Origin of the sequence: Bradyrhizobium erythrophlei (assembly GCF_900142985.1) — a bacterium.
GTDB classification, from domain to species: domain Bacteria; phylum Pseudomonadota; class Alphaproteobacteria; order Rhizobiales; family Xanthobacteraceae; genus Bradyrhizobium; species Bradyrhizobium erythrophlei_B.
The window spans coordinates 5,325,139-5,440,481 of the sequence record NZ_LT670849.1; the positions used below are offsets into that span (position 1 = coordinate 5,325,139).

96 protein-coding genes and 1 pseudogene (1 of these 97 running past the window's edge) are annotated in these 115,343 nt (G+C 62.6%); 70 read left to right on the plus strand and 27 right to left on the minus strand.

Going from position 1 to position 115,343, the window contains the following annotated elements:
• Positions 1–59 precede the first annotated feature (59 nt).
• The 6 genes from BUA38_RS25360 (at position 60) to BUA38_RS25385 (ending at position 6,745) form a co-directional block, all read left to right on the plus strand.
• Positions 60–980 (plus strand): LysR family transcriptional regulator, encoded by a 921-nt coding sequence (locus BUA38_RS25360; RefSeq protein WP_072826421.1) that lies wholly within the window; start codon positions 60–62, stop codon positions 978–980.
• 170 nt (positions 981–1,150) lie between these two features.
• Complete coding sequence (locus BUA38_RS25365) at positions 1,151–2,545, plus strand: MFS transporter (RefSeq protein ID WP_072826422.1); 1,395 nt, start codon at positions 1,151–1,153, stop codon at positions 2,543–2,545.
• 75 nt (positions 2,546–2,620) lie between these two features.
• Complete coding sequence (pcaH, locus tag BUA38_RS25370) at positions 2,621–3,346, plus strand: protocatechuate 3,4-dioxygenase subunit beta (RefSeq protein WP_072826423.1); 726 nt, start codon at positions 2,621–2,623, stop codon at positions 3,344–3,346.
• Between the two features lie 2 nt (positions 3,347–3,348).
• On the plus strand, positions 3,349–3,975 hold the full coding sequence (pcaG, locus tag BUA38_RS25375; protein WP_072822219.1) for a protocatechuate 3,4-dioxygenase subunit alpha: 627 nt from the start codon (positions 3,349–3,351) through the stop codon (positions 3,973–3,975).
• A 29-nt stretch (positions 3,976–4,004) separates the two neighbouring features.
• Positions 4,005–4,838, plus strand: a complete 834-nt coding sequence (locus BUA38_RS25380; protein WP_072822221.1) for a shikimate dehydrogenase family protein — start codon at positions 4,005–4,007, stop codon at positions 4,836–4,838.
• Between the two features lie 50 nt (positions 4,839–4,888).
• Positions 4,889–6,745 carry a bifunctional sugar phosphate isomerase/epimerase/4-hydroxyphenylpyruvate dioxygenase family protein gene (locus tag BUA38_RS25385; RefSeq protein ID WP_072822222.1) on the plus strand — a complete coding sequence of 619 codons (1,857 nt, stop codon included), beginning with the start codon at positions 4,889–4,891 and terminating at the stop codon, positions 6,743–6,745.
• Positions 6,746–6,839: 94 nt separating this feature from the next.
• Here the strand turns inward: BUA38_RS25385 and BUA38_RS25390 are convergent, their stop codons facing one another.
• Positions 6,840–7,118, minus strand: a complete 279-nt coding sequence (locus BUA38_RS25390) for a hypothetical protein (protein ID WP_156898720.1) — start codon at positions 7,116–7,118, stop codon at positions 6,840–6,842.
• A 728-nt stretch (positions 7,119–7,846) separates the two neighbouring features.
• Here BUA38_RS25390 and BUA38_RS25395 point away from each other — a divergent pair.
• On the plus strand, positions 7,847–8,302 hold the full coding sequence (locus BUA38_RS25395; protein WP_156898721.1) for a hypothetical protein: 456 nt from the start codon (positions 7,847–7,849) through the stop codon (positions 8,300–8,302).
• On the plus strand, positions 8,299–8,532 hold the full coding sequence (locus BUA38_RS25400; RefSeq protein WP_072822225.1) for a hypothetical protein: 234 nt from the start codon (positions 8,299–8,301) through the stop codon (positions 8,530–8,532). The genes BUA38_RS25395 and BUA38_RS25400 overlap by 4 nt, the downstream gene beginning before the upstream one ends.
• 657 nt (positions 8,533–9,189) lie before the next feature.
• Here BUA38_RS25400 and BUA38_RS25405 read toward each other — a convergent pair.
• Entirely contained in the window at positions 9,190–9,924 is a 735-nt protein-coding gene (locus tag BUA38_RS25405) for a response regulator transcription factor (RefSeq protein WP_083587766.1), read from the minus strand.
• Between the two features lie 413 nt (positions 9,925–10,337).
• Between BUA38_RS25405 and BUA38_RS25410 the strand changes: the two genes are divergently transcribed.
• The 6 genes from BUA38_RS25410 to BUA38_RS37665 all read left to right on the plus strand — a co-directional run bounded on the left by BUA38_RS25410 (position 10,338) and on the right by BUA38_RS37665 (position 18,181).
• Positions 10,338–11,696 (plus strand): hypothetical protein, encoded by a 1,359-nt coding sequence (locus BUA38_RS25410; RefSeq protein ID WP_072822227.1) that lies wholly within the window; start codon positions 10,338–10,340, stop codon positions 11,694–11,696.
• Positions 11,697–11,754: 58 nt separating this feature from the next.
• Entirely contained in the window at positions 11,755–12,951 is a 1,197-nt protein-coding gene (gene metK, locus BUA38_RS25415; RefSeq protein ID WP_072822229.1) for a methionine adenosyltransferase, read from the plus strand.
• Between the two features lie 178 nt (positions 12,952–13,129).
• Positions 13,130–14,560 carry an adenosylhomocysteinase gene (gene ahcY, locus BUA38_RS25420; RefSeq protein WP_072826425.1) on the plus strand — a complete coding sequence of 477 codons (1,431 nt, stop codon included), beginning with the start codon at positions 13,130–13,132 and terminating at the stop codon, positions 14,558–14,560.
• Positions 14,561–15,080: 520 nt separating this feature from the next.
• Positions 15,081–16,313: a glycosyltransferase family 87 protein gene (locus BUA38_RS25425; protein WP_083587767.1), complete on the plus strand. Its 1,233-nt coding sequence runs from the start codon at positions 15,081–15,083 to the stop codon at positions 16,311–16,313.
• A 98-nt stretch (positions 16,314–16,411) separates the two neighbouring features.
• Entirely contained in the window at positions 16,412–17,875 is a 1,464-nt protein-coding gene (locus tag BUA38_RS25430; protein ID WP_072822230.1) for a flavin-containing monooxygenase, read from the plus strand.
• Between the two features lie 138 nt (positions 17,876–18,013).
• Positions 18,014–18,181: a hypothetical protein gene (locus BUA38_RS37665; RefSeq protein WP_172805950.1), complete on the plus strand. Its 168-nt coding sequence runs from the start codon at positions 18,014–18,016 to the stop codon at positions 18,179–18,181.
• Positions 18,182–18,317: 136 nt separating this feature from the next.
• Here the strand turns inward: BUA38_RS37665 and BUA38_RS25435 are convergent, their stop codons facing one another.
• Positions 18,318–19,022 carry a fumarylacetoacetate hydrolase family protein gene (locus tag BUA38_RS25435; protein WP_072822231.1) on the minus strand — a complete coding sequence of 235 codons (705 nt, stop codon included), beginning with the start codon at positions 19,020–19,022 and terminating at the stop codon, positions 18,318–18,320.
• A 183-nt stretch (positions 19,023–19,205) separates the two neighbouring features.
• Here BUA38_RS25435 and BUA38_RS25440 point away from each other — a divergent pair, with 183 nt between their 5' ends.
• Positions 19,206–20,135, plus strand: coding sequence for an aspartyl/asparaginyl beta-hydroxylase domain-containing protein (locus BUA38_RS25440; protein WP_072822233.1), 930 nt, complete (start codon positions 19,206–19,208; stop codon positions 20,133–20,135).
• Positions 20,136–20,214: 79 nt separating this feature from the next.
• Here BUA38_RS25440 and BUA38_RS25445 read toward each other — a convergent pair whose 3' ends face one another.
• From BUA38_RS25445 to waaF, 4 genes are all read right to left on the minus strand, one after another.
• On the minus strand, positions 20,215–22,017 hold the full coding sequence (locus tag BUA38_RS25445) for an ABC transporter ATP-binding protein (RefSeq protein ID WP_072822235.1): 1,803 nt from the start codon (positions 22,015–22,017) through the stop codon (positions 20,215–20,217).
• A gap of 130 nt (positions 22,018–22,147) precedes the next feature.
• Complete coding sequence (locus BUA38_RS25450; RefSeq protein ID WP_072822237.1) at positions 22,148–22,684, minus strand: D-glycero-alpha-D-manno-heptose-1,7-bisphosphate 7-phosphatase; 537 nt, start codon at positions 22,682–22,684, stop codon at positions 22,148–22,150.
• A gap of 1 nt (position 22,685) precedes the next feature.
• Entirely contained in the window at positions 22,686–23,276 is a 591-nt protein-coding gene (locus tag BUA38_RS25455) for a D-sedoheptulose 7-phosphate isomerase (protein ID WP_072826427.1), read from the minus strand.
• Positions 23,277–23,354: 78 nt separating this feature from the next.
• The gene (gene waaF / locus BUA38_RS25460; RefSeq protein WP_072826428.1) at positions 23,355–24,413 is read right to left on the minus strand and encodes a lipopolysaccharide heptosyltransferase II; all 1,059 of its coding nucleotides are present in this window, start codon (positions 24,411–24,413) and stop codon (positions 23,355–23,357) included.
• A 150-nt stretch (positions 24,414–24,563) separates the two neighbouring features.
• Between waaF and rfaD the strand changes: the two genes are divergently transcribed.
• Genes rfaD through BUA38_RS25480 form a run of 4 tightly spaced genes read left to right on the plus strand, consistent with a single transcriptional unit; the run spans position 24,564 to position 30,263 of the window.
• Positions 24,564–25,544: an ADP-glyceromanno-heptose 6-epimerase gene (gene rfaD / locus BUA38_RS25465; RefSeq protein WP_072822240.1), complete on the plus strand. Its 981-nt coding sequence runs from the start codon at positions 24,564–24,566 to the stop codon at positions 25,542–25,544.
• 14 nt (positions 25,545–25,558) lie between these two features.
• Positions 25,559–27,031 carry a D-glycero-beta-D-manno-heptose-7-phosphate kinase gene (rfaE1, locus tag BUA38_RS25470; RefSeq protein ID WP_072822242.1) on the plus strand — a complete coding sequence of 491 codons (1,473 nt, stop codon included), beginning with the start codon at positions 25,559–25,561 and terminating at the stop codon, positions 27,029–27,031.
• The gene (locus BUA38_RS25475) at positions 27,028–28,305 is read left to right on the plus strand and encodes an O-antigen ligase family protein (protein ID WP_072822244.1); all 1,278 of its coding nucleotides are present in this window, start codon (positions 27,028–27,030) and stop codon (positions 28,303–28,305) included. Before rfaE1 ends, BUA38_RS25475 begins: the two co-directional genes overlap by 4 nt.
• A gap of 53 nt (positions 28,306–28,358) precedes the next feature.
• Positions 28,359–30,263: a nucleoside-diphosphate sugar epimerase/dehydratase gene (locus BUA38_RS25480; protein ID WP_072822246.1), complete on the plus strand. Its 1,905-nt coding sequence runs from the start codon at positions 28,359–28,361 to the stop codon at positions 30,261–30,263.
• A 9-nt stretch (positions 30,264–30,272) separates the two neighbouring features.
• Here BUA38_RS25480 and BUA38_RS25485 read toward each other — a convergent pair whose 3' ends face one another.
• Both BUA38_RS25485 and BUA38_RS25490 read right to left on the minus strand, forming a co-directional pair.
• On the minus strand, positions 30,273–31,304 hold the full coding sequence (locus tag BUA38_RS25485; protein WP_072822248.1) for an MraY family glycosyltransferase: 1,032 nt from the start codon (positions 31,302–31,304) through the stop codon (positions 30,273–30,275).
• A complete protein-coding gene (locus BUA38_RS25490; RefSeq protein ID WP_072826429.1) occupies positions 31,301–32,260 on the minus strand; it encodes a lysylphosphatidylglycerol synthase transmembrane domain-containing protein in 960 nt (319 codons plus the stop codon). Before BUA38_RS25490 ends, BUA38_RS25485 begins: the two co-directional genes overlap by 4 nt.
• 350 nt (positions 32,261–32,610) lie before the next feature.
• On the opposite strand from BUA38_RS25490, the gene BUA38_RS25495 reads away from it, so the two are divergent.
• The 6 genes from BUA38_RS25495 (at position 32,611) to BUA38_RS25520 (ending at position 41,253) form a co-directional block, all read left to right on the plus strand.
• The gene (locus BUA38_RS25495) at positions 32,611–34,023 is read left to right on the plus strand and encodes a mannose-1-phosphate guanylyltransferase/mannose-6-phosphate isomerase (RefSeq protein ID WP_072822250.1); all 1,413 of its coding nucleotides are present in this window, start codon (positions 32,611–32,613) and stop codon (positions 34,021–34,023) included.
• 289 nt (positions 34,024–34,312) lie between these two features.
• On the plus strand, positions 34,313–35,329 hold the full coding sequence (locus BUA38_RS25500) for a Gfo/Idh/MocA family protein (protein WP_072822252.1): 1,017 nt from the start codon (positions 34,313–34,315) through the stop codon (positions 35,327–35,329).
• A 38-nt stretch (positions 35,330–35,367) separates the two neighbouring features.
• Positions 35,368–36,519, plus strand: a complete 1,152-nt coding sequence (locus tag BUA38_RS25505) for a DegT/DnrJ/EryC1/StrS family aminotransferase (protein ID WP_072822253.1) — start codon at positions 35,368–35,370, stop codon at positions 36,517–36,519.
• A gap of 85 nt (positions 36,520–36,604) precedes the next feature.
• Complete coding sequence (murJ, locus tag BUA38_RS25510; protein WP_072822255.1) at positions 36,605–38,134, plus strand: murein biosynthesis integral membrane protein MurJ; 1,530 nt, start codon at positions 36,605–36,607, stop codon at positions 38,132–38,134.
• Between the two features lie 73 nt (positions 38,135–38,207).
• A complete protein-coding gene (locus BUA38_RS25515; RefSeq protein WP_072822257.1) occupies positions 38,208–40,514 on the plus strand; it encodes a xanthine dehydrogenase family protein molybdopterin-binding subunit in 2,307 nt (768 codons plus the stop codon).
• 295 nt (positions 40,515–40,809) lie between these two features.
• Complete coding sequence (locus BUA38_RS25520; protein WP_425304986.1) at positions 40,810–41,253, plus strand: c-type cytochrome; 444 nt, start codon at positions 40,810–40,812, stop codon at positions 41,251–41,253.
• Between the two features lie 188 nt (positions 41,254–41,441).
• Here the strand turns inward: BUA38_RS25520 and BUA38_RS25525 are convergent, their stop codons facing one another.
• A complete protein-coding gene (locus BUA38_RS25525) occupies positions 41,442–41,861 on the minus strand; it encodes a CHRD domain-containing protein (RefSeq protein WP_072822261.1) in 420 nt (139 codons plus the stop codon).
• Positions 41,862–42,033: 172 nt separating this feature from the next.
• Between BUA38_RS25525 and BUA38_RS25530 the strand changes: the two genes are divergently transcribed.
• A complete protein-coding gene (locus tag BUA38_RS25530; RefSeq protein ID WP_072826430.1) occupies positions 42,034–42,966 on the plus strand; it encodes a c-type cytochrome in 933 nt (310 codons plus the stop codon).
• Positions 42,967–43,009: 43 nt separating this feature from the next.
• On the opposite strand, the gene BUA38_RS25535 is transcribed toward BUA38_RS25530, so the two are convergent.
• Positions 43,010–43,456 (minus strand): hypothetical protein, encoded by a 447-nt coding sequence (locus tag BUA38_RS25535; RefSeq protein WP_156898722.1) that lies wholly within the window; start codon positions 43,454–43,456, stop codon positions 43,010–43,012.
• 497 nt (positions 43,457–43,953) lie between these two features.
• On the opposite strand from BUA38_RS25535, the gene BUA38_RS25540 reads away from it, so the two are divergent.
• Positions 43,954–44,184, plus strand: a complete 231-nt coding sequence (locus tag BUA38_RS25540; protein ID WP_072822265.1) for a hypothetical protein — start codon at positions 43,954–43,956, stop codon at positions 44,182–44,184.
• 63 nt (positions 44,185–44,247) lie between these two features.
• Positions 44,248–44,454, plus strand: coding sequence for a hypothetical protein (locus BUA38_RS25545; RefSeq protein ID WP_072822266.1), 207 nt, complete (start codon positions 44,248–44,250; stop codon positions 44,452–44,454).
• A gap of 42 nt (positions 44,455–44,496) precedes the next feature.
• On the opposite strand, the gene BUA38_RS25550 is transcribed toward BUA38_RS25545, so the two are convergent.
• Positions 44,497–44,742, minus strand: coding sequence for an Lrp/AsnC ligand binding domain-containing protein (locus BUA38_RS25550; RefSeq protein ID WP_072822268.1), 246 nt, complete (start codon positions 44,740–44,742; stop codon positions 44,497–44,499).
• A 114-nt stretch (positions 44,743–44,856) separates the two neighbouring features.
• On the opposite strand from BUA38_RS25550, the gene thiD reads away from it, so the two are divergent.
• From thiD to BUA38_RS25565, 3 genes are all read left to right on the plus strand, one after another.
• Positions 44,857–45,657 carry a bifunctional hydroxymethylpyrimidine kinase/phosphomethylpyrimidine kinase gene (thiD, locus tag BUA38_RS25555; RefSeq protein WP_072822270.1) on the plus strand — a complete coding sequence of 267 codons (801 nt, stop codon included), beginning with the start codon at positions 44,857–44,859 and terminating at the stop codon, positions 45,655–45,657.
• Between the two features lie 118 nt (positions 45,658–45,775).
• The gene (locus BUA38_RS25560; protein ID WP_072822272.1) at positions 45,776–46,600 is read left to right on the plus strand and encodes an alpha/beta fold hydrolase; all 825 of its coding nucleotides are present in this window, start codon (positions 45,776–45,778) and stop codon (positions 46,598–46,600) included.
• A 140-nt stretch (positions 46,601–46,740) separates the two neighbouring features.
• A complete protein-coding gene (locus tag BUA38_RS25565) occupies positions 46,741–47,433 on the plus strand; it encodes a YoaK family protein (protein WP_072822274.1) in 693 nt (230 codons plus the stop codon).
• Positions 47,434–47,488: 55 nt separating this feature from the next.
• Here BUA38_RS25565 and BUA38_RS25570 read toward each other — a convergent pair whose 3' ends face one another.
• Positions 47,489–47,935, minus strand: a complete 447-nt coding sequence (locus BUA38_RS25570) for a DoxX family protein (protein ID WP_072822276.1) — start codon at positions 47,933–47,935, stop codon at positions 47,489–47,491.
• A gap of 177 nt (positions 47,936–48,112) precedes the next feature.
• Between BUA38_RS25570 and BUA38_RS25575 the strand changes: the two genes are divergently transcribed.
• The 8 genes from BUA38_RS25575 (at position 48,113) to BUA38_RS25615 (ending at position 61,684) form a co-directional block, all read left to right on the plus strand.
• A complete protein-coding gene (locus BUA38_RS25575) occupies positions 48,113–48,964 on the plus strand; it encodes a metal-dependent phosphohydrolase (protein ID WP_072822278.1) in 852 nt (283 codons plus the stop codon).
• Positions 48,965–49,087: 123 nt separating this feature from the next.
• On the plus strand, positions 49,088–49,465 hold the full coding sequence (locus tag BUA38_RS25580) for a hypothetical protein (protein ID WP_072822280.1): 378 nt from the start codon (positions 49,088–49,090) through the stop codon (positions 49,463–49,465).
• 108 nt (positions 49,466–49,573) lie between these two features.
• Positions 49,574–49,981: a FixH family protein gene (locus BUA38_RS25585; RefSeq protein ID WP_072822282.1), complete on the plus strand. Its 408-nt coding sequence runs from the start codon at positions 49,574–49,576 to the stop codon at positions 49,979–49,981.
• Entirely contained in the window at positions 49,978–51,411 is a 1,434-nt protein-coding gene (locus BUA38_RS25590; protein WP_072822284.1) for an efflux RND transporter periplasmic adaptor subunit, read from the plus strand. Before BUA38_RS25585 ends, BUA38_RS25590 begins: the two co-directional genes overlap by 4 nt.
• Positions 51,408–54,581 (plus strand): efflux RND transporter permease subunit, encoded by a 3,174-nt coding sequence (locus BUA38_RS25595; RefSeq protein ID WP_072822286.1) that lies wholly within the window; start codon positions 51,408–51,410, stop codon positions 54,579–54,581. The genes BUA38_RS25590 and BUA38_RS25595 overlap by 4 nt, the downstream gene beginning before the upstream one ends.
• Positions 54,582–54,678: 97 nt before the next feature.
• Positions 54,679–56,865 carry a GAF domain-containing protein gene (locus BUA38_RS25600; RefSeq protein ID WP_072822287.1) on the plus strand — a complete coding sequence of 729 codons (2,187 nt, stop codon included), beginning with the start codon at positions 54,679–54,681 and terminating at the stop codon, positions 56,863–56,865.
• Between the two features lie 366 nt (positions 56,866–57,231).
• Positions 57,232–58,512 carry an efflux RND transporter periplasmic adaptor subunit gene (locus BUA38_RS25610; RefSeq protein ID WP_244553048.1) on the plus strand — a complete coding sequence of 427 codons (1,281 nt, stop codon included), beginning with the start codon at positions 57,232–57,234 and terminating at the stop codon, positions 58,510–58,512.
• 4 nt (positions 58,513–58,516) lie between these two features.
• Entirely contained in the window at positions 58,517–61,684 is a 3,168-nt protein-coding gene (locus BUA38_RS25615) for an efflux RND transporter permease subunit (RefSeq protein WP_072822291.1), read from the plus strand.
• 129 nt (positions 61,685–61,813) lie between these two features.
• Here the strand turns inward: BUA38_RS25615 and BUA38_RS37085 are convergent, their stop codons facing one another.
• Positions 61,814–62,101, minus strand: a complete 288-nt coding sequence (locus BUA38_RS37085; protein WP_156898723.1) for a hypothetical protein — start codon at positions 62,099–62,101, stop codon at positions 61,814–61,816.
• A gap of 295 nt (positions 62,102–62,396) precedes the next feature.
• Between BUA38_RS37085 and BUA38_RS25620 the strand changes: the two genes are divergently transcribed.
• From BUA38_RS25620 to BUA38_RS25635, 4 genes are all read left to right on the plus strand, one after another.
• A complete protein-coding gene (locus BUA38_RS25620; protein WP_072822293.1) occupies positions 62,397–63,197 on the plus strand; it encodes a UDP-2,3-diacylglucosamine diphosphatase in 801 nt (266 codons plus the stop codon).
• Positions 63,198–63,313: 116 nt separating this feature from the next.
• A complete protein-coding gene (locus BUA38_RS25625) occupies positions 63,314–64,342 on the plus strand; it encodes a threonine/serine dehydratase (protein WP_072822295.1) in 1,029 nt (342 codons plus the stop codon).
• An 85-nt stretch (positions 64,343–64,427) separates the two neighbouring features.
• Positions 64,428–64,730, plus strand: coding sequence for an EthD family reductase (locus tag BUA38_RS25630; protein WP_072822297.1), 303 nt, complete (start codon positions 64,428–64,430; stop codon positions 64,728–64,730).
• Between the two features lie 104 nt (positions 64,731–64,834).
• Positions 64,835–65,119, plus strand: a complete 285-nt coding sequence (locus BUA38_RS25635) for a hypothetical protein (protein ID WP_072822299.1) — start codon at positions 64,835–64,837, stop codon at positions 65,117–65,119.
• 15 nt (positions 65,120–65,134) lie between these two features.
• Here the strand turns inward: BUA38_RS25635 and BUA38_RS25640 are convergent, their stop codons facing one another.
• Positions 65,135–66,289, minus strand: a complete 1,155-nt coding sequence (locus BUA38_RS25640) for a hypothetical protein (RefSeq protein WP_072822301.1) — start codon at positions 66,287–66,289, stop codon at positions 65,135–65,137.
• Between the two features lie 79 nt (positions 66,290–66,368).
• Here BUA38_RS25640 and BUA38_RS25645 point away from each other — a divergent pair, with 79 nt between their 5' ends.
• Positions 66,369–67,568: an MFS transporter gene (locus BUA38_RS25645; protein ID WP_072822303.1), complete on the plus strand. Its 1,200-nt coding sequence runs from the start codon at positions 66,369–66,371 to the stop codon at positions 67,566–67,568.
• Here the strand turns inward: BUA38_RS25645 and dgcA are convergent.
• The gene (gene dgcA / locus BUA38_RS25650; RefSeq protein WP_072822305.1) at positions 67,538–68,548 is read right to left on the minus strand and encodes an N-acetyl-D-Glu racemase DgcA; all 1,011 of its coding nucleotides are present in this window, start codon (positions 68,546–68,548) and stop codon (positions 67,538–67,540) included. The two genes, BUA38_RS25645 and dgcA, sit on opposite strands and share 31 nt — an antisense overlap.
• Before the next feature lie 118 nt (positions 68,549–68,666).
• On the opposite strand from dgcA, the gene BUA38_RS25655 reads away from it, so the two are divergent.
• The 3 genes from BUA38_RS25655 (at position 68,667) to BUA38_RS25665 (ending at position 71,561) form a co-directional block, all read left to right on the plus strand.
• Positions 68,667–69,800 (plus strand): MlaE family ABC transporter permease, encoded by a 1,134-nt coding sequence (locus BUA38_RS25655; RefSeq protein ID WP_072822324.1) that lies wholly within the window; start codon positions 68,667–68,669, stop codon positions 69,798–69,800.
• A 2-nt stretch (positions 69,801–69,802) separates the two neighbouring features.
• Positions 69,803–70,621, plus strand: coding sequence for an ABC transporter ATP-binding protein (locus BUA38_RS25660; RefSeq protein WP_072822326.1), 819 nt, complete (start codon positions 69,803–69,805; stop codon positions 70,619–70,621).
• Between the two features lie 67 nt (positions 70,622–70,688).
• Complete coding sequence (locus tag BUA38_RS25665; RefSeq protein WP_072822328.1) at positions 70,689–71,561, plus strand: MlaD family protein; 873 nt, start codon at positions 70,689–70,691, stop codon at positions 71,559–71,561.
• A gap of 81 nt (positions 71,562–71,642) precedes the next feature.
• On the opposite strand, the gene BUA38_RS25670 is transcribed toward BUA38_RS25665, so the two are convergent.
• Complete coding sequence (locus BUA38_RS25670; RefSeq protein WP_072822330.1) at positions 71,643–76,604, minus strand: methyl-accepting chemotaxis protein; 4,962 nt, start codon at positions 76,602–76,604, stop codon at positions 71,643–71,645.
• Positions 76,605–77,034: 430 nt separating this feature from the next.
• Here BUA38_RS25670 and BUA38_RS25675 point away from each other — a divergent pair, with 430 nt between their 5' ends.
• Together BUA38_RS25675 and BUA38_RS25680 are read left to right on the plus strand one after the other, a co-directional pair.
• Entirely contained in the window at positions 77,035–77,412 is a 378-nt protein-coding gene (locus BUA38_RS25675; protein WP_072826432.1) for an Hpt domain-containing protein, read from the plus strand.
• A gap of 98 nt (positions 77,413–77,510) precedes the next feature.
• Positions 77,511–77,831, plus strand: a complete 321-nt coding sequence (locus BUA38_RS25680) for a 2Fe-2S iron-sulfur cluster-binding protein (RefSeq protein WP_072822333.1) — start codon at positions 77,511–77,513, stop codon at positions 77,829–77,831.
• Here BUA38_RS25680 and BUA38_RS25685 read toward each other — a convergent pair whose 3' ends face one another.
• Positions 77,832–78,290, minus strand: coding sequence for an acyl-CoA thioesterase (locus BUA38_RS25685; RefSeq protein WP_072822335.1), 459 nt, complete (start codon positions 78,288–78,290; stop codon positions 77,832–77,834).
• A 135-nt stretch (positions 78,291–78,425) separates the two neighbouring features.
• On the opposite strand from BUA38_RS25685, the gene BUA38_RS25690 reads away from it, so the two are divergent.
• Positions 78,426–79,454 (plus strand): NAD(P)/FAD-dependent oxidoreductase, encoded by a 1,029-nt coding sequence (locus tag BUA38_RS25690; RefSeq protein ID WP_072822338.1) that lies wholly within the window; start codon positions 78,426–78,428, stop codon positions 79,452–79,454.
• A 318-nt stretch (positions 79,455–79,772) separates the two neighbouring features.
• Positions 79,773–80,351 (plus strand): DUF2147 domain-containing protein, encoded by a 579-nt coding sequence (locus BUA38_RS25695; RefSeq protein WP_072826433.1) that lies wholly within the window; start codon positions 79,773–79,775, stop codon positions 80,349–80,351.
• A 15-nt stretch (positions 80,352–80,366) separates the two neighbouring features.
• Here the strand turns inward: BUA38_RS25695 and BUA38_RS25700 are convergent, their stop codons facing one another.
• Positions 80,367–81,464: a lysylphosphatidylglycerol synthase transmembrane domain-containing protein gene (locus BUA38_RS25700; protein WP_083588079.1), complete on the minus strand. Its 1,098-nt coding sequence runs from the start codon at positions 81,462–81,464 to the stop codon at positions 80,367–80,369.
• Positions 81,465–82,169: 705 nt separating this feature from the next.
• Between BUA38_RS25700 and BUA38_RS25705 the strand changes: the two genes are divergently transcribed.
• Together BUA38_RS25705 and BUA38_RS25710 are read left to right on the plus strand one after the other, a co-directional pair.
• Positions 82,170–83,123 (plus strand): acyl-CoA desaturase, encoded by a 954-nt coding sequence (locus BUA38_RS25705; RefSeq protein WP_156898724.1) that lies wholly within the window; start codon positions 82,170–82,172, stop codon positions 83,121–83,123.
• Between the two features lie 132 nt (positions 83,124–83,255).
• Entirely contained in the window at positions 83,256–84,719 is a 1,464-nt protein-coding gene (locus tag BUA38_RS25710; RefSeq protein WP_083587770.1) for an MFS transporter, read from the plus strand.
• Between the two features lies 1 nt (position 84,720).
• Here BUA38_RS25710 and BUA38_RS25715 read toward each other — a convergent pair whose 3' ends face one another.
• Positions 84,721–85,155, minus strand: a complete 435-nt coding sequence (locus BUA38_RS25715) for a hypothetical protein (protein ID WP_072822340.1) — start codon at positions 85,153–85,155, stop codon at positions 84,721–84,723.
• Between the two features lie 74 nt (positions 85,156–85,229).
• On the opposite strand from BUA38_RS25715, the gene BUA38_RS25720 reads away from it, so the two are divergent.
• The 3 genes from BUA38_RS25720 to BUA38_RS25730 all read left to right on the plus strand — a co-directional run bounded on the left by BUA38_RS25720 (position 85,230) and on the right by BUA38_RS25730 (position 86,696).
• Complete coding sequence (locus BUA38_RS25720; protein WP_072822341.1) at positions 85,230–85,664, plus strand: DUF1772 domain-containing protein; 435 nt, start codon at positions 85,230–85,232, stop codon at positions 85,662–85,664.
• Between the two features lie 39 nt (positions 85,665–85,703).
• Complete coding sequence (locus BUA38_RS25725; protein WP_072822342.1) at positions 85,704–86,282, plus strand: hypothetical protein; 579 nt, start codon at positions 85,704–85,706, stop codon at positions 86,280–86,282.
• Between the two features lie 189 nt (positions 86,283–86,471).
• Positions 86,472–86,696 (plus strand): DUF1127 domain-containing protein, encoded by a 225-nt coding sequence (locus tag BUA38_RS25730; protein WP_172806091.1) that lies wholly within the window; start codon positions 86,472–86,474, stop codon positions 86,694–86,696.
• A 202-nt stretch (positions 86,697–86,898) separates the two neighbouring features.
• On the opposite strand, the gene BUA38_RS25735 is transcribed toward BUA38_RS25730, so the two are convergent.
• Both BUA38_RS25735 and BUA38_RS25740 read right to left on the minus strand, forming a co-directional pair.
• Positions 86,899–87,324, minus strand: coding sequence for a universal stress protein (locus BUA38_RS25735; protein ID WP_072822343.1), 426 nt, complete (start codon positions 87,322–87,324; stop codon positions 86,899–86,901).
• Between the two features lie 105 nt (positions 87,325–87,429).
• Positions 87,430–87,963 carry a SixA phosphatase family protein gene (locus BUA38_RS25740; protein ID WP_072822344.1) on the minus strand — a complete coding sequence of 178 codons (534 nt, stop codon included), beginning with the start codon at positions 87,961–87,963 and terminating at the stop codon, positions 87,430–87,432.
• Between the two features lie 90 nt (positions 87,964–88,053).
• On the opposite strand from BUA38_RS25740, the gene BUA38_RS25745 reads away from it, so the two are divergent.
• The 7 genes from BUA38_RS25745 (at position 88,054) to BUA38_RS25775 (ending at position 99,051) form a co-directional block, all read left to right on the plus strand.
• Complete coding sequence (locus BUA38_RS25745; protein ID WP_072822345.1) at positions 88,054–89,517, plus strand: NAD(P)/FAD-dependent oxidoreductase; 1,464 nt, start codon at positions 88,054–88,056, stop codon at positions 89,515–89,517.
• 123 nt (positions 89,518–89,640) lie between these two features.
• Positions 89,641–90,147 (plus strand): peptide-methionine (R)-S-oxide reductase MsrB, encoded by a 507-nt coding sequence (msrB, locus tag BUA38_RS25750; protein ID WP_072822346.1) that lies wholly within the window; start codon positions 89,641–89,643, stop codon positions 90,145–90,147.
• A 209-nt stretch (positions 90,148–90,356) separates the two neighbouring features.
• Positions 90,357–92,192, plus strand: a complete 1,836-nt coding sequence (locus tag BUA38_RS25755) for a flagellar hook protein FlgE (RefSeq protein ID WP_072822347.1) — start codon at positions 90,357–90,359, stop codon at positions 92,190–92,192.
• 46 nt (positions 92,193–92,238) lie between these two features.
• Positions 92,239–94,107, plus strand: coding sequence for a flagellar hook-associated protein FlgK (flgK, locus tag BUA38_RS25760; protein WP_072822349.1), 1,869 nt, complete (start codon positions 92,239–92,241; stop codon positions 94,105–94,107).
• A gap of 25 nt (positions 94,108–94,132) precedes the next feature.
• Positions 94,133–96,049, plus strand: a complete 1,917-nt coding sequence (locus BUA38_RS25765; RefSeq protein WP_072822350.1) for a flagellar protein — start codon at positions 94,133–94,135, stop codon at positions 96,047–96,049.
• A gap of 235 nt (positions 96,050–96,284) precedes the next feature.
• On the plus strand, positions 96,285–97,823 hold the full coding sequence (locus tag BUA38_RS25770) for a hypothetical protein (RefSeq protein WP_244553049.1): 1,539 nt from the start codon (positions 96,285–96,287) through the stop codon (positions 97,821–97,823).
• Positions 97,813–99,051 carry an ATP-grasp domain-containing protein gene (locus BUA38_RS25775; RefSeq protein ID WP_072822352.1) on the plus strand — a complete coding sequence of 413 codons (1,239 nt, stop codon included), beginning with the start codon at positions 97,813–97,815 and terminating at the stop codon, positions 99,049–99,051. Before BUA38_RS25770 ends, BUA38_RS25775 begins: the two co-directional genes overlap by 11 nt.
• A gap of 10 nt (positions 99,052–99,061) precedes the next feature.
• Here the strand turns inward: BUA38_RS25775 and BUA38_RS25780 are convergent, their stop codons facing one another.
• The 3 genes and pseudogenes from BUA38_RS25780 to BUA38_RS25790 form a co-directional block, all read right to left on the minus strand.
• Positions 99,062–99,550: a GlcG/HbpS family heme-binding protein gene (locus tag BUA38_RS25780; protein ID WP_083587771.1), complete on the minus strand. Its 489-nt coding sequence runs from the start codon at positions 99,548–99,550 to the stop codon at positions 99,062–99,064.
• A gap of 115 nt (positions 99,551–99,665) precedes the next feature.
• Positions 99,666–101,351 (minus strand): annotated as a pseudogene (locus tag BUA38_RS25785) (putative bifunctional diguanylate cyclase/phosphodiesterase); the annotation flags it as partial.
• A gap of 218 nt (positions 101,352–101,569) precedes the next feature.
• Positions 101,570–102,721 (minus strand): FIST signal transduction protein, encoded by a 1,152-nt coding sequence (locus BUA38_RS25790; protein ID WP_072822355.1) that lies wholly within the window; start codon positions 102,719–102,721, stop codon positions 101,570–101,572.
• Between the two features lie 265 nt (positions 102,722–102,986).
• Here BUA38_RS25790 and BUA38_RS25795 point away from each other — a divergent pair, with 265 nt between their 5' ends.
• Positions 102,987–104,723, plus strand: coding sequence for a CocE/NonD family hydrolase (locus BUA38_RS25795; protein WP_072822357.1), 1,737 nt, complete (start codon positions 102,987–102,989; stop codon positions 104,721–104,723).
• Positions 104,724–104,900: 177 nt separating this feature from the next.
• Here the strand turns inward: BUA38_RS25795 and BUA38_RS25800 are convergent, their stop codons facing one another.
• Positions 104,901–106,502, minus strand: coding sequence for an ABC transporter substrate-binding protein (locus BUA38_RS25800; protein ID WP_072822359.1), 1,602 nt, complete (start codon positions 106,500–106,502; stop codon positions 104,901–104,903).
• Positions 106,503–106,850: 348 nt separating this feature from the next.
• Here BUA38_RS25800 and BUA38_RS25805 point away from each other — a divergent pair, with 348 nt between their 5' ends.
• The 4 genes from BUA38_RS25805 (at position 106,851) to BUA38_RS25820 (ending at position 112,062) form a co-directional block, all read left to right on the plus strand.
• On the plus strand, positions 106,851–108,467 hold the full coding sequence (locus BUA38_RS25805; RefSeq protein ID WP_172806092.1) for a tetratricopeptide repeat protein: 1,617 nt from the start codon (positions 106,851–106,853) through the stop codon (positions 108,465–108,467).
• Between the two features lie 82 nt (positions 108,468–108,549).
• Positions 108,550–109,329 (plus strand): hypothetical protein, encoded by a 780-nt coding sequence (locus tag BUA38_RS25810; RefSeq protein ID WP_072826439.1) that lies wholly within the window; start codon positions 108,550–108,552, stop codon positions 109,327–109,329.
• Complete coding sequence (locus BUA38_RS25815) at positions 109,319–110,584, plus strand: ATP-grasp domain-containing protein (RefSeq protein WP_072822361.1); 1,266 nt, start codon at positions 109,319–109,321, stop codon at positions 110,582–110,584. The genes BUA38_RS25810 and BUA38_RS25815 overlap by 11 nt, the downstream gene beginning before the upstream one ends.
• On the plus strand, positions 110,581–112,062 hold the full coding sequence (locus tag BUA38_RS25820; RefSeq protein WP_244553050.1) for a pyridoxal phosphate-dependent decarboxylase family protein: 1,482 nt from the start codon (positions 110,581–110,583) through the stop codon (positions 112,060–112,062). Before BUA38_RS25815 ends, BUA38_RS25820 begins: the two co-directional genes overlap by 4 nt.
• Positions 112,063–112,114: 52 nt before the next feature.
• Here BUA38_RS25820 and flbT read toward each other — a convergent pair whose 3' ends face one another.
• Entirely contained in the window at positions 112,115–112,534 is a 420-nt protein-coding gene (gene flbT, locus BUA38_RS25825) for a flagellar biosynthesis repressor FlbT (RefSeq protein WP_072822363.1), read from the minus strand.
• Positions 112,535–112,884: 350 nt separating this feature from the next.
• Between flbT and BUA38_RS25830 the strand changes: the two genes are divergently transcribed.
• Both BUA38_RS25830 and BUA38_RS25835 read left to right on the plus strand, forming a co-directional pair.
• Entirely contained in the window at positions 112,885–114,051 is a 1,167-nt protein-coding gene (locus BUA38_RS25830) for a flagellin (protein WP_072822364.1), read from the plus strand.
• Between the two features lie 189 nt (positions 114,052–114,240).
• Positions 114,241–115,343, plus strand: partial view of a flagellin gene (locus BUA38_RS25835; RefSeq protein ID WP_072822366.1) — the 5' portion only. 142 nt of this gene lie beyond the right edge of the window; 1,103 of the gene's 1,245 nt are visible here — the first part of the coding sequence; its start codon is at positions 114,241–114,243; its stop codon lies off the right edge, out of view.

Genomic DNA, 115,343 nt, shown 5'->3' on the forward strand with positions numbered 1-115,343 from the left:
GGTGCCCGGAGACGGGCCCGCAGGTGTCCGACCGACCAGCGATGGGCTATCCTGCGTCGATGATGACGTTGAGGCAGATCGAAGTCATTCGCGCCGTGATGATCTCGGGGACGATCACCGGCGCGGCAAAGCTCCTCAATGTCTCGGCGCCGGGGATCAGCCGCCTCATCAAGTATACCGAGCGGTCGCTTGGGGTCCGCTTCTTCATGCGGCAAAACGGTCGCTATTTTCCGACGCCCGACGCGCAACTCATCTTCGAGCAGATCAACACGATCTACAAGAAAGTGGACGATCTCGCCGAGGTTGTCGGCAAGATCGGCCGCGGCCAACTGTCGGAACTCAGGATCGGGTCGGTGCCGAGCATCGCCCAGGTCATGGTGCCGCGGGCCGTGGAGAAAATCCGCAAGCGCTATCCCGACCTGAAGCTGGACATCAACATCCTCAAGATCGAGGAGGTGATCGACTATCTGTTGCTCGGCAAGGGCGATTGCGCCGCAATCAGCTACAAGCTCGATCATCCGGCGCTGGAGTTTCTGCCGCTCGCTTCCGGCCGCCTGTTCTGCATCGTTCCGGAAGGCCACGCCCTTGCCGAACGCAAGAAGATATCGGCCGCCGAGATGACGCGATTTCCACTGATCGGAATCGATCCGACCGATCCCTACGGCCGCATCATGTCGGAGCTGTTTGCGCGGAACAAGCTGCCCTACGACATCACGATTCGCGCCCGCTTCGGCAACACCGTCTGCTCGCTGGTTCAGGCTCGCCTCGGGATCGCGGTCATCGACGAGTTCTCAGTGGCGCACGGCAACATCCCCGGCCTGCGGCTGCTCGAAATCCAGGAGCCGACCCGGTTCGACACCTTCATCGCGATCAAGCGCGGTGCGCCGCTGTCGCCCTATGCCACGCACTTCATTGCTTCGCTGCGCGAGGAGATGGAAGCCGTCGGAAAGCCGCGGCGGACGCGACCGTCCACAAGATAACATGATGTTAAGTTTGTCGCATATCTGAGTAATTGTGTTATCTGGCTCCGCCGCTATGGTCGCGCCCATCCGGAGCACAATCGCGATTGCGTCGGCGAAAGACCGAGTCTCCGCAACAAGAAAAGCCGGCCGTCAAACGGCTGCCAATCAATATTGTGGAGGAATTCAACATGACGGAATCAGCGAACCGCCCCGCAGCCCTGCGGCAATCGAAGATCGCCGCGGCAAGCGGCTGGATCGGGTCGGCTCTCGAATACTACGACTTCTTCATCTACGCGACCGCCGCGTCCCTGGTCTTTCCGCAAATCTTTTTCCCTTCGCAGAACCCGACGGTCGCGATCGTCGCCTCGCTTGCGACCTACGGCGTCGGCTATGTCGCGCGACCGATTGGCGCCTTTTTTCTCGGCCATTGGGGCGACACGCATGGGCGAAAGAACGTTCTTGTGCTTTGCCTGTTCCTGATGGGCTTTTCGACCATGCTGGTCGGCGTGCTTCCGACCTATCAGCAGGTCGGAATCTGGGCGCCCGTCTTTCTGGTTATCCTGCGGCTGGTGCAGGGCTTTGCGGTGGCGGGAGAAATTTCGGGCGCGAGTTCAATGGTGCTCGAGCATGCGCCGTTCGGCAGGCGCGGGTTCTTCGCGAGCTTTACGCTGCAGGGCGTTCAGGCCGGGCAAATTCTCGCGGCCGCCGTGTTCCTGCCGATCGCTCATTACATGCCCAAGGAAGACTTCAACAACTGGGGCTGGCGTATCCCGTTTTTGCTGAGCTTCTTCGTGATCATCGTCGGCTATCTCATCCGGCGCGAGGTCGATGAGACACCGGCGTTCGCCAGCGAAAGCAAGGAGGGCAGGGTACCGAAGGCGCCGATCGTTCAGGCCTTCACGACCAGCTGGGCCGATATGCTGCGGGTGGTCTGTATGGCGCTGATGAACGTGATTCCCGTCGTGGCGACCATCTTCGGCGCAGCTTACGCCGTGCAGCCCGCTTACGGGGTCGGCTTCAAACCCGATGTCTATCTCTGGATTCCGGTGCTCGGCAATATTGCGGCGGTGCTGGTGATCCCGATGGTCGGCAATCTGTCGGACAGGATCGGACGGAGACCGCCGATTATCACCGGCGCTCTGTGTTCCGGCTTGCTTGCCTTTGGTTATCTTTACGCCATCAGCATCCAGAGTGTTCCGATGGCGATCGCCTTCTCGATCGTCATGTGGGGAGTTGTCTATCAGGGCTACAACGCGGTGTTTCCGAGCTTCTATCCCGAACTGTTCCAGACGCGATACCGCGTGTCCGCGATGGCCATTTCGCAGAACATCGGTACGACGATCACGGCGCTGCTGCCGGCGCTTTTCGCCACCGCCGCACCTCCCGGATCGACCGACGTCCCGCTCACGGTCGGGCTCATCACCTTTGCGATTACGGCGGTCGCCGCGGCTGCGGCCTTCTCCGCAAGGGAAACCTATCGGCTGCCGGTGAGCGATCTCGGCAACCCGACCGCGGCCCCGATGGCAAAGCCGGACTACGATCGATTGAGAGCGGCTTCGTTCGGCGGCGCCGCGCCGGCATAGCTCTCTGTCCGGAGATGACGCGCAGCTTTCCCTGGAAGGCTGTGCGTGCTCTGGCTGCAGTGCGAGGAGAATTTCATGACGCCCGAATATGAGTTTCACCAGCGCGATCGCGATATCCATCCTCCCGCGTTGACGCCCGTCTACAAGACCAGCGTCTTGCGATCGCCGCGCATTCCGCTTTTCTCGCTGCAAAACTCGCTGTCGGAAGTGACCGGTCCGGCTTTTTCTCACGACGAACTCGGCCCGCTGGATAACGATCTGGTCCTGAACTATGCGAGGGACGGCAAGCCGATCGGCGAACAGACGATCGTTCATGGCCATGTGCTCGACGGCAATGGCCGTCCCGTTCGCAATACCCTCGTCGAGGTCTGGCAGGCCAACGCCGGCGGCCGCTATCGCCACCGCAACGACACTTATATTGCGCCGATCGATCCAAACTTCGGCGGCTGCGGACGCATGCTCACCGACGACAATGGCTATTATTTTTTCCGCACCGTGAAGCCCGGCGCCTATCCATTTCGCAACCGCGTTAATAGCTGGCGTCCGGCTCACATCCACTTCTCGGTCTTCGGATCGGGCTTTGCGCAGCGGCTGATCACGCAGATGTATTTCGAAGGCGACCCGCTGATCCCTCATGATTCCATCATCGCTACGATTCCCGACAAGTCAGCCGCGGAAAGGTTGATCGCCAGGCTCGACCTCAATGCCTCGCTGCCGCTGGAGTGTCTGGCCTACCGCTTCGACATTGTCCTGCGCGGCAGCCGTCAGACCTTGTTTGAGAACAAGTTGCAGGGAGGCTGATCATGGGAACCGAGCTCTACCTGGGCGAGACGCCGTCGCAGACCGCAGGGCCCTATGTGCATATCGGATTGATCCCGAACCAGGCCGGCTTCGATATCTTTGAGAATAATTTCGATGCGGACATTGCCGGTCCCGATGTCGCCGGCGAGCGCATTGTCATCGAAGGAAGGATCTATGATGCCACGGGCCATCCCGCGAAGGATGTCCTGATCGAGACCTGGCAGGCGAATGTGGCGGGCCGATATAACCATCCGGCCGACCGGCAGGACAAATTGCTCGACAAGGGCTTTCGCGGCTGGGCGCGGACCGGGACCGATTTGGAGACCGGCCTCTACCGCATCCGGACCATCAAGCCGGGTCCGGTCGCGGGGCGGAGGGGCCGAAAGGCGATGGCGCCTCACATCAACTTCTGGATCGTCGCCCGTGGCATCAACATCGGTCTTTCAACGCGCATGTACTTCGGCGACGAAGTGGCGGCGAACGCCGAAGATCCGGTCGTCAACATCATTGAGCCGCCCGCGCGCCGGCAAACGCTGATCGCGGCGCGCTCGGAACGCGATGGTGTTGCCACCTACACGTTCGACATTTTCCTGCAGGGCGAGCGTGAGACCGTTTTCTTCGACGTCTGAGAATTGATTGCATTGAAGGCTTTACGAAAATGATCGATGGCAAAACAAGACTGATCGCTCACGTCGGCTATCCGACGGAATCGTTCAAGTCCTCGATGATCTACAATCCGTTTTTCGAAAAACGGAAGATCAATGCGTGCGTGGTGCCGATGGGCTGCAAAGCTGAGGATTTTGAGGCGTTCCTGACGCTGGCCTTCAGGCTCACCAACATGCATGGCGCCCTCATCACGATGCCGCATAAGGTAACCACGCTTGCGCTGGTGGACGAGGCTTCCGTGTCGGCCAAGATCGCCGGCGCCTGCAACGCGGTGCGGCTCGATGAGCGAGGCCTCTTGATCGGCGACATGTTCGATGGCGAAGGCTTTGTGCGCGGTGTGTTGAAAAAGGGCCGGGCCGTGGCGGGAGCGAAGGTCCTGGTTTTCGGTTGCGGCGGCGTCGGCTCGGCGATCGCCGCGTCCATCGCAAAAGCGGGGGCCGGCACGCTTGGATTATACGATGCCTTCCACCAGGCCGCGGATGGGCTGGCCGGGCGCCTCAAGGCGCATTATCCGAACCTCGCCGTCAGTGCGGGTTCTCCGGACCCCGCAGGCTACGACATCGTCATCAATGCCAGCCCGCTCGGGATGAAGAAGGACGATCCGCTGCCGATGGATGTCGATCGCATCGCTGCGTCAGCCTTCGTCGGTGAAGTCGTCATGAAAGAAGAGATTACGCCGTTTCTGGCCGCGGTGCGGGCGCGCGGCTGCGACTATCAAGTCGGCACCGACATGCTGTTTGAGCAGATACCGGCCTATCTCGAATTCTTCGGCCTTGGCACGGCCACATCGGATGAACTGCGCCAGGTCGCGCAAATACATTACTGAGCGGGAAGGCTGGGACGAGCTCGCTTCAAGGTCAAAACCGGAGTGACAAAATGATACGCTCGATTGCGACAGTTTCGATCGGCGGGGCTCTCGACCAGAAACTCAAGACCATCGCCGCGGCCGGTTTCGACGCGGTAGAAATCTTCGAGAACGATTTTACCTGCTTCGACGGCTCGCCGCGCGATGTTGCCCGGATGTGCGGCGACCTCGGCCTGAAGATCTGCGCCCTCCAGCCGTTTCGCGATTTCGAGGGGATGCCTGAACCGCAGCGCAAGCAGGCCTTCCGCAGGGCCGAAAAGAAATTCGACCTGATGGAAGAACTCGGCACCGATCTGTTGCTGGTGTGCAGCAACGTGTCGCCCGTTTCGATGGGCGGAATCGACCGTGCCGCCGAAGATTTTCACGAGCTGGGCGAGCGGGCAAAGGCGCGGGGCTTACGCGTCGGATTTGAAGCGTTGGCCTGGGGGAGCCACGTCAACGATTACAGAGACGCCTGGGAGATCGTGAGGCGGGCAGATCACCCCTCGATCGGGGTCATCCTGGACAGCTTTCACACCTTGGCGCCCGGATTTCCCGTCGCTGCCATCGAATCGATACCTGGAGACCGAATATTTCTGGTTCAGCTCGCGGACGCTCCGCAGCTCGATCTCGATGTTCTCTCGTGGAGCCGGCACTACCGATCTTTTCCCGGGCAGGGGAATCTTCCCGTCGCCGACTTCATGCGCGCGATAGACGCCACCGGATACAAGGGGCCGCTCTCTCTCGAAGTCTTTAATGACCAGTTCCGCGCTCAGTCGACGAAAGAGGTTGCGATCGACGGGATGCGCTCGCTCATGCTGCTTGGCAATGAGCCCAACGAGCAGGCGGCCCCCGCGCTGCGGACCCGATCGAACGTCTCCGGCGTGGCGTTTGTCGAGTTCGGCGTCGACCCGGCGCACGCTGCGGGGCTGGCGCACCTGTTTCAAGGACTTGGCTTCACGCTAACCGGCCGTCACCGCTCCAAGGCCGTTGAACGCTGGTCCCAAGGCTCCATCAACCTCTTGATCAATTGTTCTGAAAACAGCTTCGCCCGGTCGCATTACCTGACGCATGGCTCGGGCGTATGCGCGATCGGACTGGAAGTTGACGACGTTGCTACCATGATGAGCAGGGCGGAGGCCTTGCAAGCCGCCGCATTCCGACAGCCGGTCGGAGTAGGCGAAATGACGATTCCGGCAATCCGCGGCGTCGGAGGAAGTCTGCTTTACCTGCTGGAGCCAGGATCGTCGAATTGGGACGTCGATTTCGTCCCGGTGCTCGGCGAAAATCGCCGCGGGCTGTTAAGCCAGATCGACCACATATCGCAATCGATGCAGTTCGCAGAGATGCTCTCGTGGGAGCAGTTCTATGCTGCGTTGTTTGACGTTCGGAGATCGCCGCAATTCGAGGTCGCCGATCCGCTCGGACTCGTGAAAAGCCAGGTTCTTCAGAATCAGGACGGATCGCTTCGTCTCGTTCTCAACGCTTCGACGGCCTTGCAGACGATGTCGTCGCGATTCCTGTCCGAATTTTTTGGCGCGGGCGTGCAGCATATCGCGTTCGGCAGCGACGACATTTTCGCGTCGGTGTCGGCCATGCGCGCAGCCGGCGCAACCTTCCTGAGCATTCCGCAAAACTACTACGATGACCTTGATAGCCGCTACGAGCTCGATCCCGATCTGCTAGCGGCGATGAAGCAACATGGGATCCTCTACGATCGCGACGGCGAAGGAGAATTCTTCCAGGTCTATACCCACGCATTCGAGGAACGGTTCTTCTTCGAGATCGTGGAACGGCGCGGCTACAAGGGATTTGGCGCGCCAAATGCAAGCGTCCGTCTCGCCGCGCAGACCCGGGAAGCGCGGCCTCGCACAATGCCCCGGACCTGATGAGAAAGATCCGGCAAACCGAACTCGCGGCGAAACTGAAAGGAACGTCAGAGCCGCCGCATCAACTCGCGATCTCAGCCCATCAGCGAACGACTTATTTGCCCTTGCTCTGTTGCGTCGCGCTGTAGCAGGCGGGCGAGGACGCATTCTGCTGATTGCAGGTGGCGGGGTTGGTCGGGCTGCCGGCTGCCGCCGCCGTTGAACTGCCCTCGGGCGCCGCCTTCGGCTTGCTCTCGTCGGTGACGGGCGTGCCACCGGAAATGCGGCCGCTCGACTGCTTGACCCAGACCTCGGAGGCCTGCGCCGCCGAGATCGAGAGTATCAGGACGATCATCACCCCGGAAATCGTCCCTCTGTTTTGCACGTCCGTCACTTCTTCATCCGTCTGCCGATCCACACAGGCGCAATTTAACGCACCCGCGTGAGTTATGTGAGTCCGGAAATCTGTTCACGCAGAGGTTCTGGCGTGAACACTGTCATCACCAAGTCATCAATGGCGCGCCAAGGCGCCAGTGTCCCGGTTCTGACATTCGTACGATATCGCGGCGGGCACTTTTACGAATGTCAGAACCGAAGGGACACTCGCAACCATACGATTCTAGTGTGGTTTCTGACGTTCCTTCGAAGAACTCGCGGCGAAACTGAAAGGAACGTCAGTGTCGCCACACTAGTCCGAACGGACTAGTCAATAAGCCCCCGCGGAAAGACGCAATTCCAGCGCTTTTGCCATCATCACTCGGCTTGACTTTGGGTGTGGCTGCTAAAGCGCTGGCGTCACGATGGACAGCGACGTACCGCGAATTGAGTCTTCGAGGGACATCTATTCGATTCTCGATTCTAGACGCGGCAACATCGTGTGTACCGGTGTGGTGCGCGTGGAGAACTCGTTTGGGATGATGGCGTGGAGCCGATCTAGGTGGCGCGCCGCAGGCAAGTAGATTCAGGGGGGACGTCGGGTTGGGTCCATAACCTCTTCGGAAATTGAGAATTGCCGGGTGCAACAGCGTCCTCGAGCGAGGGGTACTGGCCTGGCGATCCACGGGCTGGAGGCAAAAGCAACCAGCTTTTTGAAGCGAGAAGATTGCCACAGGAGTGATTGCAATGAGAGGACAGCATGCTGCCGTGAGGCCCTTCGATGTCAGTCGGATCGAAGGGGAAATCCAGGACGCCGTGCAACAAAGGTCACCGCGCATCCAGGCGGTGGGGCCGATGCCGCGGGCTCCGGTAGTTCCAGACTATGTCAGCCATCGCGACGACGTAAGCGAGATCGGCAAGCTCTCGGCCGAGGCCCTTGTCAGGGAATATGAGGTAACTGCGAAGGAAATCGAGGCGGTGGGCGAATTCGTCAAGGACATGGCCCAGCGCTGCGAGCAGCTCACCAACTCGGCTTCCGTCATGCTCAAGGAAATCAATGCCACCGCGGCGCGCTATCGCAAGGAGGGCAAACGCATCTTCAATGAAATTGAATCCTGCTCCAGCGCGACGGACGAAGTCCGGAAATTGTGCGAGACATTTCGCGACAAGATCGCGGCGAAAACCGCCGAGGGAGGGGCATGATCCTGTACTGGGTGGTGCCGTACCTCTTGGTCGCGGCACCATTCGTCATCGTGCTGTTCGCAATCGTGCTTGGCGGTTGTGCGATGACGAGGACGGCGGGGGATCAGGCCTATCAATCGCGGTTCTATTCCGACCCGAATAGCAGAACCGGCCAAGAGCTGGTGAACGAGTTGGAGCGGCGCGAGGCCCGCGCAGAACTGCGACGCATCATTGACGAGGCGCAGCGATGATCTGTGAGTCTTGCCGACGCGATGTGGATTACGTCAAGGCATCGTTCTGGCATGAGGACGCGATGATATGCCGAGAGTGCTTCGCGCAATGGTGCGATCCCGATAACTTCTACGCCAGCGCGGGCGACGCGGCGAGCGTCGGAAACTATGTACGCCTCCAACATGGTCTTCCGCCGCTCGCCGCTACGCTGGCGGTCCTGCTGCTGGCCGGCACGCCGACAGCGCACGCGTCTCGCCATTGCCTCGACCAGGCCGAAGCAGCGAGGACATGGCCGACGCGGACGCTCGTGAAGGATGGCGACGGATGCTGGACTTACGACCGTCATCCGTCCCGCGCGCAAGTACTTGTCGCGGCGCCGGAAATGCCCGCGGTCCCCGATACGCCCGTACCCGTGGGGGAGATAACGATGGCGGATCGCTGGGATGACGTGGGCAGGCTTCGGCTCGAGCCGCGTGAGCTCGAGCCGAAGCCCGTTTCGCAGCCGCCATCGCAGTCTGGGCCGTTCGAAAGCACAGGGCAATTCGCGCTGTTCATCTGGATCGTGCTTGCAATCACGTCCGTAGTCGAAGTTGCGACCGGCGGCCGCACTAGCCGGGCCCGGCGCCCACGATGGCCGGCTCAGAAAGCCCCTGCGGATTCGACCACAGCTGAAGCTCTCAGCGGGCCGTTTCGTCCTGGAGCAATATCGGCAGCCCGGCCTGCTCCTCGCTGGGCTGATCGAACAGGTGGTGGTTAAACGCCCAGATCGCAGCCTGTGTACGATTGTTGGCGCCAATTTTTCTCAAGATAGCCTTCACATGCGCCTTCACGGTCGGTTCAGCGATGCTGAAGAACCGTGCGACCTGCTTATTCGAGTCGCCCCGTACGATGCGTTCAAGGATTGCGATCTCTCGTGCGGACAGCTTCATGAATTGAGGCTCGTCGGCGGCATCCCACAGCATCTCGCTGCTCAGGGGAGGTGACAACCGCTCTTCGGCCTTTGGCTGGATTTCCAGCGGCCAGAGACGGGCATCTATGAGAATGAGCTTACCATTGATGACCGCTTGCAGCGTGTTGACGAGGTCATGGGGGCTAACGGTATTGAAGAGCGCTGCGTTTGCTCCGTCATCCAGCGCACTCGCGAGCGAGCCCGGATTGCTCTCGTCAGCGACCGCCACGATGAATGCGAGCGGATAGCGGCTTCGAATCTTGCTGCAGATGACGGCTTGGTTCGCGTCCATCGCCACGATGAACAGAACAGGTTTGTCATCGGGGATTCCGGTGAGGTCCTCCAAGTCAATTGCGCAACCGTGGGCACGGAAGCGGGTCTTCGACAGTATTAGTCGAAGACCTTCCCGGAACAGGCCGTCACTTTGCAGGATATAGGTCGGTACAGCAGACTCACTCGACATATCCTAGCTGCCACTCCAATGAACACAGTACCTCGTCACCAGCAGCCTCCCCGGCTGTCGGCGCCGGGCATCAACCTACATTCTAGGATATATTCAGTAATAACCTAGATAAATTCTAGTGCCGGCCTTGTTCCAATGGAACTTGCAGCCCGGTTCCAGTGGCCGCCCCGGGGACTCGCGAGCCGGAACCACCTTCTTCTGACCTCCAAAAAGGACTAATCCGAATTCGCTGCGTTGCAAGAACCTCAGTTCCCGCAGATGGTTCCCAGTGACGACGTCAGACCCCGATCTTTTTGGGCGGCGGGAATGCCTAAGCGCGGTCTTTCCGGGCCAGTATCGGAAGATGGGCGGAAGGTGGTAGGACATCGCTCACCGTAATCTGCCCAACGGCGTCTTCCCACTTTACCACTTAGATGAAGAACGACGAGATCCTCGCCCAGATATCGGAATTCTGCCGAAACGCCGATATGGCCGAATCGACGTTCGGGCGGCGGGCGGTCAATGACGGCAAGCTGGTGCACCGCCTGCGCGAGGGCAAGCGCATCACCATCGATACGCTTGAGCGCATCCAGGCCTATATGGCGGCATCGATGCCGGGGGGCATGACGCCACGCCCGCGCGGCCTCGAAGTGGTGCCGGAAAAGCGCGATCCCAGGGGCAATTTCCGCTTCTTCGAGAACCGCCAGAAATACCTCCTGTTCGTCCACACCTGTAGCGAGAAGCGGGTGGTCGCGGAGCGGGTAGCGCTGGAGCTGTCGGCGATCCATCCCCGCCCACCGGCGCTGCGGGTATTCGATGCCGGCTGCGGCGACGGCACGGTGCTGGCGCGGGTGATGCGATCGATGCATTCGCGCTTTCCCCACATGCCTTTTTATATTGCGGGCAAGGAGCTCAGCCTCGAGGACGTCCGCCTGACGCTGGACAAGGTGCCGGACCGGCTGTTCGAGCACCCGTCCACCGTCTTCGTGTTGACCAACATGCATTATGCCGAGGCGCCCTGGCTGACGCCGGCCTCGCCCGCGGCTGCCAGCGGCATGATCTGGCACGAGGTCCCGCTGCGAGGGGCCGCTTCGGGCGATTTCGAGGCCCAAATCGCCGAATTGGGGCCATTTCTGGAGCAGAACTGGCGGGCCAGCGTCTCGCCCCGTTCCGGCATGCCCAGCTATGAGCGCCCCGTGGCGCTGGTGCTGTATCGGGAAGACCACCGGTTTTTGCTCGATTCGATCATTCCGAGGGCCGGCCGGGTCGAGGCCAATTTCGACCTGATTATCGCATCCCAGCCATACCGGGCCAAATCCAGCGTCAATTTCCGCGCCAAACGCATTATTGCGCCCTTGGGGAGGGCCTTGCGGGCGGGGGGCCGTTTGATCGGAATCCACTCCCACGGGCAGGACCCGGGATTGGAGATTATCCAGGCGGTATGGCCGGGAGAAAATCCTTTCGCCGTGAGCCGTCATGAGCTATTGCGCGCGGTGAAATACGAGCTCGGATCGGCCGGGCGCGACCTTAACTTTAACGCCTATGCCGATAACCGTTCGATCTTCCGTTATGATATGGAAGCGCTGCCCAACGAGGTCACCGGCTCGATCGGAACCTCGACGGCCTTTGCAGCATGGAATGCGGCGGTGTATGTCGCACAGATTGAAGACGACCGGTTGACGGAAATGACCCAGAGTGGCCGTTATCTCGACGCCGTCAGAGAGGTTCTGCGCAAGCATAACGGACTCTGGTTTTACGACGAATCCTACGTCATCTCGCGCCGTCGGGATTGACCAATCAGGAACATTTAAAAGCACCGCCGAACATCCGGCGGAAAAAGGGGCTACCTAGATGCGCGCGTCTTACCTGTTCACCTCAGAGTCGGTTTCCGAGGGTCATCCCGACAAGGTCTGCGACCGGATTTCCGATGAGATCGTCGATCTGTTCTACCGCGAAGGCCCGAAGGCTGGCATCGATCCCTGGGCGATCCGGGCGGCCTGCGAAACGCTCGCCACCACCAACAAGGTGGTGATCGCCGGCGAAACCCGCGGCCCGAAGTCCGTCACCAACGACCAGATCGAGAGCGTGGTGCGCGCAGCCATCAAGGACATTGGCTACGAGCAGGATGGCTTCCACTGGGAGAACTGCGACATCGACATTCTCCTGCATCCGCAGTCGGCCGACATCGCGCAGGGCGTCGACGCGCTGCAGCCGGGCGTGGCCAAGGAAGAGGGCGCGGGCGACCAGGGCATCATGTTCGGCTATGCCTGCAACGAGACACCCGACCTCATGCCGGCGCCGATCTTCTACGCCCACAAGATCCTGCGCCTGATCTCGGAAGCGCGTCACTCCGGCCGCGAGAAGGTGCTGGGCCCGGACTCCAAGAGCCAGGTCACCGTGCAATACGAGAACGGCAAGCCGGTCGGCGTGCGCGAGATTGTGGTCTCGCACCAGCATCTGGTCGAGGACTTGAGCTCGACGCAGGTGCGCGAGATCGTCGAACCGTATGTGCGCGAGGCGCTGCCGAAGGAATGGATCAACGGCAAGACGATCTGGCACATCAATCCCACCGGCAAGTTCTACATCGGCGGTCCCGACGGCGACACCGGCCTCACCGGCCGCAAGATCATCGTCGATACCTATGGCGGCGCGGCCCCGCATGGCGGCGGCGCGTTCTCCGGCAAGGACCCGACCAAGGTCGACCGCTCGGCCGCTTACGCCGCGCGGTACATGGCGAAAAACATCGTCGCCGCCGGTCTTGCCGACCGCTGCACGTTGCAGCTCGCTTACGCCATCGGCGTGGCGCGTCCGCTGTCGATCTATATCGACACGCACGGCACCGGAAAGGTGCCGGAGGACAAGCTCGAGAAGGCAGCAGCCGAGGTGATGGATCTCACCCCGCGCGGCATCCGCACCCATCTCGACCTCAACCGTCCGATCTACGCGCGCACCTCGGCCTACGGCCATTTCGGCCGCACGCCGGACAATGAAGGCGGCTTCTCCTGGGAGAAGACCGATCTCGTCGAGCCGCTCAAGCGCGCGGTGTGATGAGTATTAGTGTGCTGCGACACATTTAAGTCGTCATGGCCGGGCTTGTCCCGGCCATCTACGTCTTTCTTGTAGCGGCCAAGACGTGGATGTCCGGGACAAGCCCGGGCATGACGAGGAGCTAATCAGTCCGTTCGTTGCAAAGCGGCGTTCGAACGAGGACCAAAAGGACAACCACATGACCGCCACCGCCAAGAAGCCCGGCTTCACCGACTACATCGTCAAGGACATTTCGCTCGCCGAGTTCGGCCGCAAGGAACTCTCGCTGGCCGAGACCGAAATGCCCGGTCTGATGGCGACGCGCGAGGAATACGGTCCGAAGCAGCCCTTGAAGGGCGCGCGCATTGCGGGCTCGCTGCACATGACCATTCAGACCGGCGTGCTGATCGAAACGCTGGCTGCGCTCGGGGCCGACATCCGCTGGGTCTCCTGCAACATCTATTCGACGCAGGATCACGCGGCCGCCGCGATCGCCGCGGCCGGCATTCCGGTGTTCGCGGTGAAGGGGGAGAGCCTCGCCGAATACTGGGACTACACCGCCAAGCTGTTCGACTGGCATGGCGGCGGCCATCCCAACATGATCCTCGATGACGGCGGCGACGCCACCATGTATGTGCATCTCGGCCTCAAGGCTGAGAACGGCGACGCGGCGTTCCTCGACAAGCCCGGTTCGGAAGAAGAGGAAGTATTCTTCGCGCTCTTGAAGAAGCAGCTCAAGGAGAAGCCGAAAGGCTACTTTGCAGGCATCGCCAAGTCGATCCAGGGCGTCTCGGAAGAGACGACCACGGGCGTGCATCGTCTCTACGACATGCAGAAGGCCGGCACGCTGCTGTGGCCCGCCATCAACGTCAACGACAGCGTCACCAAGTCGAAGTTCGACAACCTCTATGGCTGCCGTGAATCGCTGGTCGACGGCATCCGCCGCGGCACCGACGTCATGATGTCGGGCAAGGTGGCGATGGTCGCGGGCTTCGGCGACGTCGGCAAGGGCTCGGCGGCCTCACTGCGCCAGGCCGGCTGCCGCGTGATGGTTTCCGAAGTCGATCCGATCTGCGCGTTGCAGGCGGCGATGGAAGGCTATGAAGTCGTCACCATGGAAGACGCCGCACCGCGCGCCGACATCTTCGTCACCGCGACCGGCAACAAGGACATCATCACCATCGAGCACATGCGCGCGATGAAGGATCGCGCCATCGTCTGCAACATCGGGCATTTCGACAACGAGATCCAGATCGCGGGCCTGCGCAACCTGAAATGGACCAACATCAAGCCGCAGGTCGACGAGATCGAGTTTCCCGACAAGCACCGCATCATCCTGCTCTCCGAAGGCCGCCTGGTGAACCTCGGCAACGCGATGGGCCATCCGTCCTTCGTGATGTCGGCTTCCTTCACCAACCAGACGCTGGCGCAGATCGAACTGTTCGCCAACAACAAGGACGGCAAATACAAGAAGGAAGTCTACGTGCTGCCGAAGTCGCTGGACGAGAAGGTGGCCCGCCTGCACCTCGCCAAGATCGGCGTGAAGCTGACGACCCTGCGCAAGGACCAGGCCGACTATATCGGCGTGAAGCAGGAAGGCCCGTTCAAGTCGGATCATTATCGGTATTGAGATCGACGCCTCTCTCCGCAGTCATTGCGAGCGCAGCGAAGCAATCCAGCAAGGCCACCAAAAGACTCTGGATTGCTTCGTCGCTCCAGCGCAAAATTGCTTTGCAATTTTGTCGCGGGCCCCTCGCAATGACTCGCCTAGTTCAGTGCTGGGCGGCAGCGGGCTCTGCAACAACTGGGCTTTCAAGGGCTGTAAGCGGACTTTCGGCCCATTTCACAGCAGGGTCATCGCAGCTTATGCATTGGAGTTCGGTGCGGCCTGAGATAGCGACAACCGGTTCCAACAGTTTTCCGCATTTGGCGCAGCGCGTGATGCGTTCCATGACAGATACTCCCTGTGTTCGCCCCAACTCGGAACCGGCATTTTTGTTCCACTCGCGTGTTGAGATTTGATCCTGGGGCTTTTGCTTTGGAGCGCTGGGTGCGAGCGGGAGGGTCGAAATCGGGCAGTTATTAACGATGCGCTAAGCCACCGGCTGCATCTTGGCCCATCAGGACCATAACGCCGCCGGTGGCCAGGCATGACGTCGATCGATCAACCTGTGAAAGCTCCGGCCGGAGAGTCTTTTGCGCGCCTGCTGGACCCGGCACGCCTCAAGCTGATCGCGCGGTGCTCGATCGTCGTCGCGCCTGTCATCTACCTCTGCGATCTCCTGCAACAGACGCGCCTCGATCTCACCGACGGCGTTCACCGGCCGTTCGGCGACGATTTCATCAACTACTGGTCCGGCGCCTGGCTCGCGCTGCACGAACGGGCGAAGGGCGTCTACGATTTCGACGCCTTCCATCTCTTCGAGACCTCGGTGGTCGGATCGCACATCGATCCCTATCACTACTCCTACCCGCCGGTGCTGTTGCTGCTGACGGCGCCGCTTGCGCTCATCCCCTACGTGCCCGCGCTCGGCGTCTGGCTGGCCGCGACCTGGTATGCGTTCTATCGTGCGTTGAAGGCGGCAAGCGGCGAGGGCGCACTTCTGCTGTCGCTGGCGACGCCGGCCTTGTTCGTCAATGCGGTCGGCGGACAGAACGGCGCGTTGACCGCGGCGCTGTTGTGCGGCGGATTGGTGCTGCTCGATCGCCGGCCGGTCGTGGCCGGCCTGCTGTTCGGCTGCCTCGTCTACAAGCCGCATCTGGCAGTGATCCTGCCCTTTGCGCTTGTTGCGGGCCGGCGCTGGCTGACCGTCGTGACGACCGGCACGACGGCCGTGGTGCTGGTAGCCGTGAGCGTGACGCTGTTCGGGATGCAATCCTGGCTCGATTATATCCACAACCTCGGCATCCTGCGCGCCGCGATTCTCGAGGATGGCACGGGCGTCTGGCACCGGATGGTGTCGATGTTCGTGTTTGCGCGGCGGCTCGGCGCGGACGTGCAGACGGCCTATGCCGTGCAAGCCGTCTTTGCGGTAGTGGCTGCGATCGTTGTCGCTCGATCCTGGTGGCGCGACGACGCGGCGCCGGTTCGCAACGCGCTGGTCGTGATGGGCACCTGCCTGATCACGCCCTACTTGCAGGACTACGACCTCGTGATGAGCGCGTTCGTCGCGGTCTGGCTCAAGCAGGCCGGCGAACGACACGTGAGCGTTTCGCCGACCATGATCGCAGCCGGCATGGCCGCGATCATGCTGGCGCCTTTCTTCGCCGCACCGCTCGCAAAGGCCACGGGCCTCGTTTGGGCGACGCCGGTTCTTGTCGCGGTGTTCGCATTGCTGGTGGCCCTGATGCTGGCGCCGCCGAAGCATACGGTTCAGACCTGATCATTATCCGCAGTGCGGAATGACAGGGGACATTTCGCACGTCGCGCCTTTTGCTTTAGCGTTGATTTTCGTTCCGCTTTGCGTGCTAATCGGCGCTCATGGAAACGACCCAGAAGACGGAACATTTTGACGTCGTGATCGTCGGCGCCGGTCTGTCCGGCATCGGCGCGGGCTATCACTTGCAGCAGAAATGCCCGGGCAAGAGCTACGTCATTCTCGGGGGGCGCGATTGCATCGGCGGCACCTGGGATCTATTTCGTTATCCCGGCATCCGCTCCGACAGCGACATGTTCACGCTCGGTTATTCGTTCAAGCCGTGGACCGATCCGAAGGCGATCGCGGACGGGCCGAGCATTCTCAATTACGTGCGCGAGACCGCAGCCGAGAACGGCATCGACAAGAAGATTCGCTTCCGCCATCGCGTGAAGCGCGCGTCATGGTCGACGCCGGATGCGCGCTGGACCATCGAGGCCGAGCGCGGCGAGGGCACGGGCGACATCGTTCGCTTCACCTGCAATTTCCTGTTCTCGTGCTCCGGCTACTACCGCTACACCGACGGCTACACGCCGGAGTTTGCAGGGAGAGACGATTTCAAGGGCCAGATCCTTCATCCACAAAAATGGCCCGACAAGCTCGACTATGCCGGCAAGCGCGTCGTGGTGATCGGCTCGGGCGCGACCGCCGTGACGCTGGTGCCGGCGATGGCGGAGAAGGCCAGCCACGTCACCATGTTGCAGCGTTCGCCGACCTATGTGGTGTCGCGTCCGGCGCAGGATAAGCTTGCGATCTTGCTGCGCGAGAAGTTCGGCAAGAGCATTGCCTATCATGCGATCCGCTGGCGCAATGTGCTTCTGGGACTGGCGTTCTTCCAGTTCGCGCGCCGCAGGCCGCAGCGGTTCAAGCGGATGGTGCTCGGCGGCGTCCGCATGGCGCTCGGCCCCGACTACGACATCGCGAACTTCAACCCGAGCTATAATCCCTGGGATCAGCGGCTGTGCCTTGTGCCGGACGGCGATCTCTTCAAGTCGATCAGGGAAAAGCGCGCCTCCGTCGTCACCGCCGGGATCGACCGCTTCACGATGCGCGGCATTCGCCTGAAAGACGGCAGCGAACTTCAAGCCGACATCATCGTCACCGCGACCGGCCTCGTGTTGCAGCTTCTGGGCGGCATGGAGACCGTGGTCGACGGCCGCACCATCGATTTCGCCAAAACCATGAACTACAAGGGCATGATGTATTCGGACGTGCCAAATCTCGCCTCTGCTTTCGGATATACCAACGCGTCCTGGACGCTGAAGTGCGATCTTACCTGCGAATATGTCTGCCGCCTGCTCAATTACATGGACCGGCACGGCTACAAGCAGTGCGTGCCGCACAATGTCGATCCTTCCGTCGAGCAACTGCCGGTTCTGGATTTCTCGTCGGGCTACGTGCAGCGCGCGTTGCCGATGCTTCCAAAGCAGGGCTCCAAACGGCCGTGGCGGCTGTTCCAGAACTACGCTTTCGACATCGTGACGTTGCGCTTCGGCAAGGTCGATGACGGCGTGATGAAGTACTCCTGACGGAACTTAAGGCATTCGACGATTAGGCATGCGTTGTTTTGCGTATACGTAACCGGGTTCGAATCGGCGAAGATGGCAAACGGTTAACGCCGAATTAATCGGTGGAACCTAGAATCAGGCGGTCGCTTTGAAGGCCGCATGAGGAAGCCCATGGACGCCCAGCGAATTGCTATCGATGCCGTTGTTGCGTTGACCGATTGCGACCGTGAAATGGTCGCGGCCTTCATCCGCCGCTTCTATCTGGCCGGCGTCAAGGACCCGAAGCGCCTGACCTTCAAGGGCCTGCAGGCGATCTCGCAGGGGTAGCGGCTCACCTCGTTCCCCGGATGCTGCGCAGCGTGCAACGATGCGCTGCTGATCCGGGGTCCCATACGTTTGTCGACGGTCCCGGCTCTGCATCGCACCACTTCGTGATGCGACGCGTCCGGGACACGATACTTCCTCACTTCTCCGGTTCGCCGATGTTCACCTTCAGCGTGCCGACGCCGTCGACGCCGCACTCGATCTTGTCGCCGGGATGAAGCTGGGAGACGCCCGCCGGCGTGCCCGTCATGATGATGTCGCCGGCGGCGAGCTTCACCTGCTGCGACAATTGCCAGATGATCTCCGGCACGCTCCAGATCAGTTCGGTGAGGTCGCCCTTTTGCGTTTCCTTGCCGTTGACGGTCAGCCAGATCTTGCCCTTGGAGGGATGACCGATCTTGGCGGCCGGCTCGATCGCCGAGCACGGCGCGGAGTAGTCGAAGGACTTGCCGACTTCCCACGGCCGCTCCTTCTTGCGCGAGGCGATCTGCAGGTCGCGGCGGGTGAGGTCGATGCCGACGGCGTAGCCATAGACATGCTCGAGCGCCTTGTCGGCCGGAATGTTCAAGCCACCGCTCTTCATGGCGACGATCAGCTCGACCTCGTGATGCAGGTCCTTGGTGAGCGGCGGATAGGGGACGGTCGCACCATCGCCCACCAGCATGTCGGCGTGCTTGGCGAAAAAGAACGGCGGCGCCCGCTCGTCATTTCCCATCTCGCGGATGTGTTCGAGATAGTTGCGTCCGACGCACCAGATGCGGCGGACCGGATAGGCCTTGGTGTCGCCGACAACGGGCAAGGAGGGCTGGGGCGGTAAGGGAATGACGTAGGAAGTCGCGGTCATCAAGCAATCTCGGGGTTGGGGTGACAAAATCGGGTTGTTTTTACGCGTTTGTGCCGGGCTGCGCCAGCGCCCAACCTGGCCGTTTGGGCCCTTGATGACGCTTCGCCGGCGTGGTGGAATCGGGGCTTGGTGTAACCCCGCGGTCGACGTAAAGGAACGGCCGGTTTTTTCCAGAGCTCGTCCATGTTGAAAACACTTCTCGCCCCGCAATTCATCGGCCTTTACGTACTGGCGGCGTCGACCGTGTATGTGCATTTCCGCGGCCGAGAGCGGCTCCGCCTCGGCCGTCAGCTCGGCGATCACTCGACCTACCTCGCGCCTTACAATGTGCTGATGTATGCGGGCTCGGCCGTTCCGAACCAGCCGGTGATCCCGCTCGAGCAGTTTCCCGAACTCGCCAAACTGCACGAGAACTGGCAGACCATCCGCGACGAGGCGACGCGCCTGTTCGACGAGGGCTTTATCCGGGCGGCCGCCAAGAACAACGACTGGGGTTTCTATTCGTTCTTCAAGAGCGGCTGGAAGCGCTTTTACCTGAAATGGTACGACGATTTCCTGCCGTCGGCGCGCTCGCTGTGCCCACAGACGGTGGAGCTTCTCAACTCGATCCCGAGCGTTCATGGCGCGATGTTTGCGATGCTGCCGCCCGGCGGCAAGTTAGGCGCACATCGCGATCCCTTTGCCGGCTCGCTGCGCTATCATTTAGGGCTGGTGACGCCCAATTCGGACAAATGCCGCATCCTGGTCGACGGCGTTCAGTGCGTCTGGCGCGACGGCGAAGCCTTCATGTTCGACGAGACCTTCATCCACAGCGCGGAGAATGCGACCGACGTCAACCGCATCATCCTGTTCTGCGACGTCGAGCGTCCGATGAAGTACGGCTTCATGACGGCGATGAACCGCTGGGTCAGCCATCACATCGTCAAGGCGTCGGCGACCCAGAACGTCGAGGGCGAGCATATCGGCGTGCTGAATAAAGTATTCGGCAAGCTCTATGAGGTGCATCTGCTCGGCCGCCGCATCAAGGACTGGAACCGCAAGGTGTATTACGCGCTGAAATACACGCTGACCTTGGCGGTGCTCGGCCTGATCGTGGTGTCGGCGTTCCGCTGATCTGCTCACCTCTCCCCGTTTACGGGGAGAGGGGGCGCAGCTTTACCGCCGCTTCAGTTACACCGAATCAATTCGCGCCTTATTCGGCCGCGCTGATCTCGGCCAGATAACCGGTGTCGCGCTGTTGCAGGCGGAAGAACGAGGCATAGCGGCCGCCGCGGCGTAACAACTCCTCGTGACGGCCGCGCTCGACGATCTCGCCGCCTTCCACCACCAGAATGGCGTCGGCATGCATGATCGTGTGCAGGCGATGCGCGATCACGATGGTGGTGCGGTTCTGGCACAGATGTTCGATCGCTTCCTGCACCTGCTTTTCGGACTCAGAGTCGAGTGCGGCGGTCGCCTCATCCAGCAGGATGATCGGTGCGTTCCGCAGTAGCGCGCGCGCGACCGCGATGCGCTGGCGCTGGCCGCCCGACAGCTGCGTGCCGTGTTCGCCGACCGGCGTGTCATAGCCGAGCGGGAAGGCCATGATGAAATCGTGAGCGCACGCCGCCTTCGCGGCTTCGACGATTTCTTCTTCGGTCGCGTTTTCCTTGCCGAAAGCGATATTGGCGCGGATGTTGTCGCGGAACATATAGACGTCCTGGCCGACATAGCCGATCTGGTGCCGCAGCGAGCGCCGCGACACGTCCGAGATCGGCTGATCGTCGATCAGGACCGCGCCGTCCTTGACCTCGTAGAAGCGCAGCAACAGCGCCAGCACCGTCGACTTGCCGCCGCCGGAGGGGCCGACGAGGGCGGTCATCTTGCCGGGCTCGGCGACAAAGCTCATGCGGTTCAACACCGGCTCGTCCGTCCGATAGGCGAACGAGACGTCCTTGAATTCGATCCTAGCGTCGGAGAGCTTCAGCGCCGGCTTGTCGTCGTCCGCCTTCTCGGTCGCGGGACTGTCGATGACTTCGAGCAGCATCCGCGCGCCGACCAGCTGGCTGTTGAGATCGATATTGAGCCGTGCCAGCCGCTTGGCGGGTTCGGTGGCCATCAGGAAGGCGGTCATGAAGGAAAAGAACGCGCCGGGCGTCGCATTGAGCGCGACCACGCTGTAGCCGGCATACATCAGGCAGCCGGCGACGGCAAAACCGCCGAGCATTTCCATCAGCGGGTTGGAGCGGTTAGACACCCGCGCCATTTTGTTGGCGTTGCGTTCGACGGCCGCGATGTTCCCGTCGATGCGCTTCTGCATCGCCCCTTCCAGCGTGAATGCCTTGACGGTGCGGATGCCTTGCAGGGATTCCTGCATCGTCTCCATGATGCTGGCGGTGCCGGTAAACTGCGTGTGCGCGAGGCCCTTGATGCGCTTGACGAGCTTTCGCAGCATCAGCATCGCCGGCGGCACGGCGACGAGGCCGATCAGCGACAGGATCGGGTCCTGGCTCACCATGACCGCGATCATCGCCACCAGCACCAGGAAGTCGCGCCCGATCGCGTTGATCAGCATGTTCAACAGGTCGGTGATGGATTTGGCGCCGGCGGTCATCCGCGCCAGGAATTCCGAGGAATGCCGCTCGGAGAAGAAGCCGACGCTCTCGTTCATCAGCTTGGCAAACAGCTGGCGCTGGTTATAGGCGAGAATGGCGTTCGAGATCTTCGACAGGATCACGGTGTGGCCGTAGGTCCCGATGCCCTTGACGAACAGCAAGAGCACCGTGACGCCGGAGAGAGTGGCGATGCCGGCGACGTTCTTGTTGACGTAGGCCTGGTTGATCACCTGCCCGAGCACGTAGGTCGCGCCGGCGCTGGCCGCTGCCACCACGCCCATCAGCGCAAACGCCGCCAGGTATTGCCGCCAGTAGCCGAGGCCCTGTTCCACCACCAGGCGGCGGATCAGGATCGCCGCGCCATAGGGATCATCGGTGATTTTCTTTGGAAATTCGGCCATCCGCATTCCATTGACGTCGGGCTGCGCTTGTCGGTTTGCCCGCACTTAAGCCGATTTTCAAGCTAATTCGGCTTTGAAAAACCCGACCTAACCGCTTGATTTTTCTAGGCCGAACCAGTCGCCTCAACCCTCAAATCGGCTTCGCCAAAATCTCCGCCACGAAAGCATCGAGGTCGCCGCCCGCAAACAGAAAGCCGGGCAGGCGAGCTGCTTCCGCCGCCTCGATATCGCTCTCGCGGTCGCCAATGACAAAACTGCCGTCGCGCCGCACCGGCCAGTGCGCCATCAGATCGAGAATCATGCCGGGCTTGGGCTTTCGCCAGTGATGGTCTTCGAGATAGCCCGCAACCGTTCCCTTCGGATGATGTGGGCAATAGCGGACGTCGTCGATCCGTGCCCCCCGTGCGGCGAGCTCGCTGCGCATCCAGTCGTGCAATGTGTTGAGTTCGTCTTCGGTGAAGAAGCCGCGGGCGACGCCGGATTGATTGGTGAAGAAGAACACGAAGTAGCCGGCGTCGTTCAGCCTTCGGATCGCCTTGGCTGCATTCGGCATCCAGCGAATGCGGTCGCGGGTAGCCACAAAGCCGTCGTCATGGTTGATGACGCCGTCACGGTCGAGAAAGGCGGCCGGCCGCGGCGACGAGCGAGCAGGGGATTCGCCGCTCATGTCAGGCTTGCGACCCGTGCGATAACGTCTGCTCGATCACTTCGCAGATGCCGTGCGCAAAGGCCATGTGGATCTGCTGGATCACCGCGGTGTCGTCGCTCGGCGCCACCAGCAGATGATCGCAGGATGCGCCGAGCGCGCTGCCTTTGGCTCCAGTAAAGCCAACTGTGACCAGTCCTTGGCTCCGCGCTGCCTTCAGGCAGCTAAGAATGTTCGGCGAGCGGCCTGATGTCGTCATCGCGAGCAGAACGTCGCCGCGGCGGCCGAGCGCTTCAACCTGACGGGAAAACACATGCTCGAAGCCGTAATCGTTGCCGATGGCGGTGAGTGCCGAGGTGTCCGTGGTCAGCGCGATCGCCGCATAGGCCGGGCGGTCTTTCTTATAGCGGCCGACGATCTCGGCGGCGATATGCTGGGCGTCAGCGGCGCTGCCGCCATTGCCTGCGATCAGGAGCTTGTGGCCGGCGCGCAAGCTGGCTGCGATCACCTCGGCGATCTTTCGCGCCACCGCAAGCAGGCTCGCGTCGCCGCTCGCGCGCTCCAGCGCCTCGCGCGACAGCGCCAGATGGGCGGCAATCGGATCTTTCGAAATCTGATTCAAGCGTCACCGCTAACGTGATGGTCTATCTTGGTAATCGGGGTGGTGAGTCCGTGCAAGCACACATCATGCTTAATCCGCAGCCTGAGCCACAAGCCTCATCACCTCATCGGCCACGTCGGACGCCGGAATGTCCCGCATGCAAGCATGATCGTTCATGGTGCAGACCGGGCGGTGACAGGGTTGGCAGGGCACCGTGGTCCTGGTTCGAATGGTGGCCGCAAGGCCGTTGATCGGCGCCCAGTGATAGGGGCTGGTCGGGCCGAAAATGCCCATGGTCGGCGTGCCCAGCGCGGCCGCGATGTGCATCAGGCCGGAATCGTTACTGACGGCGATGTTCGCGGCGGCCATCGCCAGAATGCCGTTGCGCAGGTCCGTTCCCGTGAGGTCGCGCACGCGCGATCCGCCGGCCGCGACGATCTCGGCTGCGATGGCCTTTTCGCCGGGGCCCCCGACGACCCAGACGTCCAGCCCGTGCCTGGCCAGATGCCGGGCGGCTTCCGGGTAATAGGTCCAGCGCTTCGACGAGCCGACCGAGCCCGGCGCCAGCGCGACCGCGCCGCCCTGGCCGAGCTGATCTGCTTGCCGGAAGCGCATCGCTTCCTCGCGCGGCACCCGCAATTGCGGAACCGGCCATTCCGCCGGCAACGCGGCCCCGTCGGGCAGGGCCAACGCGGCGTTCTTGTCCAGAAATCTGGGCAGGCGTTTCTCGCCCCAGCGCCATCGATTGAGGAGGCCAAATCTTGCCTCGCCGACAAAACCTATTCGCTCGGGGATTCCGGCAAGGGCCGGCGCAATCGCCGACTTCCAGGTCCGGGGCAGCACCAGCACTGTTGCGTAATTGCGCGCCTTCAGTTCCGCGGCGAGGGCCCGCTGCTTGGCCAGGGCCAACCGCCCGCGCGGCAGGTCAAAGACGATGCCGGCACGGACACCCGGCATGTAATCGACCAGCGGCGCGCACAGGCTGGTGGTCAGGAGATCGACCGGCCGGTTCGGAAAGCGCTGGTTCAGCACCCGAACCACGCTGTGGCCACGGACGAAATCGCCGATCCACATATAGGGGACGATCAGGATCGGCCTGACGTCCTCGGCATCCTCTACGGCCACGGAATGGTCTGAATCATTGTTCATAATTTGATGGGTATCGCCCATGTCCGTTTCGGTAACGGCTCTGTTCGGGTAGGTAAAGCCTCGCTTTAACCTTCACTATATCGCCTTCCCCAAGTTGCTTGACCGACCCGGTTAAGGCAATGCTGGGGCATCAAGAACAGGGTGCATCGAATGCTGCTGGTGACCGGGGGGGCCGGTTTTATCGGGTCGAATATCGTGGCCGCGCTCAACGACGCCGGCCGCACGGATGTCGCCGTCTGCGACGTGCTCGGCCATGACGGCAAATGGCGCAATCTTGCCAAGCGGCAGCTCGCCGACATCGTCCCGCCGGGCGAGCTTGCGGCCTGGCTCGACGGCCGGCGCCTCGAGGCGGTCATTCACATGGGCGCGATTTCGGAGACGACCGCAACCGACGGCGACCTCGTGATCGAGACCAACTTCCGCCTCTCCGTCAGGCTGCTCGACTGGTGCACCGCGCATGCGGTGCCCTTCATCTATGCGTCGTCGGCGGCGACCTATGGCGATGGCGCGCAGGGTTTCGCCGACGATCCGTCGCTCGCCGCGCTGAAGACCTTGCGGCCGATGAACCTCTACGGCTGGAGCAAGCACCTGTTCGACATGGCCTTGATCGAACGCGTCGCGCGCGGCGACAAGCTGCCGCCGCAATGGGCCGGCCTCAAGTTCTTCAACGTGTTCGGGCCCAACGAGTATCACAAGGGCACGATGATGAGCGTGCTGGCGAAGCGTTTCGACGATATCAAGGCTGGACGCACCATCGAACTCTTCAAGTCGCACCGCGACGGCATCGCCGACGGCGATCAGCGGCGCGATTTCATCTATGTCGACGACGTGGTGCGGGTGGTGATGTGGCTGCAGGCTGCGCCCTCGGTTTCCGGCCTGTTCAACGTCGGCACCGGCAAAGCGCGCAGCTTCAAGGATCTCATGCTCTCGGCCTACGCGGCGCTGGGACGGAAGCCGGATATCCGCTATATCGACATGCCCGCGTCGATCCGCGACAGCTATCAGTATTTCACCGAGAGCAAGGTCGATCGGATGCAGCGTGCCGGCTATAACGGCGGCTTCACCGCGCTCGAAGAAGCGGTCGGCCTTTACGTCAAGGGTTATCTCGATTCGCCCGATCGCTATCGCTAGGTAACGGCTAACCGATGTTCGATTTCGACTCCTTTCACCGCGCGATGGCTGGCCAGACCGTGCTTTGCATCGGCGATCTCATGCTCGACGAATTCGTCTACGGCGAAGTGTCGCGGATTTCGCCGGAAGCGCCGGCGCCCGTCATCGCAGCCAAGCGCAGCGAGACCAATATCGGCGGCGCAGGCAACGTGGCGCGCAACATCGCCGCGCTGGGCGCCAAATGCATCTTCGTCGGTCTGATCGGCGAGGACGCCGCAGCCGCGGAACTCAAGGCGGCGCTGGCGAAGGAACCTCGGATCGAGAGCGTTCTGGTTGCGGACGGCTCGCGTCCGACCACGCGCAAGGTGCGGTTTGTTTCCGAGCATTTCCTCACCCACATGCTGCGGGCGGATTGGGAAATCACCCATCCTGCATCCGGCGCGACCGAGCAGAAGCTGATCGATACGATTCTGCCGCTGATCCCGCGCGCCGATATCGTGCTGTTGTCGGATTATGCCAAGGGTGTGCTCACCGCGCGCGTGATCCGCAATGTCATCGACGCCGCGCGCAAAGCTTCCAAGGCCGTGATCGTCGATCCCAAAAGCGCCAACTTCGCGATCTATCGCGGCGCGACCTTGCTGACGCCAAACCGGAAAGAGTTTTCGGAGGCGACCCGAAGCCGCGCCGATTCAAGCGAGAGCATCGCGATGGCCGCGCAGGACGCGATGCTATCAGCCGATTGCGAGGCCATCCTGGTGACGCAAAGCGAACGCGGCATGACGCTGGTTCCGCGCAAGGGCGAGGCCGTCCATGTTCCGGCTTTCCCGGTCAAGGTGCGCGACGTCTCCGGCGCCGGCGACACGGTGGTGGCGGTGTTGTCGGTGGCGCGCGCCGCAGGAGCCGATTGGGAAGACGCATTGCGATTGGCCAATGCGGCGGCGGCCGTTGCCGTAGCCAAGAAGGGCACCGCGATCGTGACGCCGGCCGAATTGCGCCGCCAGATCCTGCCGCATGCCTCGCTCGCGGCTGAAGAAAAGATCGTCGCCTCGGGCGGCGAACTTGAAGCGCGTCTTTCCGATTGGCGCAAACAGGATTTGCGGATCGGTTTCACCAATGGTTGTTTCGACATCCTGCATCCCGGCCACGTCAAGGTGCTGACGGCCGCGCGCGGCGCCTGCGACCGCCTGATCGTCGGCCTCAACAGCGATGCTTCCGTCAAGCGGCTGAAGGGCGAGGGACGGCCGGTGCAGACCGAGCGCGCGCGCGCCGAGGTGCTGGCGGCGCTGGAGGCGGTGGATCTTGTTGTCATCTTCGAGGAAGATACGCCGCTGAAGCTGATCGAAGAGATCAAGCCGAGCGCGCTGGTGAAGGGTGGCGATTATACCCGCGAGCAGGTGGTCGGCCACGAGATCGTCGAGGCGCATGGCGGGCAGGTGATCCTGGTCGAGGTGCTGGCGGGATTTTCCACGACCTCGCTGGTGGACCGCGCACGCGGAGGCAAGGCGTGACTGCCGCCGCAGAGCCGATCGGCACGCTGTTGTGGAAACGTTGGCGGGATCCGGCGGCCTGGATGACCACGGCCGACATCGTAACCGTGCTGCTGGCTCTGTCGTTGCCATGGTCGACGTCGCTGGTCGGAATCTTCGGCGTCGTGCTGGTGCTGGTGATGCTGCCGACAATTGACGCAGCCGCGTTCATCGCCTCGCTGAAACGCCCGGCTTGCGTGGCGCCGATCGCGCTGTTTGTGCTCGCTCTCGCCGGTACGCTTTGGTCGGATGCGAACTGGGGGCTGCGCTTCCATTCGGTCGCGCCAACCGCCAAGCTCCTGCTGTTGCCGCTGTTGTTTGATCACTTCGAGCGTTCGCGCCGGGGCCTGTGGGTGTTCACGGCGTTTCTCGCTTCATGCGCCGTGATGGTCGTGGCGTCCTGGATCGTCGCCTATTTTCCCGGATTGACGCTCAAGGCCCCGGGCTATGACTCGCGCGGCGTTTTCGTCAAAAACTATATCGACCAGAGCCAGGAATTCGCGCTGTGCGCGGTGGCGCTCGCTTTTCCGATTGCGACGATGCTGCGCGAGAAGAAGCTGGGGCTGGCACTTCTGCTTGGCGCGCTCTCGCTCAGCTTTCTCGCCAACATGGCTTTTGTCATCGTCTCGCGCACCGCGCTCGTCACGATCCCAATCATGCTCGCGGCCTTTGCCGTGTTGCATCTGCGGCTGAAGACCACGCTCATGATCCTGTGCGCCTGCGTCGTGGCAGGCGCCGTCGTCTGGTTCGCCTCGCCGCAACTGGAGACGACCGTCGCGACGTTCCGGCAGCAGTACCAGGATTATATGGCAACGGGATCGACGACCTCGATTGGCCAGCGGCTGGAATACTATCGCAAGTCGCTGCATTTCTTCGGCGAGGCGCCGGTGATCGGCCACGGCACCGGATCGATCGAGGGGCTGTTCGTTCAGGCGGCGGTCGGGCAAACCGGCGCTGCCGCCGACGTCGTCAGAAACCCCCACAACCAGACCCTGAACGTCGCGGTGCAGTGGGGCGTGCTCGGCGTCATTGTCCTCTATGCGATGTGGATCGCCCATCTGATGCTGTTCCGCGGCGAGGGGCTTGCAAACTGGATCGGACTGTTGGTCGTGGTGCAGAACATCTTCACCTCGCTGTTCAACTCCCACATTTTCGATTTTCACGAAGGCTGGATGTATGTGATCGGCGTCGGCGTCGCCGGCGGGCTAGTTGCTAAAGCGCGCGGGCCGGCCCAGGCGCCTATGGTCAACTCCTGAATGTGTTTTCCCTGCGCTTTGCAGCGCGCTCCTGATGGGCTATCGGTCTTCGAATGACGCGTTTGACGCATCTGACGTTGCGCAATTATCTGATCGCCCTGCATGACGCGGGCGCATCGGCGGCGGCGTTTTTTGCCGCTTTCTATTTGCGCTTCGAGGGGGCGGAACAGTTCTGGGAACGGATGCCGCTGTTGCTGCGCATCCTGCCGTACTTCCTGGTGCTCAGCGTCGTCGTTTGCTATCTCTTTAATCTCACCACCACCAAATGGCGCTTCATCTCGCTGCCGGATGCGCTCAACATCCTGCGCGCCGCGTCCGTGCTCGCCATCGCGCTTTTGGTGCTCGACTACATTCTGGTGGCGCCCAACGTGCACGGCACCTTCTTCTTCGGCAAGGTGACCATCATCCTGTTCTGGTTCCTCGAGGTCTCCTTCCTCAGCGCGTTGCGTTTTGCCTACCGCTATTTCCGCTACACGCGGGTCCGCCATCACGCGAAATCCGAGGAGGCGTCCCCGACGCTTCTGGTTGGCCGCACCGCCGACGCCGAGATTCTCCTGCGCGGCATCGAAAGCGGAGCCGTGAAACGGATCTGGCCGGTCGGCATCCTCTCGCCCTCGGTTTCCGATCGCGGCCAGTTGATCCGCAACGTCCCCGTGCTCGGCAATATCGATGACGTCGAGGATGTCGCGGCCGATTTCGCACGGCGCAACAAACCGATCGCGCGCACCGTGATGCTGCCTTCCGCCTTTGAAGCCGAAGCCCATCCCGAAACCTTCCTGATGCGCGCCAAGCGCCTGCGGCTGATCGTGAGCCGTCTGCCGTCGCTCGAAAGCGGCGACGTGCCACGGCTTGCGCCGGTTGCGGTCGAGGACCTGTTGCTCCGCCAGAGTACCACGATCGACTATGCGCGGCTGGAAGCGCTCGTGAAGGGCAAGTCGGTGATCGTGACCGGCGGTGGCGGTTCGATCGGCGCGGAGGTCTGCCACCGCGTCGTGGCCTTTGGCGCGGCGCGGCTTTTGATCATCGAGAATTCCGAGCCGGCGCTTTACGCGGTGACCGAGGCGCTCGCGGCCCTTGGGGTCGAAGCCGAGGTCGACGGGCGCATCGCCGACATCCGCGATCGCGAACGCATTCTGCGGCTGATGAGCGAGTTCAAGCCCGACCTTGTGTTCCACGCCGCGGCGCTCAAGCACGTGCCGATCCTCGAGCGCGACTGGAGCGAAGGGGTCAAGACCAACATCTTCGGCTCGGTCAACGTTGCCGATGCGGCGCTTGCCGCCGGCGCCGAGGCGATGGTGATGATCTCGACCGACAAGGCGATCGAGCCGGTCTCGATGCTCGGCCTGACCAAGCGTTTCGCGGAGATGTACTGCCAGGCGCTCGACCATGATCCCGCCGTGCAAGTCGGGCGCAAGCGCATGCGGCTGATCTCGGTGCGGTTCGGCAATGTGCTGGCGTCCAACGGCTCGGTGGTGCCGAAATTCAAGGCGCAGATCGAGGCGGGCGGGCCGGTGACCGTGACCCATCCCGAGATGGTGCGCTACTTCATGACCATCCGCGAAGCCTGCGATCTCGTGATCACGGCGGCGACGCACGCGCTTGGCGCGCAGCGCTCGGTGTCGGTCTATGTGCTCAACATGGGGCAACCCGTGAAGATCGTCGACCTCGCCGAGCGGATGATCCGCCTGTCGGGCTTGCAGCCCGGCATCGATATCGAAGTCGTCTTCACCGGGATGCGGCCGGGCGAACGGCTCAACGAAATCCTGTTCGCCAGCGAAGAGCCTGCGGTCGAGATCGGGGTGGCCGGCATCATGGCGGCCAAGCCCAACGAGCCGCCGATGCAGGCATTGAAGAACTGGATGACGGCGCTGCGGCAGGCGATCGAAAACGACGATCCCGCCACGATCAAGACGATCCTGAAGGACGCCGTGCCGGAATTCGGCTCGAACGCGGCGTAGCGCCCGTTTTTAGCGCGGCCTTGAAAAGCGAAGCATCGTTGCTGCGACAGCCGCGGCGCCGACCGCGAACAGCGCAAATTCGGCGGTCGGCGAAGCAGCCTTGATCGAAAACGCGGCAAGCGCCGCCAGCACGAGGTTGAGCGTGAATACCTCGCTCACCACCTGCGTCACCGTAAAGCCGTTGTCGGTGGCGCGTTGATAGAAATGCGAGCGGTGCGCGACCCAGAACGGTTCGCGGCGCATCAATCGCCGCAACAGCGTCACCGTGGCATCAGTGAGATAATAAAGCGGCAACAGCAGCGCGGCCGCCGGATGCTGCTGCCCGGCGAGTTGCAGCAGGCACCAGCCGAGCAACAGGCCGATCGGCAGACTGCCGACGTCGCCGAGAAAGATCGTCGCAACGGGGCGGTTGAACGGCGCAAAGCCGATCATCGCGCCGCAGAGAGCGGTCGCAATGATGACCGCCGTAAGTGGGAGTTCGCCGGCGAGGCCGAGCAGCGCCAGTGCGGCCGTCACCGGAACGACTTCCGCCGCCGTCATCCAGTCGAGCCCGTCCATGAAGTTGACGAGATTGACGAACCAGAGGCCTGCGAGCACGAGGAGGCCGCGCTCGATCCAGGCCGGAAGCATCGGCGCGATGCGAATGTCACAGGAGCCGGCCAGCACCACCGCGCCAACCGCGATCGCTTGCAGCAAAAGCCGCGGCAGCACCGGGACCGGCCTGATATCGTCGGCGAAGCCGAGCGCTGCGATAAAGAGCGTGGCGCCAAACAGGACGACCGGAAAACTCGAGCCGGCTCCGGCAAAGTAAGCGAGCGCGAGAGCTGCGGCGACCAGCGTTGCCCCGATCACCGCAATGCCGGCGCCTTGCGGTGTCGGAACACGATGGGACGATCGGTCGTTCGGCTTGGCCAGCGCGTGCCTGAGCAGGAGCGGCCGGATGATCAGGATCGCGACCGCCGAGACGATGGCGGCGGCCACTGTCACAGCCAGTACCAGCCACAATTCCGGAGCGGTCATCGACTCCGAACAGGCGTTCATTCCGGCGCCTCGATCTGCTCCGTGTCCTTGGCCGCTTTCTCGGCGGAGAAGATCCACACCAGCCCGCCGATGGCGCCGGCGACGAAGTAGACCGCGCCGAACAGCAGCGAGATGTTGACGCCTTCGTTGGTGACAAGCCCGGCATAGCCGAAGGCAAGCCCCATCGTGGCTTCGCGCACGCCCCAGCCAGCAATCGAAATCGGCAGCATCGTGATCAGCATCACCGGTGGGATCAGAAGGAACGTCTGCTCAAATGCTACGGGGGCTGAGATCGACTGCACGACGCACCAGGCGATCACCACGGCGAGAATATGAATCAGAAACGAAAGGATCACGATCGCCGGCTCGTTGCGGGCGCTGAAAATCACCCGGTTTGCGATCACCGAACAGGCATGGATGTGATGGGTTGCCCACCACTTCTTCAGCCACGGCCACGGCAGGACGCCAATCACGAGAAAGCCAGCGCCGCCCGCAAGTGCGGCGAAGTCGAGCAGCGTGAGCGCGGAGCGGCCGTAGGCATCCGCAATCAGGTGGGAGCTCCAGGGGAGGCTAGCGACGATCATGATCGCGAGCGCAATCAGCCCGACGGCGCGGTCGACGAAAATGGAGTAGGTCGCGGCGCGCCAGCCGGCGCCGGATCGCGCCACCAGCCACAGCCGCACGGCATCCCCGCCGATCGAGGAGGGCAGCGTCTGGTTGAAGAAGGTTCCGATCACGTTGTAGCGCATCGCCTGGCGGAGCGGCAGCGGCGCACCGGCTTCGACGCTGACGATGCGCCATCGCAACACGCCGACGAAAATCTGGAGGAAGACCACGGCAACGGCAACGAACAGCCAGGCGGCGCTTGTCAGATCGAGGCGCGAGGCCAGGTCGGCGAAGCTGGCCTTGCGGAGCGCGAGATAAAGTAACGCGCCCGAGACCAGGATCTTGATCGCAGAAAGCAGGATTCGGCGCATTTCGCCCGCATTGGCCAAGGTTTTGGGATATTCGAAGGCCGCGGCCGCCAGTGGTCCGATTCAACGTCGCGCACCAAACTTCCGCGCCTTGGTATGGTTTTAGGGCCGATCTGGCAATAGCGGCGGGTGGCGCGATTTTGGCACCGGAGGGCGATTTCGGCTGGCTTTTGCCTGTGTGTTTAGGGTTACCAGACTAGTAAATCTCAAATCAGTTGCGGCACCGGCAAGGGGACGGCTAAAGAGGCCCATCGGGCAGGTCCTAAAAAAGCGGGCCATCGCCGATGATGGCAATCGTTAACGACGGAAGCTAACGGCCTGATATTCCGGCCGGTGGCAGCGATGAGACACCGATGGACAAAAAGATTGTTCCACTGATCATGTGCGGCGGCGCCGGCACGCGGCTATGGCCGGCTTCCCGCGAGGTTCGTCCGAAACAATTCCTGCCTCTGTTCGGGCCACGTTCGACATTTCAGGAAACGATCCTGCGGGTCTCGGATCATCAGCTGTTCGATCGTCCGATCGTCATCACGAACAAGGCCTACCGTTTCATGGTCGCGGAGCAACTGGCCGAGATCGGCCTTGCTGCCGATATTCTGCTGGAGCCGATGCGTCGGGATTCCGGACCTGCGATTGCGGCAGGCAGCGCCTTTGCCGAAACCCGCGCGACCGACGCCGTGGTGCTGGCGCTCGCCGCCGATCATGTCGTTGCCGACAACGCGGCCTTTGTCGCGGCCTGCCGCGAGGGACTGGTCGCCGCTGATCAGGGGCGCATCGTCACCTTCGGCGTGAAGCCGGAGCGCGCCGCCACCGAATACGGCTATATCAATCCGGGCGAGGCGGTCTCGGGTCAGGTTCGCGCCGTCAAGCAATTCGTCGAGAAGCCCGATGCGGCCAAGGCCGCCGAATACGTCAAGGCCGGCTATTTCTGGAACAGCGGCAACTTCATGTTCCGCGCCAATGTGCTGCTCGACGAGTACCGCAATGTCGATGCGGAAAGCGTGCAGTCGGTTTCCGACGCGGTGACGAAAGCCGGCCGCGACCTCGGCTTCGTCACGCTGGATGAAGCAGCCTTTGCATCGGCGAACGCCATCTCGATCGACTATGCGGTGATGGAAAAGACCAAGCGCGCCGCGGTCATTCCGGTGGCCTGCGGCTGGTCCGATGTCGGATCGTGGCATGCGGTCTGGGAGTTGTCGGAGAAGGACGGACACGGCAATGCCATGCAGGGCGCAGCCGTGTTCGAGGATTCCCGCAACTGCAACGTTTCGACCGACAAGGCGCTGGTGGCGCTCGAGGGCGTCGACGACCTCGTCGTGGTCGCCACGCAGGATGCCGTGTTGGTGTCGCGCCAGAAGGACGCCAACGGGCTGAAACGGCTGGTCACGAAACTGAAGACCGTCGCCCCGCAGGTGACGGAAGATCATCTGAAGGTGCATCGCCCCTGGGGTTCCTACCAGTCCGTCGATATGGGCGAGCGGCACCAGGTCAAGCGCATCATCGTCAAACCGGGCGAACGGCTCTCATTGCAAAAGCATCACCACCGCTCCGAACACTGGATCGTGGTGCGGGGCGCCGCGCGCGTGACGGTGAACGAAGATATCAAGATCGTGCACGAGAATGAATCGATCTACATTCCGATCGGCGCGGTGCATCGGCTGGAGAATCCCGGCAAGATCTTGCTTGAACTGATCGAGGTTCAGACCGGGAGCTATCTCGGCGAAGACGATATCATCCGGCTCGAGGACGACTATCGCCGCTCGTGAAATTGGACGTCGCTTGTCAGCGAATCAGCGACGCCGGATCGGCGTTATCGCCGGAGACGCCCGACGTCCAGTCCGGGAGTCCACGGCGTCAGCTTCCGGGCGTGTAATTCTTTGAATCAAAACGTGTTTGGGCATCCTTGGCAGGCATTCGCCACATCTGTGGTGACGTGCTAGGAAACCACCCGTTAGAGGTGATTTGCGCCGCTATTTTTTTGTTATGTCGCTGGCGCGCTTGCACTAACGGCCCTTCGGGGCTTGGTGGGGTTCGGGTTATCAGGGGTCAGTTTGCATGGTTACAAAGGCGGTCGCGTCTCACCACAAGGCTGATGCGCAAGCAGCGCTTCGTATCGGCGTGATCGGCGCCGGCATCATGGGCTCCAACCATGCCCGCGTGCTGGCCGGTCTGCCGGGAGCCGAGCTTGTCGGCATTGTCGATCCGCTGCCGGAACATCGCGCCCGCGCCACCCAGCTCGTCGGCTGCCGCGCCTTTGCCAGCGTCGACGAACTACTCGGCGAGGGCGTCGATGCGGTGACGATCGCAGCCCCCACGCATCTGCATCACGAGATCGCGCTCGCCTGCATCGCGCGCAACATCCATGTCCTGGTCGAGAAGCCGATCGCGTCAACGGTGGAAGAGGGGCACGAGATCGTGGCCGCCGCCAGCCGCGCCGGCGTCACCTTGATGGTCGGGCATGTCGAGCGGTTCAACCCGGCCGTCGCCGCCATCAAACAGGCGATCTCGGGCGAAGACATTCTGTCGATCGGCATTACGCGCGTCGGGCCGTTCCCGCCACGCATGTCGAATGTCGGCGTGGTGATCGATCTTGCCGTTCACGACATCGACCTGATCCGCTGGTTCACCGAGTCCGATATTGTCGAGGTGCAGCCGCAGCTCTCGAGCGCGGTCGCCGAGCGCGAAGACATCGCGCTGTTGCAGTTCCGGACTGCGTCCGGCGTGCTCGCCCACATCAACACCAACTGGCTGACGCCGTTCAAGGCGCGCAACGTCACGGTGGCGACGCGCGGCAAGTATGTGATGGGCGACCTGTTGACCCGTCAGGTTACCGAATGCTTCGGTTTCAAGCCCGATGGCAGCTATTCGATGCGTCATCTGCCGGTCGGTCATGACGAGCCGCTGCGTGCCGAGTTGATCGCGTTCCTGCGCGCCGTGCGTGGCGAAGTGCCGGCCGTGACCGGCGACGAGGGCGTCGCCAGTCTCGAGATCGCGATCCGGTGTCTGGAAAATCCGCCGCGGCCGGCGGCGAGTTCGCCGCCCCGCAAGGGACCGCGCCGCGTCGTCGGCTAAAGCTTCCCATGTCTTCCGCCCAATCCTTGCAAGGCTCCATGAACCAGCACCTGCGCCCTGAAAACATTCCGTTCATCGACATTGCCGCCCAGCGCCGCCGGATTGGCCCCGCGGTGGACGAGGCGGTGGCGCGCGTGCTCGCGCATTGCCAGTTCATCAACGGTCCGGAAGTGACCGCGCTCGAATCCGCGCTCGCAGCCTTCTGCGGCGCCAAGCATGTCGTGACCTGCGCAAGCGGCACCGACGCACTGGTCATGGTGCTGATGGCCAAGGGCGTCGGCCCCGGCGATGCGGTGCTGTGTCCGTCGTTTACGTTCTGCGCGACCGGCGAAGCGGTCGCGATCACGGGCGGGACGCCGGTGTTTTGCGATGTCGATGAAGCGACGTTCAACATCGATGCGGCCTCGTTCAAGCGCGGCATCGCAACCGCCAAGCGCCTGGGGCTGAAGCCGCGCGGCGTCATTCCGGTCGACCTGTTCGGCCAGAGCGCCGACCATGACGAAGTCTTTGCCATCGCCGCCGCCGAAGGAATGTTCGTGCTGGACGACGCGGCACAGGGATTCGGCGCAAGCTACAAAGGCCGTCGGCTCGGCGGCATGGGCATCATCACCGCGACCAGCTTTTTTCCGGCCAAGCCGCTGGGCTGTTACGGCGACGGCGGCGCGATCTTCACCGACGATGCGGCCTTTGCCGAGGTGCTGCGCAGCATCCGCGTGCACGGGCAGGGCAGCGACAAATACGACAACGTGCGCCTCGGTCTCACCGGCCGGCTCGATACGATCCAGGCGGCGGTGCTGATCGAGAAACTGAAAATCTTCGACGACGAAATCGCCGCGCGCAACAAGGTTGCGGAGCGCTACGCGCAAGGCCTCGGCAACGTCGTCACCGTGCCGCGGCTCGCCGAGAGGCACAGCTCGGTCTGGGCGCAGTACACGATCCGCCTGCCGCAAGGCACCGATCGCGACGCGTTTGCGGCGGCGCTGAAGGCGCAGGGCGTTCCGACCGCGATCTACTATCCGAAGTCGATGCATCAGCAGACGGCCTACAAGAATTATCCCGTCGCCGACGGCGGCCTGGCGGTCAGCGAGCGCCTGTCATCGGACGTGATCAGCCTGCCGATGCATGCCTATCTCGACGAAGCGAGCCAGGACCGGGTCATCCAGGCGGTGCGGGGCTTTTTCGGCGCCTGAGAAAGACGTGGATGGCCGGGACAAGCCCGGCCATGGCATCATTCGGCCATTTTGAAGCGCGGCGCGCATGCTGTAGAAGCTCCGCATGCTCGGTCGTATCTTCACCGTCGGCGGCTACACGCTTCTTTCGCGGCTGACCGGATTCGCGCGCGACATCATGCTGGCGGCCATACTCGGCGCCGGCCCCGCGGCCGACGCCTTTTTCGTGGCGCTGCGGCTGCCCAATCATTTCCGCGCGATCTTTGCCGAAGGAGCGTTCAACGCCGCCTTCGTGCCGGCCTATGCGCATGTCAGCGGCGAGGGCGGCGAGAAGGCGGCCAGTCTGTTTGCCAACCGCATCTTTACGCTGCTGTTCGTGTCGCAACTCGTTCTGCTGGTTGTCGCGTGGCTGTGCATGCCGCAGGCGATGAGCTTGCTGGCGCCCGGATTTACCGAGGACACCGCGCAGCGAAATCTGGCGATCGAACTGACGCGCATCACCTTTCCCTATCTCTTGCTGATCACGCTGGTGACGCTCTATGGCGGCATCCTCAATGTGATGCATCGCTTTGCGAGCGCGGCGGCGGCGTCCATTCTGCTGAATGTCTCGATGATGGCGACGCTGACGGTCGCGGTGTGGTTTCCGACGCCCGGCCACGCGGCGGCGTGGGGCGTCCTGATCTCGGGCTTCCTGCAATATTTCCTGCTGGCCGGCGACCTCGGCACGCATGGCGGCTTGCCGCGCTTTGCGCCGATCAAGTGGGACGAAAATGTCCGCGCGTTTTTCCGCGCGCTGGGACCAGCGACGATCGGGTCGATGGGCACGCAGGTGGCGCTGTTCGCCGACACCATCATCGCGACCTTTCTTCCCGCCGGCGCGCTCTCGGCGCTCTATTATGCCGACCGGCTCAACCAGCTTCCGATCGGCGTGATCGGCATTGCCATCGGCACGGTGTTATTACCGGAAATGTCGCGGCGGCTGACGTCGGAGGATCACGAGGGCGCCTCGATCGCTCAGCGGCGCGCCTTCGATTTCACGCTGCTATTGTCGGTGCCCTTCGTGACCGCGTTTCTGGTGGTGCCGGACCCGATCATGCGGGCAATGTTTGCCCGCGGCGCCTTCACCAAAGGCGATGCGGCAGCCGCCGGCGCCACGCTCGCCGCCTACGCGGTCGGGCTCATTCCCTTCGTGCTGATCCGAAGCGCGGTTGCGACGTTCTATGCGCGGCGCGATACGGCAACGCCAGTCAAGGCGGCGTTGATCGGCGTTGCCGCCAACGTCGCGCTGAAAATTGCATTGGTCGGACCGCTTGCCCAGGTCGGCCTTGCCTTTGCGACCGCGGTCGGCGCCTGGATCAATTTATCGTTGGTGATCGCCTTTGCGGTACGCGCCGGCTATCTGCAACTCGATGCGGTCCTGATGCGGTCAATGGCGAAATTTGTCGCGGCCGGTGTCGTGACGGGGGCGGCATTATGGCTGGCGATGCGCTTCTCGGCTTCCTATCTGTCGGGCGTGACCACGCTGCATGACGAAGCTGCGTTTTTGCTGCTGATCGTGGTCGGCAGCGTGGTTTACGCTGCGGCGATCCTGCTCCTGTTCGGCAGGCGGTGGGTGCTGTCGCTGGTAAAAGGCTAGGTATAGGCCGTTTGCGTGGTTCCCCGATCCGCGCCAATATGTGTGCCGGACGAACTGCAAGGTCGGATACAAAATGGCTCCCGTCAAATTCGGTGTCGGTCAAAGCGTACTTCGCAAGGAAGACGACGCGCTCATTCGCGGCAAGGGCCGCTATACCGACGATGTCGCGCCCTCACAGGCCTTGCACGCGCTGGTGCTGCGCTCGCCGCATGCGCATGCGAAATTCACGATCGATGCGGGCCGTGCGCGCAACGTAGCAGGCGTGGCGCTGATCCTCACGGCCGAAGACGTCGGCGATCTCGGCGATCTGCCCTGCCTGTTCAATCTCGAGGACAATCCCTTCACCGGGCCGCCTTATCCGATATTGGCGAAAGACGAGGTGCGTCACGTCGGCGACGCCATCGCTTTTGTCGTGGCGGAAACGATCGATGCGGCGCGCGATGCGATCGAAGCAATCGAGGTCAAGTGGACGCCGCTTGCCTCGGTCGTCGGCGTGCGCAACGCGGTCAAGAAAGATGCGCCGCAGGTCTGGGCGAAACATGCCGGCAACGTGCTGTTCGATGTCTCGATCGGCGACAGACAGGCGACCGAGGCCGCGTTCGCCAGGGCGCATGCGGTCGTCGAGATTTCGATCGTCAATCCGCGCATCGTCACCAATTTCATGGAGACGCGCGCGGCCGTGTGCGAATACGACGCGCGGCGCGATCACCTGACATTGACCGTCGGCAGCCAGGGCAGCCATCGCATCCGGGAAATCATCGGCGGCATGGTGCTGAAGATTCCGCCGGAAAAGATGCGCGTGATCTGCCCCGATGTCGGCGGCGGGTTCGGCACTAAGCTATTTCCCTACCGCGAATATGCGCTTGTAGCGGTGGCCGCGCGCAAATTGCGCAAGACCGTGAAATGGGCCGCCGACCGCGCCGATCATTTCGTCGGCGATGCGCAGGGGCGCGATAACGCCACCATCGCGCGGATGGCGTTGGCGGAAGACGGCAAATTCCTCGCCATGGACGTCGACCTGATCGGCGACATGGGCGCGTATCTCTCGACCTTCGGTCCCTACATTCCGCATGGCGGCGCCGGCATGCTGCCCGGCCTCTACGACATCCAGGCTTTCCATTGCCGCGTGCGTACGGTCTTCACCAACACCGTGCCGGTCGATGCCTATCGCGGCGCCGGCCGGCCCGAGGCGGCCTATGTGCTGGAGCGCCTCGTCGATGCAGCCGCGCGAAAACTCGACATGACGGTCGATGCGATCCGCCGCAAGAACTTCATCCCGCCGCGCGCGATGCCGTACAAGACCGCAACCGGCAAGGTCTATGACTCCGGCGACTTCGCCGCGCACTTAAAGCGGGCGATGGAAGTTGCGGAGTGGAAGGATTTTGGCAAGCGCGCCAAGGCGGCGAAAAAACAAGGCCTCGTGCGCGGCATCGGCCTGGCTTGCTATGTCGAGGTTTGCGGCACCATGGGCGAGGAGACCGCCAAGGTGCAACTCGATCCGAACGGCGACGTGTCGGTCCTGATCGGCACGCAGTCGAGCGGGCAGGGCCATCAGACGGCCTACGCGCAGCTCGTCGCCGAACAGTTCGGATTGTCGCCGGAGCGGGTCCACGTTTTCCAGGGCGATACCGACATGATCGCGACCGGGCTTGGCACCGGCGGCTCGGCTTCGATCCCGACCGGTGGCGTCAGCGTCGAGCGCGCCACGCGCGATCTCGGCAAGAACTTGCGCGAGTTGGCGGCAGAGGCGCTGGAAGCAAGCAGCGGCGACCTCGAAATCAACGACGGCACCATTCGCGTTGCCGGCACCGACCGCTCGATCAGCTTTGGCGATCTGGCGAAGCGGCCGGGCGTCGATCCGTCGAAGCTCAATGCGAGCGCGACCTTTACGCAGGCCGACGGCACGTTCCCGAACGGCACGCATCTCGCCGAGGTCGAGATCGATCCGGCGACGGGTTTCATCCGGATCATCAACTACGTCATCGTCGACGACTTCGGCGTGACGTTGAACCCGCTATTGCTTGCCGGTCAGGTGCATGGCGGCGCGATGCAGGGCATCGGCCAGGCCTTGATGGAGCAGGCGGTCTATAGCGACAAGGACGGCCAGCTCCAGACCGGAACGTTCATGGATTACGCGCTGCCGCGCGCGGCCGATGGCCCGTCATTCGTGTTCGAGACCCATAACGTGCCGTGCACCACCAATCCGCTCGGCGTGAAGGGCGCAGGCGAGGCCGGCGCGATCGGCTCGTGCCCTGCGGTCGTCAACGCGATCATCGAGGGTCTCTGGCGCGAATACCGGATCGACCATATCGACATGCCGGCAACGCCTGAGCGGGTCTGGACCGCGATCCAGGAGCATCACCGCCGCCACAGCCTGTGACGGTTTTACCAGTGTAGCGGAGGTTCAGAAATTCGCATCATTTCTGCCGCGCCGTTCGTCATGCGAATTTCTGAACCAAAGCCACACTAGATCAATAGTTTGCTAGTGTCCCTTCGATTCCGAAGTTCGTAAACGAGGGGCCGCAAAAAGATACGAACTTCGGAATCGGGACACTAGCCGAGGCGGAGGAATGCTGTATTCAGGGGAATGTTGTCATCATTGCGGGGTTGGGGAAGGTACTGAGAGCTTGAGCATACTGACGTCAATTGGAAAAACATAAGGGACACAACGGATGATGCGGACTGCCTTGGTAGTTGGAGCTTTGTTGCTGGGCGCCGGCGCGGTGATGGCACAGCAGGATCTGGTCAAGCAGAACCAGGACACCATGAAAGCCAATGCGAAAAATCTTGGCGCCATGGTCGCGATGGTCAAGGGCGAGAAGCCCTATGATCAGGCAACCGTGACGGCCGGGCTTGCGCAGCTCGACGAGACGGCCAAGAAGCTGCCGACGATGTTTCCGGACAGCATCAAGGGAATGAATCCGGGCGGTGACTACGAAGTCTCGCCCAAGATCTGGGACGACAAGGCCGGCTTCCAGGCCAAGATCGAAAGCTTCGCCAAGATTGTCACCGAGGCCAAGTCCAAGATCACGGACCTCGACACGCTCAAAGTCAACGCGCCCGCCATCGGCAAGGAATGTGGCGGCTGCCACGAGACCTTTCGCATCAAGAAGGGCTGACGTCTCGGATTGCGAGGCTTGGCTCTTTGCGGCGTGAGAAAGACCTGAAAAAGAAAAGGGGTGAAAAGCCGGACGGCTTTCACCCCTTCATCGTTCGAAATGCAATGAAGTGAAAAACTTCGTGAGGCGAAAAAGTTCGCGGACGCGATGACCGCGCCTGCTTACTTCGTGACTTATCTAGTCGTGACCTATTTGGTGACCTGGCCGCGGATTTCGCCGCCCGGGTTCGCCTCGGTGTGGACGTTGATATAGTACTTGCCGGCTACGAGGTCGGCGGCCTGCGCGTCGGTCAGCGTGGCTGAGCCCTCGGCCGGGCTCGAGGTGGCGCCGGGAATGGCGACCGCAACGCCGGCGTTCTTGCCGGCCTCGGCGGGGCCATGGAAATGGGCCGCCTTCGCCGCGCCGGAGAGGCCGGTATAGGTCAGTTTCCAGGAGAGCTTCTTGGTCGCCGGGTCATAGTCGATATCGGCGCTGCCGGTGCCCGTTGAAGTCGTGGGCGGCACTTCGGATTTGCCGTCGAGCGCGGCCTTGAATTTCTCGGCAAAGGCGGGCCCGGCGACGATGGCTGCCGCGGCGAACGCCAGTGTTACTAAAGCGGTCTTGTTCATGGTTCTCTCCCTGTAGCGCTGGTCTGAATAGTCACACATCATTGTACGAAACTGACAACAGTTAGGTTCCAATTTTATTCCCGGAACGGCACCTTGCGCTGCAAGAATTTTCGGTCTCGTTGAGCCGGCCTGATCGCTATATTGATACAAATCCTCAAATGACGGATCGATGATGCGGCGACGAATTATTCTTGTGGCGGGAATTGCCGCGATCATCGGTGTTGCGATTTTCGGATGGCTGACGGCCGCTCCCGCGGCGCTGGCGCCGCTGCCGGCCTATACGCCGGACCTCGCCAATGGCCTCGTCGCGTTCAATGCCGGCGGCTGCGCGTCGTGCCACGCGGTGCCGAACCAGCCGGATCGCCTGAGGCTTGGCGGCGGGCTTGCGATCCCTTCGCCGTTCGGAACGTTCTACGCGCCGAACATTTCGCCAGATGAAACGTACGGGATCGGACGCTGGAGCGAGGCTCAGTTTGTCACCGCCGTGACAAGGGGCGTCTCGCCGAGCGGCGAGCACTACTTCCCGGCGTTTCCCTATACGTCCTACGCGCATGCGCGGATCGTCGATATCCGCGACCTTTTCGCTTATCTGAAGACGCTTGCGCCGGTGTCCGGCCATGCGCGCGATCACGACCTGCCGTTTCCGTTCAACATCCGCCGCAACGTCGGCATCTGGAAGCTGATGTTCTTCGACGAGCGGCCGTTCGCTCCGGATACGAGCCGTTCGCCGCCATGGAATCGCGGCGCCTATCTCGTTAATGGTCTCGGCCATTGCGCCGAATGTCATTCCCATCGCAATTTTCTCGGCGGCATCATTGCCGCGCAGCGCTTTGCCGGCGGACCCAATCCCGAAGGCGAGGGGTGGGTGCCCAACATCACCCAGAAGGGTATTGGGGACTGGAGCGTCAAGGACATCGATTATTTTCTGGAGACCGGGCAGATGCCGGACGGCGATTCCGCCGGCGGATCGATGGTGCGCGTGATCAAGAATACTTCGCAGCTTTCGGCTGGCGATCGCGCCGCGATATCAGAGTATCTGAAATCGTTAGCCCCGGTCGAAGGACCGCCGAAGCCGAAGAAGGCGGACAAGAAGGAAGACGGCTAGGCGGTTGAGCGATCGGTACGCCGCCAGCGTCAGCCGCGTGCTGTCACGCTCTGGATATTGTGCCGGGCTGTCTTCTGGACACGAACTTGCGCAGATCACGCAAGAGATCGTCCCCCAGTTCCGAAAGGCAGTTGATTTCCCGTTGTGCGTCGACCGCGTGCTGCCTGCACAAGTCTTTCGATTCGTCTCTCGCCGACGCCAGCGCATGCAAGTGTCCGGCAAGGCCTCCCGCGCGCGTAAAAAAATATGCAATCTGCCGCTGGGTCGCGGCGTCGAACAAATTCAAACGATCCACATTTGATTCGAACACCGAGAACTTCGGCAACGTAAAAGCGCCGAGTTCACCAAGATGTTCATCGGCTCCGATGTCCATCTCCTCGAGCCTGCGGACTTCTTCAAATCCCTCCATATCCTCGATGATAGCCGTGATCTCTCCGATGAGGGCTGACGCTAGGCCTCGTCTCGAACGGCTTTGTCCAAAAAGAAGCATCGTTTCCTCCCGCTTTGACTACCTGGTCACGAGCACGCGCGGGGGCGAACTCGACGCTATCCTACCAACGGCCTGCCATGGACACCATCAGCATCGCTGGCTGCTCGCGCCGTCGCTGTGCGCTGCGGGACGACTTTCGCGGCAGCAAAACATGGGGAAGTTATCCTGACCCATGCGAAGGCCGGGCGGATGACGTGAAGTCGCTGCCGCCGGTCGAAGGGCCGCCGAAGCCGAAGAAAGAGGGCTAGGCGGTCGAGCGGCACGGCCTGCTTCAAGGCGCGGGAATTGCCCTGCTTCAATGGTCGTCGTCCAGCTTCTGAAAATCTTCTCCTTAAGCGTTCTTACTCAACGGAAATGAATGGCTGAAGACGCAATCGGCGGCGGTCAGATGATGACATCAATGTCACGCTGCCATTTTTTCTGGGACTTCCGTGCGCCACGACTTGTTCTCTTCCTTCGGTTGCGTTTGGATGCTCCCGGGCTGAGGGAATCATTAGATGAGCTATCAAGCCGAAACCGCGGCGCCGGCCGCGAGCTTCGAGGTTCAGGTCGCGGATGATCTCTCCGACGCTGCAAAGAACTGGCTCCGCTCACAACCAAAGTTTCGCTTAGCCGAATCGCTTGTTGCCTTTGTCTCGGAGACCGATGTCGGTCTCCCACGCGATCAGTTCCTGAGACTGGTGGTCAATCGTATCGTTGCCGAGTTGAGTGCGCCGCTGAGGGCCTAAGCATCCCATAGGACGTGAAGCGGCATTGCGCGTTCGCTGAACCGCTGCCACCTCACTCGGATCGTGGCGCCGAGCTTTACGATTCCGGCGGTCGTGCTCGGCCGCGACTGGGCGACGGCAACCGTCGGGACCCGGGTCAGGCTGGGCGAACGCCTGAGCGGCTATGCGGCGGTGATCGCCGCACTCGGCCAGAACAACGTCACCACCTATGGCGGCCAGATCGGCATCAACTACGCGCTCGATCCGCCGGTGGCGACCGCGAAGAACTGAATTTTCGCTTCATAGCGAGACGCGCGCGGAGCTTGTCTTTCGTCAGGCGCCGCCGAACGCCTTGAAGGTGATGATGGTGTGGGTGTCCTGGATACCGGGAATGACCTGCACCTTTTCATTCACGAAGTGGCCGATATCGGTTTTCTCATCGACATAGAATTTGACGAGCAGATCGTAGTGGCCCGCGGTCGAATAGATCTCGGACGCGATTTCGGCCTCGGCCAGCGCGTTGGCGACCGTGTAGGACTGGCCGAGCTTGCATTTGATCTGGATGAAAAAAGGGACCATCGCTGTCGTCTCCGAGGGGTATCTACCACCCCAATCCCAATATAGCGCGGCAAACTTGCTGGCAACACCACGCCGCGCTAGCGTGATAGCCTCCATCTGGCGGCGAAAGAGGCGATGACCACACCCGTAGCGCTCACCATTGCAGGCTCGGATTCGAGCGGCGGCGCCGGCATTCAGGCCGACCTGAAGACTTTTGCCGCTTTCGGGGTCTATGGGGCCTCGGTCATCACGGCGCTGACCGCGCAGAACACGCAAGGCGTCCGCGGTGTTCATCCGGTGCCGGCCGATTTCGTGACCGCGCAGTTGGAGGCGGTGTTCGACGATCTCGATGTTTCAGCCGTCAAAATCGGCATGGTCGCCGAACTCGATATCGTCAAGGCGATCGCCTCAAACCTCTCGCGCCGGGCACCTGATCACGTGGTGCTCGATCCAGTGATGGTCGCGACGTCCGACGACCGGCTGCTGTCGCCTGACGCGGTCAAGTGCTTGCGCGACGATCTGATGCCGCGCGCCACGCTGATCACGCCGAATCTGCCGGAGGCCGCCGCACTTCTCGAGGAGGACGTCGCTGCCAGCGAGGCGGCGATTGCCGATCAGGGCCGGCGGCTGCTCGCACTTGGCGCGCGCGCCGTGCTGATCAAGGGCGGCCACGGGAAAGGCGCCGAGAGCATCGATTATCTTTTCACGCAGGACGGTGTGACGGCGTTGCCGGCGCCGCGCATCGCGACCAAAAATACCCACGGCACCGGATGCTCGCTGTCGTCGGCGATTGCAGCCGGCCTCGCCAAAGGCGAAACGCTGGAGCAGGCCGTGCGCCACGCCAAGACGTGGATATCAGCGGCGATCGCGGCCGCCGATCGCATCAGCGTTGGCAAGGGCCACGGCCCGATCCATCATTTCCATCGATTTGATTGAGCGGCGGTTCGTCAAAAAGACACATCGTCAAAAAGACGTATAGGCGACACATAGCAGATGTAGCAACACTACCAGCGTGCAACGAAGCACGTGCCGATACCAGCCAACGGAGCGACCCATGCCTACAATCACGACCAAAGACGGCGTCGAGATTTTCTACAAGGATTGGGGCAAGGGGCAACCGATCGTCTTCAGCCATGGCTGGCCGCTGTCGGCCGATGACTGGGACACTCAGATGATGTTTTTCCTCAACCACGGTTTCCGCGTCATCGCGCACGACCGGCGCGGCCATGGCCGCTCCAGCCAGACCGCCGACGGCCACGACATGGATCATTATGCGGACGATCTCGCCGCCGTCGTCACGCACCTTGATCTCGAGGAAGCCATTCACGTCGGCCATTCCACCGGCGGCGGCGAAGTCGTGCATTATCTGGCGCGTCACGGCGCGGGCCGGGCGACCAAGGCTGCGATAATTTCGGCCGTGCCGCCGCTGATGGTGAAGACAGCGGCCAATCCGAATGGTTTGCCCAAGGAGGTCTTTGACGGATTTCAGGCCGCGCTCGCGGCCGGCCGCTCGCAATTCTACCGCGACGTCGCCGCGGGTCCGTTCTATGGCTACAATCGGCCCGGCGCGAAACCATCTGAAGCCGTGATCGAGAACTGGTGGCGTCAGGGCATGATGGGCGGAGCGAAAGCGCATTACGACGGCATTGTCGCTTTCTCGCAAACCGACTTCACCGAAGACCTGAAGAAGATCAAGATTCCGGTGCTGGTGATGCATGGCGACGACGATCAGATCGTTCCCTATGTCGCATCGGGGCCGCTGTCGGCAAAGCTTCTCCAGAACGGCACCTTGAAGACCTATAAGGGTTTTCCGCACGGCATGCCGACCACGGAAGCGGAAACCATCAACGCCGATCTCCTCGCCTTCATCAGGGGATAGCTAGTGGAGTTAGAATCGGACCACTAACCCGATTTCGCCGGTGCAACGAGACGCAGTATAGCCATCAGCGTCGCGGACCGATAAACTTCGCGGATAGATGATAACGGGCCTGAATGATCAGGCCCGCCGGACATTTGCTTATGGCCGCTTCAATCTCGTCTCGCCCCGCCTTGCCTCTGGTTCTCAGCTTCAATGCGGGCTTTGTCGATACGGCCGGCTTTCTCGCACTTCAGGGCCTGTTCACCGCCCACGTCACCGGCAACTTCGTCACCCTCGGCGCCTCGCTCGTGCTCGGCACGTCAGGCGCGATCGCCAAGCTGCTCGCGTTGCCGGTGTTCTGCGTGATGGTGATCGGCGCGCGGTGGCTCGGGACGCTGTTGTCGCATCATTCGACGCATCCGTTCGTGCCGCTCTTGGTGCTGAAAGTGCTGCTGCTGATCGCGGGATCGGCGATGGCCATCCACTTCGGACCGTTCCACGACGGCGATAGCTGGCAGGCGATCGCAACCGGCATAGTGCTGGTGGCCGCGATGGCGATCCAGAACGCGGTGCATCGCGTGCATCTTTCAAGCGCGCCGCCCTCGACGCTGATGACGGGGACGACGACGCAGGTGATGCTCGATATCGCCGACGTCATCTACCCGCGCGAAGGCGCGCAAGTTCAGACCGCGCGGCTGGCGCAGATGGCGACCAACGTCGTCGTGTTCGCGATCGGTTGCGGAGCCGCCGCGCTGCTTTACGCGCGATTCAGTGTCTGGTGCTTCGTGGTGCCGCCGCTGGTCGGTGCCTTGTCGCTGATCATTCGGCTGACCGAACCGAAGCCCGCTTCCTGAGGTGGCGGCTTTTGCCGACACGTTCGCCGGCGCCGTAAACGGCGAGCTGCGGGCGCTACGACGTTCTCGTTTCCGTAACCCCGTCGACGCTGAGGGGGCCCGCGCCTCCCGCGAGGACGAACAGGGCGCCGCCGGCGAGCCCGATATCCTTCCAGAAATGGATGAACTGGCCCCAGCGCGCGGTGGCGTCGCCGGTGATCGACCAGTAGGGATGGCCGATCGCCGCGGCAAAGAGATTGAAGAACACCAGGAGCAGGGCAAACTCACGGGTGCGGAAGCCGAGCACCAGCGCGGCTCCGCTGACGACCTCGATGGTCGCCGCCAGCATCGCCCAAACATCCGCCGAACCGGGCAGGCTACCCATGAAGTGCGTGAGCAGCTTCAGGTCCAGCCAATGATTGGTCCCCGACATCAGGAACAGCGATCCCATGCAGAGCCGACCAAGCAACTGGATCATCGGCTCGCTGCGCAGAACCCATGAATCGATAACCCGCGACGTCATTATGCCCACCCCAAACTTGCTTCCCGTCCCGGCTTTTAGGGCACGGCGAAAGGGCGGACAATCGCTTCGGCCGCACCGAATGCTCAATTTTCAATGATTTGCCAGCCGCGGATGGGACGGGCGTGCTATCCTCGCAGCCGCGACGAAGGAATTAATCACCGCGCTTGAGGTGTTGCGATGATCACTATTCCGGAATTGGTGGCGCAGGCCCTGGGGTCGTTCCTGACGTCGGACACCAAGAGCCGGTTTGGCGCTTCACATGCGCGGCTCGCCGAAGTCGTGCCCTTCGCGGCCCGGCTGACCCTTGATTGCATCGGCAACAGCGACGCGCTCTATCACAACATCGAGCACTCGATGCTGGTCACGCTTGCCGGGCACGACATCCTGATGGGCCGGCAGATGCTGCGGGCGACCACCGCCGAGGACTATGCCAATTTCATCCTGGCTTGCCTTGCCCATGACATCGGATATGTTCGCGGAATCCTGCAAGGCGATGACGGCGAATCCTATGTCGCGGATCTCTCTGGCCGCACGGTTCAATTGCCGCGAGGGTCGTCCGATGCCGCGCTCGCGCCCTATCATGTCGACCGCTCGAAGCTGTTCGTCTCCGAGCGCCTCGACGGGACCGAAGAGGTGGATGCGGGCAGGATCGCGCGGGCCATCGAATATACCCGCTTTCCATATACCTCCTCCTCGAACGAGGACGACGATCTGACCGAGGAGGAGGGGTTGTTGCTGCGCGCGGCCGATCTGATCGGCCAGCTCGGCGATCCCAACTACCTGAGAAAGGCCAATGCGCTGTTCTACGAATTCGAGGAAATCGGCTTGAACAAGAAGCTCGGCTACGACACGCCCGCCGACGTCGTCTACAAGTACCCGCAGTTCTACTGGAACAACGTCGCGCCGCAAATTCAGATGGCGATACGCTACCTCAACGTCACCTCGAGCGGACGGCAGTGGATCGCCAACCTCTATGCCAATGTTTTCCGCGCCGAGCGCGAGCTGCACCTGTCGGGTCCGCAGCTATGACCGGCGGTACGGCCGCCAACACATGGTTACTATTGAATAATTTCTCCCGGAGACACTGTGAATTGGCGCAATCGTGATGAGCCCGCGGTTTGCAGGGCTGTTCGTGGTGTGCGAAAAGTGGCCATGGATCTGCGGAAAGTCTTCAACTGGCTGATCGCTTTCGCTGTCGCGACGGGGCTGCTCGTGGCGCCGCTGTCGGCACCCGCGGTGGCCGCCTCGCATATGGCCGCCGCCGCCCACGAAGTGCAGATGGCCGAAGATATGCAGATGGCGGAAGACATGCCGTGCTGCCCCGGCCAGCCCGACCAGAAAGCCAGGGATTGCGGGTCCTGCTCGTTCGTCGCCCTTTGCATGCTGACGATCACCATGCCGCCGCCCGACGGCGCTGCTGCGCTGCTCGAACGCGCGTTCTCGCTTGGCGCCTTCGCGCTGCCCGACGATCTCTTGATCGATGGGCTGGGCGAGCACCCGCCCGACCAACCACCTCGAACGACCGTCTGACCGGCGGCTTTCCGCCGGAACGTTGACGCGCGACCACGACCGGCCGTGCGCATCGTCGCATGCCGCGACTCTTGCGGCCACCATCAGACGTTTCGAGGAAAAACAATCATGAAGACTTCCACAAGCACGCGCGCCATCGCGGCTGCGCTGATCGCACTCTTGCTGGCGGCAGCGCCGAAGCTCGCCTTCGCCGCTATCACCGACTACGAATTCCAGCTCGTCGAGCCGACCGTCCAGCCCGGCGCCGACAAGATCGTCACGGTCAGGCTGGTGAACACGAAGACCGGAACACCGGTGGCCGATGCCGTCGTGTTCGCGTCCCGGCTCGACATGTCGCCGGACGGCATGCAGGAGATGGCGACGAAGGTGACGGCGATGCCGGGAACGGAGCCCGGCACCTACCGCTTCAAGGCCACCTTCGGCATGGCCGGCCGCTGGCAATTGTCGCTCGGCGCCAAGGTTCAGGGCGAGACCGGCACCGTCGAAAGCAAGCTCGTCATCACGGCGCAAAAATGAACCGCGCCATCTCGCTGGGCGCAGCCGCTGCGATTGTCGCAGTGGCTGGCGCCGCCTTCGTCGCGGGCGGGATGCCACGCGCAAGGCCGTTCGCCGCGCCGTCCATCATGCCATCGGCGAGAGCGGCCGAAACCGGCGCGATCTACTATCAGGACCCCGACGGAAAGCCGCTCTATTCGCCGACGCCGAAGAAAACCCCTGACGGCCGCGACTGGCGCGCCGTGCCGGCGGACACCGACGTCAGCTTCAACGATCCCGAGGAGACGTCCGCGGACAAAAAGGCAGCCGAGGCGAAACCCGAGCGAAGGATCAAGTTCTATCGCAACCCCATGGGGCTGCCGGATAAGTCTCCCACGCCGAAGAAAGACAATATGGGGATGGCCTACATCGCGGTCTACGAGGACGAAGACAGCGACGATGGCTCCGTCAAGCTTTCGCCCGGCAGGATTCAGCGCAGCGGCGCGAAATCCGAGCCGGTGATGCGGCAGCCCGTCAGGTCGGTCATCCGCGTGCCCGGCACGATCCAGCTGGACGAGCGGCGCGTCTCGGTCGTCACGCTGCGTTTCGAGGGATTCGTCGAGAGCGTCGCGAACGTGACGACCGGCGATCACGTTCAGAAGGGGCAACCGCTGATGAACGTCTACAGTCCGGCGATTTCCAGCGCCGCGGCCGAATATCTCTCCGCGATCAGCGTCGGCGCTGCGGGAAAAGAACTGAAGGGTGCGCGGCGGAGGCTGGAGAACCTCGCGATGCCGGAGCCTGCCGTCAAGGAGATCGAACGCACCCGCGAGATCTCGCTGTCGATTCCGTGGCTCGCGCCTCAGGATGGCGAGATCCTCGAACGCAATGCCGTGAACGGAATGCGCGCCGCGCCGGGCGAGGTGCTTTTCCGGATCGCGGACCACCAGATCGTCTGGGCGCTTCTCGACGTCGCCGAACGCGATCTTCCGCAAGTTACCATCGGCGCCAAGGCGACGATCCATCCGCGCGCGCTCGCGGGGCATACGTTCACCGGCACCGTGGCGCTGATCTATCCCCATCTCAACGCCCGGACGCGCACCGCGCGCATCCGTGTCGAGGTGCCCAATCCCGACGAGGTGCTGCGGCCGGAGATGTATGTCGACGCCGAGATCGAAACGGGAGCGCCGGACCCAGTGCTGGCCGTGCCGGAAAGCGCCATCCTCGACAACGGCGCGCGCCAGGCCGTCCTGATCGACAGGGGCGATGGCCGTTTCGAACCGCGCGAGATCAGGTCCGGCCGCCGCGGCGGTGGTTACGTCGAAATCGTCAAGGGCGTCACTGAGGGCGAAGCGGTCGTGACCTCAGCCAATTTCCTGATCGACGCCGAAAGCAACCTGAAGGCGGCACTCAAGGGCTTTGCCGAGGCAGATGAGATGCAACGGCCGGCCGGCCAGGAGCCTCGCCCATGATCGCCCGCCTCATCGCCTGGTCGGCGCGCAACCTGTTGCTGGTGCTGTTCGGGACCGGTTTTGCCGCCGCCGCCGGAATCTACGCACTGGTCCATCTGCCGCTCGACGCCATTCCCGATCTCTCCGATACGCAGGTCATCATCTACACGGAGTATACAGGGCAGGCGCCGCAGGTGATCGAGGACCAGGTCACCTATCCGCTGACGACCGCCATGCTGACGGTGCCGAGATCGAAGGTCGTCCGCGGCTTCTCGTTCTTTGGCGTATCGTTCGTCTATGTGATCTTTGAAGACGGCACGGACATCTATTGGGCGCGCTCGCGGGTCCTCGAATTCCTGAACGCCGCCAACGCGCGCCTCCCGGCGGGCGTGACCCCGACCATCGGTCCCGACGCCACCGGCGTCGGCTGGGTCTACCAATACGCCGTGATGTCGAGAGAATTGAATCTCGCCGACACCAGGACGATCCAGGACTGGAATCTGAAATTTGCGCTGGCGAAAGCCGAAGGCGTGGCGGAGGTCGCAAGCGTCGGCGGCTTTGTGAAGCAGTACAACGTGGTGCTCGATCCGCAGCGGATGCGCGATCTCGGCATCACCATGCAAAAGGTTCGCGACGCGATCCGCGCCAGCAATGCCGATGTCGGCGGGCGCACGGTCGAATTGTCGGAATTCGAATACGTCATTCGGGGCAAAGGCTATCTCAAGGGTATCGACGACCTCGGCAACATCGTGCTGAAGAACGACGGCGGGACACCCGTCCTGTTGCGAGACGTCTCCAGGGTCGAACTCGGGCCAGACGAGCGGCGCGGCGTCACCGAACTCAATGGCGAGGGCGAAGTCGCCGGCGGCATTGCGCTACAACGCTTCGGCATGAACGCGCTCGACGTCATCGAGAACGTCAAGAAGCGTTTCAGGGAAATCGCAACGTCCTTGCCGAAATCCGTCGAGATCGTTCCCGTCTACGACCGCTCCAATCTGATCTACGCCGCGGTCGACACGCTCAAGCATACGCTCTTTGAGGAGAGCCTCGTCGTCGCCTTCGTGTGCATCGTGTTCCTGCTGCACGTCCGCAGCGCGCTCGTCGCGATCCTGATGCTGCCGGTCGGAATCCTGATCGCCTTCGCCGCGATGAAGCTGCTCGGCATCGGCTCCAACATCATGAGCCTCGGCGGCATCGCCATTGCGATCGGCGCCATGGTCGACGCTGCGATCGTCATGATCGAGAACGCGCACAAGCATCTCGAGCGCGCCGCGCCGGGAATGTCACGCATTGCGGTCCTGATCGAGGCGGCGGCGGAGGTGGGGCCCGCGCTGTTCTTCAGCCTGCTGATCATCACCGTCTCGTTCATGCCGATCTTCACGCTGGAATCGCAGGAAGGGCGGCTGTTCAGCCCGCTCGCTTTCACCAAGACGTTCGCGATGGCGGCGGCCGCGCTGCTCTCGGTGACGCTGGTGCCGGCGCTGATGGTGATCTGCGTGCGCGGCCGGATCGTGCCGGAGCACAAGAATCCGATCAACCGCTTCCTGATCTGGATCTACCGGCCGGTCATCAAGGGCGTGCTGCGGGCAAGAACCCTCGTCGTCCTGCTCGCGCTCGCGGCGCTGGCGATCACGATATGGCCGGCGCGCCAGCTCGGCAGCGAATTCATGCCAAACCTCAACGAAGGCACGCTGCTCTATATGCCAACCACGTTGCCCGGCATCTCCGTCACCAAGGCCACTGAGCTGATGCAGATGCAGGACCGCATCATCAAGTCGTTCCCGGAGGTCGCCTCCGTGTTCGGCAAGGCCGGCCGAGCCGAGACGTCGACCGATCCGGCGCCCCCGGAAATGTTCGAGACGATCGTCAATCTCGCGCCAAAGGAGCAATGGCGGCCGGGCCTCACCCTCGACGGCCTGATCGCCGAGATGGACAAGGCGTTGCAATTTCCGGGCGTATCGAACGCCTGGACGATGCCGATCAAGGCGCGCATCGACATGCTCTCGACCGGCATCCGCACCCCCGTCGGCGTCAAGGTGATTGGTACCGATCTTGTCGAGATCGATCACCTCGCAAGGCAGATCGAGCAGGTGCTGAGAACCGTCCCCGGCACATCGTCGGCCTATGCCGAGCGCGGCCTCGGCGGCTACTATCTGGAGATCGTGCCCGACCGGGCGGCGCTCGCGCGTTACGGCATCATGGTTCAGGACGTCCAGGACACGATTGCGACCGCGCTTGGCGGACAGGCGGTGACGACGACCGTCGAAGGCCGGCAGCGGTTTACGGTCAACATGCGCTATCCGCGCGACCTCCGCGACAACCCGGCGAAGATCGCAAGCGACATCCTCGTTGCCATGCCGGACGGCGGCGCCGTCCCGTTGGCGGAGGTCGCGACCGTCCAGCTCGCGCGTGGCCCAAGCTCGATCCGGACCGAGAATGCGCAACTCGCGACCTATATCTACGTCGACATCCGCGATCGCGACCTCGGCGGCTATGTCGCGGACGCCCAGCGCGCGGTCGAGGCCAGCGTCGCGTTTCCTCCAGGCTACTATGTAGTCTGGAGCGGGCAGTACGAATATCTGGAACGCGCCACCGCGCGGCTGAAGATCGTGGTGCCGGCGACGTTGCTCATCATCTTCCTGCTGCTCTACCTCAATTTCAGGTCGGTCACGGATACGATGATCGTCATGCTGTCGCTGCCGTTCGCGCTGGTCGGCGGGCTCTGGCTGATGTGGTGGCTCGGTTTCAATCTCTCGGTCGCGGTTGCGGTCGGATTTATCGCGCTCGCCGGCGTCGCCGCCGAGACCGGCGTCGTGATGCTGATCTATCTCCACCATTCGCTCGCCGAGATCAGGCAGCGCCGCCTCGCGGAGGGGCGAACGCTGAGTCAGCTCGATCTCCGCGAAGCGATCCTCAACGGCGCCGTCGAGCGCGTCCGGCCGAAGATGATGACCGTGGTGGCGATCATGGCGGGGCTGCTGCCGATCCTGTGGAGCACAGGCACCGGTTCGGAGATCATGCAGCGCATCGCCGTTCCGATGATCGGCGGCATGATCTCCTCGACGCTGCTGACGTTGATCGTCATTCCCGCGATCTTCGCCCTCGTCGAGGGTTTTCGTTTGCCGCGCGCCTCGAACGCTGGGGCAGCGGAGACCGGAACCGCTGGAACTGTTGAGCTGCCAGCACGTTAGCTCGGGTTCCACGTTTCCCCGCTAGCTTTCGCCGCCCCGATATGCAACGCTCTCGGGCGCCCGCCGAGGCGCCGTTTTCGTTGCAGAGGACGCTGATGTGTTGACGGAAGCCCAGCCCCGACCTTCACATTCCACGCTGCGCGATGACCTGGATGAGCGAAGGCGGGAAGAGCTGCGCGAACGGGAAACGTGGCTATCCGGACAGCGGCAAGCATTTGAATCGGCCCTGAGCGATGCCCCTCTTGCCGAGTCGCTCGGCATTCTCGTCGACACGGCTATTGCTGCGTTGGGCTCCGGCGTCCGGGCGGCATTTTATCACGCCAACGCCGATGGCACAGCCCTGCATCACGTCGTCGGCATGTCCGCCGAATATGCGCAAGCCGCGGACGGCTGCGCCATCGGTCCGGAATCGCTCGCATGCGGCCTTGCGGCCGGTGAGGCTGTGTTGACCGCCGACGTGAGAGGTGACCCGCGATGGGAGCCCTGGCTATGGATGGCTGCCAGGTTCGGCTATCGCGGCTGCTGGAGTTTTCCGATCCACACAGCCGGCCCACGCTTCGCCGGGACGTTCGCGCTTTATTGGCCGGAGCCGCGTGAGGCGACCGCAAACGATACCGAACTCGCCGGGAGGATCACGCAGACCGCTGCGATGATCATCGCCCGGCACGAGCGCGCCGAACAGCGGCGTTCTGCCATCCATAAACTTCAGGAAACCCAAAGCCAGCTCGAATCCGAATTGCGGGATAGCGAGCTGCTCCGGCAAATCAGCCTTGAACTCCTCGACGAGGCCCATGAGGACGCGCTTTACGGCAAGCTGGCCGAGGCGGCGGCCACGATCATGCAGTCCGAAGTGTCCATGGTGCTGATCTTTCACCCGGAGCGCGGTCCCGCCGGTGAGCTTCAGATGCTGGCGTCGAGAGGACTGTCACCAGAGGGCATGCGCTTCTGGGAATGGGTACGCGCCGATTCCGGATGCACCTGCGGCGAGGTGTTGCGAACCGGCAAGCGCGCGATCGCCGAGGACGTCGCCAACTGCGCCTTCATGGCCGGCAAGCCGGACCGCGACGCATTGCTGGCGGCAGGCATCCGGGCCGGGCAAAGCACGCCGCTCATCGCGCGCAGCGGCAAATTGGTGGGCATGATCTCGACCCATTGGGCCAGGCCGCACCGGCCTTCCGAACGCGACCTCCGCATGCTCGACATTCTGGCGCGTCCGACGGCGGACCTGATCGAACGCAAACGGGCCGCCGAAACCCAGCGCCTCTTGCTGAACGAGCTCAATCATCGTGTGAAGAATACGCTTGCCGTGGTGCAAGCCATGGCGCACCGAACGCTGACGCGTCATCGTGACCCGAAGGAGTTTGCGAGGAGTTTTGGCGGCCGCGTCCAGGCGCTGGCCCGCGTTCACAACATGCTCAGCGAGACAAGCTGGCAACGCGCAGAACTTCGCGAGCTGATCGGCGATCAGGTACTTCTGGGACGCGGCGATGATGCGCGATTGACGGCAGAGGGGCCGGTTGTGCGGCTCGACTCGCAGGTGGCTCTTCATATGGCGCTTGTCCTGCACGAACTCGCCACCAACTCCACGAAATACGGAGCGCTGTCGGTCCCGACCGGCCGCGTGTCGGTAACCTGGGTGGCGGATGATGCACTGCGCATGCGTTGGACGGAGCGCGGCGGCCCGCTCGTCGCGCCTTCGCCAACGCCGGGCTTTGGCACCACGTTGATCGCTCAAAGCGTGAAGGGGCAGGGCGGCGAAGCGCACATGACGTCGGAGCCGGAGGGGATTAGCTGGAGCATCGTGCTTCCGCTTAGCTGCGGCATCGCCAGCGAGGCCAACGCGGCGCCGACGAGCGCGCGAACCGTAGAGAGCACCGGTACGGCTGACAGCCATAGTCTCGAAGGGCGGCGCTTCCTCGTGGTCGAAGACGAGCCCTTGATCGGGCTCGACATCGTCAGTGCGCTCGAGGACGTCAAGGCCAGCGTGGAAGGGCCGGTCACGACCGTTGAGAAAGCATGTGAACTGATCGAGCGATCGCACTTCGATGGCGTCCTGCTCGACGCCAATCTGCACGGCAGCCCGGTGGACCAGATCGCGAGCGCATTGTCACAGCGTGACATCCCGTTCGCATTCGTCACAGGCTATAATGGCAGTGCGCTCCCGGAAGCCTTTCGCGGCATCCCTGTCCTGAACAAGCCGTGTAGCCAGGAGCAGGTGATCGAAACAGCGGTAAGCCTGCTCGCGCGCACCGCCGAGAAGCGGGCGGCAGGTCCTCCGATTTAGGCAGGATCAGCCTCGGAATGAATCTACCTTGCGACCCCGCGATTACCCCGGTCACCGGGCGTCATGTCCTCCTGAGACAGGCCCAGCTTTCCCCAAAGCTGGGGCTGTTCTTTTTGCCCGACATACAAAGGATTGAAGTCGATCACGGGCATCCCAAGTCGACACCGGCGCATGATGGCCGCATGATCGATGATCTCTATTTTGGGCAAGTAAACGTGGCGTGGTAACGGGAAAAGCGCTAAATTGGATGCGAGGCTCTGTCCGCAAAACATTTAGTCTAAGTTGCCGAAACTGCATCGGCTGATCCGAAAGAAAGCGCCATCATCGAGCTAACGTAAAAAAGACATTCGCCAAAGGGGGGAGTTGATGTGCAGTGATTGCTATTCATTCGGCTCCATGCAGGCGGCGCAAAAGGAAACGAAAGCGCCGACAATTCCAGGGAATGTACTTTCGCACGACGCTGCACGGCAGCGCCTGAAGGCCGGACATGCATGCTGCGTCGCCCGAACGTCCGGGCGTGATGCGGGAGCTGCGGTTCGCGTTGCGATTTGCGCTTTATTGCTGGCGGCAGCCTTTGTCTCGCCGTCACGTGCACAACAAGCATCCGCTCCTGTTCCCGTCGGGGTTGTCAAGGCCGAACGCAAGCCGATCACACTTTCGCTCGACTTCGTTGGGCGCGTCGATGCGATCAATCGGGTCGATATCCAGGCGCGGGTGACGGGGTTCCTGGAAGCCGTCCTGTTCAAGGAGGGCGATGCGATCAGCGAAGCCGCCCCGCTCTACCGTATCGAAAAGGGGCTGTTCCAGGCTGCGGTCGAGCAGGCCGAGGGCGCGCTCGAACGCAGCAAGGCTGCAAAGGTTTTGAGCGCACTGCAACTCCAGCGCGCCCAGGAGTTGCTCGACAAGAACGTCGGCACAGTGGTGGCGCGCGATCAACAAAAGGCAGCGGACGATCAGGCCGCGGGCGCGGTGCTGAGCGACGATTCCGCCCTCGCGACCGCCAAGATCAATCTCGGTTACACCGATATTACTTCGCCGATCGCGGGCAAGATCAGCAAGACAAACGTGACCAAAGGCAATCTCGTCAGTCCGGGTAGCGGCACACTGACCACGATCGTCAGCCAGGACCCGATGTATGTCACTTTCCCCGTCAGCCAGCGCGATTTTCTGAAAGCGCGCGAGACCAAGACCAAGGTCGATCTCAGCGCCCTCAGGGCAAGTCTTCGTTTCGCCGATGGAACGATCTACGACCAGCCGGGACGGATCAACTTCGTCGACGTGACGGTCGATCGCGCGACAGACACGGTGCTGGTGCGCGCCACTTTCCCGAATCCCGCTTCCAGCCTCATCGACGGTCAGTTCGTCCGGGTGCGGGTGGATCTGGAAAGTGGCAGCGTGAAGGAGCAAGTCGTGGTGCCGCAGGCGGCCCTCATTGCCGACCAGGAGGGTGTCTACGTGTTCGTCGTGGAAGACGGCAAGGCGGTCGTGAAGCGGGTCAAGCCGACAGGGGGAACCGGCACTGACGTCGCTTTGGAGTCCGGGCTCAACGGCGGTGAGGAGGTCATCGTACAGGGACTCCAGTCCGTGCGCCCCGGCGCGCCGGTGCGTGCGACTCCGCTTCAGCCGGCGCTCAACCAGGGGGGTTGAGGCCATGCTGTCAGCCATCTTCGTCGATCGGCCGCGGCTCGCAATCGTCATCGCCATCGTCACGACGATCGCCGGTGCACTCGCGCTCTATTCCATACCCATCGCGCAATATCCCGACATCGTGCCGCCGCAGGTATCGGTTACAACTTTCTATCCCGGCGCCAACAGCACCGTGGTCGACCAGACGGTCGCCCAACCCATCGAGGCGCAGGTGGTCGGCGTCGACAAGATGATCTACATGAAGAGCGTCAGCGGCGACGACGGCAGCTACACACTGATCGTCTCCTTCGAGCTCGGCACCAATCCTGACATCAACACCGTCAACGTGAACAACCGGGTGCAGGTTGCACTCTCCAGCCTGCCGCAAACTGTGCAGCAACAAGGCGTCACGGTGAAGAAGAAGTCGTCAGCCCTGCTCGGCGTGATCGCGCTGTACTCACCGAAACACACGCACGATTCGTTGTTTCTGTCCAACTATGTCACGATCAACATGCTCGATGCGATCAGGAGCACGCCTGGTGTCGGGGACGCAAGCCTTTGGGGTGCGCAGGACTACTCGATGCGCGCCTGGGTACGGACCGATCGGCTGACCGGCCTTAACCTGACGACCGGGGACATCATCAACGCGATCAAGGCACAGAACGTTCAGGCGGCCGTCGGACGGATTGGCGCACGACCCATCTCAAACGATCAGCAGCTCCAGCTCAACATTCAAACGACAGGCCGGCTGACTTCAGCAAAGGAATTCGAGAACATCGTCGTGCGCACCAACCCGGACGGATCGGTGCTGCGCCTGGGCGACGTGGCGCGAATCGATCTGGGTGCAGCAAATCTCGATCGCGATACCCGCTTCAACGGTGGACCGGCCGCAGCCATCGCCATGTACCAGAGCCCCGGCGCAAATGCGATCGCCACGCTGAAGGCGGTGCGCGCCAAGATCGAGGAATTGCAGACGCGTTTCCCCGAGGACCTGGACTGGAAAGTCACCTACGACCCGACCGTCTTCGTGACCGACACCATCCACGAGGTACTGAAGACGCTGTTCGAGGCCTTCATCCTCGTCGTGCTCGTGGTCTACCTTTTTCTCGGCAGCATCCGCGCCACCCTCATTCCAACCGTCGCTGTTCCGGTCAGCCTGATCGGGACTTTCATTGTGTTGCTCGCCGTCGGTTATTCGGCAAACTCGGTGTCGCTGCTCGCGGTCGTGCTCGCAATCGGCATTGTGGTCGACGACGCCATTGTCGTGGTCGAGAACATCGAACGCGTGATGGAAGAACATCCGGAATTGTCGCCCGCCGAGGCGAGCAAACAGGCCATGTCGGAGATCACCGCTCCGATCATCGCCATCACCATGGTGCTGCTCTCGGTGTTCGTGCCGGTGGCCTTTATTCCGGGCATCTCCGGCGAGCTGTTCCGGCAGTTTGCGGTCACTGTCGCGGTGTCGATGTTCCTCTCGGCGATCAACGCGCTCACCTTGTCCCCGGCGCTGGGCGGCGTGCTGCTGCGGCCACATCATGGGCCGCGCCGCGGTCCGATCGGCTATGTGATGCGCGGGATTGACCATGTGCGTGACCTCTACGGCGCGGCCGTGGCGCGCATCGTACGGCTGTCGATCATCGGACTCGTCATGGTCGCAGTTGCCGGCGCTGGTGTGCTCGGCTTGGCAAAAATCACGCCCACCGGTTTCTTGCCTGAGGATGATCAGGGCGCGCTGTTCGTGGTCGTCCAGCTGCCGGGCGGTTCGTCCGTCGCGCGGACAGCTGGCGTAATCCAGCAGGCGGAGGCGATCCTCAAGGCGGACCCCGCCGTCGCGGACTATACCTCGGTCATCGGTTTGAACTTCATCGACAGCTATTCTGCATCCAACTCCGGGTTCATTGTCGTGACCCTCAAGCCGTTCGATGAGCGCAAGAAGGATCGATCATTGGGCGTGGCAGCACTGATTCCGCGCCTGGGCGCGGAATTCCGTCAGATCGGTGATGGGGTGGTCGTCCCGCTCGCGCCACCGCCGATCATCGGGCTCGGTACCGGAGGCGGCTTCGCCTACGTTCTGGAAGACCTGCGCGGTGGCAGCCCGGCGGCGATGGCGCAGGCTCTGCGCGGCCTTGTAGTAGCGGCAAACCAGGATCCGCAACTGAACCGCGTGTTCAGCACGTTCTCGGCCACCAACCCGTCGATCTACCTCGATATCGACCGCGACAAGGTCCAGATCCTGGGGGTGCAGTTGAACGATGTCTTCCAGGCGCTGCAGGCGTCGCTGGGCGGCATCTACGTGAACGATATCAACCTGTTTGGGCGGCGGTGGCAGGTCAACGTCCAGGCCGAGGCATCCGACCGGGCCAGCATTGACGATATTTATCGCATCAACGTCAGGAATGCCGACGGCAAGATGATCCCGCTTCGAAGCCTGGCGGAAGCGCGAGTCGCAGTCGGACCGCCGGCGCTGATCCGTTACAACAATCTTCGCGCAGTGACCGTTCAAGGGAGCCCCGCCGCCGGCGTCTCGTCCGGACAGGCGCTGAAGGCTATGGAAGCCGTAGCCGCCAAGACATTGCCTCCCGGCTACGCTGGAGAATGGACCGACACGGCATTCCAGGAGAAGCGCGCTGAGGGCAAGACAGGAATCATCCTCGGGTTTGCGGTGCTGTTTGCCTATCTGTTTCTGGTTGGATTGTACGAAAGCTGGACGATTCCCGTACCTGTGTTGCTGTCGGTTTCGATCGGCATTCTTGGCTCTTTCATTGCCATGACCCTGAGCGGCCTCACGCTCGATCTTTACGCGCAGATCGGCATGGTGGTGTTGATCGGCCTTGCCGCCAAGAACGGCATCCTGATTGTCGAATTTGCCAAGGAGCAGCGTGAAAAGGGAGTCCCGTTGCTCGAGGCTGCCACCGAGGGCTCGCGGCTGCGATTCCGTCCGGTGATGATGACTTCGTTTGCCTTTATCCTCGGACTGTTGCCGTTGGTCGTTGCGACGGGCGCCTCCGAGCTTGCGCGTCGTGACGTCGGCACTCCGGTGTTCGGCGGGATGATCCTGGCGTCTTTCATCGGCATCTTTGCAATCCCGCCACTCTACGTGACGTTTCAGGCGGCGCGCGAACGGCTGCGGCCCGGATCCCGGCCGCAGGCCGACAAGCCAGCGCTCGGACAAGCGGAAGCGCCAAAACACTGATTTCTCGAGCCGCTTCAATCTGATTCCAGCTGTCCAGTCCTCTTGCCAAAAATATTTCGCTTAAGGCGACGGGCAAATCACTGGCAGTTCTTCGCCCGTCTCGCTTGATACGAGGGGCGTTGGCCATCGTCACGAACGTTGGGCGGGATGCGGTCGACGCTTGCGGTGCGGCTGACGAATGCGCAGACAGGCGGACGGCGAAGTCGTGTGGTCCTGATGCCTCGACGCTGGCATCAACGCGGTGACGATTGCTTTGGCAATCGCACCGGGGATGGTGACACAAAGCCCGATCACCAGGGAGAGCGCGAAAGAAGCCGTTAAAACCACTCGCGCGGGGAAGGCCGGATCAATCCGGTGAACCTGTGGTGAACTTATCTGCGTGCTTTCCATTTTTTGCACGCGGAGCTGCGGGTGCATTGGACACCCGGCTTTCCCTGCGCCCTCGATTCAAGAGTGGCTCATTTCTGTGCACGGCTCGGACGCATTGTGTCGCGGGAAGCGCGGATTCATGGCCTTCGCTTGGCACAAACGCGTTAACCATTGTTGGTCGAAAGGAACCTTGCTCGCACCCCGCAGATGTCGCCTGTTTGTCGCAAGCGGCTGTTATCGCAAGTCATAATCGGCAACGCTTCGATTCGGATGGGACGCCGGATTGTAGCAGTCATGGAATTGTCATCGGAATCTGTTAGGCGCGCGCATGGGAAGTGACTCGATGAGTGAAGAACAGCCGGAGCGGCATTTTCGCACCCTGTTTATCTCCGACGTGCATCTCGGAGCGCGCGGTTCACAGGCCGACAAACTTCTTGATTTTCTCCGCGTCCACGATGCCGACACGATCTATCTGGTCGGCGACATCGTCGATGGCTGGGCGCTGAAGTCGGGCTGGCACTGGCCGCAATCGCATAACGACTTCGTGCAGAAGATGCTGCGCAAGGCGCGCAAGGGCGCCAAGGTGATCTATATCCCCGGCAATCACGACGAGTTCCTGCGCAAATATTACGGCACGCATTTCGGCGGCATCGATGTGGTCGAAAACGCCGTGCATACCGGCGCCGACGGCAAGCGCTATCTCGTCATCCATGGCGATATCTTCGATCTCGTGGTGCAGAACGCGCGCTGGCTCGCCCATCTCGGCGACAAGGCCTACGACTTCGCGATCCAGATGAACCGGCTGGTCAACTTCTTCCGCCGCCTGTTCGGCGTCGGCTACTGGTCGCTGTCGCAATGGGCCAAGCAGAAGGTCAAGAAGGCGGTGAACTATATCGGCGCGTTCGAAAACGCGCTGGTCGCCGAAGCCCGCCGCTACGACGCCGAGGGCGTGATCTGTGGCCACATCCACTATGCCGTGATCCGCGACGAGCAGGGCATCCGCTACATGAATTGCGGCGACTGGGTCGAAAGCTGCACCGCGCTCGTCGAGCATGAGGACGGCCGGTTTGAGATCATCAGCTGGACCGATCTGCAACGTGAAAACGCGCTGGTTCCCGCGGTCGCGGCGCGCGCCGCCGCGTAAGCCTGCCACGGCATACCGCTCGGGCTACGGCAGCCTTCTTTCTGACCAACGGAAGGTCGCTTGCGCCCTTGTCTGCGCTCTTGCCGCCGCCGCGCGAGAGGCGTTAAATCCGATCCATGAACGAACCTCTTTCGCACGCGCCGCCATCTCACGTACCCGTGAGTTCCGCCGATATCGACGCCGCCGCCAAGGTGATTGCGCCGTTTGCGGTCCGTACGCCGCTGTTGTTGCCGCCGGTGCTCTGCGATCGCCTCAGTGCGAAAGTATTTCTCAAGCCGGAAGTCTTGCAACGCACCGGCTCGTTCAAGTTCCGCGGCGCATTCAACAAGCTTGCTTCGATACCGGAAAGCGCCCGCAAGGGCGGCGTCGTCGCATTTTCGTCCGGCAATCACGCGCAGGGCGTGGCCGCGGCAGCGAAGATTTTGAACATGCCGGCCACCATCGTGATGCCGGTGGATTCGCCGCTGCTGAAGCGCGAGCGCACCAAGTCCTTTGGCGCGGAAGTCGTGCTCTATGATCGCGATCGCGAGGACCGCGAGGCGATCGCGCGCGACATCGCCGGCAAAAACGGCGCGACGCTGGTGCCGCCTTATGACGATCCCAAGGTGATCGCGGGGCAGGGCACCATCGGGCGGGAGATCTGCGAGGACCTCGCCGCGCTCGGCATCGCGCCTGACATTGTCGTCGCGCCGGTTTCCGGCGGCGGCCTCATTGCCGGCGTCGCCACCGCCGTCAAATCGCGCTTTCCGCAGGCGCAGGTGATGTCGGCCGAGCCGGAAGCTTTCGACGATCACGCCCGCTCGCTGCGCGCGGGCAAGCGCGAGGGTCATGGCGCCAAGGGCCGCACCATTTGCGATGCGCTGATGGCCGCGATCCCCGGCGAGATCACTTTTGCCATCAACGGCAAGCTGCTTTCGAAAGGAGTCACCGCGAGCGATGCGGAAGTTGGCGCCGCGGTGGCGTTTGCCTTCCGCGAATTGAAGCTCGTGGTCGAGCCGGGCGGGGCGATCGGCCTCGCCGCACTACTCGCCGGGCGCATCGATGCGCGCGGCAAGACGATCGTGATCGTGCTGTCCGGCGGCAACGTGGATTCGGAACTTTATTCGCGCCTGATCGCCTGCGGGCTTGCATCGCCGCGGTGCTAGTTCTCGCCGGAACCTGATCGGTCTGTTATCGTGGCAGCACGCGTCATCAAAAGACGCGAGTTGAAAAACAGACCGGGAGTTGGTGATGCACAGGCTGCTCGTCCTTTACAACGAACCCAAGGACCCCGCCCATTTCAGAAAATACTACGTCGAGACGCATGTGCCGCTGGCGAACACGATTCCCGGCGCCAAGAACGCGCACTATTCGTTCGACGCAAAACGGCTGGGGCCCGGCGAGGCGCCGTATTTCTGCATCTTCGAGGCCGACTTCGACAGCGAGGCGGCGTTGATGAGCGCGCTCGGCTCAAAAGAAGGTCAGGCAGTTGCGGGCGACATTCCCAATTACGCTTCCGGCGGCGTCACCATGGTGCATTTCCCGGTGAAGTAATCGGGGCTATCCTCGACGCGATGATGGAGCGCCAGGCAGAGAAGGCTTGGCGTCACCGCCCAACTAATGCAGCCTTGGGCTCGGTTTGATGCGCGGAATGCTTGATGTCGAAACGAATCGACAAATCGTGGCTGGTCTTTGTCAGCGTCGAAAATTCGGAACACGATCGATGCGTGGATATTTTCTCGCGGCCAGACGGCAGCTATGGATTCGAGGAGTTTCGTCGCGACGTTGAAGATGGCGGCCAATGGACGCCGGTGCAGTACTATTCGGGCGTTGCTTATCGTTCAGCAGTCGTCGTGCTGGATTCCGCCGAACGGACTATACCGTGGCTCACCGATATCCTCGTGCGGAATCCGGAACTGAGGATGAAAATCCGTTCAAGCTGAGATAGCGCGACAGATTTACGAGAAGAACGCGATCTTCTCGGTCTGGCTCATGCGCCGGATCGGGGCCAGCGGATCGGGCCGCGAGGCGCGGGGCCGTGACACGATGCCGTTTGCGATCAGGCTCGAACCGAGCGACGGCTCGGGCTCTGCTTCCGGCACAGTCACGGTTATCGGCTGGGGTGGCGGCGCTGGCGTCGATTGAAGCGGGGTCACGACCGGCAGCGCCGATGTGGTCGCAGGCGCCAGGTCGCTGGCGTTGTCTTCGGGGAAGGTGACGTCGATCTCGTAGGGCGCAATTTCCAGACCCGGCTCGGCCGCGTTCAACTCATCCGCCGGGTCGGCGTGGGCATGTTCGTCGTCGATATGCCCGTCGTCGAGCTTGGGCTCGTAGGCTGCATCCGTATCGGGCGCGGCCATCTCCATCGCCACCATGTCGAGCATGGCTTCATCGGTGGCGTCGAAGGCATCGTGTGGTTCGCCTTCCGCGATCGCATGCGGCGCTGGCTCGGTCGCCGTCATCGTCGAGGCGGGAGCGGCTTCAGCCGGTTGCTCCGCGTGGACCTCGGCTTGGGCCATCGCGGCCGGCGCTTCCGTGGCTTCCGGCGCATCGGGCGGCGGCGAGGCGGCGGCCTCGTTCGCGTCGAAAGCTGCGATTTTCTGTTCGATCTGGTCGAAAGCGCCGCTTAAGGCGCGGGCGAGGTCGGCCGGCGCCATTTTCTCGGTCGCCGCCTCCATTGCGCCGATCTGGGAATCGATCAGGTCGCAAATCCGGCCGTCGCCCCCAATCTCGCGCCAGCGCCACGAAATTTCACGGATGATGCGGACGCCCTTGCGCACCGGCGCCAGATTCTGCTCCAGCGCCAGATCCGCGACCGCTGTATCGGCGACCTCACGCGCTTGCGTCAGCGCCGAGCGGAGCGATTGCAGCGCCTGGTCGAGCAGGGGATCGCGCACGGGCTGCCTCGAGGCCGCCAGCGTCTCCTCGATCCGCGCGACCGCGTCGAGCACCATTCTGGTATCGGAATTGCGGTTGCGTTTGGCATACTCGCCGAGAAACCAGCGTCCCCGCGAGGTCTCCATGAACGCTTCCTGGATCGCGTCATAATCCGCTTCGCTCGGCTGGGCCGCGCGCGCAGAAATCGGGGACAGGGCAAATGCTTCGTCGGCCATGGCTAACTCATGCCCCGCGCAAACCATCACGGGTTAAGCTAACGATCACCACGATATCGTCCGAATCGCAATTGAATTGATGTCCTTCGAATCACAAATCCCCATCGCATCTTCTATCGTCTCGCGGCGATTCGCGCGCCGCCTGGCGCTGTTCTATGGTTCGATCTTCGCCCTGATCGGCTGCCATCTGCCGTTCTTTCCGGTGTGGCTCAGGGCCGTCGGGATCGACGCGGCCTGGATCGGCGTCATTGCCGCGGTTCCGGCGGTGACAAGGTTCACCGTGCTGCCGGTCGTCACCGGCCTAGCCGAGCGTCATGCCGCCGTGCGCGGCGCCATGGTCGCAACGGCCATCGTCACGGCGTTTGGTTTCGCCGTGATTGGCACCCAGCATCTGCCGCTTGCGGTATTCCTGGTCTATGCCGTGACCGCGGCGTCATGGACGCCGACCGTCCCCTTGACCGACGCCTATGCGCTGCGGGGCGTGGCGCGATACGGCCTCGATTACGGCCCGCTGCGGCTGTGGGGGTCGGCGGCCTTTATCGCCGGCGCGCTCGGCTGCGGCCTGTTGGCCGATGTCATTGCGCCGAAGCATCTGATCTGGATCATCGTCGCCGCCGGGGTGCTCGCCGCCCTGATCGGCCTTGGCTTGCAGCCGCTGGATAGCCGCAAGGCGAAGTCCCCGGCGGTGCACGGAACAAGTGCGCTGCTTCGCGACGGCGGCTTTCTCGCCATCATCGCGGCCTCGGCGCTGATCCAGGGCAGTCACTCGACCTATTACGTCTTCGGCTCGATCACCTGGCAACTCGCAGGCCTCGGCGGCTTGACGATTGCGGGGCTATGGGCGCTCGGCGTCATTGCCGAGATCGCGGTGTTTGCGTTATCGCCGCGGTTTACCCTTCAACCGTCGACCCTGGTGATCATCGGCGGGTTGGGATCGGTATCGCGTTGGCTGATCACGGCGCAGGAGCCGCCGGTCGCGGTGCTGGCCGTGGTTCAGCTCGCGCATGGCCTGAGTTTCGGGCTGACGCAGGTGGGCACCATGAACCTGATGGTGCGGCATGTGCCGCTATCGGCGATTACGCGGGCCCAGGGTTATCTCGCGGCCTGCGGCGGCATCGTTTCCTCAAGCGCCTCGATCATCTCGGGCATGATTTACGCCCGTTACGGCCAGGGCGCCTATTACGCGATGGCCGTGATGGCGCTTTCGGGCGCTGCCATTATGTGGGCCGCGCGGCGCGCCGTTGACGTTCACCCCCAGAGCGCGGCGTCGGGCGGGTAAACGAGACTGCCATCGTAGCGCAGCCCTCCATCGCGATCGCGCGCCAAGAGCAGCGGGCCGTCGAGGTCGACAAAGCGGGCCATTGGCGTGAGCAGCATCGCCGGCGCCATCGCAAGCGAGGTCGCGACCATGCAGCCGACCATAATGCCAAAGCCTTGCGCGGCTGCTGCGTCCGCCATGGCCAGCGCTTCGGTCAGTCCACCCGTCTTGTCGAGCTTGATATTGACGGCATCGTAGCGCTCGCGAAGGCCGCCCAGGGAAGCCCGATCATGCACGCTTTCGTCGGCGCAGACCGCAATCGGCCGCTTGATGCGGGCGAGCGCTGAATCCTTGCCGGCCGGCAGCGGTTGCTCGACCAGCGTGACGCCGGCTTTGGCGCAGGCGGCGAGGTTTTGCTCCAGATTGGCCTCGGTCCAGGCCTCGTTGGCATCGACGATGAGTTCCGAATGGGGCGCGGCCCGGCGCACGGCGGCAATTCGCAAGCCGTCGCCGTCGCCGCCGAGCTTGATCTTGAGGAGCCGCCGGTGCGAAGCCTTGGCAGCAGCCGTCGCCATCGTCTCGGGCGTGCCGAGCGAAATCGTGTAGGCGGTGACACAGGCGGGCGGCGCGGCGCGGCCGAGCCGATCCCAGATGCGTTTGTTTCCTTGTTTTGCATCGAGGTCGAGCAGGGCGCAGTCGAGTGCATTGCGGGCAGCCGAGGGCGGCATCGCCGCTTGCAGCGCCTGCCAATCCAGGCCGCCGCCTCCAAATCCGTCGACGATGGCATCCGTCATGCCAAGGATCGCCTTAAGCGTTGCTTCCGGCGTCTCGCCATAACGGGGATAGGGAACGCACTCGCCGCGGCCGGTCGTGTTACCGTGGGTTACTTCCGCCACCACCACGACCGCCTCGGTCTTGGCGCCGCGGCTGATCGTAAAGTTGCCTTCAATCGGCCAACGTTCGATTCTCGCGTCCAACGTTGGTACTTTGCTGGAAGTCATTTTAATATCTAGCACTTTCTCGGCGCCGCGATCGGCGGCCCTATGCTAGACATTATTTATCAAGACGTATCTGGTTTTTGTTTCAGTCGGCATCTGGGAACAGCGCGGAGTTGGCATCGTGAAGGGCGACCCGACATTGGAGCGTATCGCAAGGGGCAACGGCCTGGCGCTGTGTGCGGCTGGCCCGTGGACCGCGCGCTTTGCCTCCGAACTCGAGCAGATGGTCTCGGATGCCGAACGGCTGAAGGGAAAGGCTGCAAACGTCTTCATCGACGTCTCGCAAATCTCCAAGCTCGACACCTTCGGCGCCTGGCTGATCGAACGGCTGCGCCGCGGCCTCACCCAGGGCGGCATCGAGGCCAAGATTGCGGGATTGTCGGCGGATTATTCGACGCTCGTCGAGGAAGTGCGCCGCGTGAAGGCGGCTCCTCCTGCCGAAGCGACGACCGTGACGGTCACGGGCATCCTGGACCAGGTCGGCCGCACCATGGCCGGGGTTGGCGGCACGATCCTTGGCCTCGTCGACATGCTCGGGGCAGTCCTGGCCGCAAGCTTTCATGTATTGACCCATCCAAGGACGTTCCGCCTCACGTCCACCGTGCACCACCTGGAGCAGGTGTGCTGGCGCGCGGTGCCGATCGTCGTCCTGATCACCTTTCTGATCGGCTGCATCATCTCGCAGCAGGGCATCTTCCACTTCCGCAGGTTCGGCGCCGATATCTTCGTGGTCGATATGTTGGGTGTACTGGTGCTGCGCGAGATCGGCGTGCTTCTCGTCGCGATCATGGTCGCGGGCCGGTCGGGAAGCGCTTACACCGCCGAGCTTGGCTCGATGAAGATGCGCGAGGAAATCGATGCCTTGCGCACCATGGGCTTCGATCCGATCGAGGTCCTGATCCTGCCGCGAATGCTGGCGCTGGTGCTGGCGCTGCCGATCCTGGCCTTTCTCGGCGCGATCGCGGCCCTTTATGGCGGCGGGCTGGTGGCCTGGCTTTATGGCGGGGTTGATCCGGAGGCGTTTTTGCTAAGGTTGCGCGATGCGATCTCGATCGATCACTTCACCGTCGGCCTGATCAAGGCGCCGGTCATGGCGGCCGTGATCGGAATCGTTGCCTGCGTCGAGGGGCTTGCGGTTCAGGGCAGCGCGGAATCGCTCGGACAGCACACGACGTCGTCGGTCGTGAAGGGCATCTTCTTCGTGATCGTGATGGACGGCGTATTCGCGATCTTCTTTGCATCGATCGGGATGTGACGATGGCGGTTCAGGTGCAGAGCCAGGTTCTGAGCCAAGGTCCGAGCCAGCCGCAGATCCAGCCGCAGGATGCGATCATCCGGGTGCGCGACATCTCGGTGCAGTTCGGCAAGACAAGAGTGCTCGACGGTCTCGACCTCGACGTCAAGCGCGGCGAGATCCTAGGGTTTGTCGGTCCCTCCGGCGCCGGCAAATCCGTGCTGACGCGCACCATCATCGGGCTCGTTCCAAAAGTCTCCGGGCGGATCGAGGTGTTCGGCGTCGACCTCGACGCGGCGAGTTCAGCGGAACGGCGCGCGGTGGAGCGGCGCTGGGGCATCCTGTTTCAGCAGGGCGCGCTGTTCTCTTCGCTGACGGTGCGGCAGAACATCCAGTTTCCGGTGCGCGAATATCTCCACGTCACCCAACGCCTGCTCGACGAGATCACCATGGCCAAGCTCGTCATGGTGGGCTTGCGTCCCGAAGTGGCCGATCGTTTCCCCTCGGAACTCTCCGGCGGCATGATCAAGCGCGTGGCGCTGGCGCGCGCGCTCGCGCTCGACCCGGAACTGGTATTTCTGGACGAACCGACCTCGGGCCTTGATCCGATCGGCGCCGGCGACTTCGATGAGCTGGTCCGGACCCTCCAGCGGACTTTGGGCCTGACCGTTTTCATGGTAACCCACGACCTCGACAGCCTTTATACGGCGTGCGACCGGATTGCCGTTTTAGGGAACGGTAAGATCATTGCCGCAGGATCGATGGCCGACATGCAGGCCTCGCAGCATCCCTGGTTGAGGGCCTACTTCCACGGCAAACGCGCCCGCGCGGTCATGGGATAGTTCAAGAGCTCATTTTGCCCCTTATTTTGGTTATTGGGCTGGTTTTGGTCGGTCTTGGAGTTCGGTAATGGAAACGCGGGCGAACTACGTTCTGATCGGATCGTTCACGCTCGCCGTGATCGCCGCCGCGTTCGGATTCGTGCTGTGGTTCCAGAGCCTGCACACCACCAAGCTGCGCAGCCCCATGAACGTCATTTTCGAAGGCCCGGCGGCGGGTCTGCGCAACGGAGCCAGCGTCAATTTCAACGGTATCAGGATAGGCGAAGTCACCTCCGTTAAGCTCGACAACCCGCGTCGCGTGGTCGCACGCGCGATGATCGAGAACAACGCGCCGGTCCGTAAAGACACGTTCGTCGGGCTCGAATTTCAGGGATTGACCGGCGTGGCCGCGATCTCGCTCAAGGGCGGTGACGAAAACGCCCCGCCGGTTCCGCTCGGCGAGGACGGCATTCCGGTGCTGACCGCCGATCCAAGCGCGCTCCAGGACGTCACGGAGGCGATCCGCGGCACCTTGCAGAACATCAACCGCGTGGTCGCCGACAACCAGCAGGCCGTGAAGAATTCGCTGCATAACCTCGAGACCTTCACCGGCGCGCTGGCGCGCAACGCCTCGAGGATCGACGACGTGATGGCGAAGGTCGATGGCGTGATGGGCAAGGCCGACAATCTGATGCTCGGCCTCAACAGGCTCGCCGGCGGCAAGGACGGCGGGGAGTTGTTCCTGACCGTGCAGTCGATCCGCGAACTCGCCGAAGACTTCGACAAGCGCTCCGGCGCGTTGATGTCTGACGGCCGGCGGACGCTCGGCGATATCAGCCGCGCGGTGAATAACCTCGACCGCAACCCGACCCGGCTGTTGTTCGGTGCCAGTGGTTCGACTTCGCCGGCAGCCGCCTCGGCCTCGACGCCGACCCCGCCGCCGGCGCAGCCACGGCGTTAAGGGCGGCCGCGAAGTCCTTTTACCGCAATGAAAAAGGGAGGCATCGCTGCCTCCCTTTGCGATTCACAAATCAGACGAGCTTCAGCCCAGCCGTCCCGCCGCGTGCGCGAGCAGCGTGTAGACGAGGCCGGTCTCCGAGGTGAGGTGACCGCGCAGCGCCTGCGGTCCGCGATCTTCGCGCGCGACCTCATCGAGCAACCGCTCGAACTCGGCGATATAGCGATCGACCGTCTGCTTGAAGTTGCGGTCGCTGCGATACTTGCGGGCGACTTCATCGAAGGCCTTCTGGCCAGCCGGTGTATAGAGCCGCTTGGAGAACGCCTTGCTCTCGCCGCGCTGATAGCGGTCCCACATTTCGGCAGCCAGGTTGCGATCCATCAGCCGGCCGATGTCGAGCGACAGCGACTCCAGCGGATTGCCGCCGCCGCTTTGGTTCGCGGTGCGGCCGCCGCGTTGCGGGGACTGCTGCGGCGCGCCGGCGCCATCGGTGCGGCTCAAGAGGTCGGACAGCCAGCCATCCTGTCCCTGGCTGGAGGGAACCGCGGGCGCCACCGGCGGGGCTTCGGTGCGGCGCGCGGCCGGCATGCCGAGGTCGGGCGGCGGCAGGTTCGAGGCGCTGTTGCCACGCTGGGCGGGCGCAGGTCGCTCGGTGCGTCCACCGACGGCGGCAAGCGCGGGTTCTTCCTCGCGATAGGCGGAGGTGTTGGTGCGGCCGGTCGAGACCACGTCGAGGCCGCGGCCGTGATGGGCGACGATACGGTTGAGTTCCGCCAGCGCCTCGATCTGGTCGACGATCACCTTGCGCATCTGCGCGGTGGAGTCGGCGGCCTCCTGCGGCATTTCGAGCACGCCACGGCGCAGTTCGTTGCGGGTCGCTTCGAGCTCGCGCTGCATTTCGCCAGCCATCTGCTTCATGCTGCCGACCATGTTGGCGAACTTGTCGGCGGACTGCTTGAACATCGCATCCGCTTCTTCGGTGCTTTGCTGGTAGATTTCGGCCATCGTATCCGCAGTCTGGCGGCGCTCTTCTTCGGCGGCCATGCGCACGGCTTCGAACTGCCGACTGATCGCGGCCGATCCGGCACCGGCGGTTTCCGCCACCACGCGGGCGATATCGCGGGCGCGTTCTTCGGCTGCGGCGAGCGATTCATCGAGCAGGCTCGTGAAGCGCGACAGCCGCTGGTCGAGGTCGGTGGTGCGTAGATCGATCGTGGTGACGAGCGATTCCAGCGTCGACTTGCGTTCGGCGAGCGATGTCGTGGTGCTGCGATTGCTCTGCTCGACGACAGCGGCCGCCTCGACGAGGGCCTTGCCGTGGATATCGAACTGGCCGGACAGGGAGTGGAGGTCATCCAGCGCCTTCGCGGTCTTGGAGTTGAAGACGCTCAACTGGTCTTCGAGCGTCTGGGTTGCCGCACCGTTGCGTGTGGTGACGTCGTTCATGGCCGAGACGAAGTCGGCCACGCGGGTCACGAGTGCGCGCTCGAGCGAGTTGAGGTTGTCGTGGGCGCCGGTCAGCACCTCCTGGAGCAGGATGTTGCCTTCGCGCAGCCGCTCGAACAGCGCGACCGTGTCGGTGCGGAGGATCTTGCTGGTCTCCTGCATCTCGGTGACGGCGGCAATCGAGACCTGGCGCGACTGATCGATCGCGGTTTTCGACGCCAGCTCGAGGTCCTTCAGCGACTTGTTGATCGTGCTGGTGGCGAGTTCACCGGCCGAGGTGATGTTGCGCGCCACCTCGCTGCTGTTGCCGAGCATGGCCTGCGAGAAGCCCTGGCCGCGGGTTTCGATCGCACGCAGCGCTTCCGCCGTGACGCGGTCGACTTCGACGGTGAGCTGGGTGGTCCTGGCGCCAATGGCCTCGACCAGCGCGCCGCGTTTGCTGTCGATGGTCTGCGACAGACGATCGGTCTGCTGCTGCACGTAGGAGACGATCTCGTCGGTCTTGCCGGTCATGGCGGTGCCGAACGAACTTGAAGCGGCCAGCACCGAACGCTCCACGTCTGCCGTGGTCGACTTGACCTTCGAGGCGGCTTCGTTGGAGGCCGTAACCAGTGCCTGCTGCGCGGTCTGCGCGGTGGCGGTGATCCGGTCGGTGGTGTTGGCGGTTACCGTCGAGAGCGCGCGTTCGAGATCGTTGGAGATCGAGCGGATCTGGCTTGCCGCATCCGCCGAGGTTGCGGTGAGGGAGGCCTGGGCCTCGCGGGCGCTGTTGAGGATCGACGCCGCGGTGTCGGAGCCGACCGCGGTGAGGGTGCGTTCGACGTCGGCCGCAAGCGTCTTGACGTGATCGGAAGCCTCGGAGGACGCGCCGACGAGGGTGGTCTGGGCTTCGCGCGCGCCGCCGAGGATCGCGGCTGCGGTCGCGCTGCCGGAGGCCGACAGCGAGCGTTCGACATCGGCGGCCAGCGACTTGACCTGGTTGGCGGCCTCAGACGAGGCGCTGACGAGCGTGGTCTGGACGTCGCGCGCGCTGGCGAGGATCGAGGCGGCGGTGGCGCTGCCGGCGGCCGACAGCGAGCGTTCGATATCGGTGGCGAGCGCCTTGACCTGGTTGGCGGCGTCGGACGAGGCCGTCACCAGCGTGGTCTGGGCGTCGCGTGCGCTGGTCACGATCGAGTTGGCGGCGCTGCCGCCGACGGCGGTCAGTGCGCGCTCCACCTCGGAGGAGGTCAGCTTCAGTTGAGCGCCGACTTCCGAGGAGACGCCGAGCAGCGACTGCTGCGCCGAGCGGGCGCTGGTCTGGATGGTCTCGCTGGTATTGACGACAAGGTTGGCGAGCGAGCGTTCGGCGTCCTCGACGTGGGACTTGATCCCGGCCGACAGTTGCTCGGCGCGGGCCACGAGGCCTTCGCTGGCCTCCCGTCCGCTGCTTTCGATACGGCCGGCGACCGCCTCGATGCGCGAATCCAGCAGCTCCTCGAACTGCGACACGCGGGTGTCGATGTCGGTTGCGACCGCGCCGATCCGGCTCTCGATGCCCCGATGAATTTCCTGGAAGCGCGCCGTGATGGTCTCGGTGAGCTGGTGGCTGCGGCCGTCGATGGTTTCGTGTGCGCTGGCGATGCGCTGGTCGATCGCGGCAACCGCCTGGGCCGCGCCATCCGTCAGCGACGTGGTGAGGGTGTTCAGCCGTCCATCGATGGTCTCGGTGACGGACTGGGCGCGGGTATCGAAGGTCTGTTCCAGCGATTTCAGGCGGCCATTGATCGCCTCGTCGAACGCCTTGATCTTGCCGTCCATCGACGTGTCGAGATGCTCGACGCGGCCGTGCAGCGTGGTCTCGAACTGCAGCAGGCGCTGATCGAGCGAGGCGGTGATCTCGCCGCCGTTCGAGGTGAGGCGGCTGTCGAAGTTGTCGACATAGCCCTTCAGCGTCTCGGCGATGTCGCTGGTGCGTTGGCCCATGCGGTCGACGATCTCGCCGCCGAAGGTTTTGACGGTGCGGTCGAATTCCGAAATGTGGCGGGTGATCAGCGCCCCTAACGTGCCGGAGTCGCGCGCGAACCTTTCCGCAAGCTCGGAGCCCTGGTTCTTCACCAGCTCGTCGAACGAGCTCATCTGCAGGGATAGCGCATCGTGGGCGCTTTCGGTCTGGCTGACGACCTTGGCCACCAGCGAATTCACGGTAACGTCGAGCGAGTCGCTTGCCTTCTCGCCGGAGGACAGGATCTTGGAGGCGAGGCGGTTGCCGGATTCGTCGATCTTGTTGACGAGGTCGCCCGAGCGCAGCTCGAGTTCGAGCAGCAGCGAGTCGCTGGAGTTCTTCAGCGAGTCGTGCACCTGCTCGGTGCGGTCCGAAATGCCGTCGACGATGGTCGCCGAGCGCTGTTCGAAATCGGCGGTGACGCGATCGAGACGCTCGTTGAGCATGTCGTGCACGCGGTCGGCAAGTTCGACGAACTCGTCGTGAACGTGGCCGGTCTTGAAGTTGAGGCTCGTGGTCAGGCGTTCCGACGCATCGAGCACCGCGCGCGTGGTTTCGGCGCTGGCTTCCTCGAGGCGGTCGAGCAGGTCGCCGCCGCGTTCGCCGAGCGCCAGGATCATGTTGTCGCCGGCATTGGAGAGCGCGCTCGTGATATGCGAACCGCGTTCTTCCAGCGCGCCGGTGATGCTCTTGGCCACCTCGTCGACGCGGGAGGCGATCGCATCCGAAATCAGCGCAATATCGTGACGCAAATCGATCTGCACGCCGGAGATCGCGCTGCGCACCTGTTCGGCCTGGCCGACCAGGTTGTCGCGCTGGTGGGCGATATCCTGGAGCAAAGCGCGAATTCGCACCTCGTTGTCGCTATAGGCGCGCTCGAGAGCCGCGACCTCGTTGGCGACCAGCGTTTCAAGCTCGCCGGCGCGCGCGATCGCGCGTTCGATGCCGTCGCCCATCGCTGCCACTTCGCGGCGGATCGCCTGGCCGACCGTCACCATGGAATCGCTGGCGGCGGTTTCCGGATCGGAGAAACGCATCGCCACATGCGCCATCGATTGCGCGATCGCCTGCAATTCGCGGCCGCGCGACGACAGGTTCGCCATGAAGAAGAACATCAGGGCCGGCGCGGCCAACAACGCAATCAATGCCGCCAGCGCCAGCACGCCGCCGGCGCCCTGTCCGGCCGCTGCCGTGATCGAGGACCAGAATCCAGCGGCCAACAGCGCGCCTGCGATGATCCACACGAGGCTCGCAATCGCCGCAAACGTGTAGGCGTTGCGGCCGGCGCGGCCTCGCTGAAGCGCCTGCAAGGCTTGGCCGATGGCTTCGCGGTCGTCATTGGCGGCGCGGCGCGCGACGCGCGTTTCTTCGATCGGGTTGAAAGAGGGGCGGTCGTTGTTGGAGCGCGTGTCGAACGACGGCTCGTTGACGTTGAAGGGTTCGTCGAACGAGGGCGCGCTGGCAGTGACCTCGGGCGCCGGCTCGTTACGAGCCGCACTGCGGGTATCGTTGCGGCTGTCGGTGCCGGGCGAATTGTCGGCGATGTTGAGAGCTTCCTGAATGGCAGAGAGCGCGACTTCTGTCGGATCTTTGACCTTTTTGGGGGTGTTTGCCATGTCCAGTCCCAGCCCTCGTTACTTGTACTTACGCAATGTCCGGCAAGAGGTCCTGCGATTGCCCCCGCAAGTCCAAGACCGAAAATCGTGATCCAATGCTGCGCCCAGCCGCCAAAGAGAGGTCGGCATGTCCCGCTCATGTCCGTCAAACATCCTATTGGTTAGGCGTCACGAATGAAATGGTGCGATTAATACAATCTTAATCATCGTTAATAGCGTCGCGCCGTAAGGCCTTACAGGGCTTGGAAATTCTGTACACCAAGGTTAATTGAGGCGACACTTCGCTGAAAACAAGGCGAAGATACGGCGCAAATCCGGACCGCCGGAACCGTTGTCCACAGCAGGCGAACCATCCGTTAACCATTCCATGGTTCGCTTGGCCGGCGGCCTCGCCGATCAGCGGCGGGCTGACCAACGATTCGGAAGTACCATGTCGCTTCATCTGGACCGGATTGAATGGATGCCATCGCCCCCGCTCGCTCCCGATGACGGCCCGATCGATATCGCCCACTTGCGGCGGATGACGCTTGGCGATGCGGCGCTCGAGCGCGAAGTGCTGACGATGTTCTCGGCACAGGCCTCGCGTCTCGTCACCGCACTTGCCGCGCTTCCACCGGATGCGTCGGCGCTGGCCCACACGCTGAAGGGTTCGGCGCGCGCGGTCGGCGCGTTTGCGCTCGGCGATGCCGCCGCCCATGTCGAGAACCTGATCCGGTCAGGCGGCAATCCGGCGGACGCCTTGAGCGAGCTTGATGATGCCGTCACCGACGCCAAAAGCGCGATCGCCGCGGTTCTGCGTCAGGCCTGACGAAACGGCGGTTTAGGGCCGCCAAATGCCAACTAGCGCTGACGGGATCGACCCGTTATAGGTCTGCCGGACCCTTTCTTCCGGCAGTACGAGCGAACATGGCCAAGATCCACTTTGTCGACCATTCCGGCGAAACCCGCACCATTGACGTCGAAAACGGCGCCACCGTCATGGAAGCGGCGATCCGCAATTCGATCCCGGGTATCGAGGCGGAATGCGGCGGCGCCTGTGCCTGCGCAACCTGCCACGTCTATGTCGACGAAGCCTGGCGCGAGAAGGTCGGACCGCCATCGCCGATGGAAGAGGACATGCTGGATTTCGGTTTCGATGTGCGGCCGAACTCGCGCCTGTCCTGTCAGATCAAGGTCTCCGATGAACTCGACGGCCTCACGGTTTCGACGCCCGAGCGGCAGGCCTGATCAATCTTGCTGCGCCATGCCGCGGCGCAGCCACGGCTGAAATTTCGCGATGATCTCCGGTGTCAGCGGCGTCGGCTTGCGCGTGGCTTGATCGATCAGCACCGTCACCGATTGAGCAGACGCGACGCAACGCTCGTTTGAAAACACCACCTGATCGAAGGTCACGGAGGTGCGGCCGAATTTCGCGACCCCAAGCCCCATCTCGATCGTTCCTGGCCAGTGCAATTCGGCGCGGAAATGGATGTCGAGGCGCACCATGATCCAGGTCAGCCCCTCCGGCAGTTGCCAGTAGGTCTTGTCCTTCATCAGCGTGACGCGGCCGGTTTCGAAATAGGTCGCATAGACCGCGTTGTTGACGTGCCCGTTGGGATCGAGATCGGCAAAACGCACGTTATCGGCGAGGCGATAGGGAAAATCTTCCAGTCGCGGCGTGGAATCGGAATTGGCAGGGGCGTTCACGAGAGGCGGTCTCCGGAATCGGCCTTTCTTACAGCGTAGTTGTCGAACGTCGGCAAGGGGTTGTCGTGGTGTCCGCAACCCGTATTATGGCTTTCCTTTCCGGCGCCCCGGCCCCTTCAATCGAAAAGAAGTGACATGAGCGAAGCCATCAAGACCGACGTGTTGATCATTGGCGCGGGCCCGTGCGGGCTGTTTGCCGTTTTCGAACTGGGCCTGCTCGACATGAAGACCCATCTCGTCGACATCCTCGACAAGGTCGGCGGTCAGTGCGCCGAGCTCTATCCGGAAAAGCCGATCTACGACATTCCCGGCATCCCTTTCGTCACCGGTCAGGGCCTTACCGAGGCGCTGATGGAGCAGATCAAGCCGTTCAAGCCGACCTTCCATCTGGGTGAAATGGTCGAGAAGATCGAAAAGATCGGCGACCCGGCGTTTCGCGTCACGACCGATGCCGGCAAGGTGTTCGAATGCAAGGTGGTGGTGATTTCGGCCGGCGGCGGCTCGTTCCAGCCGAAGCGCCCGCCGGTGCCGGGCATCGAGGCCTATGAAGGCACGTCAGTGTTTTACGCCGTGCGCAAGATGGAGCAGTTCCGCGACAGGGACATCCTGATCGTCGGCGGCGGCGATTCCGCGCTCGACTGGACCCTCAACCTGCATCCGATCGCGAAGAGCGTCACGCTGCTGCACCGGCGTGACGACTTCCGCGCCGCGCCGCACAGCGTCGAGCAGATGCGCGCGCTGGTGGCGGCCGGAAAGCTCGACCTGAAGATCGGTCAGGTCACAACGTTGGAAGGCGACGGCGGCAAGCTCAGCGGTGCGCACGTCAAGGGCAACGACAATGCGATGTCGAGGGTCACCTGCAATACCATGCTGCCGTTCTTCGGGCTCACGATGAAGCTGGGCCCGGTCGCGAACTGGGGCATCGAGCTTGAGAACAATCTCATTCCGGTCGAGACGTCGGCGTTCGAGACCAGTGTTCCCGGCATCTTTGCCATCGGCGATATCAACACCTATCCGGGCAAGCTCAAGCTCATTCTCTGTGGCTTCCACGAGGGTTCGCTGATGGCCCAGAAGGCGCACCGTTACGTCTATCCGGACAAGCGCCTGGTGTTCCAGTACACGACCTCGTCCACGAGCCTGCAAAAGAAGCTCGGCGTCAACTGACGGCCAAAATACCGGTATTTCAACGCGTCATCGGCGCGTCGCGAAAGTGACGCGCGAAGGTAGGACGTTACGGCCTGCGGCCTGGTGTCCCGATTCCGAAGTTCGTAGCATTTTCGGAGCCACGTTTCGAACTTCGGAATCGAAAGGACACCAGCGAAATTGTTGATCTAGTGTGGCTTTGGATCAGAGGTCCGCATGGCGAGCTCGCGGCAAAAATGATGCGGACTTCTGATCCGCCACACTAGGGCCGCTGGTTGCGTCCGGCAAACGGCCATATTCTTTCGTGTAAATGTGAGACCAACCGATCGGGTGATGACGATGGCGGGTTCCAGATGGTGGCGGCGGATTTCTTCGATCGCGGGCGGATGCGCCATCGCGTTCGCGACCGCGTTTGCCGCGCACGCAGCCGAGCCGACCGCCGCAGGCCTCTGGCAGAAGATCGAAGACGGCAAGCCGGTGGTCTGGGTTCTCTTTGTCGATCACCGCGACGGCACGTTCGAAGGCGCGATCGCCAAGACCTTTCCAAAGCCCGGCACGCCTCCGCATTTGACCTGCGCGAAATGCACGGACGACCGCAAGGATGCGGCGGTCCTGGGCATCTCCTTCATTCGCGACATGAAACGAAACGGCCTCGAATATGAAGGCGGCAATATTCTGGATCCGCGCGACGGGCAGGTCTGGAAAGCCAAGATGACCTTGAGCGCGGACGGGCAGCAGCTCACGCTGCGCGGCTACGTGATGACGCCGCTTCTCGGCAAGGACGAGTATTGGCAGCGTCTGCCGGACTCCGAACTGGCCTCGCTCGATCCGACCGTCGTCGCCAAGTATCTGCCGTCTCAGGCGGTCGCGACCAAGCAGCCGGCGGGCAAGAAGCCAGCAGCCCCCGCCAAGCAATAAAGTTAAACAGAAGGTCTAGTGGTGGGAGCCGGCGCGCGAGCGTTGCCGGAATGGCAGCGTCGCCTTCACCTCGACGACTTCGGCCGTGTCGGTGTCGATGGTGGTGGACGTCTCTGCTTGCTTGCGACGTGCCTGCCAGGGCTGCACCACGCTGAGCCAGAGCTCGCGCGTGCCCATGATCGAGATCGCGATGCCGAAGGGGATCATGAAGTAGAGGATGCGGAACACCACCAGCGTCGCGAGCAACTGCTCCTTGCCGAATTCCGGGAGCGCCACCAGCATCGCGGCATCGAATACGCCGATCGAGCCCGGCGCGTGGCTGGCGAAGCCGAGCAGCGTCGCCAGAATGAACACCACCGCCAGCGACATGAAGTCGATGTGGGGTTGGGCCGGCATCAACAGATACATCGCCATGGCGCAGAAGCCGAGGTCGACCACGCCGATCAGGATTTGCACCAGCGTCAGCGGCGCCGAAGGCAACCTGACCTTCCAGCCATTCTGCCCGAGTTCGCGCCGTTCTTCGCCGAGACCAAGCCACACGAAATAGGAAACGATGGCGCCGAGCACGCCGAACGCGATCAGCCGGTTGATCGCGGGCGGAAGCTGATCCATCGAGGAAGCGGCTGCCGGGTGCCAGGCCATGCCGATGCCGAGCACAAAAGTGTTGCCAAGCCAGAATGTGAGCCCGGAAAGGAAACAGATCTTGGCGACGTCGACGGCGCTCAGGCCGTAGTCCGAATAGATCCGAAAACGAATGGCGCCACCGGTGAAAACCGTGGCGCCGATATTGTGACCGATCGAATAGCTGGTGAAACTGGACAGCGCTGCAATGCGGTAGGGCACATGTTTCTTGCCGATCGTTCGCAGCGCAAAGAAGTCGTAGAACGTCAGCGTGCAGAACGCGCAGACCACGCATAGCCCGGCGAGCACGATGTGTTGAGGCGGAATGTCGGTCAGCGCCACCAGCATGACGCCGGTATCGATACCCTTGAGGGTGCGGACCAGCGTTGAGATCGCAAAGGCGATAATGACGAGGCTGGCGGCAATTCCGACCCGTTTCCAGCCTATCCGTTCCTTGAAGCCACGCCGCAGCGCGGCCAATAGCCGAACCATTCGTCCTCCCGGCAGGGCCGCAACGGCGTTGCCGGCCTTATCAAAGCGATCGAGCGGCCTTTGGGGCCGATCGCCCTCGGAAACCAGACACATAAGGCAAAAACCTTTGCTTGTGCAGTCCTTGACAAAGCGACCGACTGTCGCGCATCCGCCTCACCCGAAACTTCGCAAGTAGCGAGAATTCAACTGGAACGTCCGGACCATGGCCGTTCGATGTCCGTAGATTCCCGGATGTTCCCCGACATGAAGAAGTGCCCCGACAGGAACGTCGTCTGCACGCGTCTGTTAGCGCAACATCGGCAATCGAACACTTAATCGGCGCGGCTGCGTGAGGGCGCGCGGTTGTGTTGACTTTGAAACGGCCGCAACGGTTGCGCGGCCATTCTCCAGAGGACGCTCGCCGAAGAAGATCGCCGACAAGAAATTGACCTCGCTTGCCGAGGGCAAGGTGAATATGCGCGCGGCAAGCTGATCGGTTTGTCGTGACAGGAGCGCCGCCGAGTTCGGTTCCGTGGCGTTTCGTTTCCCGTCGTTTCAGGCTTGATCGTTGTCGTTCCAGCCCCGGTTCCACCGGTAGCGGTAGAATCGTCCTAAAGCCCATTTTTGGCTGCAAATTTCCACAGCTTCGGTCTCGCGAACCGTCCGCAATCGTGTAAGAAAGATTCTGAAGATTTGGGAGCCGCGCGAGGCATTTGGACGGGGCATTTGGAAAAGCCATTTAATACCAGCATAAGTACTGCCGCGACCTGCGTCACTGAGGTTCCGGCCGCATTGCCCCTGCCGCTCGGGGCGAGCGAGCGGCGGATCAACTGGCGCTATGTGGCGGCGGTCGGCACCTATCATGCGCTGGCGTTGCTTGCCTTCGTTCCCTGGTTCTATTCGACCACGGGCGCCGTGCTCGCCTTTGTCGGCGTCTATGTCTACGGCGCCTGCGGGATGAATCTCTGCTATCACCGCCTGCTCACCCATCGCAGCTTCAAATGCCCGCTCTGGCTCGAGCATGCCTTTACGGTTCTTGCGGTGTGGTGCGTGGAGGATACGCCGGCGCGCTGGGTGGCGACGCATCGCCTGCACCACCACCGTTCCGATGAGCGCCCCGATCCGCACAGCCCGCTGGTCAATTTCTTCTGGTCGCATATGGGCTGGCTGTTCCTGGAGAACACCGACCTCGGCCGTCAGAGCGCCTACGACCGTTATGCGCGCGACGTTCTTCGCGATGGCTTCTATCGTTTCATCGAACGATATGTCGTGTGGGTCACGCTCGCTCAATCCGTCATCTATTATGGCGTCGGCCTGCTGATCGGGCTTGCGCTTGGCCGCGACCTCATGGCCGCGGTTCAATTCGGCGCCAGCGTCTGGCTGTGGGGCGTGGTCGTGCGCACGGTGATCGTCTGGCACATCACCTGGAGTGTGAATTCGCTGGCGCATGTCTCCGGCTATCAGAATTACGACACCGGCGATCACAGCCGCAACAATGCGCTGGTGGCGTTTCTCGCCAGCGGCGAGGGCTGGCACAACAATCACCACGCCGAGCCGAGCTGTGCCTGCAATCAGCGGCACTGGTGGGAGATCGATCTGACCTATCTGCTGCTGCGTCTGTTCGTGCTGGTGGGCCTCGCCTGGGATGTGCAAATGCCGACGCGCAAGCCGGGAGACTGACGGCGCCTTGACGGGTCCGTCGCGGAACCCGCCGCGACCCCTCCCGGCACACTTCGGCATTGATCGAAATTTCGAGGCGAACGAGCGGCTATCTCTGACGTTGGGGCCCGTGGCTTACGACGGAGATAGTCCATGCGAGAAGCAGCCATCGAATTGCGGCCGTTTCCGGCCACGGCGGAAGCCGGTCAGGACCGCAAGCCGGATGACCAGGAGTTCCGCAACCAGCCGATTGGGGAACAACAACCGCCGCGCGGCCTGCCGGCGTCGCTGACCCTGTTTGCGATGAGCCTCGGTTACGGCGTGGTTCAACTCGACGTCACCATCGTCAACACCGCGCTCGATCGCATCGGTTCCGCGCTCGGCGGTGGCGTGTCGGAGCTCCAGTGGGTCGTGAACGCCTACACCATTGCGTTTGCCGCCTTTATTCTCACTTCCGGTGCGCTCGGTGACCGCATCGGCGCCAAGCGCGTCTTCATGGCGGGCTTTGCCATCTTCACGACGGCTTCGCTCGCCTGTGCGCTGGCGCCGAATTCCGCAGCCCTGATCGCCGCGCGCGCGGTGCAGGGATTGGGCGCGGCCGTTCTCGTGCCCAATTCGCTGGCATTGCTCAATCACGCCTATCGGGATCGGCAGGCGCGCGGACGCGCGGTGGGCATCTGGGCGGCCGGCGCCAGTCTTGCGCTGACGGCCGGACCGCTGGCGGGCGGTGCGCTGATCGCGCTGATCGGCTGGCGCTCGATTTTCCTGGTGAATGTGCCGATCGGCATCGCCGGGCTCTGGTTGAGCTGGCGCTATGCGACCGAGACCACGCGCAACCGGCAACGCGAGGTCGACTTGCCGGGCCAGTGTCTGGCGATCGCAGCGCTTGGATGCCTCGCCGGTACGATCATCGAGGGCGGCGCGGTCGGCTTGCACAATTCTTACGTGATCGCAGGCTTTGCTGCGTCGGCGTTGCTTGCACTTCTGTTCATCGTGCAGGAGCGGCGCTCGTCGCATCCGATGTTGCCGCTGTCCTTGTTCGGTCATCGCCTGTTTGCGCTGACGTCGCTGGTCGGCCTGCTCGTCAACATCGCCTTCTACGGCCTGATCTTCGTGTTCAGCCTCTATTTCCAGCGCGTCAACGGGCTGACGCCGCTGCAAACCGGACTCGCCTTCGTTCCGATGATGGGCATCGTGCTGCCGGCCAATCTGGTCGCGGCGCGCATCAGCGAACGTATCGGCGCGCCGGCGGCGATTGCGGCCGGCGGCGTGCTGGCCGCGGCCGGATGTGTGACGTTGCTTCCGATCGAACCCGGCACGCCCTACGTCGAGATGCTGGCGCAGCTCATGATCATCGGCGGCGGGCTCGGTCTGTTGGTGCCGCCGCTCACCGCAACACTGCTCGGCAGTGTCGAGACGTCACGCTCCGGGATTGCGGCTGGCGTGCTCAATGCGACACGGCAGACCGGCAGCGTGCTGGGCGTCGCGTTGTTTGGTTCGCTGGTCGGGCAGCCTGATGCGTTCATGCGCGGCGCGCATCTCGCGTTGATGATTTCGGTAGTGCTTCTGCTGATAGCCAGCGTGGTGATCTGGCGCGGTGCTGCAACGCGCGACTAGATTATGCTTTGCGGAGCGCGAAATGCGCGCCGCAAAACGCCATCAAGGCGCCAAGGGCAAGCGCGGCAAGCGCGGCCAGGAATCCGCCAGCGGTCGGCATCGAACTCGGTCCTGAAGCGACTTGCCCCGCGCCGGCGAGCAGCAGCACGCCGACCGCGATCAGGAACTGCCGCATCCGCATCGGGATCTGACCCGATGCGGCGCTGTGCATCAGCGTCGCGGTAAAGTAGCCGCCGCAAAAGCCGACGGTTGCGATCAGCCACCATGCGAGCGCCGCGCCCGCCGGCATGAACACGATGGCATCGGATCGCCACAGGCCGCCGAGATCAAGTCCGAACCTCGCGCCCAACATGTGCACGGCGAGCGCGAGCAGCACGCCGGAGATCGCAGCGGCGGCAAGGATCAGGCGGCTTGGAAAGGGAGTCGTCTCGGGCATGCAGGGGTTGTAGGATAGGGCGAGCGATCGGTGCAAGCTGATCGTCAAGATCAACTCCCTTGACGAGGTTTGGCATGGCGTTCGGCCTTCTTGCATTGATCGCTTCCGCAATGTTTACCGGTGCGGCGTTCTATGTGAACTTCGCCGAGCAGCCGGCGCGGCTCACGCTCGACGATTCCGCGCTGCTCACCGAGTGGAAGCCGTCCTACAAGCGCGGCGCAACCATGCAGGCGCCGCTTGCGCTGGTCGGGTTTGTCCTGGGGCTCGTGGCGTGGTGGCAGACCTCCCATCCCGGGTTCCTCATCGGGGCACTTCTGATCATCGCGCCGTGGCCCTGGACGTTGATCGTCATCAAGCCGACCAACGACGCCTTGCTGGCGACGGAGCTGGACGCAGCCGGCCCGCTGTCGCGCGCGCTCATCGTCAAATGGGGCGGTATCCACGCGGTGCGAACCGTGCTTGGGGGATTGGCGACGGCGGCATTTTTTTGGGCGTGCCTGTCGCGCTAATGTAAGGACCCGCAATCAATAAGAGGTTGTTCGCAGCCGATGCCGTCGTCCGGTCAAATTGGCCTTCATTACGCCTACAAGGCTTCGCTGATCGGATCGGCGCATCAGTTCGATCTGACGGAGCAGGGCTTGTCCTGGCGGATCTCCGGCCGCTCCGGCCTCTGGCCTTATGCTGACATCGCCAGCGTGCGGCTGTCCTATCGGCCGGTTTCGATGCAGGCACGGCGTTTCCGCGCCGACGTCGGCAACAGTAGCGGCGGAAGGCTTTCGATTTTTTCGACAAGTTGGCAGACCGCCGCGCTGATGGCGCCGCAGGACAAAGACTATCGCGACTTCATCACCGAACTGCATGCGCGCATGGCGAAGGCCGGAAGCCGGGCGGTGCTGACCGGCGGTCTTGGTCCGCGGCTCTATGTGGCGGCGATCGTATGTGTGGCGCTGGTGGCGATCGCGATGGGGGGGCTGATGGTGCAGTCGGCCGCCTCAAGCCAATGGGCAGGCGCGCTGTTTCTTGTGGGCTTCGCCGCTCTGTTCGCGTGGCAGGTCGGCGGCTTCGTCAGGCGCAACAAACCGCTGACCTACCGCTTCGGCGAAGTGCCGCAGACGTTGTTGCCGTAAGCGTTCCGGATTTATTGCTCCGAGAACAATGTTTGGCTTGCACCGAGACATTGACGCGTTCATTTAAGGTCCATCAAGCCCATGATGCTCCGAGGGCTGCCAGGGCGGCCTTGAGGGGTTGAGTGCAAGGCGCGCTTCGCGGCGCGCCGACGGCATCGCCTTGTCGCGCGGCTTGCCATGGAGACGAAAATGACCGCGAGTTCCTTCAACATCCGCACCAGTGCGTCACGCGAATGGGGCCGGTGGCTTTCCGCAGGCATGACCCGCGTGATGACCTTTTGGGCGCGCCGGGAAACCATCAAGATGCTGCGCGAGCTCGACGACCATCAGCTCCGCGACATCGGACTTCCGCGTCACCAGATTGAATCGGCGGTCAAACGCCGCAAGGACTCGGGCGCAGAGCTAGCTCGATAGATCGCGCGATCGCGATCCGCTAGTGTCCTGATTCCGAAGTTCGCATCATCTTGCGGCCCCGCCTTTGCGAACTTCGGAATCGAAAGGACACTAGCAAACCTATTGATCTAGTGTGGCTTTGGTTCAGAAGTCCGCATGACGAACTCGCGGCACAAATGATGCGGACTTCTGAACCGCCACATTAGTGTCCTGATTCCGAAGTTCAGTGCCGCACCACCAGCACCGAGCATTTGGCGTAGCGCACGACATGGCCGGCATTCGAGCCCAGGAAATAGGTGCGCATGGCCGGCCGGTGCGAGGTCATCACGATCAGGTCGGCTTTGACCGTGGCGGCCTCTTCGAGAATCTCGTGATAGATGCCGCCCTGGCGCACCGCACTCGAGATGCGCGTCGCCTCAACGCCGGATTCGCGGGCAATGATCGCAAGCGCCTCCTCCGAAGTCTCGCGCTGCTGAACGTCGAAATCTGCCGGAACGTATTCGGCCAGCATCACCGGCGTCATCGGCAGCACGTTGAGAAGCCTGATCTTGCCGTTCGAATTCTGCGAGAGGGTCGCGGCCGTGGCGAGAGCAGGGCGCGCGAGATCGGTGTCCGCCAGATCGAGCGGTACGAGGATGGAACTGAACATCTATCCCTCCTGTAAGATGCCGGTTCGGGAACAGCTTAGCACAGTTTGGCAAGTGTTCTGGAAGTGAGACCTTAGTCGTCCTGATGGTCCGTCAAGCCCACTCCACTAGGTCTGCTTTAACAATTTCGGACTGACGAACAGCTCGAGCCGGCCGCGCCGGATCCGGACGTCGGTCCAGTCGTCGATGTCGAAATCGAGAATCGCAAGGCCCGCCGTCGGCAGGTTGTCGGCCAGCGCCTCGCGGCCTGCGGCGTCGCCGCTGCCGGCGAGCGCGAAGGCGAGTTCATGCATTCCGGGATTGTGTCCGACCAGCATCAGCCGCTTCGGGTCGGAGACCGACGCGTTGCGAACGGTTTCAAGCAATTGGGAGACATCCGCGCCGTAAAGTTCCGGCGTCAGTTCGACCTGGGGCGCCGTCGCAAGCTCCTTCATCGCTTCCCAGGCGATTTCCCAGGTCTGGTGCGCCCGCACCGCGTGCGAAACCAGCACGAGATCAGGGAATGGCGGATTTCGGCCGATAAAGCGGCCAATCTCGACGGCATCGTGGCGACCACGATTATCCAGCCTGCGGTCCTGATCGCGGCCACTCGGCGCGTCGTGTTCGGTCTTGGCGTGCCGCAACAGCATCAGACGGCGCATGGAGCATCCCGATTCGATTTCTCGTGGCCCAATTCTAACATTCGCACCCAAGCGCTGGTAGCAACGGTCTGAATTTCGTAAGAAAACGGCATGAGCGATATACTTGACGGAACGGCCAGTGAAGGTGAGACGGCCCGCGCGCGGCTGACCTTCGATCTGGATGCCGACATTTGCGTGGTCGGCGCAGGGCTTGCCGGCCTGACGGTTGCGCTGGAAGCGGCGCGCCTCGGCGCGAGCGTCGTCGTGCTGGAGGGTCGCCACGTCGGCTGGTCGGCCTCCGGCGGCTTGCTCGGCACCGTGATGCCGGGCTTCGGCCTCGGCTTGAAGGATTTGATCGCGCGCATCGGCCTCGAGGACGCCAGGGAGCTCTGGGACTTGTCGAAGGAAGGCGCCGACTATGTCCGCGCCCAGGCCACTGAGCAGCAGATGCCGGGGATTGCGGTCACCGACGGCGTGCTCGAAGTCTCCAACGTCGATGCCGGCGACCGCCTGATCAGCGAATTGCAAGTGCTTAGCGAAGACTTCGCAACCGAAGTCGAAGGTTGGCAAATCGATCAGGTCCGCGCTCGGCTCAGGACCGATCGCTATTTCCACGGCGTCTACTTTCCGAAGGCGTTCCAGATCGATGGCCGCAAATACGTGCACGGCCTTGCAGAATTGGCGACGCGGGCAGGTGCGCGGATTTTCGAAGACACGCCGGTCGTTGGCATCGACGCATCCGGAATTCGCAAGCGCATCGTCACCCCGTCGGCGCGGCTGCGGGCCTCGCACATCGTTCTGGCCGGCAACGTGCACCTCGGCGCGCCTTCGCGGCGTCTGTCGGAAACGCTGTTGCCGGTCTGGCGTTACGCCGGGATCACCGAGCCGCTCGGCGATCGCTTAAGCGATGTGATCGCCTTCAAGGGATCGGTGATCGATACCGATGGCATCGATCAATTCAGAATCGTCGAAGGCGGCCGTTTGATGTGGGCAAGCCCGGAAACCACCTGGGATGCCCGCCCGCGACGGCAGGCCGCCGGCATTGCGCGCCGCATCCGCACCATTTTCCCCCAGCTTGGGCGGGTGCAGATCGAGGATGTGTGGGGCGGCGCGACCGGCCAGACCGTGCACGGCATGCCGCAGGTCGGACAGTTGCGCCGGGGGCTTTGGGTCGCGAGCGGATTTGGCCGGCAAGGGTTGGCGACCAGTGCGATGGCCGGACAACTGATCGCCCGCAGCATTCTCTGGGGCGATGAACGCTGGCGGCTGTTTTCGCCGTTCGAACTCGTGTGGGCGGGCGGCATCACCGGCCGGGCGGCCGGCCACCTGATCGGCCTCTGGGAACGCGGAAGTTCGGCCGCCGCCGGCGCGCTCGCCCGTTATCGCGAGCGGTTGCGCGAGCAGGAGCGCATCCGCGAAGAGCGGCTTGCCGAAGCCAACCGGCTGGCGGGGATGAGACCGATGCGGTCCCAGCCGCCGCCCGGCCAGCCAAGCCCGAGACCTCAGCGCAGTCCTCAACCGGCGGAGCATCCGGAAGCACCGGTGGTGGCCGGTCCGGGCGAGCGGAGCGTCTGATGCCTTTAAAACTCGCGGGAACGTGAGAAATTGTCGTTCGGCCGGGTGTAACTTTCCCGGTCGGTGGCCGTATTTGAGAGCGAACGGGTTCTGCCGCCTTGCACCCTTGCACGGAGATATCAGATGATCGATCGCCGTATTCTGCTCGCTTCTACCGCCGGTTTGTTTGGCTTTGCGGCGCTGCGCTGGCTGCGTGGCGAAGCTGCTCTGGCCGCAACGGAAGAAAAGTTCGAGATCGAAAAGACCGACGCGGAGTGGCGCGCCCAGCTCACACCGCAGCAATATGAAATCCTGCGCAAGGAAGGCACCGAGCGCCCGTGGACGAGCCCGCTGCTCAAGGAGCATCGCAAGGGCACGTTTGCCTGCGCCGGCTGCGACCTGCCGCTGTTTGCTTCCGAGACCAAGTTCGAAAGCGGCACCGGCTGGCCGAGCTTCTATCAGCCGCTGGAGAATGCCGTCGGCAAGCGCGAAGACCGGACTTTCGGCATGAAGCGCGTCGAAGTTCACTGCCGGCGTTGCGGCGGCCATCTCGGCCACGTTTTCGACGATGGTCCGAAGCCGACCGGCCTGCGCTATTGCATGGACGGCTTCGCCCTGACGTTCCATCCGGCGGCGCCGACGGCGAGCTGACATCCGGCACTCGTCCGGAACTTTGCTCCCGGCAATTGTTGCCCGCCCGGCAATTGTGCCCCGGTCCTTGTGAACGGGGTTTTTTGTTTAAGTCATTGAATTTGTTGTAATTCACTGTTTGGCACGGCGATTGCGATGTCTCCCTCGAGGACGGCCATGCGTGGGCAAAAGGCCCCCGGTGTCCTGGGATCGAACGTGGAGACAAAGTTATGGGTATCTTCGACGCGCTAAATACCTCGGTAGGCGGCCTTCAGGCTCAATCCTTCGCGTTGCAGAACATATCGGGCAACATCGCGAACGCCTCCACCGTCGGCTACAAGGGCATCAATACCAGCTTCGAAGATCTGATTCCGGCAGCGCTGGCGGTGAACAAACAGGTCGCCGGCGGCGTCACCGCGCACGCGCAGCAGACCATCACCACGCAGGGTACGGTTTCGAACTCGACGGTCGCAACCAACATCGCCATCAACGGCGACGGCTTCTTTGACGTGCAAAAGCCGACCGGCATCACCGACAACGTCCCGACGTTCAACGGGGTCACCGACTACACGCGCGCCGGCGATTTCCAGGTCAATGCGCAGGGCTATCTGGTCAACAGCGCCGGCTACTACCTGATGGGTACGGCGGTCGACCCGAAGACTGGCAATGCGCTCGGCAGCGTGCCGACGGTTCTGCAATTCAACAACAACTTCGTTCCGGCGCAGGCGACGACGACGATTCAATATGCCGCCAACCTGCCGACGGTGCCGGTGACCCAGGCAAGTCCGAATGCAACGCAGGGGTCTTTCGTCTCCAAAGGCGGACTCAACCCGGCCGATTTCAGCCAAAACCCCGAGGTTCTGGGCACGGCGCCGCCGGCGTTCGGCAATTCAGCTGTGGTCGGCAACCAGGTCATCATCGGCGGGACCCCGATCACCTCGGGGACGGCACTGAGCACGTTGCCGACCAGCATCGCCGGGAAGTCCATCACCGTCGATGGGCACGTGATCGATTTCTCGAGCACCGTCGCGACCTCGGGCTCGTTCTCGGGGGCAGGGCCGTTCACCATCAACGTCAATGATCCGACAACCGGCACCCCTCCAGGCTCCACCGTCGGAACGTTGCTTGGCGCCATCGACACGATCAATGGCAATACCACCAACCCGAGCACCATCAGTACAACCGGTACACCTGGTGAGATCACGCTGAACACCGGCTTAGCCAACAATCTGGTGATCACGGACAACAATTCGAACGCGATATTCTCGCAGCTCGGTTTCTCGGCGGACCCGGCGGCAACCCGGACGGGCGGCGGCGGTACCGGTACCGGCGCGGTGGCCAACTCCGATTTGACGACCTTTGACAACGAGAGCATCAGCGGTGGGGCCATCACGGTCTATAATTCGGCCGGTACGCCGGTCAACGTTCAGCTCCGCTGGGCGCTGGTCGCCCCGAACACCTGGAATCTCTTCTACCAGAGCAATTCGACCCCGACGCTGCCGAGCGATACGACCTGGACCAACGTCGGTCAGACCTTCACCTTCAACTCCAACGGCAACCTGGTGAGCCCGACGGGCGGTGGCATCACCATCCCGAACCTCACGGTCAACAATCAGCAGGTCGGAGACGTTCGACTCAACATCGCCTCCGGCGCGCTGTCGCAATTTGCGTCCACCACCGGTAACGCGACCGTCGGCCAGATCACGCAGAACGGTTTTGCCGCCGGTCAGCTCCAGTCGGTGGCCATCAACAACAGCGGACTCGTGGTCGGCACGTTCTCCAACGGCCAGAACATCGATCTGGCCTCGATCACGCTGTCGCACTTCAACGGCACCAATTATCTGCAAGCGCTCGACGGTCAGGCCTATGCGGCGACTGCCGAGTCCGGACCGGCGATCCAGGGCGCCTCCGGCTCGATCGCGGGCTCGTCGCTCGAAGGTTCCAACACCGATATCGCCGACGAATTCACGAAGCTGATCGTGACCCAGCAGGCTTATTCGGCCAACACCAAGGTGATCACCACGGCCAACGACATGGTTCAGAGTTTGCTGAACGTGTTGCGTTGATCGGCGCCGGCCTGTTCCGGCGTGATCTAATACAAGGCGGGTAAAGATGGGTTTGAGTTCTGCCCTTGCCAGTGCGGTGGCCGGCCTGCGTGCCAACCAGGCCGCGCTTTCGATTACGTCGGCGAATGTCGCCAACGCCAACACGCCTGGTTATGTCGCCCAGTCCGTCAACCAGATCGAGGTGGCGAGCGGCGGCTCCGGCTCATCGGTCCTGGTGACCGGCGTCACCCGTGACATCGATCAGTTCATCCAGGGGCAGCTTCGCACCGAGACCGGCGGCGCCGGCTATGCCAACCAGATCTCGAACATCCTCGGGCAACTGCAAAGCATCTACGGTACGCCCGGGGGCACCGGTACGCTGGAGTCTGCGTACAACAATTTCACCTCCGCCATCCAGGCGCTGCAGACCAACACGACCGGATTGGCGGCGCAGACCACGGCGTTGAGTGCGGCACAGACACTGGCGCAGACGATCAACACGACGTCGCAGGGCATCCAGACGCTGCGCACCAACGTCAACCAGGACATCAGCAACTCGGTGGCGCAGGTCAACACCGACCTGAAGCAGATCGCGGCGATCAATACCAAGCTTCAAAGCCTGAGCGCGACCGATCCGTCCGCCGCTACGCTGCAAGATCAGCGCGACGCCGCCATCAACGACGTCTCGAAATATGTCGACGTGAAAGCCGTCAACAGTGGCGTCAACGGTGTCAACGTCTTTACGACCACGGGCGTTCAACTTGTCGGCGACGGCCAGGCATCGCAATTCAACTTCAGCGCGGCGGGAACGCTGAGCCCGACGTCGCTGTACAATACCGATCCGACCAAATCCACCGTCGGCACGCTGACCGTGACGCTGCCCAATGGCGCGAGCCTCGATGCCATTGCCAACAAGGTGATCAGCTCCGGCCAGATCGCCGCCGACATAACACTGCGCGACCAGACGCTGGTGCAGGCGCAAACTCAGGTCGACCAGCTCGCCGCGACGCTTTCAAGTTCGCTGTCGGATCAGACCACGCAGGGCACCGCGGTGAATCCCTCCGCGTCGCTTTCCGGATTCACGCTCGATCTGTCCAACGTGCAGCCCGGCAATTCGATCAACCTGACCTACACGAACAATGCCGGCCAGCAGCAGCAGGTGCAGATCGTCCGCGTCGACGATCCCAAGGCGCTGCCGCTGGCAAACCCGCCGGGCGCCAGTCCGCAGGTGATCGGGGTCAACTTCACCGGCGGTATCACGTCGGTGGTGTCGCAGTTGAACGCCGCGCTCGGCCAGACCCATCTGCAATTCGCCAACTCATCTGGATTGTTGCAGGTCGCCGCCAACCCGGCCGACAACGTTACCGTGAATTCGGCCTCGACCACCACGACGGTCACCTCGTTGACCAGCGGCAGCCCGCAACTGCCGTTTTTCACCGACTCAAGCTCGCCCTATACCGGCGCGATCACCGGCGCCGGTTCGGAGTTGACCGGCTTTGCGCAGCGGATCCAGGTCAATCCGGCGCTGCTCGCCAATCCCGCGAACGTCACCGTGTACAGCAATTCGCCGCCGACGCCGGCCGGCGACACCACGCGCTCGGATTTCATCTTCTCGCAGCTGACGTCCAGCACCTTCAGCTATTCGCCGCAGACCGGGCTCGGTTCGACCACAGCGCCGTTCAAGGGCACCATCGGCAATTATATTCAACAGTTCATCAGCCAGCAGGCCACGGCTGCAAACTCCGCCACGCAACTCCAGCAAGGCCAGAGCGTCGTCGTCAGTACCTTGCAGCAGAAATTCAATACGACCTCGGAAGTCAACATCGATTCCGAGCTGTCGAACCTGATCGCGTTACAGAATTCCTACGCGGCCAACGCCCACGTGATGTCGGTCGTCCAGAGCATGATGCAGACCCTGATGCAGGTCCAACTTTAGGTTCCAAGCGTAAGGCGGTTTCCAGATGTCGATTAACAGTATCGGTTTCAACAATTCGCTGTTTGGCCAGGCTGTCCAGAATCTCAACAGCCAGCTCACGAACCTGTCGACCCAACTGGCGACCGGCGAGAAGTCGACCACCTATTCGGGTATGGGCCTCAACGAGGGCTTTGCGATCGCCGCGCGGTCGCAGCTCTCCAACATCTCGGCCTTCACGACCACGATCACCAACGTCAATACCAGCATTGGCGCCGCCAATACGGCGCTGCAATCGTTGTCGAATATCTCTACCGCGGTAAAGAACGATGCGGCTTCCACGCCACAAGATCTCAACAGCACCGGCCAGACCGTTGGGCAGCAGAACGCGCTGAGCCAGCTTTCTTCCGTCGTCGGGATCCTCAACACCCAGGCCGGCGACCGCTTTCTGTTTTCGGGAAGCGCGATCGACACGCCGGCGGTTGCCGACGTCAATACCATCCTCAATGGCACCGGCACCAAGGCCGGGTTGAAGCAGCTCATTGCGGAACGCGCGCAAGCCGACGGCACCACCGGCCTCGGGCGTCTCGTGATCTCGTCGCCGACCACCTCAGGAGGCACGACGTCATTCTCGGTCGCTGAAGACGCAGCCGGGTCGCCGTTCGGACTGAAGCTGAGCACGGTCACGTCGAACCTGACCGGCGCCACTGTGACCGGCCCGGCCGGGTCGCCGGCCGCGGTGTCGTTCAGCTTTGGCGCGACCAATCCCAATCCGGGCGATCAGGTCACGCTCAACTTCAATCTGCCCGACGGCACGACATCGTCCGTGACGTTGACAGCCTCGAACACCACGCCGGCGCCCGCCAATACCTTTGCGATCGGTTCGACGCCGGCGCAGACCGCGGCCAATCTCAACAGCGCGTTGAACACGGCGATCGGCACCGTGGCGAACACCGATCTGGTCGCGGCGTCCGCGGTTGCCGCGGGCAACGATTTCTTCGATCCTTCGAGCAGCGCGACCGGAAGCGTCGCCACCAACCAGCAGACACCGGCTGCCCCGATCACCAGCGCGACCAAGCTGTCAGGTACGGCTCCTTCGGACTCGCTCACCGCGGGTTTTCAGAACGGCGACTCCATCTCCGTCAACGGGACCGCGATCACGTTTTCAACGTCGTCACCGACCTCGTTGACGGGCCCCACCTACAATATCAATCCGACCACCGGCACGGTCGGTAACCTGCTGTCTGCGATCGACTCGATCACCGGCACCACGACGCCTTCCTCGATCGATGGCGGCGCAATCACGCTGAACACGCCGAACGCGGCGAGTTTTTCGATCTCCGGCACGACGGCGAACGCGACCTCGGCGTTGTCCTCACTGGGCTTCAGCAGCAGTCCGATCACCGCACCCCAACCGCCGCTGCGTGTGTCCGGCTCGCCGCTCTCAAGCGCGACTTCACTTGTCAACGGTTCGGCCAGTACAGTTGCCTGGTACACCGGAAATTCCTCGGCCGATCCGCGCGCATCGTCCAACGCCCGGATCGACTCCGGGATCACGGTCAATTATGGCGCCCAGGCCAACGAGCAGGCGATCCGCCAGCAGCTTGAGGGTATCGCGGTTTATGCCGCGGTCAGCTTCTCGCCGACCGCGGCCAATTCGCCCAAACAGGCCGCGGCACTCTCGTTACGCATTTCCAACAACCTGACGTCGCAGCCGGGCCAGCAAACGATCGCGGACATTCAGACGGATTACGCGGCCGCCCAGACCCAGATGCAGGCCGCGAGCGCACGGCAGTCGCAGACCCAGACGGTGCTGCAAAATCTCGTCGACTCGACCGAAACGGTGTCCACCGATCAGGTCGCGAGCGAAATCCTGCAACTGCAGACGACGTTGTCGGCTTCCTACCAGACCACCTCGATCCTGGCCGGCTTGAGCCTGACCAAGTTCCTGGCGCCAGGTGGCTAAAGGTGAGGGTCGGGCCGAATGCGGCCGGCGCGTCCGCGCGGGCCATAAAGCTTTCGTTAACCATAGCTGTTTACTTCTCCTAACGCGGGTTAACGCCGCATTAGCGGCCATTGGGGCTCATTAAAGTTCCGCTGATCAAGGCGGACATCGAGGTCTTGGAATGCTCCACGGTAGTGTTCGATTCCAGGTATCAGAGGCGGCGAGCTCTACGGGCCGGTCGCGATCGGCCTCCGCGATGGCCGAACTGTTCGCGCCGCTCGATTCCCTTCTGATCACGGGCGGCGACTCGCGTCTCGCCATCAATCCAGCGACGAACCTCAACGAATATGGTTGCCAGTCAACGCCTTGCCCGGAAACGCTGAGCTTTTCGTCCAGTACGGCGACCTCGATTTCGGAGCGCGCTTACGAGCGTGCGCAAGCTGCGCGCGAAGCGGTGATGCGATCGGCGATCGATGTCGGCATCGAGGCCGCGTTCGACGAACGACTTGAGGAGATGCGCAACGAACTTCGGTTCTTCCTCGGGCTGAAGCCGGCGCAAGCCGATGTCGTGTTTTCGCCCTCGGGCACGGATTCGCAACTCCAGGCGCTGTTTCTTGTGCGCGCGCTGCTCGGACCTGAACTGGTCAGCGTCGTGGTCGCGGCCGACCAGACCGGCAGCGGCACCGTCAATACCTCGCGTGGCTGTCACTTCAGCGCCACTACCGCCAACGGCAGCCGCGTGCAGAAGGGCGAACCGATTACGGGGCTTGCGTCCGCCTTGACAAGCGTTGCGCTTCCGCTGTTCGACGAAAGCGGCGAGGGCAGCTCGACCGCCGCAAGCGATGCAGTGGTGTTCGCGGCCGTGGAGCGCGCGGTGGCCGGCGGCGACAAAGTGCTGCTTCAGGTGATGGATTCCTCGAAGTTCGGCTGGCGCGCGCCGAGCGATGAATGCGTGGAGGCCATCAAGGCGCGCTGGCCCGATCAGGTGCAGGTCGTCGTCGATGCCTGCCAGATGCGGCTTGGCCGTGCCCGCCTCAAGGGTTTTCTCGACCGTGGCCATATCGTGATCGTGACGGGATCGAAATTCTTCACCGGTCCCCCCTTCAGCGGCGCGTTGCTCGTGCCGGGAGTGCTCGCCTCCCGGCTCGACGCCGCGAGCGCTATCCCATCGGGTCTGCTCGAATATTCCAGCCGCAGCGACTGGCCGCAAAACTGGCCGCTGCTGCGATCGCGCTTTCCGGTCCGGATGAATTTCGGCCAATGGCTGCGCTGGGAGGCCGGGATCGAGGAGATCGGCGCCTATTATCGCGTGCCGGATTCGTTTCGTCAGAGCGCGCTCGCAACCTTCGGCAAGGCGGTCGAAAAACTGATCGCGGATGCGCCTTCGCTTGAACTCCTGCCGTGGCAGGAGCGAGCGATCGACGCCGCCGACGAAGAGATGACGCAGCGGACGATCTTTTCCTTTGTGGTTCGCCGGGACGAGCGCCTTCGCTCGCTCGAGGAGTGCCGGACGCTGTATCGTGCGCTTGCGGGCAACGGCACCAAGCACTCTGCCGCGCAACCTTGCCTGATCGGACAGCCGGTTGCGTTGGGACGCGATCCATCTCCGCCGGCGGCTCTGCGCATCAGCGCCAGCGCGCGGCTGGTCTCGGAAGCGTGGTCACCGAACGCCGATATGGCGCATCGCAACCTGCGACGTGCGATCGATCAGGCGGCCGCCGCCATTGCCAGTCTTGAGTCGATGCTGGCCGATGCAAGCAGGTTCGAACCATTGGGTGCTTCTCATGGATCGTGAGGATACCGGTCTTGCAAGCCATCCGAGCGCCGAGCGGATCGGCTTTGCCAGATTGACGACGATGGCATTCGAGGGCGCCGACCTGCGCCCGCTGCGCGACCAGTTGATCGGCCGGCTGGCCGACGGCTCGGCCAGCGCGGGCGAGGGCCTCGACCTGTCGCTGATCATCCAGCTTCTTGGCGACAAGCAGACCGGCATGGCGATCCAGGCGGAAGTTCTCGCCTATCATCAGCTCTATCGCTCGCCCTGTTCGTCGCAGGCGCCGAAACTGCGGGTGCTGGCGCTGGCGGCCGCGATCGACATGGGCGGCAACACCCCGATCGAGTTTCTCCTGGAAAATTCCGGCATCGAGCTTCAGACGCTTTATGTCGTCGCCGGTATCGATTTGCCGATACCGCTTCCCGAACATGACGTCGCGATCGTGATCGCGTCCGATTCGGAAGAATGCGTCGAGGCGCTGCGGAAGATCGACGCCATGGCGCCGCGCTGGCCGCGGCGGCTGCTCAATTCGCCGCGCTTCGTCCGCAACCTCGATCGCGACAAGCTGTATGGCCTGTTGCAGGGCTGCGCCGGGCTCGAAATTCCTGCTACGCTTAGCGTGGCCCGCGCCGAGCTGACGTCGATGGCGCAATCCACAGATCTCTCCGCCATCGCAACCGGGCTGAAATTTCCGGTGATCGTGCGACCGCGCGGTTCACATGCCGGCGTCGGGCTCGTCAAGGTCGACGATGGCGCTGCTCTTGCACAATACCTCGCCGGGCGGCCGGAGCAGGCGTTCTTCGTCTCGCGCTTTGTCGACTATTCGAGCGCAGACGGGCTTTATCGCAAATATCGCGCCGTCTTCATCGACGGCAAACCCTATGCCTGCCACATGGCGATCGCCGATCGCTGGGACATCTGGTACCTCAATGCCGGCATGGCGTTCAGCGAAGAGAAGCGGGAAGAAGAAGCGCGCTTCATGCGCGACTTCGATCATGACTTCGCGTTTCGCCACAGGGCGGCGCTCGCCGCCGTCGCGAACCGGGTGGGGCTGGATTATTTCACGATCGATTGCGCGGAAAACAAAAGCGGCGAGCTTCTGATTTTCGAAGCCGATAACACCGCCGTGGTCCACAACATGGATTCGCCTGTCGTGTTTCCCTACAAGGCGCCGCAGATGCGCAAGATCTTCGATGCGTTTGCGGCCATGCTATCGCGCGCGGCGCCGAAGCGCGAGCAGGCGGCCTAGCGAAGCTGGATCAATGATGCTGCGGGCTTTGGCGGTCGGGGCTCAAGGCCGCCGCCGCGGCGTTCGCGATATCGGTGTCGGTCTCCTTGCTCGAGCCGGCAACGCCGACCGCGCCCACGACTTCACCATTCACGCGTATCGGCGCGCCGCCTCGCAATGCCATGATGTTGGCGGTGACGAATGCCGTTCGGCCGTGATCGATGTTGTCTTCGATCTCGGCCGTCGGCCGTTCCAGCCGCGCAGCCGTTTTCGCCTTCCCGATGGCGAGGTCGGCACTTGCCGGGCGGACACGATCCATCCGCTGGAAAGCAAGCAAATCTCCGGCGGGATCGACGACCGCGATCGCCGAGGGCGCATTCCGCCGCTGGGCCATCTCCCTCGCTGCCTGCAGGACTGTCTGGGCTCCAGCTTGATCGAGAGCCAATTTGCTGATGGTCTGTGCCCTGACCGGCAGGCAGAAGATTGTCGCCAGAATCCCGGCGCCAATTGCAAGTTTCATCGTAGAGCTCGTCGTTTTGACCGTTGGCATCTGCTTTCGCACCTGTCCTAGCGTCTGGTCCGTTATCTAGGAAGAAACGAGCACCATGCTCATCACACTTGAGTGTGATGCCGCGTCAGGCGACGGCTTTGTCAGGGGCCGCCTGCAACAGCGCCAGGATCTGGGCCGCCGGCACCGGGCGGCTGAACAGGAAGCCCTGCATCTCCGTGCAGCCCAGCGTGCGCAGCAGTTCGCGTTGCTCGGCTTTTTCGACGCCTTCGGCCAGCGTCATCATGTTTCGCGCGGCCGCGATATTCACCACGGCCTGCACGATCGACGAGCCGCCTTGGGTGGAGAGGTCGTTGACGAAGCAGCGGTCGATCTTGATCTTGTCAAAGGGAAAGCGCTGCAAATAGCTCAGCGATGAATAGCCGGTGCCGAAGTCGTCGAGGGCAATCCGCACCCCGATGGCGCGAAGCTGATGCAGGATGGCAAGCGCCGCATCGTCGTCGCGGATCAGAACCGCTTCGGTAATTTCGAGCTCGAGCCGCTTGGGGGGAAGCCGCGAGGCAGCCAGCGCCGCCGCGATCTTCAGCGCCAGCGTGCCGCTCTTGAACTGGACCGGCGAGACGTTGACCGCAAGCTTGAAGTCGCCCGGCCAGGTCATGGCCTCCTTGCAGGCGATATCGAGCACCCATTCGCCGAGTTCGTTGATCAGTCCGGTCTCCTCGGCGACCGGAATGAATTCGGCCGGCGAGATCATGCCGCGCTCGGGATGATGCCAGCGCACCAGCGCCTCGCATCCGGTGATGCGGTTGTCCTCGAGCCCGACGCAGGGCTGATAGTAGACTTCGAACTGACCGTCGAGCAGCGCCTGGCGCATGTCCATCTCAAGCGCCCGCCGCGCCTTGACCCGCGCATCCATCGCGGGCTCGAAGAATCGCCAGGTCTTGCGCCCTGCGGTCTTCGCCGCATACATCGCAAGGTCGGCGTTCTTGAGAATCTGGTCGAGACTGGCGCCGTGCTGCGGCGCGACCGCGACGCCGACGCTGGCATCCGTCGTGACGCGATGACCGTGACACTCGAACGGGGTGCGGATTGCCTCGAACACGCGCGTGATCAGGTCGATGATTTCGGCCTGATTCCTGATGGCGGTTTGCATGATCGCGAATTCGTCGCCACCGAGACGCGCGACGAACTCGTTCGCGTTGGCCCGCCGGCGAAGGCCGCCGGCCACCGATTTGAGCAATTCATCGCCGACCTGGTGGCCGAGCGTGTCGTTGACGCTCTTGAATTCGTCGATGTCGATATAGATCACCGCGAGCTGCCGGTCCGGCGTGGCGCGGGCGATCTCTTCCCGCAACCGTTCATGAAACATCGCACGGTTCGGCAGGTCCGTCAGCGCATCGAAATGCGCGAGATGTCTTATTTTTTCTTCGGCGCGCCGGCGCTCGGTGACGTCCTCGTGGGTTGCGACCCAACCGCCGCCGGGCACCGGCTTGTTGACGATCTGGATGGTCCGGCCGTCGGGGGTGTCGCTCTGCTGATGGCTGGTTCGTCCCTCCAGCATGCTGCGCGAAAGCGCATTGCAATATTCATCGACATCGCCGTGAAACGATCCGATTTCCCTGCGATGGAGGATCAGCTCGCGCAGGCTGATGCCGGGTCTGACGATCTCCGGCGACAGGGCGTACATCGCGATGTAACTGTGGTTGCAGACGATCAGCCGCCCCGTGACGTCAAACAGCAACAGACCTTGCGTCATGTTGTTGATGGCGACGTCGAAGCGCACGTTCTGTGCGTGCAAGTCGCGCTCGCGCGCCCGTAATTCCGCCGAGCGATTGGCGACAAGCTGCTCGAGATTGCGGTTGACCGTATCGACTTCCTCGATCATCAGCGACATCGAGCGGTCGGTGCGACGGCGGTCGCGATCGAGTTCCTCATAGGCGCTGCTGACGAGCTCGGCGAGCTTGTCGATGTCGACCGCGCCCGCTGCGCCGGTCGCCTTTGCAATCTGTTTGGCGATCAGGCGGTGCACGGTCAGAGTCTCGCTTCCGCAAAGGTCGTGACGGTCATGGTCTGATTGTGCAGCTCGCAGATGCCGGAGTTGGCGTGCGGCGAGATTTCGCCGTAGGAGTAGAAGCCAAGCCGTAGCGTACCGGCGCCGAGTTCCGCTGCTGCCGCTTCCGTCTCGTCGGAGGTCCGCTGCCCCATCAGAAGCTTGCGGCCGATGCAGCTGACGAGAATGGAAAACTGGTGGTCGTCCTTGCCGGCCTTCAGGCTGGTTTGCGCCTGGCGCGCGGCGTCTGCCGCGCCTTCTGCCAGCCGGTCGAAGGTTCCGCGCATCAATTGCGCGGTCCAGCCTTGCGGAACGTCACCCGCAAAGGTCATGGAGCGCGCTTCGCGGTCGACCGCCAGCACGGTGCGCACCACGGCGGAGTCCGGCTGCTCGGCATCGTGAACCTGGATCGGAAACAACAGCGCCGAGCCCGGCAGCCCTTCCGAATCTTCGGGCCCGAGATAATGCTCGTACAGATCGAGGGCCGGTTTTCCGTCGAGTTCGAACAGGACGTTGCCGCTGGATCGGGTCACCTGACGGCGCGGGCCGAACAGATCCCAGCCGCCGGCGCTGCCATGCCCGATCCGGATCGCGTTGCCGTAGAAGCCGAGGCCGACCACCGCGCGGCTTCGCGGTGCGCAATCGCCGCCGACCAGCGTTGCCAAGAAATCGGCGCCGTCACCGGCGAGACCTCCGGTCAGGGGAATGCCGGGTCCGATCACCGAAACCAGGCCGTTGACGAGTTCGCTGCCGTTGACGTTCAAGCCGTCGGACAGCAGGAACACGCCGGCGAGATCGGGGGCCATCAAGGCTTTGCCGATGGCTTCGCCGCACTCCCAGGAGTGCGAGCCATCGACGATATGGTTGTGAACCAGCTTCAGAGGTGTCGAATCGAGGTGGATCGCGGCCGCGACGATGCCGTCATCGTTCACATCGCTGTTATTGATTTGGCCGCCGGTGCTGCAGCCCAGAATATGCGCGGACGGAAACATCGCGCGAAGTTCGTGATAACGCGTGCCGCAGGCCAGCAGGTCGCGCGGGCCGAAATAGAAGACAAGCGCAACCTCGTCCGGACGCTCCACGGCCAGATTCCAGCCTCCTTGCTGAGTCCAGGAAATCGGCTGCGAATGCATTGTTGTCTGCCGTAAAACGCCTGATGGGTTGCGCCGGTATCGTATGGCGCATCGCCGCTGAATAGTTGGTTAGATCAATCGGCGAACGACGGAGGCGGGATGCGAAATGATTTCTATGCTTGACGCCCTCCTAATGCGGCCTGCAAGTTGGCGGGGTTGAAAGAAAGCTGGCGTTAAGATTGGAGGGAGCCTCGGCCCCTCGTCATGACCGGCTGCGGAAAACAAGCGGACACGAACCGCTCAAGAAAAAAGGGGAGGTCAGCGAATGACCGCGCGAAGCGAACAAGACAACATGCTCATCGAATGGGACGTCGGCATCGCCATGGACGACGGCGTGGTGGTCCGCGCCGACGTATTCCGGCCGGTGACGCCGGGAAGGTTCCCGGTGCTCGTGAGCTACGGTCCCTATGCGAAGGGACTGGCCTTTCAGAAGGGTTATCCGAGCGCGTGGCAGAACATGATCGCCGGCCACCCCGATGTGGCGTTCGGATCGACCAACAAGTATCAGAACTGGGAAGTGGTCGACCCCGAGAAGTGGGTGCCGCACGGTTATGTCTGCGTGCGCGTCGATTCCCGCGGCACTGGCCGCTCGCCCGGCACTATCGATCATTTTTCACCGCGCGAGACGTGCGATTTCTACCAATGCATCGAATGGGCCGGCGTTCAGGCGTGGTCGAACGGCAATGTCGGGCTCAACGGCGTTTCGTATTATGGCATCAACCAGTGGCATGTCGCCTCGCTTCAGCCGCCGCATTTGAAAGCGATGTGCATCTGGGAAGGCGCGGCCGACTGGTACCGCGACATGACCCATCACGGCGGCATCGTGTCGACGTTCTGGGCTAACTGGTACGACATGCAGGTCAAGACCGTTCAATACGGTCTCGGCGAGCGAGGGCCGCGCAGCCCCGTCACCGGCGCACTGGTCTGCGGCGACGAAACGCTTTCCGATGAAGAACTCGCGCGCAATCGTTCAAGCTTCGGCGACGAGATCCTCGCGCATCCGCTCGACGACGGCTATCACAAAGCGCGTTCGCCGGACTGGAGCAGGGTCACGGTGCCGTTTTTGTCGGCGGCCAATTGGGGCGGGCAGGGCCTGCATCCGCGCGGCAACTTCGAGGGATTCGTTCGCGCCGCCTCGAAGCAGAAATGGCTCGAATGCCACGGGCTTGAGCACTGGACGCATTTTTATACCGATTACGGCCGTGAATTGCAGCGAAGGTTCTTCGATTTCCATCTCAAGGGCGAAGCCAACGGCTGGGACAGGCAGCCGAAGGTGCAGCTTCAGGTTCGCCATGTCGACGGTTTCGTCGAGCGTCACGAGAGCGAATGGCCGTTGCCATCCACGCGTTGGACGAAATTCTATCTCGATCCCAAAAGCCAGACGCTTTCCCGCGAGCTGCCGTCCGAGGATGCCGAGATCAGCTTCGCCGCGATGGGGGATGGCCTGACCTTCATGTCGGAGCCGCTTTCGGAAGCGACGGAGATCACCGGGCCGCTGGCTGCGAAGCTGCGCATCTCTTCCAGCACGGAAGACGCCGATATTTTTGTCGTGTTTCGCGTCTTCACGGCGGACTTGCGCGAGATCACTTTTCTCGGCGCGATCGATCCGCATACGCCGGTCGCGCAAGGCTGGCTGCGCGCGTCGCACCGCAAGCTCGACGAAAGGCTGTCGAAGCCCTATCGCCAGTACCACAGCCACGACGAAGTGCAGCCGCTTCAGCCGGGCAAACCGGTCGATCTCGACGTCGAATTGTGGCCGACTTCGATCGTGGTGCCGAAGGGATATCGCATTGCCCTCTCCGTGCGCGGCAATGATTACAAATGGCAGGCGAGCACGGGCGCCAGGCTTTCCAACTTCAAGAACGAGCTGTTGGGGTGCGGGCCGTTCCTGCACGATGACCCGCGTGACCGTCCGCGCCGGCTCTTTGCCGGGACGACGACGCTGCATCTCGATCGGCAGGGGAGTTGTCATCTGCTGCTGCCGATCATTCCCCCGCGTTAGTGGAGTGGATTTGACATTCGCTAACCGCTTTAGCCGCGAGTTCGCAAAGCGAATGTCAAATCCCAAGCTCCAGTAGAAAACCTATATTTGCTAGTGGTCCTTTGATTCTAACATTCGCAGATGTGTCGGCTGAGAAGGGATGCGAATGTTAGAATCGGACCACTAGTGCGGTTAACCTCACTGCATGCTGACGAGCGTCAGGTCGATGAACCACGACTGCGGCGAGACGAATCCCTTGACCTTGGGGCTCATCGCGCGCGGATTGAGGTCGTGGACGATGTAAAGCCATGGCGGATTGTCGACCAGCCGCTCATGCGCCTTGCGAAGCGCGCTTGAAATGATCGCTGGATCGTTCGCCTCGGCCAGCGTCGTGAGCGCGTTATCGAACTCGTCATCCTTCCATTGTTCGAAATTGAATCCGTTCGGTGAGAAGTTGGCGGAAGAAAAATAGCGCGCCATGACGCCGACATCGGAGGAGGGCGAGGAGACGTTGATCACCATGGCGCCCTTGAGGTTCGGGCTGTCGGGCGTCGCCCGGCCGGCGTTGAGCAGGATCTGCCACTCGACGACATCGAAGGTGACGTCGACGCCGCAGGACTCTTTAAGATTCTGCTGGATGAATTCGTTCATCGGCAGCGGCGACATTTGTCCCGAACCCGACGTCGAGATCATGGCCTTGAAGGCGAGCGGCTTGTCCGGCGTGAAGCCGGCTTCGGCGAGCAGCTTCTTGCCTTTCGCCGCATCGAACGTGTAGCGGTTTTGCGGCGTCCCGAAATTCGGATCGCTTGCTTTGAGCCATCCGGCCGATGGTTCGGCGGTGCCGTTGAGCAGTTCGACCAGTGCGGCGCGGTCGACGCAATAGTTCAGCGCCTGGCGGACCCTGACGTCCTTGAACGGACTGCCAGCCGCGCCCATGTTGTAGAACCACGGCCAGACATGTGGATAGGAGCCGGTCGTGATGGTGAAACTGGAGGCCTTCAGCGAGGCGATTCCGTCCGGCGGAGGCACCTCGATCCAGTCGACCTGGCCGGAGCGCAAGGCTGCGAGCCGCGTATTGGCTTCGGGGATCGGCATCAGCACGACGTTATCGAGCCTGGCTTTCTTGTTCGGGTCCCAGTAGCCGTCCCAGCGCGCGAGATCGACCTCCTGGCGCGGCGCGACCCTGGTGATGCGAAATGGTCCGGTGCCGGCGGCCGGCAAGGTCGCCACCTTGGTCCAGTCGTTACCGGCCTTCGCGAACGAGGCGGGAGAGGTGAAGAGAATATAGACCGCCATGTAGGGGAAGTAGGACGCCGGCTTGGTCGTGGTGATCGCAACCGTCGCGTCATCAATCTTCTTGTAGGAGGCGAGCAGCGGCGCACGGGCGCGGGTGATCGCCGAACCCGGAAGCTCGTATTGCGGGCTGTCGTTCTTGAAGTAGCGATCGAGGTTCCAGATGACGGCGTCGGCGTTGAAGTCGGTGCCGTCGTGAAACTTCACGCCCTGACGCAGGTGAAAGATCCAGGTCTTGTTGTCGTCGGGCGCCTGTTCCCATTTTTCCGCGAGTCCCGGGCGAAGATCGGCGACGCGATCCGTATGCGCGAGGTCCCAGAGCACCAGTCCCTCGAAAATCGGATAGCCGAGAAAGCGCATGCCCTCGAAGCCGTTGTTGGGCATGCCCGTCGTCGTCGGGATGTCGGAAGCGGTCATGGCGATGCGAAGCGTGGTTTCGGCCTTTGCCGGCAGTCCACAGAGCCCGGCCGCCACAGCGGCGACAGCGAAAGTATGGAAAAAGCGCATGTGCCTCACCCTAGTGTCACGGGAGCGTTGGGTAAATTCGATGCAAGTTGTGGACCAGATATGTGACAGACGCGAGGCTAGTGGAGTGGATTTGACATTCGCAACCCGCCTGGCCGCGGGCTTTCGATGCGAATGTCAAATCCAAAACTCCACTAGAAACCTGTATTTGGTAGTGGTCCTTTGATTCTAGCATTCGCAAAAGTGCCCGCTGAGAAGGGATGCGAATGTTAGAATCGGACCACTAGCGCAGCCATCGGGTGCTTCCGCCGAATAAGCCCCAAAAATGATAGCCTTACCGGCGTTGATTGATTCGAAAGCGGCGCTTGCGCCCACGAAGGTGTGCCGGTTTTGTCTGCTCAGTGGAAAAGCGCCTCTGCGCGCACGCCGAACCTGGCGCGCCTGCAACGGCAAGCCATCAACGCCTTCGAAGAGCGCCAGTTCGACAAGGCCGAAAGGCTGTGCGCGGCGATACTCGAATATGTCGGCGATCATTTCGACACGTTGCATTTGCTCGGATACATCCACCTTCAGCGCGGCCGGAACGTTGAGGCGATCGCCGCCCTGAGCAAGGCCGTGAAGGCCAATGCCGCTTCCGTCGATGCGGCGTCCAATCTCGGTCTCGCCCTGCACAATGCCGGGCGTCTGGACGAAGCCATCGCGGCATATCGCAGCGCGCTGGCGCTGTCGCCGCGTCATCCGGAAATTCTCTACAATCTCGGCAACGTCTATCTCGCCCGCGATCGCATCACCGACGCGCTTGCGAGTTACGACGAGACCCTGGCGAACAATCCGTCGCATGTCGGTGCGCGCGTCAATCGCGGCAACACGCTATTGCGTTTCAACCGCCCGGCCGATGCGCTTGAAAGCTACGAGCGCGCGCTTGTGCTGTCACCCGACCATCCGCAGATCCTGACCAATCGGGGGCATGCGCTGCGCCGGCTCGACCGGCCGCAGCAGGCGCTGCAAAGTTTCGCCATAGCCATCGACAAGAGCCCCGATTTTCCGGAAGCCCATTTTGAATCCGCGCTGGCGCATCTCACGCTCGGCGATTTCGAGCCGGGCTGGAAGGCCTATGAGTGGCGCTGGAAGACGAATGCGTTCGCCGACAAGCGGCGTTCGTTTCGTCAGCCGCAATGGCTCGGAAGCACGCCGATTGCCGGCAAGACCATCCTGCTGCATGCCGAACAAGGCTTCGGTGACACGATACAGTTCATCCGATACGCGCCGCTGCTCGCGAGATCCGGCGCGCGCGTGATCTGCGAAGTCCAATCCGAATTGATGTCGCTGCTGACACCCCTCCAGGGCGTCGAGGTCGTCGCCGAGGGAGGCGCGCTGCCGCCCTTCGACCTGCATTGCCCGCTGATGAGTTCGCCGCTCGCCTTCGGCACGGAGCTTGCGACCATTCCGGCACAGGTTCCCTACCTCGCAGCGCCAGCGGATCGCGTGACGCAATGGCGCGATCGCCTGGGCGCGGAGAGATTGGGCGAGGGGAGGCCGCGCGCCGGCTTCGTCTGGTCCGGCTCGCCGGCGCACAAGAACGATGCCAATCGTTCGATCCCGCTCGCGCGGCTCAATGAGCTGTTTGCAAACCTGCCGTTTGCCTGCTTCAGCCTGCAACGCGAGATGCGCCAGCCCGATCGCGAGGCCTTGCAGCGCCTGCCACAACTTGTCGATCTCGGATCCGAGCTTTCGGATTTTTCCGACACGGCCGCCGTGATCTCGCTGCTGGATATCGTCGTTTCCGTCGATACGGCCGTGGCGCACCTGGCGGGCGCGCTGGGCAAGCCGGTTGTGATCCTGCTGCCGCACGCGGCGGACTTCCGCTGGCTGCGCGATCGGAGCGATACGCCCTGGTATCCGACCGCCAAACTGCTGCGGCAGCCGGCTTTTGGCGACTGGGACAGTGTCATCGGTGGCCTGGCCGAAGAAATAGCAGGGTTAGCCGGGGTAAGCGGCGGCCATTAGGATTTCATTAACCACGTCTGTTTACTCCTTGGTGACGATTGCGGCCGGTCAAAATGGCGCCTGGCCGCAAGGAGAGCACCTCATGACCGAGCAGATTCACCTCGTAGTGGCGACGCCCTGCTTCGGCGGTCAGGTCTCCACCCTTTACGTCAACTCGATCTTTGCCTTGCAGCGCGCCGTGCGGTCGCTGTCGAACGTGCGGCTCAAGATCGAATTGCGCGACGGCGACGCGCTGATCACGCGCGCGCGCGCCAACCTGATGACGTCGTTTCTCGACGATCCGACCGCGACGCACCTTCTGTTCATCGACGCCGACATCGGCTTCACGCCCGATCAGGTGTTTCGCCTGATCGAGTCGGCCGCCGACGTCGTAGCCGGCGTCTATCCGATCAAGCGGGTCAACTGGGAGAAGGCGAAAGCCGCGATCGAGGCGAGACGGCCGAACGTGCCGGCGGCCTCGCTCGACTATGTGCTTGAGATCGACGATCCCGATCATGTCACGGTCGTCAACGGCTTTACGCGGGTGCGCTACGCCGGCACCGGCTTTCTGATGATCCGCCGCCACGTTTTTGAGAAGATGTGCGCGCATCCGGACTACGCGCCGCTGCAATTTTTTCGTGAGCATTCACATGACGCTCTCGCGGGCAGCCCGAACCGTTTTGCGCTGTTCGAATGCATGATTGATCCGACGACCGGCACTTATCTCAGCGAGGACTTCGCGTTCTGCAAGCGCTGGACCGATATCGGCGGCGAAATCTGGGCCGATCTTCAAAGCTCGCTCGATCATGTCGGTCCATCCGTTTTCAGGGGCAATGTCGCCTCGCAGTTCGCAAGCCCGGCGCTGGCGACCGATGCGGCCTGAGGCGGAATCTTCCCTCTCGCATCGAACCGGTGTTCCCCGGCCGGGTTGCGCTGAGCGCATCGGCCTTGCAAGACTGACGAAAGCCGCCGAAGCCGGGCACGACCTTCGCCCGCTGTGGCGGCGGCTGATCGCAAGGCTGCTCGACGGTACGATCGAAGCGGGCGAGGGGCTCGATCTTTCGGTGATCGCGCAATTGCTCGGCGACAAGGAAGCGGGGCTCGCGATCCAGCACACCATCCTGGCTTCGCATCAACTGTTCCGCTCGCCGTGCGCGGCCAGACCACCGGGTTTGCGGATCCTGGCGCTGGCGGCTTCCACCGACATCGGCAGCAACACGCCGATCGAATTCCTGCTTGAGCGCAGCGGGATCGAATTGACGACACTCTATGTGATGCCCAACGTTGCCTGGCCCGACTGGTTGCCGCCGCATGACGTCGCGATGGTGATCGCTTCCGACTCCGACGATTGCCGAGCTGCGCTGGACAAGATCGCCCACGCCGCGCCGAACTGGCCGCGGCCGCTGCTCAATCTGCCGGAATTCATCGGCCGCCTCGATCGCGACAAGCTGCACGGCTTGCTCGGCGGTATCGAGGGGCTGGTTATTCCGCAGACAAGATGCGTGACGCGCGAACAATTGTTAGAGCTTTCGCAATCGGCGTCCGCGCTCTCTGGCCTCGCGCCCGATCTCGCTTTTCCCGTCATCGTCAGGCCGCGCGGCTCGCATGCGGGCAAGGGACTTGCGAAGCTTGATGACACAAACGCGATTGAAGAGTACCTCAGCGAGCACGCGGAAGATTTGTTTTTCGTGTCGCGCTTTGTCGATTATCAAAGCGACGATGGCCTGTTCCGAAAATATCGCATCGTCCTGATCGACGGGCAGCCTTACGCATGCCATCTCGCCGTCGCCGACCGCTGGGACATCTGGTACATGAATGCGCAGATGGCGGCGAGCGCGGAGAAGCGCCGCGAAGAAGAAACCTTCATGGAGACGTTCGACGCCGGCTTTGCAGAGCGCCATCGCGCGGCGCTGTCCGCTCTTGCGAAGCGCATCGGGCTCGATTATTTCACGGTTGATTGCGCGGAAACCAGTGAAGGATCATTGCTGATCTTCGAAGCCGACAACACGGCGATCGTCCACGACATGGATCCGCCCGATATCTTTCCGTACAAGGTGCCGCAGATGCGAAAAGTGTTCGATGCCTTCGTCGCCATGTTGCACCGTCGCTCGGGGCGGCCCGCCGAGGCCGCGGCGTGACGAAGTCGCACCCCGAGATATCTTCAACGGTCGGGCCGAGCGAAACGCTGGATCCGGCGAACTGGGACGATGTGCGCGCGCAAGCTCATCGCATGCTCGATGAGGCGATCGATGCCATTGCCAATATCCGCGCGCAGCCGGTCTGGCGTCCGATTCCGGATGACGTCCGCGCGCGCTTTCGCGATGAACTTCCGCGCGAGCCGTCGGAGCTCGGCGATATCTACCGGGAATATTCCGAATTCATCGCGCCCTATGCGACCGGCAATGTTCATCCCGGTTTCATGGGATGGGTGCATGGCGGCGGCAACGTGGTCGGTATGCTCGCGGAGATGCTGGCGGGTGGACTGAACGCCAATCTCGGCGGCCGCGATCACATGCCGATCGAAGTCGAGCGCCAGATCACGGAATGGACGCGCACGATGTTCGGCTTTCCCGAAAGCGCGAGCGGCGTCTTCGTGACCGGCACGTCGATGGCGAACCTGATGGCGGTGTGGGTGGCGCGCACCGCGGCGCTTGGCGCCTCCGTGCGACAACACGGCGTCGGTGGCGAAGGGGCGTTGCTGACGGCCTACACGTCGAAGGCCGCGCATGGTTGCGTGTCCAAGGCGATGGATCTTGCCGGCTTCGGGACCGATGCGTTGCGAAACATGCCGGTCGATCGTTCGCATCGCGTCGACGTCGAAGCGATGCGTATACAGATCAAACGCGATCGCGACGTCGGCTTGAAGCCGTTCCTCGTGGTCGGCTCGGCCGGCACCGTCGATATCGGCGCGATCGATGATCTTGCTGCGCTGAGCGCGTTGTGCCGCAAGGAAAAACTCTGGTTTCATGTCGACGGCGCCTATGGCGCGCTCGGCGTGCTGTCGGCGGCGCTCGCGCCGCGGCTCGCTGGACTGGAGAACGCCGATTCCGTCGCGCTCGATTTCCACAAGTGGGGTCAGGTGCCATATGACGCGGGCTTTCTGCTCGTGCGCGATCAGAAACGGCATCTCGATGCCTTTGCGGCGCCGGCGGTCTATTTGCGGCGCGAGACGCGGGGACTTGCCGCGGGTTCGCCATGGCCGTGCGACCTTGGACCGGATCTGTCGCGCGGCTTCCGCGCGTTGAAGACGTGGTTCACCCTGAAGGCCTTCGGCACCGAGAAGTTAGGGGCGATGATCGAGCGCACCTGCGCCCTCGCACGCTATCTGGAGGCAAAGGTTTCATCGGAGCAGCAGTTGGAGCTGATCGCGCCGGCGCAGCTCAACATTGTCTGCTTCCGTTATCGATCGACCGATGCCGATCGCATCAACGGCGAGATCGTGGCCGATATCCAGGAGGCTGGCATTGCCGCGCCGTCGACCACGACGCTCGACGGCAAGCTCGCGATCCGTGCGGCGATCGTCAACCATCGCACCGACACGCGCGATCTCGATGCGCTCCTGGCCGCGGTGCTGGAATTCGGCCTGAAGCGATCTGCGGAAGATCACGCCGCGTGAAGCTGGCGGCTTCTTGCCGTTGGTAATTCTGTTATGAGAATTCCGATCTGCCTCAGGCGGCTGCGGTCGCGCCCGCTTGCTGCTCGCGGGCTTGGTCCAGAAGCTCTTTCTCGTAGGCAACAAGCTTCTTCGCTGCCTTGAGCGCGTGATAGAGCTCGCCGTTCAGGATGGCGGTGTTGATGTTCTCGATCAGCGACCATGTGCTGGGCGCCGCAGTGACGAGGTCACGCACGAGATTGAAGTAGGTGCCGTGATTCATTCGTGGGTCCGGCGAAATGTACATCAGTTGCACCGCCAGATAGATCAGCTTTGCCGGCGTGTCGGCGGTTTCCGGCGTCATGATGTCCTTCTCGCGAAGGATTGGAATTTTCTCGCCGTCGATCAAAAGCCGGGCGCGCTGATCCGTGTTGGTGATCACGCAAGAGCCGATGATGATCCGTTCGTGCGGCTTGAGTTCGACTTTGAGCGCCATGTCAGTTTCTCCGCTGTCGCCGTCGTGTTGGATTGGATGCTGGAATGTGCGCGATCAAGTGCTGACAACGCGCCAGCAACCAACGCTAAACGACCGTAGTCATGCGCAGTCTTTCCCACTCATGGTTAACGGCTGGTAAACGGAAATGGATCGGCAAGAAAAACTCAGTGATATCAATGGTATGAATTCGAGGCTGGGATCGTAAAACTTGCATTTTTCGCTTTCGACTGCAGCCCGTTGTCCAAATTGCCGATATCCAATTCATGTTTTGTTAGATGGCTTGCTCGCACGGTACCGAAGTAATCCGGCTTGAAGGGTCGGATGAATGCGTAAACCAGAAAGGTACAGTCATGTCCGGTATTGTTCTCTCCGCTTCGGTTCGTCAGAACCTGCTTTCGCTGCAATCGACCGCTTCGCTCCTGGCCACCACGCAGAACGCTCTGGCCACGGGTAACAAGGTCAACTCGGCGCTCGACAATCCCACCAACTTCTTCACCGCGCAGGGCCTCAACAACCGCGCTTCCGACATCGGCAATCTGCTCGACGCCATCGGCAACGGCGTGCAGGTGCTTCAGGCCGCCAACACCGGTCTGACCTCGCTGCAGAGCCTGGTTGATACCGCCAAGTCGATCGCCAACCAGGTGCTTCAGGCGCCCGCTGGCTATACGACTCACTCGACGGCTACTTCTGCGGCGGCCCTGCCTGTTGGCTCGACCTCGACCAATCTGGTTGACGGCGCCGCCATCAAGAGCGGTGAAACTCTCACCATCGGCGCTACTGGTGGTGGCACGGCAACCAGCTTCACCTTCGGCGCCACGACGTCGCTGGCCCAGCTGAACACGGCTTTGGCGAGCAACAACATCACCGCCAGCCTCGACAGCTCCAACGATCTCGTCTTCACCACGACCAACGACGCGCTTTCGTCCACGATCGGTACGATTACCCTTGGAGCCGCCGGTACTGCGACGTTCGGAGCTCCGACCGCGCCGACCGCCGATCCTGCTTCGCAGGCCACCCGTTCCAGCTTGGTGAGCCAGTACAACAACATCATCACGCAGATCACGACAACCGCTCAGGATTCGTCCTTCAACGGCATCAATCTGTTGAACGGCGACAACCTCAAGCTGACCTTCGACGAAACGGCCAAGTCCACGCTCAGCATCACTGGCGTCACCTTCAACGCGGCGGGCCTCGGCCTTGCCTCGCTGACCTCGGGCACGGACTTCCTGGACAACAACTCGGCCAACGCGGCGCTCACCAAGCTCAGCTCGGCCAGCACCGTGCTCCGCACCGAAGCGTCCGCGCTCGGTTCGAATCTGTCGGTCGTGCAACTCCGTCAGGATTTCAACAAAAACCTGATCAACGTGTTGCAGACCGGTGCGTCCAACCTGACACTGGCCGACCCGAACGAGGAAGCGGCCAACAGCCAGGCGCTGTCGACCCGCCAGTCGATCGCGACCTCGGCGCTGGCACTCGCCAACCAGTCGCAGCAGAGCGTGCTCCAGCTGCTCCGCTGATTTTCGGCAAAAACGACCAGGCAAGAGCGGCGGGGGAAACCCCGCCGCTTTTTTTGTCGCTGTGACCGGACGAAGCGCCGGGCAGGGCTCCGATAACCAGACGTTAACCAAACACCTTAAGTCGGCGTTAACCATAATTTAAAGGAAGGTCGTTAGAAAGCGGGGAGGTAAACGACGGAAGGCTCTCACATGTCCGGTATTGTTCTCTCCGCGGCGGTTCGCCAGAATCTGCTTTCGCTGCAAGATACCGCCGCGCTCTTGTCCACCACTCAAAACCGTCTTGCGAGTGGCAAGAAGGTCAACTCGGCACTGGACAATCCAACCAATTTCTTCACTGCGCAGGGCCTGGATAACCGCGCCAGCGACATTAACAATCTGCTCGACGCCGTCGGCAATGGCGTGCAGGTGCTGCAAGCCGCCAACACCGGTCTCACCTCGCTGGAGAAACTGGTCGATACCGCCAAGTCGATCGCCAGCCAGGTGCTTCAGACCACCACGGGCTATTCGGTGAAGGCTTCCGCAACCAGCACGGCTCCGACCGGCGCAGGTCCATTAGCCGTTCCCGGAACGATCACCGATCTGACCAACGCGGGCACCAACTCGCTGCAAGGCAAGACCTTTATCTTTACGCCCGCCAGCGGTCCTGCGACCACGATCACGATCAGCAGCACGGTTGCTGCCGGCAACGTCAACTCGATTGCGGCTTTCAATGCTGCCTTGACGACCGCGGGTCTTGGCTTGACGGCGTCCCTGGCCAGCGACGGCTCGATCACGCTGACCTCAAACAACGACAATGCCAGCCAGACGCTGACAACAGGTACGACCGCAGCCGCGAACAACATCGCGATCAGCGGTACCGACACGGCGGCCCTCGTCACGCCGACCGGCGGCGCCGCGGGCAAGCCACTCGCCGACCCGAACTCGCAGAGCACCCGTGCCGGCCTGGTCTCCCAGTACAACAACATCATCGCGCAGATCACGACAACGTCGCAGGACTCGTCGTTCAATGGCATCAATTTGTTGAACGGCGACGACCTCAAGCTGACCTTCAACGAGACCGGCACATCCACGCTCAGCATCAACGGGGTCACCTTTGACGCGGCCGGTCTTGGTCTTAGCCCTCTGACCGCAGGTACCGACTTCCTGGACAACAGCTCGGCCAACGCGGTAATCGCCAAGCTGGCCACCTCTTCGGACCAATTGCGCTCGGAAGCCTCTGCGCTCGGTTCGAACCTGTCGATCGTGCAGATCCGCCAGGACTTTGCGAAGAGCCTGATCAACGTGTTGCAGAC

Coding starts and splice junctions, on each gene's coding strand:
- BUA38_RS25500 (WP_072822252.1), top strand. CDS start 34,313: ATGGTTACAAAGGCGGTCGCGTCTCACCACAAGGCTGATGCGCAAGCA.
- BUA38_RS25595 (WP_072822286.1), top strand. CDS start 51,408: ATGATCGCCCGCCTCATCGCCTGGTCGGCGCGCAACCTGTTGCTGGTG.
- BUA38_RS25615 (WP_072822291.1), top strand. CDS start 58,517: ATGCTGTCAGCCATCTTCGTCGATCGGCCGCGGCTCGCAATCGTCATC.
- BUA38_RS25400 (WP_072822225.1), top strand. CDS start 8,299: ATGATCCTGTACTGGGTGGTGCCGTACCTCTTGGTCGCGGCACCATTC.
- BUA38_RS25430 (WP_072822230.1), top strand. CDS start 16,412: ATGGAAACGACCCAGAAGACGGAACATTTTGACGTCGTGATCGTCGGC.
- BUA38_RS25625 (WP_072822295.1), top strand. CDS start 63,314: ATGAACGAACCTCTTTCGCACGCGCCGCCATCTCACGTACCCGTGAGT.
- BUA38_RS25710 (WP_083587770.1), top strand. CDS start 83,256: ATGCGAGAAGCAGCCATCGAATTGCGGCCGTTTCCGGCCACGGCGGAA.
- BUA38_RS25505 (WP_072822253.1), top strand. CDS start 35,368: ATGAACCAGCACCTGCGCCCTGAAAACATTCCGTTCATCGACATTGCC.
- BUA38_RS25385 (WP_072822222.1), top strand. CDS start 4,889: ATGATACGCTCGATTGCGACAGTTTCGATCGGCGGGGCTCTCGACCAG.
- BUA38_RS25795 (WP_072822357.1), top strand. CDS start 102,987: ATGACCGCGCGAAGCGAACAAGACAACATGCTCATCGAATGGGACGTC.
- pcaG (WP_072822219.1), top strand. CDS start 3,349: ATGGGAACCGAGCTCTACCTGGGCGAGACGCCGTCGCAGACCGCAGGG.
- BUA38_RS25715 (WP_072822340.1), bottom strand. CDS start 85,155: ATGCCCGAGACGACTCCCTTTCCAAGCCGCCTGATCCTTGCCGCCGCT.
- flgK (WP_072822349.1), top strand. CDS start 92,239: ATGGGTTTGAGTTCTGCCCTTGCCAGTGCGGTGGCCGGCCTGCGTGCC.
- metK (WP_072822229.1), top strand. CDS start 11,755: ATGCGCGCGTCTTACCTGTTCACCTCAGAGTCGGTTTCCGAGGGTCAT.
- thiD (WP_072822270.1), top strand. CDS start 44,857: ATGACCACACCCGTAGCGCTCACCATTGCAGGCTCGGATTCGAGCGGC.
- BUA38_RS25360 (WP_072826421.1), top strand. CDS start 60: ATGATGACGTTGAGGCAGATCGAAGTCATTCGCGCCGTGATGATCTCG.
- BUA38_RS25680 (WP_072822333.1), top strand. CDS start 77,511: ATGGCCAAGATCCACTTTGTCGACCATTCCGGCGAAACCCGCACCATT.
- BUA38_RS25410 (WP_072822227.1), top strand. CDS start 10,338: ATGAAGAACGACGAGATCCTCGCCCAGATATCGGAATTCTGCCGAAAC.
- BUA38_RS25365 (WP_072826422.1), top strand. CDS start 1,151: ATGACGGAATCAGCGAACCGCCCCGCAGCCCTGCGGCAATCGAAGATC.
- BUA38_RS25630 (WP_072822297.1), top strand. CDS start 64,428: ATGCACAGGCTGCTCGTCCTTTACAACGAACCCAAGGACCCCGCCCAT.
- BUA38_RS25720 (WP_072822341.1), top strand. CDS start 85,230: ATGGCGTTCGGCCTTCTTGCATTGATCGCTTCCGCAATGTTTACCGGT.
- BUA38_RS25570 (WP_072822276.1), bottom strand. CDS start 47,935: ATGACGTCGCGGGTTATCGATTCATGGGTTCTGCGCAGCGAGCCGATG.
- BUA38_RS25780 (WP_083587771.1), bottom strand. CDS start 99,550: ATGAAACTTGCAATTGGCGCCGGGATTCTGGCGACAATCTTCTGCCTG.
- BUA38_RS25800 (WP_072822359.1), bottom strand. CDS start 106,502: ATGCGCTTTTTCCATACTTTCGCTGTCGCCGCTGTGGCGGCCGGGCTC.
- BUA38_RS25480 (WP_072822246.1), top strand. CDS start 28,359: ATGACGCGTTTGACGCATCTGACGTTGCGCAATTATCTGATCGCCCTG.
- BUA38_RS25490 (WP_072826429.1), bottom strand. CDS start 32,260: ATGCGCCGAATCCTGCTTTCTGCGATCAAGATCCTGGTCTCGGGCGCG.
- BUA38_RS25395 (WP_156898721.1), top strand. CDS start 7,847: ATGAGAGGACAGCATGCTGCCGTGAGGCCCTTCGATGTCAGTCGGATC.
- BUA38_RS25770 (WP_244553049.1), top strand. CDS start 96,285: ATGGCCGAACTGTTCGCGCCGCTCGATTCCCTTCTGATCACGGGCGGC.
- BUA38_RS25745 (WP_072822345.1), top strand. CDS start 88,054: ATGAGCGATATACTTGACGGAACGGCCAGTGAAGGTGAGACGGCCCGC.
- BUA38_RS25380 (WP_072822221.1), top strand. CDS start 4,005: ATGATCGATGGCAAAACAAGACTGATCGCTCACGTCGGCTATCCGACG.
- BUA38_RS25440 (WP_072822233.1), top strand. CDS start 19,206: ATGTTGAAAACACTTCTCGCCCCGCAATTCATCGGCCTTTACGTACTG.
- BUA38_RS25515 (WP_072822257.1), top strand. CDS start 38,208: ATGGCTCCCGTCAAATTCGGTGTCGGTCAAAGCGTACTTCGCAAGGAA.
- msrB (WP_072822346.1), top strand. CDS start 89,641: ATGATCGATCGCCGTATTCTGCTCGCTTCTACCGCCGGTTTGTTTGGC.
- BUA38_RS25690 (WP_072822338.1), top strand. CDS start 78,426: ATGAGCGAAGCCATCAAGACCGACGTGTTGATCATTGGCGCGGGCCCG.
- BUA38_RS25660 (WP_072822326.1), top strand. CDS start 69,803: ATGGCGGTTCAGGTGCAGAGCCAGGTTCTGAGCCAAGGTCCGAGCCAG.
- BUA38_RS25790 (WP_072822355.1), bottom strand. CDS start 102,721: ATGCATTCGCAGCCGATTTCCTGGACTCAGCAAGGAGGCTGGAATCTG.
- BUA38_RS25740 (WP_072822344.1), bottom strand. CDS start 87,963: ATGCGCCGTCTGATGCTGTTGCGGCACGCCAAGACCGAACACGACGCG.
- waaF (WP_072826428.1), bottom strand. CDS start 24,413: ATGAACAATGATTCAGACCATTCCGTGGCCGTAGAGGATGCCGAGGAC.
- BUA38_RS25520 (WP_425304986.1), top strand. CDS start 40,810: ATGCGGACTGCCTTGGTAGTTGGAGCTTTGTTGCTGGGCGCCGGCGCG.
- BUA38_RS25445 (WP_072822235.1), bottom strand. CDS start 22,017: ATGGCCGAATTTCCAAAGAAAATCACCGATGATCCCTATGGCGCGGCG.
- pcaH (WP_072826423.1), top strand. CDS start 2,621: ATGACGCCCGAATATGAGTTTCACCAGCGCGATCGCGATATCCATCCT.
- BUA38_RS25775 (WP_072822352.1), top strand. CDS start 97,813: ATGGATCGTGAGGATACCGGTCTTGCAAGCCATCCGAGCGCCGAGCGG.
- rfaE1 (WP_072822242.1), top strand. CDS start 25,559: ATGTTCGATTTCGACTCCTTTCACCGCGCGATGGCTGGCCAGACCGTG.
- BUA38_RS25810 (WP_072826439.1), top strand. CDS start 108,550: ATGACCGAGCAGATTCACCTCGTAGTGGCGACGCCCTGCTTCGGCGGT.
- BUA38_RS25435 (WP_072822231.1), bottom strand. CDS start 19,022: ATGACCGCGACTTCCTACGTCATTCCCTTACCGCCCCAGCCCTCCTTG.
- BUA38_RS25645 (WP_072822303.1), top strand. CDS start 66,369: ATGTCCTTCGAATCACAAATCCCCATCGCATCTTCTATCGTCTCGCGG.
- BUA38_RS37085 (WP_156898723.1), bottom strand. CDS start 62,101: ATGCACCCGCAGCTCCGCGTGCAAAAAATGGAAAGCACGCAGATAAGT.
- murJ (WP_072822255.1), top strand. CDS start 36,605: ATGCTCGGTCGTATCTTCACCGTCGGCGGCTACACGCTTCTTTCGCGG.
- BUA38_RS25585 (WP_072822282.1), top strand. CDS start 49,574: ATGAAGACTTCCACAAGCACGCGCGCCATCGCGGCTGCGCTGATCGCA.
- BUA38_RS25665 (WP_072822328.1), top strand. CDS start 70,689: ATGGAAACGCGGGCGAACTACGTTCTGATCGGATCGTTCACGCTCGCC.
- BUA38_RS37665 (WP_172805950.1), top strand. CDS start 18,014: ATGAGGAAGCCCATGGACGCCCAGCGAATTGCTATCGATGCCGTTGTT.
- BUA38_RS25450 (WP_072822237.1), bottom strand. CDS start 22,684: ATGAGCGGCGAATCCCCTGCTCGCTCGTCGCCGCGGCCGGCCGCCTTT.
- flbT (WP_072822363.1), bottom strand. CDS start 112,534: ATGGCGCTCAAAGTCGAACTCAAGCCGCACGAACGGATCATCATCGGC.
- BUA38_RS25635 (WP_072822299.1), top strand. CDS start 64,835: ATGTCGAAACGAATCGACAAATCGTGGCTGGTCTTTGTCAGCGTCGAA.
- BUA38_RS25530 (WP_072826430.1), top strand. CDS start 42,034: ATGCGGCGACGAATTATTCTTGTGGCGGGAATTGCCGCGATCATCGGT.
- BUA38_RS25485 (WP_072822248.1), bottom strand. CDS start 31,304: ATGAACGCCTGTTCGGAGTCGATGACCGCTCCGGAATTGTGGCTGGTA.
- BUA38_RS25405 (WP_083587766.1), bottom strand. CDS start 9,924: ATGTCGAGTGAGTCTGCTGTACCGACCTATATCCTGCAAAGTGACGGC.
- BUA38_RS25540 (WP_072822265.1), top strand. CDS start 43,954: ATGAGCTATCAAGCCGAAACCGCGGCGCCGGCCGCGAGCTTCGAGGTT.
- BUA38_RS25495 (WP_072822250.1), top strand. CDS start 32,611: ATGGACAAAAAGATTGTTCCACTGATCATGTGCGGCGGCGCCGGCACG.
- BUA38_RS25700 (WP_083588079.1), bottom strand. CDS start 81,464: ATGGTTCGGCTATTGGCCGCGCTGCGGCGTGGCTTCAAGGAACGGATA.
- BUA38_RS25575 (WP_072822278.1), top strand. CDS start 48,113: ATGATCACTATTCCGGAATTGGTGGCGCAGGCCCTGGGGTCGTTCCTG.
- BUA38_RS25675 (WP_072826432.1), top strand. CDS start 77,035: ATGTCGCTTCATCTGGACCGGATTGAATGGATGCCATCGCCCCCGCTC.
- BUA38_RS25525 (WP_072822261.1), bottom strand. CDS start 41,861: ATGAACAAGACCGCTTTAGTAACACTGGCGTTCGCCGCGGCAGCCATC.
- BUA38_RS25640 (WP_072822301.1), bottom strand. CDS start 66,289: ATGGCCGACGAAGCATTTGCCCTGTCCCCGATTTCTGCGCGCGCGGCC.
- BUA38_RS25695 (WP_072826433.1), top strand. CDS start 79,773: ATGGCGGGTTCCAGATGGTGGCGGCGGATTTCTTCGATCGCGGGCGGA.
- BUA38_RS25670 (WP_072822330.1), bottom strand. CDS start 76,604: ATGGCAAACACCCCCAAAAAGGTCAAAGATCCGACAGAAGTCGCGCTC.
- BUA38_RS25535 (WP_156898722.1), bottom strand. CDS start 43,456: ATGCTTCTTTTTGGACAAAGCCGTTCGAGACGAGGCCTAGCGTCAGCC.
- BUA38_RS25765 (WP_072822350.1), top strand. CDS start 94,133: ATGTCGATTAACAGTATCGGTTTCAACAATTCGCTGTTTGGCCAGGCT.
- BUA38_RS25560 (WP_072822272.1), top strand. CDS start 45,776: ATGCCTACAATCACGACCAAAGACGGCGTCGAGATTTTCTACAAGGAT.
- BUA38_RS25815 (WP_072822361.1), top strand. CDS start 109,319: ATGCGGCCTGAGGCGGAATCTTCCCTCTCGCATCGAACCGGTGTTCCC.
- BUA38_RS25755 (WP_072822347.1), top strand. CDS start 90,357: ATGGGTATCTTCGACGCGCTAAATACCTCGGTAGGCGGCCTTCAGGCT.
- ahcY (WP_072826425.1), top strand. CDS start 13,130: ATGACCGCCACCGCCAAGAAGCCCGGCTTCACCGACTACATCGTCAAG.
- BUA38_RS25620 (WP_072822293.1), top strand. CDS start 62,397: ATGAGTGAAGAACAGCCGGAGCGGCATTTTCGCACCCTGTTTATCTCC.
- BUA38_RS25830 (WP_072822364.1), top strand. CDS start 112,885: ATGTCCGGTATTGTTCTCTCCGCTTCGGTTCGTCAGAACCTGCTTTCG.
- BUA38_RS25590 (WP_072822284.1), top strand. CDS start 49,978: ATGAACCGCGCCATCTCGCTGGGCGCAGCCGCTGCGATTGTCGCAGTG.
- BUA38_RS25610 (WP_244553048.1), top strand. CDS start 57,232: ATGTGCAGTGATTGCTATTCATTCGGCTCCATGCAGGCGGCGCAAAAG.
- BUA38_RS25565 (WP_072822274.1), top strand. CDS start 46,741: ATGGCCGCTTCAATCTCGTCTCGCCCCGCCTTGCCTCTGGTTCTCAGC.
- rfaD (WP_072822240.1), top strand. CDS start 24,564: ATGCTGCTGGTGACCGGGGGGGCCGGTTTTATCGGGTCGAATATCGTG.
- BUA38_RS25425 (WP_083587767.1), top strand. CDS start 15,081: ATGACGTCGATCGATCAACCTGTGAAAGCTCCGGCCGGAGAGTCTTTT.
- BUA38_RS25735 (WP_072822343.1), bottom strand. CDS start 87,324: ATGTTCAGTTCCATCCTCGTACCGCTCGATCTGGCGGACACCGATCTC.
- BUA38_RS25550 (WP_072822268.1), bottom strand. CDS start 44,742: ATGGTCCCTTTTTTCATCCAGATCAAATGCAAGCTCGGCCAGTCCTAC.
- BUA38_RS25730 (WP_172806091.1), top strand. CDS start 86,472: ATGACCGCGAGTTCCTTCAACATCCGCACCAGTGCGTCACGCGAATGG.
- BUA38_RS25725 (WP_072822342.1), top strand. CDS start 85,704: ATGCCGTCGTCCGGTCAAATTGGCCTTCATTACGCCTACAAGGCTTCG.
- dgcA (WP_072822305.1), bottom strand. CDS start 68,548: ATGACTTCCAGCAAAGTACCAACGTTGGACGCGAGAATCGAACGTTGG.
- BUA38_RS25580 (WP_072822280.1), top strand. CDS start 49,088: ATGGATCTGCGGAAAGTCTTCAACTGGCTGATCGCTTTCGCTGTCGCG.